The organism is Ectothiorhodospira mobilis (genome assembly GCF_900114895.1).
GTDB lineage: Bacteria > Pseudomonadota > Gammaproteobacteria > Ectothiorhodospirales > Ectothiorhodospiraceae > Ectothiorhodospira > Ectothiorhodospira mobilis_A.
Window position 1 is genome coordinate 55714 of sequence record NZ_FOUO01000006.1, and the last position, 109946, is coordinate 165659.

The window sequence follows — 109946 nt, forward strand, 5'->3', positions numbered from 1 at the left end:
GCGGGCCGTCTCCTCGCGGGTGGACTGGTTCAACCCCTCCAGCTGCGCCCGGTTGGGGCGCTGGGCCTTCTCCAGGGCGCTGCGCAGGCGTTCCTCGCGCACGGGCTTGAGCAGGTAGTCCACCGCCTGGGCCTCGAAGGCCTCGATGGCATGGGTCTCGTAGGCGGTGACGAAGAGGATGGCCGGCGGGGTCTCCATCTGCGCCATGTGACGCGCCGCCTCGAGACCGTCCATGCCCGGCATGCGGATGTCCATGAGCACGATCTCCGGATGGGTCTGCGCGGCCACGCGCACCGCCTCCACGCCGTTGGCCGCCTCCCCCGCCACCTCATACTCCGGCAGGGCGCGCAACAGGGTGGCCAGGCGTTCGCGGGCCGGCTGTTCATCATCGACGATGAGGACCTTCATGACGTTCTCCTCGGGACCAGGATGTCCACGCGGTAGTGGTCCGCGGACTGGGTGGTCTCCATGCGCGCCCGGCCGCGGTAGGCCAGGGCCAGGCGCTGGCGGATGCTCTCCTGGGCAAAACGGTTGCCCGGGCGCCTGCGCCGGTGTTCCTGGGAGGGCATGGGGTTCTCCACGGTGATGCGCAGCATCTCCCCGGCCTGACGCAGGGCCACCGTCACCGTACCCCCCTCGGTGCTGGGTTCGATGCCGTGATAGACGGAGTTCTCCACCAGGGGCTGGAGGATGAGGCTGGGCACGGGATGATCCGGCGACAGCCGCTCATCCACATCCCAGTGCACCTGCAGCCGCTCCCCCAGGCGCAGGGCCTCGATGCGCAGGTACTGCCGGGCCAGGGCGATCTCCTCCGAGAGGGTGCCCGTCTCCCGGCTGGAGAGGGTGGCGCGGAACAGGTCCGCCAGGTCCATCACCGTGGATTCGGCCACCTCCGGGCGGCTGCGGGTGAGGTTGGCGATGGTGTTCATGCTGTTGAAGAGGAAGTGGGGGCGGATGCGCGCCTGCAGGGCCTGCACCCGGGAGCGGGCCTCCGCCTCCACGTTGTGCTGCCACTGCTTCTGTACATAGAGGTAACGCAGGGCCACGGCGCTGACGATGGCGCCGATGGCGAGGGTGCGCAGCAAAAACTCCTCGTGACTGAGGCCGCTGCCCAGGGTCTCCCAGCCCCAGAGGCGGCCCATGCCCAGGGCCAGGAGGGTGAACACCAGGATCACGGCCTGGATGATGAGCCAGGTGCCCGCCGCCGCTACGAAGGGGCCCAGCCGGTCCAGGAAACGGCGCGCCAGGCACAGCACCAGCCCCGTGCCCAGGGCCACCCATTGCACGAACAGGGACACCAGGGCCAGGTTGACCCAGAAGCCCTGTTGCGGCGGGTTGGAGGAGAGGGCCACCAGGAAGGCCAGCAGCTGGGCGATGAGCACCACGAGGAAGAAGGTGCGACCCTCGCAGAAATTGGGGAGGAAGATCGCCTGTCCCCCGGGGTCGACATGGGGGTGTTCCTGGGTCTTGTGCTGGCCGGTCCTCATGCTGCGCGCGCCGCCTCTTTCCCGCCGTGGGCGGGCCTGTTGAGGTTGGGTTGCCGGGTGCCCGCGCCCCGGGTGTGCCAATGGTATACTAAACGATTCACGAGCAAAGACGCAGACGGGTCATGAATTCAAAGGCATCACAGGACAAACCCTGGGGCGGGCGCTTCTCGGAACCCACGGACCGTTTCGTCGAGGCCTTCACCGCCTCGGTGGACTTCGACCGCCGCCTCTACCGCCACGACATCGAGGGCTCCATGGCCCATGCCCGCATGCTCGCCCGGGTGGGGGTGCTCACCGATGCGGAGTGCCGGCAGATCCTGGAGGGACTGGAACTGGTGCGCGCGGAGATCGAGTCCGGGGACTTCGACTGGTCCGTGTCCCTTGAGGACGTGCACATGAACGTGGAGGCGCGGCTCACCCAGCGCATCGGCGACGTGGGCAAGAAGCTGCACACCGGCCGCTCCCGCAACGACCAGGTGGCCACCGACATCCGCCTCTACCTGCGCGAGGCCATCGACGACCTCATGGCCGAGCTGCGTCGCCTGCAGCGGGGGCTTTTGGACCTGGCCGAACGCGAGGCGGCGACGGTGATGCCCGGCTTCACCCACCTGCAGACCGCGCAGCCCGTCACCTTCGGCCACCACATGATGGCCTGGTTCGAGATGCTGGAGCGGGACCACGCCCGTCTTGGCGACTGCCGCCGCCGGGTCAACGTGCTGCCCCTGGGCTCCGCCGCCCTGGCGGGCACCCCTTACCCCCTGGACCGGCACTACACCGCCGAACTACTGGGCTTTGATGCCGTCTCCGACAACTCCCTGGACGCGGTGAGTGACCGCGACTTCGCCATCGAGTTCTGCGCCGCCGGGGCCCTGATCATGACCCACCTCTCCCGCTTCTCCGAGGAGCTGGTGCTCTGGGCCAGCGCCCAGTTCGGTTTCGTGGACCTGCCGGACCGCTTCTGCACCGGCTCCTCCATCATGCCGCAGAAGAAGAACCCCGACGTGCCCGAGCTGGTGCGGGGCAAGACCGGCCGGGTCAACGGCAACCTGGTGTCCCTGCTCACCCTCATGAAGGCCCAGCCCCTGGCCTACAACAAGGACAACCAGGAGGACAAGGAACCCCTGTTCGATACCGTGGACACCCTGGCCGGCAGCCTGCGGGCCTTTGCCGACATGGTGCCCCATATCCAGGTGCGGGCCGCGGCCATGGAGGAGGCCACGCGCAAGGGATTCGCCACCGCCACCGACCTGGCGGACTACCTGGTGCGCAAGGGCATGGCCTTTCGCGACGCCCACGAGGTGGTGGGCCGGGCGGTGCGCCACGGCCTGGAGACCGGCCGCGACCTGGGGGAAATGGAGTTGGAGGAACTGCGCCGCTTCTCCACCACCATCGAAGCGGACGTCTTCGACGTGCTCACCCTGCAGGGCTCCCTGGCGGCCCGCAACGTGCACGGCGGCACCGCCCCCGACCAGGTGCGCGCGCGCATCCAGGAGGCCCGGGCCCGCATCGGCACGGGCTGAACCACGACGCCCCGGGGCGTCTGTGCTATGGTGGCCCCGGGGCCCCGCGGCCCCGGCAGGACAACGACAAGATCCGAAAAAGATCGACAGGACCCGGCAGGGTCCGCCGCCCCCGCGGTAGCGGACCGCCCGGCGGCGGGCGCATCGGCGCCACCGCCGGGTACGGAGGAGGAGTGCATGTCGCCGCAATCGGTACTGGTGGTGGACGATGAGCCCAATATCGTCCTATCGCTGGAGTTCCTGATGAAGCAGGCGGGCTTCGACGTGCGCGTCGCCCGGGACGGCGACAGCGCCCTGGAGGCCGTGCGCCAGCAGCCGCCGCAGGTGATCCTGCTGGACGTGATGCTGCCCCGGCGGGACGGCTACGAGGTCTGCCAGACCATCCGCGCCAATCCCGAATGGCGCGACGTGCGCATCCTCATGCTCACCGCCAAGGGCCGCCAGATCGAGAGGGAAAAGGGCCTGGCCATGGGGGCGGACGACTACATCACCAAGCCCTTCTCCACCCGCGAGGTGGTGGAGCGTGTGCGCGCCTACATGCCCCAGGGCGAGACCTGACCCCCCATCCCCCGGTGGATAGACGCCTGCCCATCCCCCTTGCCCTGGCCCTCGTGGTGGTCTTTGGCTACGGCGCCATGGTGGCGGTGGCCAACTGGGATCTCCTGGCCCGGGGCCTGCCGCCCCGAGACCTGTTCGGGGCCCCGCTCCTGGGGACCCTGGCCCTGCTCCCCCCGGTGGCCCTGTGCGCCTGGCTCATTCGCCGCCACGTGCGCCGGCCCGCCCGCATCCTGGCCCGGGACGTGCGCGCCCTGCTGGAATCCCGCACCGCCGATACCGAGATCCACCCGCCCCGGGGCCATGCCCTGGGCGACCTGCCGGCCGCCGTGCAGGCCCTGGGCGACGGCCTCAAGGGCTCCCGCCGGGAGATCCGCAGCGCCATGGCCACCGCCACCGCCCAGATCAACGAACAGAAGAGCTGGCTGGAGACCATCCTCCAGGGCCTGGCCGAGGGGGTGGTGGTGTGCAACCGCCGTCACCAGATCCTGCTCTACAACCCCGCCGCCGTAAGCCTCCTGGAGGCCCCGGAGGCGGTGGGCCTGGGCCGGCCCCTGTTCGACGTGGTCTCCCGCGCACCGGTGCTCCACACCCTGGAGCGCCTGGAATGGCGCCGCCGGCAGGCGGATGCGGGGGCGGAGCCCAGCGCCCGCTTCGTCTGCACCAATGCCCTGGCGACGCGGGTGCTGCAGGGCCGCATGTCCCTGATCCTGGACGGGGGCGGGCAGACCAGCGCCTATCTCCTCACCCTGGTGGACATCTCCAGCGAGGTGGACACCATGCAGCAGGTGGACGCGGTGCGCCGCGCCCTCACCACCGACCTGCGCGGCGCCGTGGGCAACCTGCGGGCCGCCGCCGAGACTCTGGACGCCCATCCCCACATGTCCCAGGAGGACCGCCGCGCCTTCCAGCAGGTGCTGCGCAGCGAGAGCGAGACCCTGAGCACGCGCCTGGAGGAACTGGCGGAGCGCTTCCGTGGGCACGCCCTGGGCCGCTTCCCCATGTCCGACCTGTACAGCGATGACCTGTTGGAGGGGGTGCGCCAGCGCCTGCGCGACGACCTGCCCGATGTGACCCTGGAGATGGCGGGCCAGCCCCTCTGGATCCAGGGGGACAGCCTCTCCCTGGTGCGGGCCCTGGAGTGCCTGCTGCGCCACCTGGTGCGTCACACCGGGGCCCGGCACTATGGCGCGCAGACCCTCCTGGGGGACCGCCGCGTCTACCTGGACCTCACCTGGCGGGGGCCCGCCGTGCCGGCGGCGCAGCTGGAACGCTGGCTGGACTCCGAGTGCGGCGACGAGATGGGGGGGCAGACCCTGCGGGACGTGCTGGAGCGCCACGGCATCGAACTCTGGAGCCAGGCCTGCGACGACGGCGAGCATGCCCTGCTGCGCCTGCCCATGATCCCCCCCAGCCGGCCCCAGTTCCAGGCCGAGGGGTCGCGGCTGCCGCCGCGGCCGGAGTTCTACGACTTCGGCCTCATGCGCGAGCACGAGGGGGACCCGCAGCGGGCGGCCATCCCCCTGGAGGACCTGAGCTTCGTGGTCTTCGACTGCGAGATGACCGGGCTCAACCCCATGGGCGGGGACGAGATCATCTCCATCGCCGGGGTGCGGGTGGTCAAGGGCCGGGTGCTCACCGGCGAGACCTTCGAGCAGCTCATCCATCCGGGCCGCCCCATCCCCCCCAGTTCCATTCGCTTCCACGGCATCACCGACCAGCAGGTGCAGGGCCAGCCCGACATCACCCAGGTCCTGCCCCGGTTCAAGCGTTTCGTCGGGGATGCCGTCATGGTGGCCCACAACGCCGCCTTCGACATGAAGTTCATCAGCCTCAAGGAGCCGGACTGCGGCGTGCGCTTCGACAACCCGGTGCTGGACACCCTGCTGCTGTCGGTGATGGTGGAGGACGAGAACGAGGACCATTCCCTGGATGCCCTCATCGCCCGCTATGGCATCGAGATCGAGGGCCGCCACACCGCCCTGGGGGATGCCGTGGCCACCGCCCACCTGCTGGTGCGCCTCATGGAGCGCCTGCGCGCCCAAGGCTATCGCACCTTCGGCGAGGTGATGCGCTCCTCCAGCATGGCCGCCCAGTTGCGCCAGCGGGAGCGCAGCCTGGCCCTGCAGGACGGGCGCGGCCCGGCGGTGGGGTTCTGAGGTCATGGCCGGGGCCCGCGGCAACGGCTCCGGCAACGGGCGGCGCCCCCCCGCCAGCGGCGCCCGGGAGCGCTATGTGGCCGCCTTCCTGTTGGGCTGGGTGCTGTTCTTCCCGCCCCTGCTGGTGGTCTTCGACACCGCCGCGCGGCCGGCGGGGATCCCGCTGCTGTTTTGCTATCTCTACGGAGCCTGGCTGGCGCTGATCCTGGTGATCGCCTGGATCGCCCTGGGTTCCGTGCACGGCGAGGACGGGGAGGAGGCCCCGGGCCCCGCGGAGCGGGAGCCATGAACACCGCCATGGTGGCGGGGGTGTCCCTGGTCTACCTGCTGGCCATGTTCGCCATCGCCTTCTGGGGGGACCGGCGATCGGGACGCGAGGGGGGCATCATGCAGAGCCCCTACGTCTACGCCCTGTCCATCGCCGTCTACTGCACCTCCTGGACCTTCTATGGCAGCGTCGGCCTGGCGGCGGAGCAGGGGGTGCACTACCTGCCCATCTATCTCGGCCCCACCCTCATGGCGGCCCTGTGGTGGATCGTGCTGCGCAAGATGGTGCGCATCTCCAAGATCAACCGCATCACCTCCATCGCCGATTTCATCGCCTCGCGCCACGGCAAGCGGCCCCTCTTGGGGGGACTGGTGGCGGCCATCGCCCTGGTGGGGCTGGTGCCCTACATCGCCCTGCAGCTCAAGGCCGTGTCCATCACCTTTTCCGTCATGGTGGACCACCCGGTGGCGGCGGATGCCCTGGTGGGCAACGGCGCCTTCTACACCGACGAGGCCTTCTACGCCGCCCTCATCCTGGCGATCTTCGCCATCCTCTTCGGCACCCGCCATGTGGACGCCTCGGAACACCACTCGGGCATGGTGGCGGCCATCGCCTTCGAATCCCTGGTGAAGCTGGTGGCCTTCCTGCTGGCCGGGGCCGTGATCACCTTCGTGCTCTTCTCCGGGCCGGCGGATCTGTTCGACCAGGCCGCGGACCATGCCCGGCTTGCGCAGCTGTTCCACATGGGCAGTCCCGGGGACTATGGCCACTGGATCGCCCTCACCCTGGTGTCCATGGTGGCCATCCTGGCCCTGCCCCGCCAGTTCCAGGTGGCGGTGGTGGAGAACGTGCGCGAGCGCCACGTGCGCGACGCCGCCTGGCTCTTCCCTTTGTACCTGTTCGCCATCAACCTGTTCGTGCTGCCCATCGCCTTCGCCGGGGTGCTGCTGCTGGAGGATTCCGGCATCCACCCGGACACCTATGTCCTCGCCCTGCCCCTGTCCCGGGACTGGACCGCCCTGGCGCTGGTGGTCTTTCTGGGGGGGCTGTCGGCGGCCACCGCCATGATCGTGGAGACGGTGGCCCTGGCCACCATGCTGGGCAACGACCTGATCATGCCCGCCCTGCTGCGCCTGCGCTGGCTGCGCCTGGACCGGCGCACCGACCTCACCCGCCTGGTGCTGCGCATCCGCCGTGCCGCCATCCTGGGGGTGATCCTGCTGGGCTATGTCTACATCCGCGCCACCGGCGATTCCCTGGCCCTGGTGGGCATGGGGCTGGTGTCGTTCTGCGCCGTGGCCCAGTTCGCCCCCGCCCTCCTGGGGGGCATCTTCTGGAAGGGGGCCACGCGCCAGGGGGCCCTGGCGGGCATGGCCGCGGGGTTCACCGTCTGGGCCTATACCCTGTTCCTGCCCACCCTGGCCCATGCCGGCTGGGTGCCCGGGAGCTTCGTCGCCGACGGCCCCCTGGGCCTGGCCTGGCTGCGGCCCCATGCCCTGTTCGGGCTGGAGGGCCTGGCGCCGGTGACCCACGCCCTGGTGTGGTCCATGCTGGTGAACCTGGGGGCCTACGTGGGGGTGTCCCTGCTCAGCCAGCAGGATGCCATCGAGCGCATCCAGGCCAGCCTGTTCGTGGACGTGTTCCGCCTGTCGGCGGGGCGCTACGGCATCTCCCGCTTCTGGCGCGGTTCGGCCACGGTGGACGACCTCTTCGACCTGCTGCGCCGTTTCATCGGCGAGGCCCGGGCGCGTCGGGCCTTCGATGAATACGCCCGCCGCCATGGGGTGGACCTGTCCCGCACCCGGGACGCCGACGCCGAACTGGTGCACCTGTGCGAGCGCCTGCTGGCGGGCTCCGTGGGCACGGCCTCGGCGCGGGTGCTGGTGTCCAACGTGGCCCAGGGGGAGGTGGTGAGCCTGGACGAGGTGATGGAGATCCTGGACGAGGCCAGCCAGGTCATCGCCTACAGCCAGAAGCTGGAGGCCAAGTCCCGGGAGCTGGAGGCGGCCACCCGGGAACTGCGCGCCGCCAATGCCCAGCTGCAGCAACTGGACCGCATGAAGGACGACTTCATCGCCACCGTCACCCACGAGCTGCGTACCCCCCTCACCTCCATCCGCTCCTTCACCGAGATCCTCCACGACCACCCGGACCTGGACCCCGAGCGGCGCCAGGCCTTTCTGGGCATCATCATCAGCGAGAGCGAGCGCCTCACCCGGCTCATCAACCAGGTGCTGGACCTGGCCAAGCTGGAGTCCGGGGCCATGCGCTGGTACCCTGAGTCCTGGGACCTGAAGCGTATCCTGCAGGACGCCGCCGAGGCCACGGGCCAGCTGTTCGCGAACAAGGGCGTACGCCTGGATCTGGAACTGCCCGCAGGTCCGGTGCCCTACAACACCGACCGGGACCGGCTCATGCAGGTGATCATCAACCTGCTCTCCAACGCGGTGAAATTCGCCCCCGAGGGCACGGGGCGGGTGCGCCTGCGCCTCGTCCAGGAGGCGGACGTCCTGCGGGTGGAGGTGGAGGACAACGGCCCGGGCATCCCCGAGGCGGAGGCCCCCCACCTGTTCCAGAAGTTCCGCCAGGTGGGGGACGTGCTCACCGACCGCCCCCCGGGCACCGGCCTGGGGCTGGTGATCTGCCGGCGCATCGTGGAGCACCTGGGGGGGCGTATCTGGGTGGACCCGCGCCCCGGTGAAGGCGCGCGCTTCGCCTTCACCCTGCCCCGGGAGGCCTCCCCCGCGGGCGGGGAGGGGGTGTCGAAGGGGGCCGGCTGAGTTTACCGGGCATCGCCGCTGCCCATGGGCACATAAAGGCCCCCGGTCCACTCAAACGCCTGGCTTATGCGGGCGTGCCGTCAGGTCAATGCCAAGCGCGCGCATCACGGCCAGCATGGTTTTCAGCGTCGGGTTACCTTGCTCACTGAAAGAGCGATAAAGCTGCTCACGGGAAAGACCGGTCTCCCGGGCAAGTTCGCTCATGCCCTTGGCGCGTGCGACAACGCCCATCGCCTTGGCGATGTAGGCAGAATCTCCGGTTTCCAGCGCATCCGCCAGAAATACCGCAATGGCCTCTTCGCTTTCCAGCGCTGCCGCTGGATCGTAGTCGAAAACCTTGTCCGTCATAACACCTCCCATTCTGAGGCAAGACGCTTTGCTGTCTCGATATCGCGCTGCTGCGTACTCTTGTCACCACCGCAAAGAAGAATCATGATTTCGCCGCCGCGAAGCTTGAAGTAGATTCGATACCCGGGGCCATGATGTATCCGCAGCTCGCTGATGCCTTGCCCTACAGGCCGCACATCGCCTGGCAAGCCATTGGCGAGACGGAAGATACGCGCCGCGATCAACGCCTTGGCGCGTTGATCGCGGAGTTTGCGCTCCCATTTGTGATAGGTGTCGGTCTGTTTGATTTCGAGCACGGGAAATCGATGAATTGTAGTCTATAAACTACATATGATCAATGACTGCCTCTCCACCGGGCACGCCTGAGGCTGATGATCATTTGGCCATCGTCGAATACCCGGAAGGGCCTCAGCCTGGGAGCAAGGGGGTGAGCCATGCCCCCAGGTCGCGCACCTCGTCGCCGCAGACGCTGTGGGGCATGGGGTACTCGTGCCACTGCAGGTCCACCCCCAGGGCCTGCAGGGCCCGGGCCGAGCGGCGGCCGAAGTCCACCGGGATCACCGCATCCATGCTGCCGTGGGCCATGAACACGGGCAGCCCCCGGGTCCGCTGTGCCAGGGCGATGCCTGCCTTGTCCGCGTCGGGCAGGTAGGTGGACAGGGCAAAGACGGCATCGGGGGCCGGCCCTTCCCCCAGGCCCGCCAGCAGGGCCACGGCCCCGCCCTGGGAGAACCCCCCCAGGATCACCCGCTGGTGTTCGCCGCGGGCCCGGGCCACCAGTTCCTGGATCAGGGCCACGGTCTCCCCCACCTGGGCATGGTCCTCGCCCCGGCCCGGGTCCAGGGCCCGGAAGTCGTACCAGGCCCGCATGGCCATGCCGTTGTTGAGGGTCACCGGCCGCACCGGGGCATGGGGGAAGACGAAGCGCACGGCGGCCCCCGGCGGCAGGGGCAACTCCGGCACGATGGGCTCGAAGTCGTGGCCGTCGGCCCCCAGGCCGTGGAGCCAGAGGATGCAGGTGTCGGGGTGGGCGCCGGTGTCGACGATCACGGATTCCAGGGGTGAGGTGTCCATGGGGCTACAGGGATCTCCGCAGGATGGGTGAATGCCCGGCATTCTACGGCTCGGGCCCGGGTCCCCGCCAAGCCGCCCGCGCGGCGCCCCCCGGTCCTGTCCCCTGCCCGTATGCCCGCCGCGGCCAAATCCGCTATCCTGAGGACCCGAAACGGGGTGCGGGGGAGCGGTCGCCGCCGGGCCGTGTCCTCCCCCGCGCGGTCCCGGACCCGTACAACGCCGATCAAGCCTGGAGGGCACGATGTCCCAGTTCAAAGGTTACTTCCCCATGGTCCGTCCCCGTCGCATGCGGCGGGATGAGTTCTCCCGCCGGCTGATGCGGGAGAACCTGCTCACCCCCGACGATTTCATCTACCCGGTGTTCGTCCTGGAGGGCCAGGGCCAGCGGGAGCCGGTGCCCTCCATGCCCGGGGTGGAACGCCTCTCCATCGACCTGCTGGTGGAGGAGGCCCGCGCCGCCGCCCGCCTGGGCATCCCCGCCATGGCCCTGTTCCCCGTGACCCCCGCCGGCAAGAAGACCGAGGACGCCGCCGAGGCCTATAACCCCGACGGCCTGGCCCAGAACGCGGTGCGCGCCCTCAAGGACGCCGTGCCGGAGATGGGGGTGATCACCGACGTGGCCCTGGACCCCTTCACCATCCACGGGCAGGACGGCCTCATCGACGAGACCGGCTACGTGCTCAATGACGAGACCGTGGAGGTGCTCACCCAGCAGGCCCTGTCCCACGCCGAGGCCGGTGCCGACGTGGTGGCCCCCTCGGACATGATGGACGGACGCATCGGTGCCATCCGCGAGGCCCTGGAGGAAGGCGGGCACATCCACACCCGCATCCTGGCCTATTCCGCCAAGTACGCCTCCAGCTTCTACGGCCCCTTCCGCGATGCCGTGGGCTCCGCCGCCAACCTGGGGGCCGGCAACAAGTACACCTACCAGATGGACCCCCACAACTCCGACGAGGCCCTGCAGGAGGTGGCCATGGACCTGGAGGAAGGGGCCGACATGGTCATGATCAAGCCCGGCATGCCCTACCTGGACATCGTGCGCCGGGTGAAGGAGACCTTCGGCGTGCCCACCTTCGCCTACCATGTGAGCGGTGAGTACGCCATGCTCAAGGCGGCGGGCCAGAACGGCTGGATCGACGAGAAGGCCTGCGTGCTGGAGGCCCTCACCTGCATGAAGCGCGCCGGGGCGGACGGCATCCTCACCTACTACGCCCGTCAGGCCCTGGAGTGGATGGACTGAAGGCCCATGGCTCAGGACCGCTACGCCGTCCTTGGCAACCCCATCGGCCATAGCAAGTCCCCCCTCATCCATGGCCTGTTCGCCCGCCAGACGGGGCAGGCCATGGACTACGAGGCGGTGCTGGCCCCGGAAGACGGCTTCGCCGACACCGTGCGCGATCTGGTGGCGCGGGGCTACCGGGGCTTCAACGTCACCGTGCCCTTCAAGCGCCAGGCCTTTGATCTGGCCGATACCCTCGCCCCCCGTGCCCGGCGCGCGGGGGCGGTGAACACCCTCATGGTGGAGGGCGGGCGCCTGGCAGGGGACAACACCGACGGGGCGGGCCTGGTGACCGACCTGACGCGCAACCTGGATCAGGACCTGGCCGGGCGCCGGGTCCTGTTGCTGGGGGCCGGGGGCGCGGCCCGGGGCGTGCTCCAGCCCCTGCTGCAGGCGGGGGTCGGCGCGCTGCACATCGCCAACCGCACCGCCGCCCGGGCGCGGGATCTGGCGGCGGATTTCGCCGACCTGGGGGCGGTCACCGGCGGCGGCCTGGAGGATCTGGCCGGGGGGCAATACGATCTGGTGATCAACGCCACCGCCGCCGGCCTGGGCGACCAGGTCCCGCCCCTGCCCGATGACCTGCTGGCCCCCGGGGCCGGCTGCTATGACATGATGTACGGCGACACCCCCACGGCCTTCGTGCGCTGGGGCCGGGACCACGGTGCCGCCTGGACCGCCGACGGCCTGGGCATGCTGGTGGAACAGGCCGCCGAGTCCTTCCGCCTCTGGCGCGGCTGCCGGCCGGACACCGCCCCGGTGCGGGCGCAGCTGAGGCCCGGTGGATGAACGCCGCGTCCGTCCCCGCGGGGCGGGGGTACCCTTTTCCCATTCCCTTCCCAATGAGGTTGGTCCCATGCGTTTCATGATCCCGTCCCTCATCGTCGCCGCCGCCGTGGCCCTGGCCGGCTGCACCACCCTGGACCCCTACACCCGGGAGGAGAAGGTGAGCAACGCCACCAAGGGGGCCGCCATCGGGGCCATCGGCGGCGCCGTGGTGGGTAGCCTCAGCGGCGACCACGACCGCACCCAGCGCGCCATGATCGGCGCCGGCATCGGCGCCCTGGCCGGCGGCGCCGTGGGCAACTACATGGACCGTCAGGAGATGGAGCTGCGCCAGCAGCTGGAGGGCACCGGCGTGAGCGTCACCCGCGTGGGGAACAACGTGGTGTTGAACATGCCCGGCAACATCACCTTCGACGTGGACCGGGCGGAGGTGAAGGCCCGGTTCTACGACGTGCTGGACTCCGTGGCCGTGGTGGCGAAGAAGTACGAGAAGACCGCCATCCAGGTGGCGGGGCACACCGACAGCACCGGCAGCGTGGACTACAACATGGACCTCTCCCGCCGCCGCGCCGAGAGCGTGGCCCGCTACCTGGAGAGCCGGGGGGTGGCGCCGGTGCGCCTGGAAACCGTAGGCTTCGGCCCCCACCGTCCGGTGGCCGGCAACGATACCGCCCGGGGGCGCGCCCTCAACCGCCGCGTGGAGCTGACCTTCGTGCCCCTGACCCGCTGATCCCCGGGGCCCCTCAGACCTTCCTGGAAGCCCGGGGCCCGTCCGGCATGGCGCCCCTTGAGCTGTAGGATCCGGGCATGGGGAAGATCGCCTCATCCCGGGGCCCGGCAGGGCCCACGGGGGCTTCGTGGCGTGGGCGCCGGGTTTGGCAGGGCGTCCCCGGCGCGCTAGGCTCTGATAGACTCGATCCGTTCCTGCGCGGCGCCGGGAGACCGGGGACCGCCGGGTGCGGAGCATCCATCCCCAGCATTGGCCCCGATGCCGTGAATACCGAGACCGCCGACTACGCCAAGGGAGTGCGAGCCAGGCTGATCCAGTACGCCCTGCTGGCGCGGCTGCACCGCCCCATTGGCACCCTGCTGCTGCTCTGGCCCACCCTCTGGGCCCTGTGGATCGCCGCCGAAGGGCCGCCGGACCCCCTCATCCTGGGGGTGTTCGTGGGGGGCGTCTTCCTCATGCGGGCCGCCGGCTGCGCCATGAACGACTTCGCCGACCGGCACATCGACGGCCGCGTGCAGCGCACCCGGGACCGCCCCCTGGCCTGCCGGCGGGTGCGCCCGGCGGAGGCGGTGGCGGTGGCCATGGTGCTGGCCTTCCTCGCCTTCTGCCTGGTGCTGCTCACTAACCCCCTCACCGTGGCCCTGTCGGTGGTGGGGGTGCTGCTGGCCGGCACCTACCCCTTCATGAAGCGCTACCATCACCTGCCCCAGGTGCACCTGGGCATGGCCTTCGGCTGGGGCGCCCCCATGGCCTTCGCCGCCCAGACCGGCGCCCTGCCCCCGCCCGTGGGCTGGCTCATCTTCTGCATCACCATCCTCTGGGCCACCGCCTACGACACCATGTATGCCATGGTGGACCGGGCGGATGACCTGAAGATCGGGGTCAAGTCCAGCGCCATCCTCTTCGGCGAGGCGGACCGGGGCATCATCGGCGCCCTGCAGGCCCTGGTGCTCCTGGGGCTGGTGCTCCTGGGGCAGCAGGCGGGGTTGGGGCTGTGGTACCACCTGGGCCTGACGCTGGCCGCCGCACTGGCCCTCTATCAGCAGTACCTCATCCACGACCGCATGCCCGCGGATTGCTTCCGGGCCTTTCTGAACAACAACTGGTTCGGCGCCGCGGTGTTTCTGGGCCTGTTGGCGGACTACGCCCTTTGACATCCTCCCCGGCTTGAACGGCGGGGCTTTACTGTACGGCGCGTCCGGGAACCGGCCGCTGGGGGCCGGAACACCCTACTCCGGCGGCGCAGCCCGCGGCCCGCACCGTGCTTCACGCCCGCGCCGCCACCCACACCTCCACGCGACGCACCCCCGACGCCTTCAGCCGGCGGGCCAGCTCGTCCAGGGTGGAGCCGGTGGTCATGACATCGTCCACCAGCAGCACATGCCCCGGGGCGAAGCCTGCCCGCACCGCGAAGGCCCCGCGCAGGTTGTGCCGCCTGCGGGCGGCGGACAGGGTCTGTTGCGGCGGGGTGGCCCGGGTGCGGCGCACCGCATCCGGCACCAGGGGGACCTGCAGGGCCTGCGCCAGGGGGCGGGCCAGTTCCGCCGCCTGGTTGAACCCCCGCTGCGCCAGGCGGTGGCGGTGCAGGGGGACCGGCAGGATGCAGTCGGGGGGCTGCGCCCCGGGGAGCAGTTGCCCGGCCATGAGCCGGGCCAGCAGCCGGCCGTGGTTGAGGCGCCCGCGGAACTTGAAGCGGGCGATCCAGGTATCCACGGGCCACTGGTAGCGCAGGGCCGCCCGGGCGGCGTCGAAGGCGGGCGGGTGCCGCAGGCAGTCCCCGCAAATGGGGCCTGCGGCGGCGGGCAGGGGGCGGGCGCAGCGCTGGCAGGCAGGCCCGGCCAGGGGCAACTCCCGGGCGCAGTCGGGACACAGGTCCATCCCCCCCTGCCCCGGCGCGCCGCAGCACAGGCACAGCGGCGGGTAGAGGGTCTCCACGAGGGCGCCGCCGATGCGGGACCACAAGGGATGGGGCATGGTTTACCTCCCTGTCACCATGGCCTGTATTGCGTTATATTGCCGCTGCCCCGGGACGTCTCAGCGGCTATCCGGCCCGGGATCGGGCACACAGTGTCCGGCCTATCGCGGCGAAGCCGCCGGGCGGTCGCCCCCTTCTTCCCGCCGGAGTCGTTCCGGTCCCGGATCCAGGGGCGCATGGCCGCCGCGATCATCCTCCCCGTCTTGCGCCATCCTGCGCATGGGACGGGGACACTGGCAAGACCTGGCTATCCCCAAGGAGCCTGAACATGGCTGAACTCCGTCACGACTGGGCGGTGGACGAGATCCTCCACCTCCTGGAGCGCCCCTTCAACGACCTGCTGTTCGAGGCCCACACGGTGCACCGGGCCCACTTCGATCCCAATGAGATCCAGGTGAGCCGCCTGCTCTCCATCAAGACCGGGGCCTGCTCGGAGGACTGCGGCTACTGCTCCCAGAGCGCCCACCACCATGCCGAGGTGGAGCCCGAGCGCCTGATGTCGGTGGAGGAGGTGCTGGAGGAGGCGCGCAAGGCCAAGGCGGAGGGGGCCACCCGCTTCTGCATGGGGGCCGCCTGGCGCAACCCCACGGACAAGAACCTGGACAAGGTGATCGAGATGGTCCGGGGCGTGCGCGAACTGGGCCTGGAGACCTGCATGACCCTGGGCATGCTTACCGAGATGCAGGCCCGCCGGCTGAAGGAATCCGGCCTGGACTACTACAACCACAACCTGGACACCTCGCCGGAATACTACGGCCAGGTGATCACCACCCGCACCTACCAGGACCGCCTGGAGACCCTGGCCCATGTGCGCGACGCCGGCATCAACGTCTGCTCCGGCGGCATCCTGGGCATGGGCGAATCCCGCCGCGACCGCGCCAGCCTGCTGCAGCAGCTGGCCAACCTCCCGCGCCATCCGGAGTCCGTGCCCATCAACAACCTGGTGCGGGTGGAAGGCACGCCCCTGGCCGAGAGCGAACCCATCGACCCCCTGGAGTTCGTGCGCATCGTCGCTGCCACGCGCATCCTCATGCCCCGCTCCCATGTACGCCTCTCCGCCGGGCGCAGCGAGATGAGCGACGAGATGCAGGCCCTGTGCTTCTTCGCCGGCGCCAACTCCATCTTCTACGGCGAGAAGCTGCTCACCACCGACAACGCCACCGAGAACCACGACGACCAGCTCATGCGCCGCCTGGGCCTGCGCACCCGCAGCCTGCAGGATCAGGAGAGCGACGCCGCCTGAGGCCGCTGCCGTGCGCGATCTGGCCGCCGAACTGGCGCAGCGCCGTGCCGGGGACCGCTACCGTAGCCGGCGCGTGCTGGAGGGCCCCCAGGCCCCCCGGCAGACGGTGGACGGCCGCTCGCTGCTGGCCTTCTGCAGCAACGACTACCTGGGGCTGGCCGCCCATCCGCGCCTGGTGGCGGCCCTGAAGCGCGGCGCCGAACGCTACGGCGTCGGCGCCGGGGCGGCCCACCTGGTGAACGGCCACAGCCGCGCCCACCACGCCCTGGAAGAGGAACTGGCCGCCTTCACCGGACGCGAGCGCGCCCTGCTCTTCTCCACCGGCTACATGGCCAACCTGGGGGTGGCCCAGGCCCTGCTCGGACGGGGCGACCACCTGCTGCAGGACCGCCTCAACCACGCCTCCCTCATCGATGCCGCCGCTGTCTGCGGCGCGCGCCTGCGCCGCTATCGCCACGGCGATGATCAGGACCTGGCCCGGTGCCTGGCGGCCCTGGAGGGGGACGGGCGCGAGATCCTGGTGAGCACCGATGGCGTCTTCTCCATGGACGGCGACCTGGCGCCGCTGCCCGCCCTGGCGGAGCGGGCCGCCGCCGCCAGGGCCTGGCTCATGGTGGATGACGCCCACGCTCTTGGCGTCCTCGGCGCCACCGGCGCGGGCACTCTGGAACACCTGGGTCTGGATGCGCGGCGGGTGCCCGTCCTCATGGGCACCCTGGGCAAGGCCCTGGGCACCGCCGGGGCCTTCGTGGCCGGCTCCGAGGCCCTCATCGAGACCCTGATCCAGTCGGCCCGCACCTACATCTACACCACCGCCATGCCCGCCCCGGTGGCCGAGGCCGCCCGCGAGGCCCTGCGGGTGCTGGTCGACGAGCCCGAGCGCCGCGCCCGGCTGCACGCCCACGTGCACCGCTTCCGCAGCGGGGCGGCGCAGCTGGGACTGGCGCTCATGCCCAGCCAGACCCCCATCCAGCCGGTCCTCGTGGGGGACGCCGGGCGTGCCGTGGACCTCAGCCGGCGCCTGCTGCAGGCGGGATTTTTGGTGCCCGCCATCCGCCCCCCCACGGTCCCCGAGGGGGGTGCGCGCCTGCGGGTGACCCTGAGCGCGGCCCATGACGAGGATGAGGTGGACCGGCTCCTGGAGGCCCTGGGGGGGCTGCATCCCTGACCCCGCCGGTCGCCCCGGATCCCGACCTGGGGCAAAAAACCCCACGAACGAGCTTGTCATTGGGTCTTCCCGCCCCCCAAAATCGGTTGACTGCGCTCCTGTGGCCCAGCCCCAGTTACCGGGAAATGGTCCGAACCCGAGAACAACCGGCCCCGTTCCCGGATGACACCCAATCCGACGGAGGGATGTTCAGATGGTGGAAGCAATCCTTGTCCTGATCTTTGCTGGCACCGCGGTGATGTTCTACAGCTACTACAACGCCCGGGTCGCCCTGCCCCCGCCCCATTCCGGATGCTATGAGAAGCGCGAGCGGCTGCTCTCGGATACGGAGGCCCAGGTGCTCCAGGCCCTGGAGGCCGAGTACGGCAACGAGCGCCGCGTGCTCCCCAAGGTCAACGCCCAGGATGTGGTGGCCGTGAAGCCCACCCCCGACCAGCCCCTGATGGAGGCGGCGGAGGAACGCATCCGGCACGAACAGTTCGATTTCGTCCTCTGCGGCAAGGATGCCTTCGATGTCTCCTGCGCCGTGCGCTGCCGCAGCGGCGAGCGCAAGGGGCAGGTGCATGACCCCGACCGCTTCCTGGCGGAGGTCTGCGAGCACCTGGAACTGCCCCTGGCCCGGATCCGCACCGACCAGCCCATCACCCAGGCCCGGGTGAAGGCCCGGGTGGACGAGGCCTTCCGGGAGGTACAGGAACGGGCCGAGGCGCGCAAGGCGAAACAGGCCGCAAAGGCCACAAAGGCAGCGAAGGCCGCCCAGGGCACCACGGGGACCGCCACCGCTGGGGGCGCGGCCAAGAAGGCCCCGGCCGCCACCGGCGCCGCCGCCCAGGGTACGGATGGCGGCAGTCCAGCCGCGGCGGCCCCCGCCAGCGGGGGCACGGGCGGCGATGCCAAGGCGGGCAAGGCCGCGGACGAGACCACTGCCCCTGCCGGGGCCGCCCCGGAGAAGGCGGCATCCGCCCCCGCGACTCCCTCCTCCACCCCCTCGTCTTCGACCGCTTCGTCGGCCGGACCTGCGGGTTCCTCCGGTACCGGGGCCTGATCCCCTGCGGGCGGGGCCTTTCGGGTCCGGGGGCTTCCCGGACCTGAAAGGCCTTGACGATTCATGTATACTGTGTCCTCCGAAGCGTAGAGTATGCGGTCGGCCCCGGGTGCCGCCCTTCCTCCTCCCTCGAGCCGAAGGCACCCCAGGACAGGCCCGCGTGTCCCCGGGCCATCCATCCGTACCCCGCACCGGGCCACCGCAGGCGCGGCCCGCTCGCACCCCGGAGATCCCCGGTGGCGCGGTTGCATGGTGCCGGCCGACATTCCGATTCACCCCAAAGCAGGACCCGGGCCGAGGCACAACGGACCCGATCCGGGCCCCAGAGAGGTATTGATATGGCGAAGAAAGAAGATCTCATCGAGATGGAAGGCACCGTCACCGACGTGATGCCCGACCAGCGTTTCAAGGTGGAACTGGACAACGGCGTGCATGTGCAGGCCTATGCCTCCGGCAAGATGCGCCGCTACCGCATCCGCGTCGTCAGCGGTGACAAGGTGAAGCTGGAGATGTCCCCCTACGACCTCACCAAGGGCCGCATCAGCTACCGCTACAAGCACTGATCCCCCGCCCTCCCCGGCGACGGGATCGCCCCGCCCCCGGGATGGGGGTTGCCGCTGCCCCGGGTTCCCTCCCGGCGCGGCCCGTGGCGCGGGGGCGGTCATGCCCCCGGATCCTCTTCCCCTGCATCCGTACCCGCCCCGGACGGGGCCTCCCGCAGCCTGGACTCGATCAGCGCCCCGGAGCGGAGCATGCGGTGCACGGGGCAGCGGTCGGCGATCTGCAGCAGGCGCTTGCGCTGCTCCGCATCCAGGTCCCCCTCCAGCAGGATCTCCCGCTGAAACCGGTCCATCTTCCGGGGCCGGGTGCCGGGGGCGGCCTGGGGGTCGTCCACCTCATCGTGGTGCACCCGCACCGCCACGTGCTCCAGCGGCCACTGCTTGCGCTGGGCGTACATGCGCAGGGTGATGCTGCTGCAGGCCCCCAGGCCCGCCATCACCAGTTCATAGGGGCTTGGCCCCAGGTCATTGCCCCCCTTGGCCTCCGGCTCGTCCGCCGTGAGGCGGTGGGGGCCCACCTGCACCGTCTGGGCGTAGTCCCCGGCGCCGTTCTCCGCCGACAGCACATCCCCCTTCTCCACCGCCGGTTGCTGCGGGTCCAGAAAGCGCGCGGCCCAGGCCGTGAGCATGGCCGCCACGTAGTTGGCGTCCTCCGGCCGCGTGAGCATATGGTCCACCCGGTCCAGGGAGACGAAGCTCTTGGGATGCTTGGCCGCCTTGTAGATCCGCGCCGCATGCTCCACGGACACCACCGGGTCCTGGGGGGAGTGGAAGATCATCAGCGGGCGGCGCAACTGGGCCACCTTGTCCAGCACCTGGTGGTTGTCCAGGTCCTCGATGAACTGCCTCTGGATATGGAAGGTGCGCCCCGCCAGGGAGACCTCCGCCGTGCCCTGGGACTTGATGGTCTCCAGGGTCTCACCAAAGAGATGGGTCACATGGGCCACGTCGCTGGGGGCGTTGATGGTGGCCACGGCCCGCACCTCGGGGATCTCCCCCGCCACGGAGAGCACCGCCGCGCCCCCCAGGCTGTGGCCGATGAGGATCTGCGGTGCCTGGTGCTCGCGGCGCAGGTAGTCCGCCGCGCGGCGCAGGTCCTCCAGGTTGGAACTGAAGTTGGTGTTGGAGAAGTCCCCCTGGCTGTTGCCCAGGCCGGTGAAATCGAAGCGCAGCAGGGCGATGCCGTGGGAGCGCAGGGCCGAGCTCAGGCGCACCGCCGCGAGCACGTCCTTGGAGCAGCTGAAGCAGTGGGCGAACAGGGCATAGGCCCGCGGCGGGCCCTCGGGCAGGTCCAGGCGGGCCGAGAGCTGCGTGCCGTGGGCGCCGGTGAAGCGGATGGGATTCTGATGCGGGGACATGACACCTCCGATGCGTGACGGTGAGGGGGCCTGTGTATGGGGCAGAAGATCAGGACGCGGGCTCCGCGGGCAGCGGGCCGCGGCGGGCGATGCCCATGAGCAGCCAGGCCGCGTCCCGCTTGAAACTCTCCCAAACTGTGCGACACTGAATGGAGACCGAACCATCCAGCCCATCCGCGGTCCCCGCATCCCGCGCGGCGCCGCGGCGGAGATCCACGTCATGCCCCTGGAAAAGATCCTCCATGCCACCGACCTGTCCCCCGGCGCCGAGGCGGCGGGCCGCCGCGCCCTGCAGCTGGCCCGGGATCACGGCGCCCGTCTGCAGGTGCTCACGGTGGTCAACGCCCCGGACGTGAACGAGGCGGTCATGGCGCATCTGCGGGGCCGGTCGGGGGAGATGATGACCGACCTGACCGAGGCCACGGAGCAGGCCCTGGTGGAACACATGCGCGGCCTTGGCGCCCCGGAGGACGGCGGCATCGAGTACCACTGCATCCAGGGCCAGGGCTACCGGCAGATCCTGAAGGAGGCCCGGGGCTGGGGCGCGGACCTGATCGTGGTGGGGTCCCACGGCCACCAGGGGGTGCACGACGTGCTGCTGGGCAGCACCACCCTGAACCTGGTGCATCATACCGACCTCCCCGTGCTGGTGGTCAAGCGCCCGGCGCAAGGTCCCTACGAGCGCGTCCTGGTGCCGGCGGACTTCTCCGAGCGCACCCGTTCGGCCCTGCAGCTGGCCGCCGATCTGGTCCCGGAGCAGGTCCTGCGCGTGCTGCACGTGTACAACCTGGACGCCCTGGACAACGTCCTGCGCAACCGCGTGGAGCGCAGCGAGGTGGACCGCATCAAGGCGGAGGTGCGCGCCGAGCGCCAGCAGGAACTGGACGCCTTCCTGCTCAACGCCGACGTGCATCCGGACCGGGTGCAGGGCCAGCTGCGCATGGGCTACGCCCCGGACGAGCTGCAAAAGGCCGTGGACGAATGGGACGCCCAGCTGGTGGTCATGGGCACCCACGGCCGCAACCGGCTGGCGGATGCCCTCCTGGGGGGCGTGGCCCGCCGCGTGGTGCATCAGGTCAAGGGGGCGGACGTCCTGCTCGTGCGCACCTGAGGCCCCTCCCCGCCGCCCGCGTCCCGGAACTGCAGGGCCGCCAGGCGGGCGTAGAGGCCGCCCTGGGCCACCAGTTCCTCGTGGGTGCCGCAGGCGACGATGCGGCCCTGGTCCATCACCACGATGCGGTCCGCCTTGCGTACCGTGGCCAGGCGGTGGGCGATGATCAGCGTGGTGCGCCCCTCCATGAGCCGTTCCAGGGCCTCCTGCACCAGGCGTTCGCTCTCCGCGTCCAGGGCGCTGGTGGCCTCGTCCAGCAGCAGCAGGGCGGGATCCCGCAGGATGGCCCGGGCGATGGCGATGCGCTGGCGCTGCCCGCCGGAGAGGCGCACCCCCCGTTCCCCCAGGTGGCTGTCGAAGCCCCCCGGCAGACGATCCAGGAACTCGCTGGCATGGGCGGCGTCGGCGGCGCGGCGGATGTGCGCCCGGTCCACCCCCTCCATCCCGAAGGCGATGTTCTCCCAGGCATCGGCGCCGAAGATCACCGCGTCCTGGGGCACCAGGGCGATGCGCCGGCGCAGGGCGGCGGGGTCCGCCTGGCGCAGGTCCACGCCGTCGAAGCGGATGCCGCCGGTCTCCGGGTCGTAGAAGCGCAGCAGCAGCTGCATCACCGTGGACTTGCCCGCACCGGAGGGCCCCACCAGGGCCACCTTCTCCCCGGGGGCCAGGTCCAGGCTCACCCCCGCCAGGGCCGGCGGTTCGGGCCGTGACGGGTAGCGGAACACCACATCGCAGAGGGCCACCCGCCCCTCGGGGGGTTCCGGCAGGGGCACGGGCCGGGCCGGCGGGGCGATGGCCGGCTCCGTGTCCAGCAGTTCCATGAGGCGCTCCGCGGCCCCGGCGGCCCGCAGCAGCTCGCCGATGACCTCGCTCAGGGCCCCCACGGACCCGGCCACCAGCACGGCGTAGAAGACGAAGGCGGCCAGCTGGCCGTTGGTCATGTATCCCTGGAGCACGTCGTGCCCCCCCGTCCACAGCACCAGGCTGATGGCGGTGAACACCAGCAGCATGACCACGGCGCTGAGCAGGGCGCTCACCCGCGTGCGCCGGATGGCGGCGTCGAAGGCCCGCTCCACCTGGCGCCCGTAGCGCACGGCATCCACCGCCTCGTGGCAGAAGGCCTGCACCGTGCGGATGCCGTAGAGGGCCTCGTCGATATAGGCGCCGATGTCCGCCACCCGGTCCTGGGTCTCCCGGGACAGGCGGCGCACGTGCCGGCCCAGGATCCAGATGGGGATGAACACCAGGGGCACCCCCAGCATCACCCAGAGGGTGAGCTTGGGGCTGGTGACGGCCATCATGGCCAGGCCCCCGGCGAAGAGCAGGGCGTTGCGCACGGCGATGGCCAGGGTGGAGCCCACCACCACCTGCACCAGGGAGGTGTCCGTGGTGAGCCGGGAGATCACCTCGCCGGTGCGGGTGATCTCGAAGAACCCCGGGTCCAGGCGCAGCACCCGTTCGAACACCGCCCGGCGCAGGTTCGCCACCACCCGCTCCCCGATCCAGGTGACCAGGTACAGGCGCAGGGCCACCGCCACGGCCATCACCCCCACCACGGTGAGCAGCAGCCACAGGCCCTGGTTCAGGGCATCCGGATCCCCCGCGCTCAGGCCCCGGTCGATGACCACCCGCAGCACGGCGCCGAAGGCCAGCACCGCCCCGGACCCCGCCACCAGGGCGGCGACCGCGGCGATCATCCGCCCCAGGTGGGGACGGGCAAACCCGGCCAGACGCCAGAGCACCCGCAGGTTCAGGCTGGTGGGGCGGTCGCTGAGTTCAGTGGCATGTTCGGACACGGCATCTCCGATCAAGGGGGAGGGACAGGGCCGCCATCTTAGCAGGTCCGGGGGATCCCCCGCGGGGGACGCCCCCAGGTCCCGGCTTCAGGGGCCGTCGGGAAGCTGTTATGGTCAAGGCCCATGCGCATGGAATCGAGGGGGAAGTACCCGTGTCCGACTGGTCGGCCCTGGTGGCCAGCGGCGCCGCCCTGGGCGTTTTCGCCTTCGCCGTGTACAGCGCCGGGCACGCCGTGATCTACAAGCGGGATACCCGGGCGGTGATCGCCTGGGTGGGCCTGATCATGCTCCTGCCCCTGCTGGGCTCGGTGCTCTACTGGCTGCTGGGGGTGAACCGCATCGCCCGCACCGCCCGCGCCCTGCGCCCGCAGGCGGGGACGCGGGAACCCGCCCCCATGGACGGGGCCCTGCTGGTGCCGGAGCGCTGGCAGCGCCTGGCCCGGGCCGGGGACGCCCTGAGCCCCTTCAACCTCACTCCCGGAAACCGCATCCAGCCCCTCTTTGGCGGCAACGAGGCCTATCCGGCCATGCTCCAGGCCATCGGCCAGGCACAGCGGCAGATCAGCCTGTCCACCTACATCTTCGACTTCGATCCCACCGGGGAGACCTTCATCCGCGCCCTGGGGGAGGCGGCGGCCCGGGGCGTGGCCGTGCGCGTGCTCATCGACGGCGTGGGGGCCCGCTACAGCCGGCGCAGCGCCGTCCGCGCCCTGCGCCAGATGGGGGTGGATGCCCAGCTCTTCCTGCCCATGCACCTGCCGCGCAGCCTGGGGGCCATCAACCTGCGCAACCACCGCAAGCTGCTGGTGGCGGACGGCTGCCTGGGCTTCACCGGCGGCATGAACATCCGCGAGGGGCACCGCCGCAGCGATGCGGACCGCGGCGCCATCCGCGACCTGCACTTCCAGGTGGAGGGGCCGGTGGTGGCCCACATGCAGACCCTCTTCTGCGAGGACTGGCACTTCGTCTGCGGCGAGACCCTGGAAGGGGAGGCCTTCTTCCCGCCGCTGCCCCACGTGGGGCCGGCCCTGGCCCGGGGCGTGGTGGACGGCCCCGACGAGCACCGCGACCCCCTGCGCCAGCTGATCCACACCGCCCTGGCGGAGGCCCGGGAGCGGGTGGTTCTGATGACCCCCTACTTCCTGCCGGACGAGGTGCTCATCTCCGCCCTCAACGCCGCTGCCCTGCGGGGGGTGCGGGTGGACATCCTGCTGCCGGGGCGCAACAACCAGATCCTGGTGCACTGGGCCTCCCAGGCCCTGCACTGGCAGCTCCTGGAGCGGGGCTGCCGCATCGCCTTCTCACCGCCCCCCTTCGATCACACCAAACTCCTGGTGGTGGACGCGCAATGGGTGCTGCTGGGCTCCTCCAACTGGGACCCCCGCAGCCTGCGGCTCAACTTCGAATTCGACATGGAGTGCTACGATGCGGATCTGGCCCGGTCCCTCACCGAGTGGGCGGATGGGCGCCTGGCCGGGGCCCGGCAGGTGACCCTGGAGGAGGTGGACGCCCGCAGCCTGCCGGTGCGCCTGCGGGACGGGGTGGCCCGCCTCATGACCCCCTATCTCTGACGGGTTCCCCGCCCGCTCGGGCGGGGTGGTGCCTTCCCCGGTCCTGGTTGCCGCTGCCCCTCTCCCGGTTCAGGAGAGGATGTTGCGCAGCAGGGCCCGGACCTCCTCGCGCACGATCTCCCGGATGCGGTCCTCGGACACCGGCGGCTCCGGCTGGGGCATGCGGGCGATCTCCTGCTGCAGTTCCGCCTGCACCAGGGCGCGGATGGCGCCTTCCACGCCCCCATTCGGTCCCGCCTCCGCGGCGGACGGGGTGGCTTCGGCGGCGGGCTGGGTCTGCAGGGGCATGGCGTTCTCCTGGGGGTTTGTTGTCGTGGGGCTTTCGTCTTCGGCGGGGGAGGCCTGCGACACCTCCGGTTCCATCGCCGCGGCGGTCTCTTGCGCTTCGGGAGCGGCCTCGGTCTGCCCCTCCATGTCCGCCGCCATGGCGGCCATGCCGTCATCCCCGTCGGCCTGGGCGGCGTCTTCTTCTTTCATTTCGCCCTGCATCTCCTGGGGGGCAGCCTGATCCCCTTCCTCCTGCGGGGGGGCGCCTTCCTGGGCCTGGGGCTCGGTGGACTGGCCTTCGGCCTCGGCCATCAGGGCGGCCATGTCCTCGTCCCCGCTGGCCTGGGCGGTTTCCCCCTCAGCCTGGGATTCCGCCGGGGCATCCCCGCCTTGCGCCGTGGGGGCGGCCATGAGCTCGTCGTCCTCGGACGGGGCCTCGGCTGCGCCGTCCCCGGCCTCTGCAGCCATGGTGGCCATGCTCTCGTCGGCCGCCTGGTCGGTGGCCTCCGCGGCCTGGGCCGCCTCGGCCGGGGGTTCTTCGTCCAGGGCCGCCTCCATCTCCCGGGCCTCTTCCATGGCTTCGGCGAGGGCGGCCTCCTCGTGGGGCTCGGCCTCCGCCATCAGGTCCTCGGCCCCCTCCATGTGGGAGCGGAACAGGGCCTCCTCCGCCGCCTCGGAGTCCTCCATGGGGGGCTCTTCATCGCCCTGGGTTGTGTCCTGGGCCGTCTCTGCGGAGGAGGGCACCGCCCGCAGGGCGGGCCGCTCCGGTTCGGCGGGGGTGTCCTCGATGGCCGGGTTGTCGATCATGAAGTTCTCCAGCTGGTCCTCCTCGATCCACTGCGCCCACTGCTCGTAGAGGGCGTCCTTGTCCTCCACCCCCTCCACGGGCTGGGAGATGAAGGTGGAGATGTCCTTCACGTGGTACTTGCGCTGGATGTAGTCGGCCAGCAGCGGGGTGATCTCCTCGTTGCCCCGGGTGAGGGAGACCAGTTTCATCAGGCTCGGGGATCGCGTTGCCATGGTTGCCACCTTGGGTTGGATTCGGTGCGCTTGCCCGGGTTAACGGCAGCAGCGGCCCGGGATTGAGCCCGCCGTGGCCGGACCCCCTCAGATCATGCCGCGCTCGGCCAGGGAGATGAGTTCGTCCCCCACGATGATATGGTCCAGCACACGGATGTCCACCAGGGCCAGGGCCTCCTTCAGGCGCCGGGTGATGGCCTCGTCCGAGGCAGAGGGTTCGGCCACCCCCGAGGGATGGTTGTGGGCCAGGATGAGGGCGGCGGCGTTGTGGTGCAGGGCCCGGCGCACCACCTCCCGGGGGTGCACGCTGGCGCCGTCGATGGTGCCGCGAAACAGCTCCTCGAAGGCCAGGACCCGGTGGCGGTTGTCCAGGAACAGGCAGGCGAACACCTCAAAGGGGTGATCCCTAAGCCGCGCTGCGAGATAGTGCCGGGTGTGATCCGGCGAGGTGATGGCGTCCCCCCGCTTAAGCTGCTCCGAGAGGTGTCGCCGCCCCATCTCCAGTACCGCCTGGAGCTGGGCGTACTTGGCCGTCCCCAGGCCCCGGGCGTCGCAGAAGGCCTTCACGTCGGCCTGCAGCAGCGGGCGCAGGCCGCCGAAACGGATGAGCAGGTCCCGGGCCAGGTCCACCGCCGTGCGCCCGGCCACGCCGGTGCGCAGGAAGATGGCCAGGAGCTCGGCGTCGGACAGGGCCTGGGGGCCCCGGTTGAGCAGCTTCTCGCGGGGCCGTTCCTGCGCCGGCCAGTCGGTGATGGGCATGATGACCTCCGTGTCGTGACCGCCCTGTTGGCCTGTCCGTTCAGCCGTCCAGGGTGGGATAGTCGATATAGCCCTTGGGGCCGGGGGTGTAGAAGGTGTCCGGGTCCGCCTTGGCCAGCGGGGCGTTGCGGCGGAAGCGCTCCGGCAGGTCCGGATTGGCGATGAAGGGCGTGCCATAGACCGCCGCGTCCGCCTGGCCGGAGCGGATCATGGCCTCACCGGACTCGCGGCTGAGGCCGCCGCCGGCGAGATAGGCATCCCCCCGGAAGCGCGGCCGCAGTAGGGCGTGGTAGTCCGTGGACGGGTTGCCGATCCGGGCCACGTGCAGGTAGGCCAGACGGAAATCCCCCAGCTGATCCACCAGGTAGCCGTAGGTCTCCTGGGGGTTGTCGTCTTGGATGTCGTTGAAGCCCATCTCCGGCGCCAGCTTGATGCCGATGTAGTCGCCGCTGCGCACGGAGGTCATGGCCTCCAGCAGCTCCAGGATGAAGCGGGCCCGGTTCTCCACGCTGCCGCCGTAGGCATCCTCGCGGCGGTTGGTGGACGAGCACAGGAACTGCTCCGGCAGGTAGCCCGAGGCGGCGTGCAGCTCCACCCCGTCGAACCCCGCCTGGAAGGCCATGGCCGTGGCGATGCGATAATCCTCGATCACCTCATGGATCTCGTGCACCTCCAGCGCCCGGGGGGTGACATGGGGCCTGGGACCCTCGTCGGTGTAGGACTGCCCCTCGGGGCGCACCGCCGAGGCGGACACCGGTGTGGCCCCGTCCGGCAGGAAGGCGGGATCGGAGATGCGCCCGGCGTGCATCAGCTGCAGCACGATGACCCCGCCCGCATCATGCACCGCCTTGGTCACCCGCCCCCAGGCCTCCATCTGCGCCTCGGTGTAGATCCCCGGGGTGCGCACATAGCCCTTGCCCATGGGGCAGGGGTAGGTCCCCTCGGTGATGATCATCCCCGCCTGCGCCCGCTGCGCGTAGTAGGTGGCCACGTGCTCGCCCGGCACGCCGTCCTCCCCGGCCCGGGAGCGGGTCATGGGGGCCATCACGATGCGGTTCTTCAGATCCAGGGCACCGGCATACAGCCGGGAAAACAGATCGTGCTCTTTCGTGGACATGGGGCTTCATCTTCTCCGTGTGGAACCCAGAAGGGGGTAGGATACGATGGCCTTGAGTCTAGCAGGAGGTCTTCGGGGATGGAGGGCCGTTGATGCCGATGGGAGAGGGCCGAAGGCAATACCGTGGATCGGGAGGATCTGGTGGTATTCTAGCCAGTGAAGACAACGTATGTTGCGGTTTGGGGCGGATGCCCTGGATGGCTGGCATCCTCATGGGTTCTCGTGGGTTAGGGTGTTTGAAAGATCGTGATTCGTGTTCTGGATTTGGTGTTTTCTCTCCTGGGGTTGATCGTCGGATTTCCGGTGCTGCTGTTATTGGCTGGCCTGGGCTGGGTGGATACGCGTTCGCCCCTGTTTCGGCAGACCCGGGTGGGGCGCGGGCAGCGTCCGTTCACACTGATCAAATTCCGTACCATGCAACCGGATACGGCCTCTGTGGCCACCCATCTGGCCGATGGTTCGGCGGTGACGCCTTTTGGCCGTTTCCTGCGTCGTACCAAGCTGGACGAACTGCCGCAGTTGTGGAATGTGCTCAAGGGGGAGATGAGCCTGGTGGGGCCGCGGCCTTGTCTGTTCAACCAGCATGAACTGATCCGTGAGCGGGAACAGCGTGGGGTGTTTGCCGTGCGGCCGGGGATCACGGGTCTGGCCCAGGTGAACGGCATCGACATGTCCGAACCCAAAAGACTGGCAGAGACCGATGCTCGGATGCTGCAACTGACCCCGAGGGATTATTTCAGGTATCTGCTGCTGACCCTCCTGGGGCGGGGTACTGGGGATCGGATCCGGGATGGATGATCGCCCCTGTCTCCATATCCCATACGAGTTATCCCCCGCGTGCGGGCGGGGCCATGAATTCGGGGCCCACCGGGTCGGTGATGTGGGCATCGAGGATGCGGTCGATCTCGGCGTGGTCCTCGGCGGTGAGTTGCACCTCCATCACGCGGTTCACGCTGGCCACCTGTTCGGGGCGGCGGGCGCCCCAGAGGGCGATGTCGGCGCCGTGGTCCAGGAGCCAGCGCACGGCCAGGTGCAGGACGTCGCTGTCGAAGCGCTCCCGGGCGAAGCGGTCCAGGGCGCGGACCGCGGCCAGGTACTGGCCGAAACGCGGCTGCTGGAACTTGGGGTCGGACTGGCGCAGGTCATCGCCCTGGAAGGTGGTGTCGGGGCCCATGCGGCCACTGAGCAGGCCGCGGCAGAGGGCGCCGTAGGCCAGGACCTGGATGCCGTGCTCGCGGCAGTGGGGCAGCACGTCCGCCTCGATGCCGCGTTCGAAGAGGTTGTACGGGGGCTGGCAGGTGTGCAGGGGCGCCACCTGGCGAAAGCGCTCCATCTGCGCCGGGCTGAAGTTGCTCACCCCCACGGCGCGGATCTTGCCCTCCTGCAGCAGCCGGGCCATGGCCTCGGCGGTCTCCTCCACGGGGGTCACGGGGTCGGGCCAGTGCACCTGGTAGAGGTCGATGTAGTCCGTCTGCAGGCGGCGCAGGGAGTCTTCCACCTCGGTGCGGATGCGCCCGGCGCTGGCGTTGCGGAACACGGCCTCGTCGGGGGTCCATTCCAGGCCTACCTTGGTGGCGATGAGCACCTGGTCGCGTTTGCCACGGCGGCGGATGGCCTCCCCCACCAACTCCTCGGATTTGCCAAAGCCATAGACGGGGGCGGTGTCGATGAGGTTGATGCCCTGGTCCAGGGCGGCGTGGACGGTGCGGATGGAGGTCTCGTCGTCGGTGCCGCCCCACATCCAGCCGCCGATGGCCCAGGTGCCCAGGGCGATGCGCGAGGCCTCGAGGGGAAGTTGGGCGAGGGTGGTGGTCTCCATGGGGTCTCCTGTTGGCGTTGTTGTGGGTCACTCGGCGTAGATCATGCGCCGGGTCATGCCGCCGTCCACCGCCCAGGCCTGGCCGGTGATGAACCCCGCCTCGGGGCCCAGCAGGAAGGCGGCCAGGGCGGCCACGTCCGCCGGCTCCCCCACGCGCCCCACCGGGTGCTGGCGGTGATCCACGGGGCGCAGGGGTTCATTGCGTCGCTCCGTCTCGGGGCGGGTGTCGATCCATCCCGGGTGGATGGCGTTCACGCGCACCTCCGGCCCCGCGCTCACCGCCAGGGCGTGGGTAAAGGCCGCGAGCCCCCCCTTGCTGGCGGCGTAGGCCTCGGTGTGGGGCTCGGACTGCAGCGCCCGGGTGGAGCCGATGTGGACGATGGCCCCGCGGCGGCTGCGCAGCAGGGGCAGGGTGTGTTTGCACATCAGGAAGGGGCCGGTGAGATTGGTCTCGATCCACTGATTCCAGCGCTCCAGTTCCAGGGTCTCGATGGGGCCGCAGATGGGGTCGGCCACACCGGCATTGTTCACCAGGCCGTCCAGGCCCTCGTACCGTGCTTCCAGGGTGCGCGCCAGGTCCCGGATGGCCGCTTCATCACGCACGTCCAGGGAGATGGCCATGGCCGCCCCGCCCAGGTGGGCGGCGGCCCGTTCGCAGGCCGGTGCATCCCGGTCCGCCAGCACCACCTGCCAGCCGCCTTCCACCAGCCGGCGGGCGATGCCCAGGCCGATGCCGCGGGCGGCCCCGGTGATCAAGGCGACGCGGGCTTGGGTCATGGTGGCGGCCTCCGGGGATGTCCTGTCCTTCCCGAGGATAGCAGCCGCCGCCGGGGGCAGCTCAACGCCGGAGCGCCCTGCCGGTATGATGCCGGGAAACCCAACTCAGGAGCGCAGGCCATGCCAGACCACGAGACACCGGACCACGCCTTCGGCGCATCCCAGCGCGAGGCCATCTACCGCAACATCCTGCTGCGGCGCGATGTGCGCGGCCAGTTCCTGCCGGACCCGGTGCCGGATCCCGTGCTGGCGCGCATCCTCACCGCCGCCCACTTCGCCCCTTCGGTGGGGTTCATGCAGCCCTGGAGCTTCGTGGTGGTGCGGGATCCGGGGGTGAAGGCGCGGGTGCACGAGGCCTTCACCCGGGCCAACGCGGAGGCCGCCGGGATGTTCGAGGGGGAGCGGCGCCGGCTCTACCAGGGGCTCAAGCTGGAGGGGATCCTGGAGTCCCCCGTGAACCTGTGCATCACCTGCGATCCGGAGCGGGCGGGGCCGGTGGTGATCGGGCGCACCCACGATCCGGCCATGGACCTGTACAGCGTCGCCTGCGCCGTGGAGAACCTGTGGCTCGCCGCCCGCAGCGAGGGTCTGGGGGTGGGCTGGGTGAGCATCCTGCACCCCGCGGAACTGCGCGGGATCCTGGGGCTGCCCGAGCGCATCGTCCCCGTGGCCTACCTGTGCATCGGCCGGGTCAGCGAGTTCAAGGACCGTCCGGAGCTGGAGTCCGCCGGTTGGCGCGAGCGTCTGCCGGTGACCGATCTGGTGCATTTCGATACCTGGGGCGGGGAGGCCGCCGGGGCGGGGGATCAGGGCCTGCTCAAGGCCCTGCGGGCCTGCCAGGCCAGGGCGGAGAAGGGGGAGGTGCCCCTTTGAGCGGCCGGGCCTTGGCGCCGCCGGGGATGGATGTGGGCGCCTGGGCCAGGGCGCTGGCCCGGTTGCTTGACCTGGCTCAAGCTTTTGTCGTGCTGGCCCGGGCGCCCTGTCAGGGGCCATTGACATGCCATGGCGGCAGCCTAGACTTACACCCGGACTTTGATTCGGGTTTTTCTTCGCGACGATCCGGATCGGGTACACGCAAGTAGCTCAAACCAAAGAGGGCTTAGAACATGAGCGAATACAGAGCGAGGAAGCCGAGCAATCCGCGGGATGACTGGAAGCTGTGGCTGGTGGTCAACCCCGGCACCTGGCTGATGCCCATCCTGATGGCCGTGCTGGTGGTCGCCCTGGCTGTTCACGGCTTCGTGTACAGCAACGACAACTACAACCCGCTGACCTACGAAGCGTCCGAGTGAGGTAATCGATCATGAATGAGAACAGCATCTCCGGTCTGACCGAAGAACAGGCGCTGGAATTCCACGAGCAGTTCAAGACCACCTTCACCGTGTTCATGGTGCTGGCGGCCGCTGCCCACTTCCTCGTGTTCCTGTGGAGACCTTTCTACTAAGGTCCTGAGCTGCCGTTCACTGGCAACGGCGGTTCTGTGGAGGGGTTCGGACCCCGCGGCATGCCCTGAATCCAGGGATGCCGTCGGGGATCCGGCCCCTCCGTTTTTTTGTGCGCGGCCCGGCCGCAGCCGGGGGAGGGCCCCGGTCAGGCCCCCTCCTTCCACTTGATGTTGCAGCCCAGGCTGGGTCTTTGCTCCGCCGGGACGGGACGTCCCTCCAGCAGGGCGTCCGCCGCCGCCCGCAGGTCCTGGCCGGTCACCGGGACATCGCTGCCGGGGCGGGCGTCGTCGAACTGCCCGTGGTAGACCAGGCGCCGGTCGGCGTCGAAGAGGAAGAAGTCCGGCGTGCAGGCCGCCTGGTAGGCCCGGGCCACCTCCTGGGTCTCGTCGAAGAGATACGGGAAGGTGTAGCCGAAGCGGCGGGCCTCATCCCGCATCTTCTCCGGGCTGTCCTCGGGGAAGTTCTTTGCGTCGTTGCTGTTGATGGCGATCACCGCCATACCCTGGTCGCTGTAGGCCCGGCCGAAGCGGGCGAACTCGTGGCGGATGAGCTGCACGAAGGGGCAGTGGTTGCAGATGAAGGCGATGCAGTAGCCCCTGGCGTCGGGAAAGTCGTCCAGGGAGACGGTGCGGCCCGTGGACGGGTCGGGCAGGGCGAAGTCAGGGGCGATGGTGCCCAGTTCCACCGCATTGGATTCGGTTCGTGCCATGGGGTGTCCTCCTGTGGATGGTGGTTTTGCGGGACCTTAGGCTCCCGCTGGTCTCAGGGGCAGGGGATCGGGTAGCGGGCGTGCACCGCCTCGATCTCCGCCAGCACCTCGTCGCTCAGGACGTCGTCCAGGCTGTCCATGTCCTCCTCCAGCTGCTCCGGCTTCGTGGCGCCGATGATGGTGCTGGTGACAAAGGGCCGGCTGTGGCAGAAGGCCAGGGCCATGCGCGCCGGGGAGAGGCCGTGGCGGCGGGCGATGTCCACATAGGCGCGGGTGGCCGCCGTGGCCGTGTCGCCGGAATAGCGGCTGAAGCGGCTGTACAGGGTGACGCGGCCGTCCGGCGGGCTGGCGTCCAGGTACTTGCCGCTGAGCACCCCGAAGGCCAGGGGGGAGTAGGCCAGCAGCCCCACCCGTTCCCGGATGGCCATCTCCGCCAGGCCCACCTCGAAGCTGCGGTTGAGCAGGCTGTAGGGGTTCTGGATGGAAACCACCCGGGGCAGGCCGGCCTGCTCCGCCAGGCGCAGGTACTGCATCAGGCCCCAGGGGGTCTCGTTGGAGATGCCGATGGCACGCACCTTGCCCGCGCGCACGAAGTCCGCCAGCACCTTCAGGGTCTCTTCGATGGGGGTGGGTTGGTCTTCGGGATCGTGCACGTAGCCCAGGCGACCGAAGTAGTTGGCCTGGCGCGCGGGCCAGTGCACCTGGTAGAGGTCCAGGTAGTCGGTTTGCAGGCGCTGGAGGCTGTCGTGCAGGGCCCGTTCCAGGTGGTCCCGGGTGAGCTGCGGGCCGCCGCGCAGGTAGCTGAAGTGTTCCCCGGGTCCGGTCACCTTGGAGGCCAGGACCAGGTCGTCCCGCCGCCCGCGCCGGGCCAGCCAGGTGCCCAGGTAGCGTTCCGTTTGCCCCTGGGTCTCCGCCCGGGGGGGTACGGGGTACATCTCGGCGGTGTCGATGAACTGGATGCCGCGCTCCACCGCCCGGTCCAGCTGGCTGTGGGCCTCGGCCTCGGTGTTCTGCTCGCCCCAGGTCATGGTGCCGAGACAGATGCGGCTGACGTGGATGTCGGTATCCCCCAGGGGATGGGTCTGCATGGGCTTCTCCGGTTGCGGGATGACGCTTCCAGTGTCCATGCCCCGGGGCATGCGGACAAGCCCCTGGCCCCGCGGGGTGCGGGACGAGGTGGATCGGGAGGGTCGGCGGGGACGGGGATGCGTCCCCGCCGGGGGGTCAGCCGCGCTGCTTGAGCATGTCGGAGATGATGGGGGCCAGGATGATCTCCATGGCCAGGCCCATCTTGCCGCCGGGCACGACGATGGTGTTGCGGCGCGACATGAAGGAGTCGTGGATCATGTTCAAAAGATAGGGGAAGTCCACGCCGAACCTCTTCGGGTTGCGGAAGCGGATCACCACAAGGCTCTCGTCCGGGGTGGGGATGTCCCGTGCGATGAAGGGGTTGGAGGTGTCCACCGTGGGTACGCGCTGGAAGTTGATGTCGGTCTTGGAGAACTGCGGCGTGATGTAGTGCACGTAGTCGGGCATGCGCCGCAGCATGGTGTCCACGATGGCCTCGGCGGTGTAGCCGCGCTCGGCGCTGTCGCGGAAGATCTTCTGGATCCATTCCAGGTTGACGATGGGCACCACGCCGATCCCCAGGTCCACGTGCTGGGCCACGTTCACGTTCGCGTCCTGGTCGGCCACCAGGCCGTGCAGGCCCTCGTAGAACAGCAGGTCGGTGTTTTCGGGCATGTCCTCCCAGGGGGTGAACTCCCCGGCCTTGAGGCTGGTGCCCAGGCGGGCGTTGTGCTGTTCCGCCTCTTCCTGGCTGTGGATGTAGTAGCGCTTCTTGCCGCGCCCGGTCTCGCCGTAGACCTGGAAGGTCTCCTCCAGCTTGTCGAACAGGTTGGCCTCGGGCCCGAAATGGCTGAAGTGGTTGTTGCCCTGGGCGGCGGCCTCCTTCATGGCCTGCTTCATCTCCACCCGGTTGTAGCGGTGGAAGCTGTCCCCCTCGATGATCACCGGGTTGATCTTCTCGCGGCGGAAGATGTGCTCGAAGGCATTCTTGACGGTGGAGGTTCCGGCGCCGGAGGAACCGGTGACGGCCAGGATCGGATGTTTCTTCGACATCTATATACTCCTCAGTTTTCCCGATGGTTGAATGCGGTGCGCTGTTGTCTTGGGTCCCCCGGGCCGGGCCGGGGGACTGATCTTGTTGTTCGCGGATCCTGGGCCCTAGTCTGAACGGAATATTCTTAGAACACCAGACGGACGCCCGCGGGGGCCCTGCCGGCACGGCCGTCCCCGGGGGGATCGGGCGGCGGCGGCAGGGAGGCGTCTGCCGGGTCGGCCAGGGAGGCGTTGCGGGGCTATTGGTACACCATCGCCCGGGCGCGGGGCAAGCAGGGCCCCGCCGGGGTCCGGGGCGGATCAGTCGTCCCCGGACCGGGCCGGGGGGGGTGTGGCGGGGGATGTCGCCTCCCCGGGCTGGAGCCGGGCCAGGGCCTCGCGGAAGCTGGGGAAGACATGCTCGCGGCCGATCTCGTCCAGCAGCCCCGCCCGTTCCATGGCCGCCTCCACGGGCCTTTTCAGGCCGCTGAACATCAGGGTGCATTCCGCCGCCTTCAGGTCCGTGATAAGACCGCGGATGCGTTCGATGCCGGAGGCGTCGATGCGGTTGAGGCTGTGGCCCATGACCAGCAGGGCGCGGGCCTCCGGGTGCCGGGCGATGGCGTCCATCACCGCCTCCTCGAAATGGGCCGCGTTCATGAACACCAAAGAGGCGTCGAAGCGCAGGGTGACGAAGTCGGCGTGGGCCGGCTCGCTGTCGCCGTTGGTGATGGATCCGGCCGGGGAGCCGTCCGCCCGCAGGGGGCGGATCTCGTAGCGGGGGCGCACCGTGCCGATGAGGAAGACCAGGCTGGCCAGGGCGGTGCCCACGATCACCCCCGCGGCCAGGTTGGGGGCCATGTACAGGGTGACGGCGAAGGTGAGAAAGCCCGCCAGGCCGTCGGCGCGGCTCACCTTCCAGTAACGCCCCAGGGTGCGGAAGTCCAGCAGGCCGAAGACGGCGGACATGACGATGGCCGCCAGCACCGCCTGGGGCAGGTGATACAGGTACGGGGTGAGAAAGAGCATGGTGAGGATCACCCCGGCGGCGCTCACCACGGCGAACAGCCCGCTGCGGGCCCCGGCGCGGGCGGCCACCGCCGAGCGGGAGAAGGAACCGCTCACGGAGAAGGACTGGAAGAAGCTGCCCACGATGTTGGCCAGGCCCTGGCCGATGAGTTCCTGGTTGGGGTTGAGCTTCTCCCGGTTGCGGGCCGCCAGGGCGCGGGAGATGGAGGTGGCCTCCATGAAGCCAATGAGGGCCATGACCGCGGCGGCGGGCAGCAGGGCGGGGATCACGTCCCACTGCAATACGGGGAGCTGGAAGCTGGGCAGGCCCCGGGGGATGGTGCCCACCACCTCACCGCCCGCGGAGAGTACCGGTCGCCCCTCCCGGAACCCGGCCAGGCGCCAGGGCGCCCCCGCATCCCCGGGCTCGCGAAGGTGAAAGGCCGCGCCGCCGCCGTCCCGGGGGACGCGGGTGAGGGCCCGGTCGTGGGCGGCGACGCGCAGGCGGCTGCGCCGCTCCTTGAGGCGCCGCTCCTCCGCCTCCAGCCCCGCCACCCGTACCGCCAGTTCCGGCGGCACCTCCCCGGCCCGCTCCCGTTGCCGCAGCCGGGCGCGGGCCTGGCCCAGGGCCTCGGAGGTGCGCTCCAGGTCCGACCGCACCCGGGAGAGTTCGCCAAAGAGGGCGCGGGCCTGGGGGGCCTGCACCTGCGCCAGATCCACGGTCTGCTTCTGCTCAAAGCCGGTGGCGGCGCTCAGCAGGGTGCCCGCCACCACCACCACCAGGACCCCGGGCAGGCGGGGCAGCAGGCGGCTTTGCAGGATGAGGAAGGCCAGGGTGCCGGCGCCGAAGGCCACCGTGGGCCAGTGGGCCTGGGGCAGCTGGGCCAGCACGCCGACGAAGTCCGTGAGAAAGGTGCCGGTGTCCGGTTTGGGGACGTTGAAGAAGGTGTTGAGCAGGGACAGCCCGATGATGAGGGCGGCGGCATTGGTGAAGCCCACGATCACCGGCTGGGAGACGAAGTTCATGAGCACCCCGAGGCGGAACAGCCCCAGCAGCAGGCGCAGGATCCCCACCAGCAGGGCCAGCAGGATGGAGAGCTGGATGAATTGCTCCGAGCCCGCCACGGCGAAGGGGGCCAGGGAGGCGGCCGAGAGCAGGGAGATCATGGCCACCGGCCCGGTGTGCAGGAAGCGGGAGGAACCCCAGAGGGAGCCGACGATGGCCGGGATGGCGGAGGCGTAGAGGCCGTAGACCACCGGCAGCCCCGCCAGGGTGGCGTAGGCCATGCCCTGGGGGACGAGGATCATGGCCACGCTGATGCCGGCCAGGAGGTCGGCCCGGACGCTTTGGGACGACATGGGGAACCAGCTGAGGAAGGGCAGCAGACGGTAGAGCCAGTATTTCATCGTGGATTCCACTGTGGCAGACGCGGCGAGGCCCGGTGGGACCGCCCCGGGGGCGGGCGGCGCTGATCTCGCAAATTGTTATATATGTATGAATCAATAATATATAAGTCTACCGGTTTTTGCGATTTGTGGAAAGGGCGGGCCCTGGTGATGGCCGCTCCGTCTGGCTATGCTGTGGGCATTGCATCCAGCCCGGAGGTGGTGTCATGGCAACCAGACTCTCGCCGGTGGGGCGCCTGCAGCGCCTCCTGCTGGCCACGGGGGGCGGCGAATCCAGCGCCGGGGCCGGGGCCCTGGCCCTGGATCTGGCCGCGGCCCATGGCGCCGAGCTGCTGCTCATGCGGGTGGTGCTCACCAATCCGGAGTACGAGTCCATGGCCCCGGAACGGGTGGAGGCGGAGACGGCCGCCGCCCGGGAGGACCTGGAGGCCCTGGCGGGCCAGGCCCGGGGGCGGGGCATCCCCTGTGGCACGCGGGTGCGCCACGGCGTGGACCCCTACGTGGCCGTGGTGCAGGAGGCGGACGAGTCCCGGGTGGACTGCGTGGTGGTGGGCCGCCGCCGCCGCGGCCCCCTGGCCCGGCTGGTGATGGGGGATTCCACCGCCCGCATCGTGGGTCATGCCCCCTGCAGCGTGCTGGCGGTGCCGCCGGAGGTGCGGGAGCCGCGGCGGCATATCCTGGTGGCCACCGACGGCTCCCGTGCCGCGGACGCCGCCTGCGCCATGGCGGCCGAACTGGCTCGGGTGGGCGGGGTGCCCCTGACGGTGCTGTCGGTGGCACGTCCCGAGGACCCGGACGCGGAGCGGGCCGCCGCCGGTGAGGCGGTGCAGCGGGTGCTGGACCTGCTCAAGCCGGAGCTGGCGGGCAGCGGCGTGACCCTGGAGGGGATGGTGGAGCAGGGCCGGCCCGAGACCGTGATCGTGGAGACCGCCCAGCGCCGCGGCGCCGACCTGGTGGTGGTGGGCAGCCACGGCCACGGGGGCCTGGAGCGGCTGCTCATGGGCAGCGTCGCCGAGCGCGTGGTGACCCACACCCCGTGTCCGGTGATGGTGGTGAAATAAACCCGCCCGGCCTCAGCACGGTGGCGGCGTATCCGTCTCCGTGCGCTGAAAGACCAGGTCCCACACCCCGTGCCCCAGCCCCTGTCCCCGCTGCTCGAACTTGGTCAGGGGCCGGTGGCCCCGGGGGGCGAACCCGCCCTGCGGGGCCGTGTTGACGAAGCCCTCGGCGGCGGTCATTACCTCCATCATGTGCCGGGCGTAGTCCTCCCAGTCGGTGGCCAGGTGCAGGCGCCCCCCGGGGCGCAGGCAGCGGCGCAGTTGCTGCACGAACGCCGGCTGGATGAGGCGGCGCTTGTGATGGCGCTTCTTCGGCCAGGGATCGGGGAAGAAGACCTGCACGCAGTCCAGGCCCGCCTCCGGGATCTGCTCCCGCACCAGTTCCACCGCGTCGTGGCAGGCCACGCGCACGTTGTCCAGGCCCAGGTCCTCCAGCCGCTGCAGCAGGTGGCCCACGCCGGGGCGGTGCACCTCCACGCCGAGAAAGTCCCGCTGCGGGTCCGCCGCCGCCATCTGCGCCAGGGATTCGCCGTTGCCAAAGCCGATCTCCAGGGTCACCGGGGCGCGGCGGCCGAACAGGGCCTCCAGGTCCAGGGGCCCGTGGCCGGGCTCCACCCCCCAGCGGGGCCAGTGGCGCTCCAGGGCGCGCTGCTGCCCCGGGGTGAGGCGGCCTTCGCGGCGCACGAAGCTGCGGATGGGCCGGTGATGGGCGGGGGTGTCTTCGCTTTGGCTCATGGGGCAGGGGGATGCGTGGCCGGAGCCGCCCCGCCGGCGCGGTGCCGGGGGGCGGGGATGGGGGCCTTTAGAAGAAGGTGCCGTCCAGGGGGGAGGAGGCGGAGGCATAGCGCTTGCGGGGCATGCGCCCGGCGCGGAAGGCCTCGCGTCCGGCCTCGATGGCCTTTTTCATGGCCGAGGCCATGAGCACCGGGTCCTTGGCGGCGGCGATGGCGGTGTTCATGAGCACCCCGTCGCAGCCCATTTCCATGGCGATGGCGGCGTCGGAGGCGGTGCCCACGCCGGCGTCCACGATCACCGGAACCCGGGCGTTGTCCACGATCTCCAGCACGTTGTAGCGGTTCTGAATGCCCAGGCCCGAGCCGATGGGGGCGGCCAGGGGCATGACGGCGGCGCAGCCCATCTCCTCCAGGCGGCGGGCCAGGATGGGGTCGTCGCTGGTGTAGACCATGACGTCAAAGCCGTCGGCCACCAGGGTCTCCGCGGCCTTCAGGGTCTGCACCATGTCGGGGTAGAGGGTCTTCTCGTCCCCCAGCACCTCCAGCTTCACCAGCTTGTGCCCGTCCAGCAGTTCCCGGGCCAGGCGGCAGGTGCGCACCGCGTCCTCGGCGGTGTAGCAGCCGGCGGTGTTGGGCAGGATGGTGAACCGATCCGGGGGCAGGACCTCCAGCAGATTGGGTTCATCCGGGTTCTGGCCGATGTTGGTGCGGCGGATGGCCACGGTGACGATCTGTGCCCCGCTGGCCTCGATGGCGCGGCGGGTCTCGTCGTGGTCCTTGTACTTGCCCGTACCCACCAGCAGGCGGGAGTCGTAGGCGGTGCCCGCCACCACCAGGCGGTCGTCGGCGGGGGTGTGCTGTGCTGCGGCTGTGCTTGACATGGGCCTTTCGTCGTAGTCGGGGTGGAGGATCAACCGCCGCCGATCGCCTGGACGATCTCGACGCGGTCTCCGGGGGCGAAGCGGTGCTCGGGGAAGGTGCTGCGGGGCACCAGTTCGCCGTTGACCTCCATGGCCAGCCGGCGGCCGGTGAGCCCGAGCCGTTCCAGGAGCATCTGGGCCGTGGTCTCTTCGGGCACCCGGTGGGTCTCACCGTTGACGGTCAGTTCCATCATGGGGGTCTTGTCTGCCATAAAGGGGATTAAAATACTATGGTAAATCTTCGCCCGTGTCATCGCCCATGGGAAGGGGCGGTGACCCGCCCGCGGGTCCCCCCGGGACCCCGTTGAGAACGCGGGCGGAAGGCCGTAGAATATGGACCCAAGCGCGGGTGTAGTTCAATGGTAGAACCTCAGCTTCCCAAGCTGATGACGTGGGTTCGATTCCCATCACCCGCTCCAATTTCAACGCTCCATGGCGATCCAGTGAAGTCCATGGATGGTTGCAAGTCCCTGTCAAGGTTCGGTTTTTCCGAAAATGCCGAGCCCCAGACGTCCCGCTGAATCCACCCTCTCAGCCACCGGTGCCAAGGCGTAGCGCTCGTGCCTCTCGTGGGGCGGCAAGCGCTACCGTGCGTCTTTCGGCACCAACCCGGCGCTTCCCCTGACGAATACCCATGGGCCTGGTCATACCGGTTTCCTTCGACGGTGGCCGATGGGGCATCCCGTGTTTCTCACCGAGTCAGGCGTTTCAAACCGGTTTGAAACCGCAGTAGCCGTGAAACCTTGGTGCGAAGTCCATCATTGTCTGCAATGAGGTAAGGAAGTAAGATTTCCTTGGAAGGTCTCCAGGAGATTCCCATGCTCGCCAAGCTCACGTCAAAGAATCAGATCACGTTGCCCAAGGCGGCGATATCCGGCGTGGATGCCGCGGAGTATTTCGACGTGACCGTCGAGAACGGCCGGATCGTCCTGACGCCGGTGCGGGTTCAGAAGGCCCAGGCCGTGCGTGAGAAGCTGGAGAAGCTTGGGATCACCGAGCAGGATGTCGAGGATGCGGTGGCCTGGGCACGGCGGTGATGCCCCGGCTCGTCCTCGACACCAATGTCGTGCTGTCGGCGCTCCTGTTCAATGCCGGACGCCTGGCCTGGATACGCCATGCATGGCAGCGCCAACGGTTGCAACCGCTGGTCTGCAGGGAGACGGCAGGTGAGCTCCTGCGCGTCCTGGCCTATCCCAAGTTCAGGCTCTCGGCATCGGAGCAGCAGGAATTGTTGGCGGATTTCCTGCCCTACGCCGATGTGGTGGAATTGCCGACGCCATGGCCGGATCTGCCGGCCTGCCGTGATGGGAAGGACCAGGTGTTTCTGGTTCTTGCGCACTGCGGCAAGGCGGATGCGCTGATCACGGGTGATGCGGACATCCTCGCCATGCGAGAGGCCTTTCCGGGCCTGATCATGACCGCCGAATCGTTTGCAGCCCGGCGCAAGTGATCCGCCGAAGGTGAGGGGGATGGACGCCGCCGGGTCGGGGGATCATGGAGCGACCACGAGATGGCCACCGTGAAGCAAACCGCACCCATGACCCGCGCAGAGCGCCCCAACCGCTGTCTGTGCGCAGACGGGAACTGGACTTTGTCCAGGGTTGGATTATAATCCCCGCCATGACCGATCACAGCGTACAGTCCGGAAAGCCGGGGCGTGAGGCCGTCATCCGGCGGCTGCGCGACCATGGCATCACCCCCACGCAGCAGCGGGTGGAGATCGCCCGGGTGCTCTTCGAGCGCCCCCAGCATCTCTCCGCGGAGCAGGTCCTGGCCCGGGTGAACGCCCGGGAGTCCCTGGTCTCCAAGGCCACGGTGTACAACACCCTGGGCCTGTTCGCCCGCAAGGGGCTGGTGCGGGAGATCGTGGTGGACCCCTCCAAGCTCTTCTACGATTCCAACACCTCGCCCCATCACCACCTGTTCGACATGGATTCGGGGCAGCTGCGGGATGTGGAGCTGGGGCAGGTGGACATCGGTCCCCTGCCGGACCTGCCCGAGGGGGCGCGGGTGCAGGGGGTGGATGTGATCATCCGCGTGCGCCAGGAGGCCGGGGAGTAAACCGCCGCCGGCGCGGGGCGGCGATGGCCCCCGATCCCTCAGTCCATCCCGGCGCCGTCGTTGCCGGAGTTTCCGCCCGGCTCCCCCCCGGGGTCCATGTGCAGTTCGTTGATCTTGCGGGTCAGGGTGTTGCGGCCCCAGCCCAGCAGCCTGGCCGCGTCCTGACGCCGCCCGCCGGTACGCTCCAGGGCGGTGCGGATCATCACCCGTTCGAAGGCCGGCAGGGCCCGCTCCAGCAGGGGCGGTCCGCCCCGGGCCAGTTCCCGTTCCGCCCACCGGGCCAGCCCCGACTCCCAGTCCGCCGCCTCCCCTTGCGCCGGGGCGGCCTGTCCTTGCATCTCCGGGGGCAGGTCGTCCGGGTGGATCTCCCGTCCCGAGGCCATCACCGTGAGCCAGCGGCACAGGTTCTCCAGCTGGCGCACGTTGCCCGGCCAGTCCAGACCCGCCAGGTGCTCGCGCACCGCCGCCTGGGGCACCTTGCGCTCCACCCCCAGTTCCCGTGCCGCCGCGCCCAGGAAGTGGTCCAGCAGCAGCGGGATGTCCTCCCGCCGCTCCCGCAGCGCGGGCACGTGGATGCGGATGACGTTGAGGCGGTGGAACAGGTCCTCGCGAAAGAGCCCTTGCCGCACCCGGGCCTCCAGGTCCTGGTGGGTGGCGGCAATGATGCGCACGTCCACCTTCACCGGCAGATGCCCCCCCACACGGTAGAACTCGCCGTCCGCCAGCACCCGCAGCAGTCGGGTCTGCAGTTCCGCCGGCATGTCGCCGATCTCGTCCAGGAACAGGGTGCCGCCGTCGGCCTGCTCGAAGCGGCCCCGGCGGGCGTTCTGGGCCCCGGTGAAGGCCCCCTTCTCGTGGCCGAAGAGCTCCGATTCCAGCAGGTCCCGGGGGATGGCGGCGGTGTTCAGGGCGATGAAGGGTTTCTGTGCCCGGGGGCTGTGGCGGTGCAGGGCGTGGGCCACCAGTTCCTTGCCGGTGCCGGATTCACCGTTGATGAGCACGGTGATGTGGGAGCGGGACAGCCGGCCGATGGCGCGAAACACCTCCTGCATGGCCGGGGCCTCGCCGATGATCTCCGGCGTGCGGTCGTCCTCCCCGGGGGCCTCCCGGCCCCGTTCCCGCCGCAGTTGGCAGGCGCGCCGCACCAGGGAGATGGCGTCGTCCACGTCGAAGGGCTTGGGCAGGTATTCGAAGGCCCCCCCCTGGTAGGCGGAGACGGCGCTTTCCAGGTCGGAATGGGCGGTCATGATGATCACCGGCAGCTGCGGGTGGTCCCGCTGCAGGCGGCTGAGCAGCTCCAGTCCGTCCATGCCGGGCATGCGGATGTCGGTGAGCAGGGCGTCGGGGGTCTCCCGTTCCAGGGCCTCCAGGGCCTCGCCGGCGGCGGCGAAGCAGGTGACGCGGATGCCCGCCCGGTTCAGCGCCCGCTCCAGCACCCAGCGGATGGAGCGGTCGTCGTCGATCACCCAGATGTGCTCGTGTTCAGTCATCCTTCAGCTCCACGGGCAGCAGCATGGAGAACACCGTGCGGCCGGGGCGCGAGGTGCACTCGATGAGGCCGCCATGCTGGTTGATCAGGGATTGGGCGATGGACAGCCCAAGGCCGGTGCCCCCGTCCCGGTGGGACACCATGGGGAAGAAGATGCGCTCGCGGATCTCCTCGCTGATGCCGGGGCCGTCGTCGATCACCTGCACCAGGGCTACCAGTTTGTGGCGCACCTGGCCGATGGTGTATTGGCGCAGCACCCGGGTGCGCAGGCGCACGTGGCCCTGTTCCCCCACCGCCTGCACGGCGTTGCGCACCAGGTTGAGGATGGACTGGATGAGCATGTCCTGGTCCGCGTTCACCTCCGGGATGCTAGGGTCGTAGTCGGTGTCCATGCGCACCCCGGCCGGGGCCTCCGCCGCCACCAGGCCGCGCACGTGCTCCAGGGCCTTGTGGATGTTGATGTGTTGCCGCCGGGGCAGGTTGTTGGGGCCCAGCATGCGGTTCACCAGGTTCTGCAGCCGGTCCGCCTCGCCGATGATGATGCGGGTGTATTCCCGCAGCTCGGCCTCCGGCAGTTCCAGTTCCAGCAGTTGGGCGGCGCCGCGCAGGCCCCCCAGGGGGTTCTTGATCTCGTGGGCCAGGCCCCGCAGCAGGGCGCGGGTGGCGGATTGCTGGTTGATGAGCTGCTCCTCCCGGGTGATGCGCAGCTGGCGGTCCACCTGGATGAGCTCGATGAGCAGGCGCTGCGGCAGGCCCGGGTCCGAGATGGGGGAGACGGTGAGGTCCACGGTGATCTCCCGGTCGTAGTGCAGGGCCAGGACCCGTTCCCGTTCGGTGAAGGGATGGCCGGTGTCCAGGGACTGGCGCAGGCTGTCCACCAGGGGTTCGTCCTCCCGCAGCAGCTCCCGGATGGGCAGGCCGCGGATGCGGTTGAGACTGATCTCCATGAGCATCTCGGCCGCCGGGTTCATGAATTCCAGGCGCAGCCCCTCGTCCACCGTGAGCACGGCGGTGGTGAGGTGGTCCATGAGATGGCGGTGCAGGTGGGGATCCGGCGTCATGGGCATCCTGCTGCAAGAAACGAACCAGGGGCAAAGAGGGCGCCCTGCGGCCCCGGGCCGGGGTGGCCGGCGGCGGGGTTCGGTGCATCATGCACCATTTTGGGGCAGAGCGGGAACGGGCCGGTGCGTCCCGCCGTGCCGGGGGTTCCAGGCGGCGGTTCAGCCGTCCCGGGGTCGGGTCTGCTGCCGCACGGTGGTGCGCTGGAGATGGAAGCGGCTCTCCTCGGAGCGTTGCAGCACCGTGCCGTCGGCGTCGATCACCTCGGCCCGCAGGGTGTGGGTGCCGGGGTCCACCTGGCTGAGGGCGAAGCGGTTGCCGGCGCCGCTGCCCATGGCCTGGCCATCCAGCAGCAGGCGGATGCGGTGATCCTCCCCCTGTTGCAGGGCCGGTTCGGTGGTCACGGCCACCTGCACCTCGCCGGTGTTGGTGCGCACCACGCCGTCGTCGGGGGGCTGGGTGATCTGCACGCGGGTGTAGCCCTGGTCCGAGGCCTCTTCCTCCCCATCCAGGGGGCGCTGCAGGATGCGGCGGGCCTCGGCCTCGGGGAGGCCGGGGGTGGTGGCGGCGGGGGCGTCCACCCGGACGCGGGCCGCCTCCACCCCTTCCGGCGGGGTGTCGCCGTAGACCGTGCGGCCCTCGGCGTCGGTCCAGCGGTAGATCTCGGCCTGGACCGGCAGGGCCAGGGCCAGCAGCAGCATCGGCAGGGCGGTGGGACGGCGCATGGGGGCATCTCCGGCGCGAGGCATCGCATGACGATAGGGCCGGCGGCGGCGGCATGCAAGGGCCGGGGGGCGGATACAAAAAACCCCCGGATGACCGGGGGTTTGTCGATGCCTGCCGGGGAGGTCCGGCTCAGAGGCTGTAGTACAGATCGAACTCCACCGGGTGGGTGGTCATGCGCAGGCGGGTGACGTCCTCCATCTTCAGGTCGATGTAGGCGTCGATCACGTCATCGGTGAAGACACCGCCGGCCTTGAGGAACTCGCGGTCCTTGTCCAGGGCCTCCAGGGCCTGGTCCAGGGAGGCGCATACCTGCGGGATCTGCTTCTCCTCCTCCGGGGGCAGGTCATAGAGGTTCTTGTCCATGGCCTCGCCCGGGTGGATCTTGTTCTGGATGCCGTCCAGACCCGCCATGAGCATGGCCGCGAAGGCCAGGTAGGGGTTGGCGGCAGAGTCGGGGAAGCGCACCTCGATGCGCCGGGCCTTGGGGCTGGACACCCAGGGGATGCGGATGGAGGCGGAACGGTTGCGGGCGGAGTAGGCCAGCATCACCGGGGCCTCGAAGCCGGGCACCAGGCGCTTGTAGCTGTTGGTGGCCGGGTTGGTGAAGGCGTTCAGGGCGCGGGCGTGCTTGATGATGCCGCCGATGTAGTACAGGGCGGTCTCGGACAGGCCGCCGTACTTGTCGCCGGCGAACAGGTTCTGGCCGTCCTTGGACAGGGACATGTGCACGTGCATGCCGCTGCCGTTGTCCCCCACCAGGGGCTTGGGCATGAAGGTGGCGGTCTTGCCGTAGTTGTGGGCCACGTTCTGGATGACGTACTTGAGGGTCAGCACCTCGTCCGCCTTGCGGGTGAGGGCGGCGGGGCCGACGCCGATCTCGCACTGCCCGGCGGTGGCCACCTCGTGGTGGTGCACCTCGGTGGTCAGGCCCATCTCTTCCAGGGCCAGGCACATGGCCGAGCGCAGGTCCTGCAGGCTGTCCACCGGCGGCACCGGGAAGTAGCCGCCCTTGACCGTGGGGCGGTGGCCGATGTTGCCGTCCTCGAAGACCTTCTCGGAGTTCCAGCAGGCCTCGTCGGAGTCGATCTGGAAGAAGCTGCCCTGGATGGAGTTGCCCCACTTGATGTCGTCGAAGACGAAGAACTCGTTCTCCGGCCCGAACATGCAGCCGTCGGCGATGCCGGTGCTGGCCAGGTAGGCCTCGGCGCGCTTGGCCAGGGAGCGGGGGCAGCGGTCATAGCCCTGCATGGTGGCCGGTTCCACCACGTCGCAGCGGATGATCAGGGTGGGCTCGTCGAAGAAGGGGTCCAGGACGGCGCTCTCGGTGTCGGGCATGAGGATCATGTCCGATTCGTTGATGCCCTTCCATCCCGCGATGGAGGAGCCGTCGAACATCTTGCCCCCTTCCAGTTCGTCCTCGTCCACGGTGTGGGCCGGCACGGAGACGTGCTGCTCCTTGCCCCGGCTGTCCACGAAGCGGTAGTCGACGAAGCGGACGCCGTTCTCTTTGATGGTCTTGAGTACTTCGGAAGCTGACATGCGTGCTCCTCCAGGGGCTTGGGTAAAGTGCCTGCGTCTGCCGCGCCCGTGCGGGGCGCATGAAAGACGGTCGCGTTGCTCTATGCATGCGCCATGCCATCACCGGCGGTACGGGGGATCCCCCGGATTCGGGCGATGATGGGGCGTAGGGGCAGGACATGATGCACCAGTATGGTGCGTCTTCTACGATCACGCCCCATCCTGGGGCGACAGGTCCCCGCAGCGGAAGAATACCTGTACCTGGCCGATGTCCTCCACCTCCCGGCTGGCGGCGATGAGCTGGCGGGCCAGGGCCCGGGCCCCGGCCGCATCCCCGACGGCGGCCAGGGGCAGGCGCAGTTCCAGGTGGATGCGGCCGTCCAGGTAGTGCAGGACCACGTCCTCCACGTACCGGGCCCCGGGCACGCCGGCCCAGGCCCGCTGCAGGCGGTCCAGGATCTGGGCGCGGCCGGGGAGATGGCTGCTGGGGGCCCGCAACTGGTCGTCCTCCGGGTCGATGTGCACCAGGATGTCCCCCAGTTCCTCGTGTACCCCCCGCAGGGCCCGGCACACCGCCTCGCTGAGGCGGTGCCCCTCGGAGACGCTGATGCGCGGCGGCACCTGCACATGCACGTCCGCCAGCAGGGTGCCCCCCATGCGCCGGGTGCGCAGGGCGTGCACCCCGCGGATGTCCCGCAGGGCCCCCACCGCCCGCAGCATGCGGCGCTGTTCTTCCGGCTCTACCCCGGTGTCGATGAGCTCCTGGGCGCTGTTCCAGATCAGCTGCGCCCCCATGCGGCCGATGAGCAGGGCCACCAGGATGGCGGCCACGGCGTCCATGGAGGGTACGCCCAGGAGGGTGGCGCCCACCCCCGCCAGCACCACCAGGGAGGAGACCACGTCGGAGCGGTGGTGCCAGGCGTTGGCCTTGAGCAGGTTGGAGCGCACCCGCCGGGCCACGTGCATGGTGTAGTGATACAGCCCCTCCTTGGCCACCACCGCCAGCGCCGCCAGGGCCATGGCCAGGGGGGTGGGGGAGAGCAGGCCGCCGTCGGACAGCAGCCGCCGCCCGGCGTCCAGGATGATGCCCATGGCCACCCCCGCCAGGATCAGCCCCACGGCCACGGTGGCCAGGGTCTCGATGCGGCCGTGGCCGTAGGGGTGACGGGCATCGGCGGCCTCGTTGGCCTTGCGCGCGGCGAACAGGACCATGATGTCGCTCACCAGGTCCGAGAGGGTGTGCATGCCGTCCGCCACCAGGGCCTGGGAATGGGCCAGCAGGCCCCCCACCACCTGGGCCGCCGCCAGAAAGACGTTGGTGACGGCGCCGGTGACGGTGACGCGGCGCATGGCGCGGTAGCGGGTCTCGCTGGGCAGGCCGGTGGGCATGGTTCGGGCAAGGGTGATGGGTGCAGAGCCGCCATGGTACCGCGTCCGGGCCCCGCGGGGGGTGATGCGGCGCAATGGGCGGCCGCGATCCGGGAGGCGGTCGGCGCTGGCCGCCGATGCGCGCCCGCCGTTATACTGCAAGGCTTTGCGCGCAATGCGCCCTTCGTCCACAACGCCTATGCCGGATCCGTCCATGTCATCGCCCACGCCATCGTACGATGTCTCCACCTTCCAGGGCCTGATCCTGGCCCTGCAGGACTACTGGGCGCGCCAGGGGTGCGTGCTGCTCCAGCCCTACGACATGGAGATGGGGGCGGGCACCTTCCACTGGGCCACCTTCCTGCGGGCCGTGGGCCCCGAGCCCTGGCGCACCGCCTACGTGCAGCCCTCCCGCCGCCCCACCGACGGGCGCTACGGCGAGAACCCCAACCGCCTGCAGCACTATTACCAGTTCCAGGTGCTGCTCAAGCCCTCGCCGCCGGACTTCCAGGACCTGTACCTGGGCTCGCTGCGGGCCGTGGGCATCGACCCCCTGGTGCACGATGTCCGCTTCGTGGAGGACAACTGGGAATCCCCCACCCTGGGGGCCTGGGGCCTGGGCTGGGAGGTGTGGCTCAACGGCATGGAGGTGACCCAGTTCACCTACTTCCAGCAGGTGGGCGGCCTGGATTGCCGCCCCGTGAGCGGCGAGATCACCTACGGCCTGGAGCGCATCGCCATGTATCTCCAGGGGGTGGAGAGCGTCTATGACCTGGTGTGGACCCGGGGCCCCCAGGGTGCGGTGACCTACGGCGATGTCTATCACCAGAACGAGGTGGAGCAGTCCACCTACAACTTCGAACACGCCGATGTGGACCGGCTCTTTCACTGGTTCGAGACCTGCGAGGCCCAGAGCCGGTATCTCATCGAGCAGGGGCTGCCCCTGCCGGCCTACGAGCAGATGCTCAAGGCCTCCCACACCTTCAACCTGCTGGACGCCCGCCGGGCCATCTCCGTGACCGAACGCCAGCGGTACATCCTGCGGGTGCGGGAGCTGGCCCGGGCCGTGGCCCGCACCTACTACGAGGCCCGCGAGGCCCTGGGATTCCCCATGCTGCAGACGGCCCTGGCCGGGGGGGAAGCACGATGAGCGAGCGCAGCGACCTGCTGATCGAGATCGGCACCGAGGAACTGCCGCCCAAGGCCCTGACGACCCTGCGGGACGCCTTTGTCGACGGCGTACGCCGGGGGCTGGAGGCGGCCGGTCTGGCCCCTGCCGGGGCCCGCGGCCTGGCCGCGCCGCGGCGCCTGGCGGTGTTGCTGCAGGGGGTGCCCCTGCGCCAGGCGGACCGGCCCATGGAGCGCCGCGGTCCGGCGGTGCAGGCCGCCTTCGATGCCGAGGGCCGGCCCACCCGTGCCGCCGAGGGTTTCGCCCGTTCCTGCGGCGTGGCCGTGGCCGATCTGGAACGCATGGAGACGGACAAGGGGGCCTGGCTGGTGTATCGCCACGTGGAGCCCGGCCGCGCCGCCCAGGATCTGATCCCCGATGTGGTGGCGGGCGCCCTGGCGGGGCTGCCCATCCCCAAGCGCATGCGCTGGGGGGATGGCGACGCCGAGTTCGTGCGCCCGGTGCACTGGGTGGTGCTGCTGCTGGGGGACCGGGTGATCCCGGCCACCATCCTGGGGGTCCAGGCCGGGGGCGAGACCCGCGGGCACCGCTTCCATCACCCCGAGCCCCTGCCCCTGGCCGCCCCCGCGGACTATCTGCCGGTGCTGGAGCAGCGCGGTCATGTGCTGGCGGACTTCGAGGCCCGGCGCGAGGTCATCCGCACCCAGGTGGAGCGGGCCGCCGCCGAGGCGGGGGGACGGGCCGTGGTGGAGCCCGAGCTGCTGGATGAGGTCACCGCCCTGGTGGAATGGCCGGTGGCGGTGCTGGGCCACTTCGACGCCCGTTTCCTGGAGGTGCCCCAGGAGGCCCTGATCTCCACCATGCAGGACAACCAGAAGTACTTCCCGGTGGTGGATGATGCGGGCCGGCTCATGCCCCATTTCATCACCATCAGCAACGTGGACTCCCGGGAGCTGGAGCGGGTGCGCGAGGGCAACGAGCGGGTCATCCGCCCCCGCTTCGCCGATGCCGAGTTCTTCTGGAACCAGGACCGCAAGCGCCCCCTGGAGAGCCACCTGGAGGGGCTGCGCCAGGTGGTCTTCCAGCAGAAGCTGGGCACGCTGTATGACAAGACCCAGCGGGTGACGGCCCTGGCGGAGCACCTGGCCGGGGCCCTGGGCGCCCCGGCGGATCCGGTGCGCCGCGCCGCCCGCCTGAGCAAGTGCGACCTGCAGACCCTGATGGTCTACGAGTTCACCGAGCTGCAGGGGGTCATGGGCCGCTATTACGCCCTGCACGACGGCGAGCCCGAGGCCGTGGCCCGGGCCCTGGAGGAGCAGTACCTGCCGCGCCAAGCCGGCGACGCCCTGCCTTCGGATACGGTGGGGCAGGTGCTGGCCCTGGCGGATCGCCTGGACACCCTCACGGGGATCTTCGCCATCGGCCTCAAGCCCAGCGGCACCAAGGACCCCTTCGGCCTGCGCCGCGCCGCCCTGGGGGTGCTGCGCATCCTGGTGGAGGCCGGTCTGCCCCTGGACCTGGAGGACCTGCTGCAGCGGGCCGCCGCCCAGCACGACCCGGTGGTCTCGGCGCCGGCGGCCGTGCCCCAGGTGCTGGAGTACATGCTGGAGCGGCTGCGGGCCTATTACCAGGACCGGGGCATCCGCCCCGAGGTGTTCGAGGCGGTGCGCGCGGTGCATCCCACCCGGCCCCTGGACTTCGACCGGCGCGTGCGCGCCGTGGAGCACTTCCGCACCCTGCCCCAGGCGGAGGCCCTGGCGGCGGCCCACAAGCGCATCCACAACATCCTGCGCAAGGTGGAGGGGGAACTGCCCGCGGTGGTGGATCCCGCCCTGCTGGCGGAACCGGCGGAGCAGGCCCTGCACGCGCGCCTGGAGGCCCTGCAGGGGGAGGTGACGGCGCAGCTGGATGGCGGCGATTACAGCGGCGGCCTCACCGCCCTGGCGGCCCTGCGCGAGCCGGTGGACGCCTTCTTCGACCAGGTGATGGTGATGGCCGAGGACCCGGCCCTGCGGGATAACCGCATCGCCCTGCTGAACCAGCTGGCGGCCCTGTTCCTGCGGGTGGCCGACCTCTCGCGGCTGCCGTGACGGGCGAGGGCGCGCGGCTCGTCATCCTGGACCGGGATGGCGTCATCAACCGGGACTCCCCGGACTACATCAAGTCGCCCCAGGAATGGATTCCCCTGCCCGGCAGCCTGGAGGCCATCGCCCGCCTGACCCGGGCGGGCTGGCGCGTGGCGGTGGCCACCAACCAGTCCGGTCTGGCCCGGGGGCTGTTCGACGCCGCCACCCTGGAGGCCATCCACGAACGCATGCGCCGGGCCGTGGAGGCCGCCGGCGGGCGCATCCACCTCATCCATCATTGCCCCCACGGGCCCGAGGACGGCTGTGACTGCCGCAAGCCCCGGCCGGGGCTGTTGCATCGCATCGCCCGGGACCTGGACGTTCCCCTGGAGGGGGTCCCGGTGGTGGGGGATTCGGCCCGGGACCTGGAGGCGGCCCGGGCCGCCGGCTGCCGTCCCATCCTGGTGCGCACCGGCAAAGGCGAGGGCACCCTGGTCCGGGGGGCGCTGCCCGCGCAGACCGAGGTCTTCCCGGATCTGGCGGCGGTGGTGGAGCACCTGCTGGCAGAGGAGGCGGGGCATGGGGACTGAGGCCATGACCCGCCACCCGGGCCGGGCCCGGCTGGTCCTGCGCTCCGCCCTGTTCTGGTTCGGCCTGGCCGGGTCCACCGTGGTCTTCGCCCTGGCCTCGCCCCTGCTCCTGCCCCTGGACTGGCACGGGCGCTTCCGGGTGATGTCCCAGTGGAGCCGTTTCAACGCCTGGTGGCTGCAGCGCACCTGCCGTCTGCGCTATCGGGTCACCGGACGCGAGCACCTGACGCCCCAGGCGGCGGTGCTCATGTGCAAGCACCAGTCCGCCTGGGAGACCCTGGTGCTGCAGCGCTTTATCCCGCCCCAGGTGTGGGTGCTCAAGCGGGAGTTGATGCGCATCCCCTTCTTCGGCTGGGGCATGGCCCTGATGGACCCCATCGCCGTGGACCGCCGTGCCGGCCGCCGCGCCATGGCGCAGATGCTGACCCAGGGGCTGGACCGCCTGGGGCGGGGGCTGTGGGTGGTGGTGTTCCCGGAGGGGACCCGCACCCGTCCCGGGGAGCGTGTGCGCTACAAGCTGGGCGGGGCGGTGCTGGCGGCCCGCAGCGGCCGTCCGGTGATCCCCGTGGCCCATAACGCCGGCCTGTACTGGCCCAAGGGGAGTTTCCTCAAGTATCCGGGCACCGTGGACGTGGAGATCGGCCCCCCCATCCCCACCCAGGGGCGCGAGCCCGGGGAGATCATGGCCGAGGTGGCCGCCTGGATCGAGGCCCGCACCGATGCCCTCTGCGGCCTCACCCCGGATCCGTCCCCGGCCACCGCCCCCGGGGCCCTGGAGCGGGACACGGCCGCTGAATAACCGACTCCCGCCAATCCAGCAGCTAGCGGTAATGAAAACGGCAGGCGAGCACGCGGATGGAGGTCTCGTTCACCTCATAAACCAGCCGGTGCTCGAGGTTGATCCGCCGGGACCAGCAGCCCGAAAGTTCGAATTTGAGGGCTTCGGGCTTGCCCCGTCCCTCGAAAGGGTCACGAGCCGCTTCCTCGATCAAATCCAGAATCTTGCGGGCGGTGCGGTGATCATGCCGGAGCCACCACTGGAGGTCTTCCAGGGCAGCCGGATCCAGAAGGATCTGCCTCACCGCGAGAGCCTGTCCCTTGCGTCCCCCAGCGACACCGCTTCCTCCTCCCCGCGCGCCCGGGCCTGGCGCAGACGCTCGGCGTTGGCGGGGTTGCCTAGCAGGTACAGGGTTTCCTGCAGTCCGGTGTAGTCCTCCTCGGCCATGAGGACAGCTGCGCTACCCCCACGGCGCTCGATCCGCACGGGGGTGTGGTCCGTACCGACCCGGTCGATGAGCTCCTTCAGGTGATTCCGGGCATCCGTATAACTGATGGTTTCCATGACTCCCCCTGACATGACAGGTTTTGTGTCATTTTAGAAGGGGGAGCGCGCGCAGAGCAATCCTTCGAGCAGGGGCACTCTCTTCGGGGACGCCCGGGAGCAGGAGACCGGGCACCCTGGCGGCCAGAGTTCAGGCCATCGCCGAGCTCCAGGCGCAGGCCGGCGGAGCGGGTCGGCTCCGGTGTCGTCTCCCTGTTCATCCTGGGGCTATCGTGGCGCCCTCGTCCTCGGCACGCTCGATGGCCTCTGGCTGTCCGTACTCAGCCTTCGTGACCGTGACTGAGCCGCGGTTGGGTAGACCTGGTGCCGCCCTGGCAGGCGGGCTCAGTCGGCCAGGGGGATCGCAGCCGGCGTCGTCCCGGCGTCCAGCAGCCGTTGCAGGGCGTGTCCCGCCAGCATCAGGCCGAACAGGGCCGGCAGGTGGGCGATGCTGCCGTTCACCGCCCGGGGCCGTCCCCCCGCCTGGCCGTCGATGGGTTGGTGCGCCGTACCCTTGACCGGCACCTCCAGGGAGTAGACCACCGTGTAGTCCAGATGTCCCCCCAGGCGGCGCAGGCGCTTGCGCATCTCCCGGGCCAGGGGGCAGCGCTGGGTCCCGGCCAGGGGGCCGATGCGCACGGCCCCGGGGTCCAGGCGCCCGCCGGCCCCCATGCTGGAGGCCATGGCGAGATCGCGGCGCTGGCAGGCGTGCACCAGGGCCGCCTTGCAGATGATGGAGTCGATGCAGTCCAGGACGAAGTCTGCGTCCGCAGGCAGCAGGGCCTCCACGTTCTCCGGATGCAGGAAGTCCTCGTGCACCGTCACCCGGATGTCGGGGTTGATGTCCCGGATGCGCTCGGCCATGACCCGGGCCTTGGGCCGGCCCAGGGTGGAGTGCAGGGCCACCAGCTGGCGGTTGAGGTTGGAGGGGCCCACCCGGTCGTGATCCAGCAGAGTGATGCGGCCCACTCCGGCCCGGGCCATGGCCTCGGCGGCGGCCGAGCCTACGCCCCCCAGGCCGGCGATGAAGACATGACGGCCCGCCAGGCGCGCCATCCCGCCTGTGCCGATCAGTTGGGCAGTGCGTTCGTGGATGGGGGGTACGGGGTAGATGGGTTCGGGCATAGCGGCGTGGAGCTTCCGGGAGGCGATGGCGGACTCAGGCCGCCGGGGTATCGGGCAGGCGGAACAGGCGGCGGGCGTTGTCTGCGGTGACGGCGGCCACATGCCCCGGGGATTCGCCCCGCAGGGTGGCGATTTCGTGGATGATCTCCGGCAGCCAGGCGGGTTCGTTGCGCTCGCCCTGGTGCGCCGCCCCGGGCTGGTCCGGGGCGTCCGTCTCCACCAGGAGCCCCTCCAGGGGCAGTTCCGCCGCCAGGCGGCGCAGGCGCTGCGCCCGGGGATGGGTGACCGGCCCCCCCAGCCCCAGCAGGAAGCCCCTCTCCAGGAGCCGGTCCGCCTGCTGGCGGCTGCCGGAGAAGCTGTGTACCACGCCTTGAAGCCCCGGGCGCGCCCGCAGGGCCTTGGTGACGAGATCCACGGCGCGGCGGGCGTGCAGGATCACCGGCAGGCCCGCCTCCCGCGCCAGGTCCAGCTGCGCGCTGAACAGGGTCCACTGGGCGTCCATGGCAAGCCCCGGGACGAAGCCGTCCAGGCCGCATTCCCCCACCGCCACCGCATCCCCTGCCTGCAGCCACCGGGCCAGGTCCTGCAGATCCTCTTGCCGGTGCTGCTGCAGATAGACCGGGTGCAGCCCGTAGGCCGGATAGACCCCGGGGTAGCCCTGGGCCACGGCGCGCACCCGCTGCCAGGTGCGGCGCTCGATGGCGGGCAGCACCAGGGCCGTGACCCCGGCCTGGCGGGCACGTTGCCAGCAGGCCTCCCGGTCGGCGTCGAAGGCCGGTACGTCCAGATGGCAGTGGCTGTCGATGCAGGGCGCGGGCATGTGCGTGATGGCAGTCTGGACAATCCCCCGGAATCCGTCCCGTTGAAATGCGTTCCCTGGGTGGGCAATGTAGATCCATCTATTCTAAATCGTTCCATGGGGAAGACACGATCATGACGCAATGGCTCACCGGCGAGGTGGTGGAACTCAAGCGCTGGACGCCGCGGCTCTATTCCCTGCGGGTGGAGGCGCCCGTGGAGCCGTTCCGGGCGGGGCAGTTCAACCGCCTGTCGGCGGTCCTGGAGGGGGAGCGGGTGGCGCGGCCCTATTCCTATGTCAATGCGCCGCTGGAGCGGCCGCTGGACTTCTATTTCATCACCGTGCCCGAGGGGCCGCTCACCAATCATCTGGTGAACCTGGGGCCCGGTGACCCGGTGGACCTGGCGCCCAAGGCCAATGGGTTCTTCACCCTGGAGGAGGTGCCCGACGCCGATGTGCTCTGGCTGTTCGCCACGGGCACCGCCTTGGGGCCCTACCTGTCCATCCTCAAGACCGAGGCCCCCTGGCGGCGCTTCAAGCGCATCGTGCTGGTGCACGCCGTGCGCCGGCAGGAGGAATTGACCTATGGCGATACCATCCTGGGGTTCCGGGAGCGGGGGGAGCAGTTCCGGTTCGTGCCCTTCGTCAGCCGGGAGGAGGCCCCCGGTGCCCTGCCGGGGCGCATCCCAGCGGCCATCGAGAACGGGCTGCTGGAGCGGCATACGGATCTGCCCCTGACCCCCGACGCCGCCCAGGTGATGCTCTGCGGCAATCCGCAGATGGTGGCGGACACCAGCGCCGTGCTCAAGGCCCGGGGCATGACCCGCAATCGCCGCCGGGAGCCGGGGCACATCACCACGGAGAACTACTGGTAGGCCGCTGTGATCCCGATTTGGGACCTTGGGGCCTTGGGGCCTTGGGGCCTTGGGGCCTTGGGGCCTTGGGGCCTTGGGGCCTTGGGGCCTTGGCCGGGGCCGGCCGGGGTGGATCCCCTGCGGCGGGACGCCGTGTATCCTTCCCTGGAGGCTTGACGATCGCATCCCTGGGATCGACACCCGCCTGCGGGGATCCACCCCGGCAGCTGAGTCGTCAGGTACCCATCAACCCCGTCAGTCGGCCTGGCAGCGGGCGCATAGGCCGCTGCCTTCCACCACCTGCCGGTCCAGGCGGAAGCCGTGGCGTGCCGCCTCGTGGCGCAGGGTGCGCGCCATGCCGGTGTCCTCCAATTCCATCACCGCGCCGCAGCGGCGGCAGATCACCAGCAGGGTGTCGTGGGCCTGTCCCGGGCGCACGCAGGCCACGTAGCCGTTGAGGCTCTCGATGCGGTGGATCAGCCCCTGGGCCAGCAGGAAGTCCAGGGTGCGGTAGACGGTGGGGGGTTTGACGGGGCGTTCCGCCGAGCTCAGCCGCTGGATCAGGTCGTAGGCCTTGACCACCCCATGGGTGCGCCAGATCTGTTCCAGTACCCGGCGCCGCAGGGGGGTGAGGCGGACCCCGCGCTCACGGCAGAGGCGTTCGGCACAGGCCAGCGCCCCGGGGGCCGGGGAGGAGGGTGCATGGGTCTGGGGGGCTGCGGGGGGCTCGCAGGGGGCTGCCATGGGGCGGATACCTCGGATCTCTTCACCGGTGTCGGGCCGCCGCCGGTTCGGGGTTCGCGGCCCGCATGCCAAGAGGATACCGGATCCCAGGGCCCGGGGGCACGGCCGTCCGCCCCTTCGGATCCCGCCGCTCGCCCGTCTCCGGTGGACGCGTCCGGGCCCTTCCACTAAGGTGACCCGAGACCATGGGCGTTTCAGGGTATCCGGGGCCGGTGCATGAGGCGAACAGGGAAATGAGGCGGCGGGCGGGTGGACCGTTCCGGCGCGGGGTCCGGGGTGTGCTGGCGGGGCTGGCGGTGGCCGCCTTCCTGTCCTGGCCCGTGTCCAGCCCCGCCCAGGCGGTCATCGTGCACGAATCCCTGGGGGTGGAGACCGTGTCCCCGGCCGTGCTGCGGGCCGTGTTCTCCATGCGTCTGCAAAGCCTTGAGGGGCAGCGCCTCACGGTGTTCGTGCTGGACCCCCGCTCCCCGGTGCACGAGCGCTTCAGCAAGGACGTGCTGGGGGTCTTCCCCTATCAACTGCAGAATGCCTGGAACCGGGCCGTCTTCTCCGGTACGGGCGCGGCCCCCATGGTGCTGGGTACGGAGGCGGAGATGCTGCGCCGCGTGGCGGAGACCGTCGGCGCCATCGGGTATGTGTCGGCTCCTCCGCAAACAGCGGGGATCCGGGTGCTCAAGGTGGAGGAGGCGGAGCGATGAATACACTGGCCAAGGGGTTCCTCGGCTGCGCCCTGATCCTGTCCGCCGCCCCCCTGGGGGCCGGCGAGGGCCCCTTGTCGGTGCATGGCTTTGTCAGCCAGGGGTATCTCCAGTCCAGCCACAACAACTACTACGGCGAGAGCACCCGCGGCAGCTGGGACCTGACGGAACTGGGGGTCAACGCCCGCTACAGCGTCCGCCCCGCCCTCAGCCTGGCGGCCCAGGTGGTGAGCCGGCGGGCGGGGGAGATGTACGATGGCGATCCCCGCCTGGACTACGGCTTCGCCGACCTGCGCTACCTGGATGGGACCACCCTGGCCGGGGTGCGCATCGGCCGCAGCAAGATCCCCATCGGTTTCTTCAACGAGACCCGGGACGTGGCCGCCACCCGGCCCGGGATCCTGCTGCCCCAGTCCATCTATGTGGAGGGGCTGGGGATCCGCGACTTCTACACCGGCGTGGACGGGATCAACGCCTACTGGCAGTGGCTGAGGGATTACGGCAGCCTGCAGCTGGACCTGGGGGTGGCGGTGCCGGCGGATCTGCAGGACGAGACCAAGGCGGCCTTCCTGCGCCTGCCCCGGGCGCGGGGGGATCTGGAACTGGACGAGGGCCAGAACCTGCGCCTGCTCTACGAGGATGCCGGCGGCCGGCTGCGCCTGGCCGCCACCTATTCCCGGGTGCGCACCCGCTACCGGCCCGGTGTGGAGGATTCCCTTGCGGCGGGGCGCACCGATGTGGACGCCCTGGTGCTCAGCGGTGAGTGGAACCGGGAGCGCTACAGCCTCACCGCCGAGGGGGTGATGCGGGAACTGCACACCCGGGACTACGGCATCGTGGATGACCGTGAGGTGACCGAGGCGGGATTCTACGTCCAGGGCACCTGGCGGCCCCGTTGGGACTGGTCCGTGTTCCTGCGCTATGACCTCCACTGGGACGATCTGGACGACCGTAACGGCTGCCGCCAGTCCGCCCTGTTCGACACCCTGCCGAACGTGGACCGGGCGCCGCACCGCTTCTTCCAGCACCAGTGGACCCTGGGGGCGGGCTGGCAGCCGGACCCCGCCTGGTTGCTGCGGGCGGAATGGCATCATATCCACGGCACGGCCCTCACCCCCGCCCTGGACAATCCCGCCTTCGAGGACAAGGGGGGCCGGGCGCGGTGGGACCTGTTCGCCCTCCAGGTCTCCTACATGTTCTGAGGATCCCCATGCAGGGACGTCGATTCATCAGTCTCAAGTGGAAGCTCCTGGGGGTGTTCGGGGGCCTGATCCTGCTCCTGCTGGCCACCTTCGCCCTGTTCAACCACTACAACCTGGAGCGCCAGTACCACGAGCAGCGGGTGGCGGAACAGACCCGGGCCCGGCATCAACTGGAGGGCCTGGTGGAGCAGTCCCGCACGGAACTGATCAACCTGGCGCAGCTGCTGCCCGCCTTGTCGGGGATCCGCGACGCCGTGCGCAGCGGCTCTCCGGGGGCCATCGGCGAGCGCTTCTCCCCCCTGTGGACCTCCCTGCAGGTGGATGCGGACCTGGCCCTGGCCGCCTTCTTCGACCGGGAGGGCCGGGTGTTGCACCAGGATCACCTCATCGCCTCCCCCTGCCAGGACTGCCAGGAGATCCGTGCGGCGGTGGCGCGGGTGCTGGAGCTTGAGCGCCCCGAGGTCTTCATCCACTGCCGCCGGAGCTGCCTGATCCATGCCGTGGCCCCCATCCTGGCCGACGGCGAGACCATCGGGGCCATGCTGGTGGGACGTTCCCTGGCCAACCTGGTGCTCACCTACCGCGGCATCTCGCGCATGGAGGTGGCCGTGCTCGCCGGGGATCCGGGGCGCGATGCCCCCCCGGACCTGAGGCCGTGGCATGAGGGGGGGGACGTGGTGGCCATCACCCATGGCGAGCGCACCCTGCCGCTGCTCAACGCCGCCGGCGGCGCCCTGGCGGCGGCCTTGGGGGAGCGCCTGCCCGTGCAGACGGCGGCGGGGCGGTTCGAACTCATGCCGATGCCCATGCCCGGGGAAACCCTGGGCCGGGGGCCGCTCACGGTGGTCTCCATCGCCGATGTCACCGGGGCCCGGCAGCGCATCGCGGCGGCCCGGTTGCAGAATGTCCTCATCGGGCTGGGGGGGCTGGGGGTCTTCGCCCTGCTGGTGATGGCCGTGAGCCATGCCCCCCTGTCGCGGCTGCGCCGTGTGGCCCGGCTGCTGCCGCTGCTGGCGGAGCGCCGCTTCCAGGAGGTGCGTAGCCATCTGCCTGCCGCGGCCCCCCAGCGGGCGGCGGATGAGCTGGCCCTGCTGGAACGCACCACCCTGGTGCTGGCGGACCGTCTGGAGCGGCTGGAGGCGGATGTGCAGCGCCAGAACCGTTCCCTCGCCGAGCGCATGCAGGAGCTGTCCGTGGAGCGGGAGCGCTATGCCCTGGCGGCCGCGGGGGCCAACGACGGGCTCTGGGACTGGAACCTGGAGACCAATCAGGTCTTCTACTCCCCCCGCTGGAAGGAGATGCTGGGCCTGGCGCCGGATGCCCCGGTGGAGGATCCCGCCGCCTGGTTCACGCGGGTGCACCCCGATGACCAATCCGCCCTGCAGCGCGCCCTGGAACGGCACCTGGAGGGCCAGCAGCCCTGGCTGGAGCATGAATACCGCATGCGTCTGGAGGGCAACGGCCATCGCTGGATGCGGGTACGGGGGCTGGCGGTGCGCCGTGAGGATGGCCTGGCCTACCGCATCGCCGGCTCCATGACCGACATCACCGAGCAGCGGCGCATCCAGGAGCAGCTGCGGCACGACGCCCTGCACGATGCCCTCACCGGTCTGCCCAACCGCACCCTGTTCCTGGACCGGCTGCGCCAGGCCATCTTCCGTACGCACCGCGCCGGTTACCGCTTTGCCGTACTCTTCCTCGACCTGGACGACTTCAAGACCATCAACGACAGCCTGGGACACCTCCAGGGGGACCGGGTGCTGGTGCAGGCGGCGCGGCGCCTGGAGGGGGTCTTGCGGCCGGGGGACACGGTGGCCCGCCTGGGCGGGGACGAGTTCAGCATCCTCCTGGAGGGGATCGTGGATACGGCCGAGGCCGAGGCCGTGGTGCGGCGGGTGCAGGAGGCCTTCGCCCGGCCCATCCGCACCCAGGAGCAGGACGTCTTCGTCCGCTTCAGCGTGGGCATCGCCACGGAATCGGGCGGGGATGCCTCCCCGGAGGATCTGCTGCGCAACGCCGACACCGCCATGTACCAGGCCAAGCGGCGCTCCCGGGGCGGCAGCGCCGTGTTCGATCTCTCCATGCACACCTCGGCGGTGCAGCGGCTCTCCCTGGAGACCTCCATGCGCCGCGCCCTGGATCAGGAGGCCTTCCAACTCCACTACCAGCCCATCGTCTGTCTGCAAAGCGGCCGCCTGGCGGGGTTCGAGGCCCTGGCTCGGTGGCCGCGGGTGGGGCAGAAGCCGGTCTCACCGGCGGATTTCATCCCCCTGGCGGAGCAGAACGGGCTCATCCTCCCCCTGGGGCGATGGGTCATCCAATCCGCCGTGGCCTGGGCCGCCCACTGGTACCACCACGGCGGGCAGGACCACATCCTGCCGGTGAACATCAATGTCTCCGGTCACCAGCTGGGCGACCCCGGTCTCATGGACGTGGTGACCGGGGCCCTGGAGGATCACGGCATCCCCGGCGCCTGCATCAAGGTGGAGTTCACCGAGAGCGCCATCATGGAGAATACCGAGCGGGCGCGGGCGTTCATGGAGGCCCTGAAGGCCCGGGGCATCGCCCTGTGCATCGATGACTTCGGTACGGGCTATTCCTCCCTGAGCCAGTTGCGGGACCTGCCCTTTGACGTGGTGAAGATCGACCGCTCCTTCGTGCGTCACCTGGGAGGGGCGGATCCGCGCCACGAGGCCATGCTGCGGGCCCTGGTCTCCATCATCCGCGCCCTGGACAAGTCCACCGTGGCGGAGGGTGTGGAGACCCGGGCCCAGGCCGCGCGGCTGCTGGAGCTGGGGTGTGACCTGGGACAGGGCTTTCTCTTCTCCCCGGCCCTGGCCCCCCAGGAGGCGGAGCGGCTGGTGGCGTCCTGGCAGGGGTTCGCCCCGGCGGGGGACGGGTCCCGTGGTGGGGAAGGTCCCGATCTGGGATGATGCGCGGCAGAGGATCGTCACCGCGCATCCAGCAACGGCCCCTTCGGGGCGAGGGAGGGGAATTGCACCATCAAAGGGGAACACCCACGCTGCAGGCCCGCCTGGCCGAACTCCAGGCGGAACACCGAGCCCTGGACGATGCCATCCTCCGGCTCATGGAGGGCCCCTTCGTGGATCAGCTGCGGCTCACCCGGCTCAAGAAGCGCAAGCTCCAGCTCAAGGACACCATCGCCCGTCTGGAGAGCCGCCTGATCCCGGATCTGGATGCGTGAGGTGATGTGCCCGGCACAGGGTCTGATGCCGAGCTGGGGCTCGGCGTTCCCAGGTGGCGGGCTGGGCCCTGGTGGTCCCGGGGGCGCTGGGAGCGCCAAGCCCCAGCTTGGCCCAGAGCATGGCTTCATCCATGCCGAGCTGGGGCTCGGCGTTCCCAGGTGGCGGGCTGAGGCCTGGTGGTCCCAGGGGGATTGCTGGGAGCGCCAAGCCCCAGCTTGGCCCAGAGCATGGTTTCATCCATGCCGAGCTGGGGCTCGGCGTTCCCAGGTGGCGGGCTGGGCCCTGGTGGTCCCGGGGGCGCTGGGAGCGCCAAGCCCCAGCTTGGCCCAGAGCATGGCTTCATCCATGCCGAGCTGGGGCTCGGCGTTCCCAGGTGGCGGGCTGGGCCCTGGTGGTCCCGGGGGGATCGCTGGGAGCGCCAAGCCCCAGCTTGGCCCAGAGCATGGTTTCATCCATGCCGAACTGGGGCTCGGCGTTCCTAGGCTGGGCCCTGGTGGTACCGGGGGGATCGCTGGGAGCGCCAAACCCCAGCTTGGCCCAGAGTGCACAGCTTCATCCATGCCGAGCTGGGGCTCGGCGTTCCCAGGTGGCGATCTGGGCGCACATCGGAGGGAAAAGGCCCTGCTACAAGGGTGATGCCGGGCGGGGCCCGGCATTCCCGGTATCAGCCCCAGGAGTCGTCGGTGATGCTGTCGTACCAGCCCTGGGCGTAGCGGGCCTCCAGGCGGCGCACGTAATCCGGGGCATCCGCGGGGCTCAGGCCGCCGGAGCCGGGGACCTTGCTGATCTCGCCCTCCTGGTAGCGGTATACCGCCGCCACGCTGATGCCGTAGTCGGGGGCCACCAGGCTGTAGCAGGTGTTCACCGTGGACAGGGCCAGCATGTCCTCACCGCTCATCTCGCGCACGATGGCCGCGGCGGCCGTCTTGCCCTGGGTGTTGGCCGAGTGCCCGGACTTGGGCATGGCCCCGGCGATGCTGGAGTCGCCGATGACGTAGATGTCCTCGTCCACCCGGGAGCGGAAGGTGAGCTGGTCCACGGGGCACCAGCCGCTGTCGTCCGTCAGGCCGGCCTCCTGGGCGATGCGGCCCGCCTTCTGGCTGGGGATCACGTTCAGCACGTCGGCGCGGTGGCGCGTGAAGCCGCTCTCGGTGAAGACCTCCCGGGTGTTCGCGTCGATGTGATCCACCAGGCCGCCCCCGGAGGCCGGTACCCATTCGATCATGTCGCCGTAGTACTTGCGCCAGCCATCCATGAACAGCCCCTGCTTGGAGAATCCCTCCTTGCGGTCCAGGATGAGTACCTTGGAGCGGGGCTTTTCGGCCTTGAAGTAATGGGCCACCAGGCTGGCGCGCTCGTAGGGCCCCGGGGGGCAGCGGTAGGGATTGCCCGGGGGCACGATGACGAACACCCCGCCATCCTCCATGGCCCGGAGTTGATCCCGCAGGATGCGCGTCTGTTCCCCGGCCTTCCAGGCATGGGGGATGTCCCCCTCCACCTCGGGGCCGTAGCCCTCCACGGTGTCGTAGCGGAACTCCATGCCGGGGGCCACCACCAGCTTCTCGTAGGGCAGGGATTCCCCGCCGGCCAGGCGCACCCGCTTGGCGTCGGCCTCGATGGCCACGACCCGGTCCTGCACCACGCGCACACCGTGCTGGTCCTGCAGGGCACCATAGGTCTGGGCGATGTCGTCCATGCCGATCATGCCCCCCAGCACCCAGTTGGAGGCGAAGCAGGTGTAGTACGTGGCGGCGGGTTCCACCAGGGTGACCCGCAGGCTGGGGTCGAAGCGGCGCAGGTACTTGGCCGCCGTGGCGCCGCCGGGGCCGCCCCCGATCACCACCACGTCGGTGCGCTGGCGCGGGCCTTGCGGCGCGGTGCCGCAGGCGGACAGGGCGGCGGCGGCACCGCCAGCGCCCACGGCGCGAATGAAATCTCTGCGGTTGATCTTGAAATCCATGGGATCCGGGCCTCTGCAGGGGTTCTTGGTCTTGTCAAAGGGTGCTCAGGTATTCGGCCATCAGCCGGATCTCTTCGTCCGTGTAGCCGGTGGCGTGCCGGTCCATGACCGTGGCCGGCCGGGTGCCGTTCCGGAAGGCCTTGAGCTGGTGCATCATGATCTCCGGTGGATAGCCGTAGATGCTGGGCATGGCGCCGGGGCTGCGCCCGTCGGTGCCGTGGCAGGCGAAACAGGTGGTGGCCATCAGGGCACCGCGGGAGACATCGGCCTGGACCGCGGTGGTCATCCCCAGCGTCGCGGCGGCCAGGGTGAAGGTGGCGGCGAAAAGGTGCATGCGCTTCATGGGAGGCGGGGTCCTCTGGTTCAGCGGTTTGGGGATCCGAAAAGGGATACTGCCATAAACATATTCCGGCCTGTTAGGGATACGGCCCCGCGAGGGGTGCATGTTTTGCGTTAGATCAATATAACACCCATCTCCTGGGGGGGGATTCCCATGGCGGGTGGCACAGTGTAAAAGATAGCGACGAGCATCGGCCGCGCACCGGGTATGCCTCCGGACAGGGGAGCCCGCCCCCGGGACGGCGGAGCGTGACGCATCCCCGCGTGACCGCCGGGGTTTGCGGTATAGTGGCCACACCGCACCCAGGTGCCGGACACGGGACGTCCCCGGCGCGGGTGCGGCCTTCGCAGGGAACGCGACCCCACTTTCAGCGTGACCGAAAAGACCCATGTCCCAGGACCTCGATGCAAAGGCGGGCCGTATCCGGCGGCTGCAGGATCTCCCTCCGCTGCCCCAGGTGGCCCAGTCCCTGTTGCAGGAACTGGCCTCCGGCGACGGTCCCCTGGAGCGGCTGGCGGGGCTGATCAGCACCGAACCGGCGCTCACGGCGCGGCTGATCGGCGTGGCCAACAGCGCCTATTTCGGCGGGCGCCGCGAGGTGCACTCGGTGCAGGGGGCCATCTCCCGCCTGGGTCTGAATATGGTCCGCGGCCTGGCCCTGGGGTTGCTGATCAATGATCACTTCTCCCCGGCCCGCTGCCGCGCCCTGGACCTGGACCGCTACTGGTTCGTCTCCATGGCGGGGGCCCGCCTGGCGCGGGAGCTGGCACGCCACGTCCGCGCCGAGACCGTCTCCCCCGATCAGGCCTATCTGGCGGCCCTGTTGCGCCAACTGGGGCTGATCGTGCTCTGCGACCTGGAGCCGGAGGCCATGGGGCGCGTGCTGCAGCGGGCCGGCCAGGCCGATGCCGCAGGGCTGGCCCGCCGCACCCGCCGGGAGTTGGGGCTGGATCACCAGGACGCCGGCGGCATCCTCGCCCGGCGCTGGCACCTGCCGGCGGACGTGCCCGTGGTCATGGGCGGGTATGCCGATCCCGCCTACCACGGCGAGCACACCGCCATGGTGCAGATCATCGGCCTGTGCGACATGCTGGCCGAGACCCTCTACGACGAGACCCCGGCCTCGCCGTCCTCCGCCCTCCTCATGGGCCTGGAACTGGATGTCGAGCCCCTGTGGCGTGCCGTGGAGTCCTGCCAGACCCAGCGCGAGGCCATGGTCTCGGTCTGCCAGACCCTCACCCAGAGCCCCTGAGGTCCGTTATGGATCTGAAACCCTTTGCCGAGGCCTACCGGGAGACCAACCGGCGCCTGGTGCAGTTGCTGGATTTCCTCTCCGCCCTGCACCAGCTCTCGGAGGTGAATCCCGCCATGACCGACCGCCGGCGCATGCTCTCCAAGGCCCTGCAGGGCCTTTTGGAGAACCGGGACATGTGCCGCTGCTCGGTGTTCCTGCGGGAGGGGGATCGCCTGGTGAACGCGGCGGGCCTGAGCTGGGCGGAGCTGGTGGGGCCGGGGCGGGATAGCGAGGGCGGCCATGCCTTTGGCCTGGACGAGGGGATCCTGGGCCGGGCCCTGCAGACGGGGGAGGTGCAGTATTCCAGTGACTGTGCCAACGATCCGGCCTTCCTGGCCCTGCCCGGGGCGCAGGGGGCCTCCCGGGCGGGGAGCCTGATCTGCGTGCCCATCCCGGTGTCCGGCCAGGTCCTTGGGGTGCTCAACGTCTCCCATGCCGAGGCCCATGCCTTTGGCCCCGACGAGGAGCGCCTGCTCACCCTCTATGCCCATTTCCTCGGCCAGTTGCTGAGCCAGTGGCGCTACATGAACGAGCTGGAGGATCAGGTGCGCCAGCGCACCCGGGAGCTGGAGGCGGCCCTGGGGGAGTCCCGCGCCCTGCAGCAGCGCTTCCAGAGCCTGTCGGTGATGGACGAACTCACGGGGCTGCACAACCGCCGCTACTTCTTCGCCGAGGCCCGCATCCTGGTCGCCCGGGCCCTGCGTTCCGCGGAGCCCCTGGCGGTGGCGGTGCTGGACCTGGACTACTTCAAGCAGGTGAACGACCGTTTCGGCCATTCCGTGGGGGACCGGGTGCTGCGGGATGTGTCCCATCGCGTGCGTTCCCTCATCCGGGAGGGGGACATCCTCGCCCGCCTCGGCGGCGAGGAGTTCGTCCTGCTGTTACCCGCCACGGATCTGGAGGGGGCGGTGAAGCTGGGCAAGCGCATGCGCCAGGTGGTGGCGGATCTGCGCTGGTCCATCAAGGGCGAAGCCCTCAGCGTCACCACGAGCATCGGCCTTTGCGCCCTGTCCCTGGAGGCGCCGGCACAGCAGATGACACCGGACGAGGTGCTGGAGTCGCTGCTGGCCCGGGCCGATGCCGCCCTCTATACCAGCAAGGACGCGGGCCGCGACCGGCTGCGCATCTCCACCCTGGAGGTTCAGGCCGGGGGCTGAGGCGGCCGCGCCGCGAAGCGCCGGTAGCTCCACACGTACTGCTCCGGGCAGCGGCGAACGAGGGTCTCTACTGCCCGGTTCATTGCTGCCGCGGCGGTGTGCGGATCGGGATCGTAGAGGGCCTGTGGGGCAGGGACGCAGTGGTAACGGTAGCCCCGCCCCCGGGGCAGGCGCTCGGCGAAGGCGAACACCACCGGGATGCGCCGCGGACCCGCCAGCCGGGGCAGCAGGGTCATGGTGAGGGTGGGCTGGCCGAAGAAGGGGACGAACACCCCGCCGCCCCCCTTGGGGGTCTGGTCCGGCAGGAGCCCGACGATGCCCCCCTGCGCCAGGGCCTGGCGGATGCGCCGGATGCCGCTGCGGTCGGTGGGTACCAGATGGGCCCCCGTGGCCTGGCGCGCCGCGCGCAGGGGGGCGTCCAGGGCCTGCAGCCGCGGCGGCCGGTAGAGGCTGGTCATGGGGCCGAAGCCGGTGGCGTGGAGGCCGGCGAACTCCCAGCTGCCCAGGTGCGGGGAGACGAAGAAGGCCCCCCGGCCCTGGGCCAGGGCCGCCGTCAGGTGGTCCTCCCCCTCGCCCTGGCACAGCAGTCCACGGATGCGCCGGGGCCCGGCACGCCACAGCCAAGGTGCCTCCGTCAGGGCCTTGCCCGTCTCCATGAGGCTGCGCCGCGCCACTTGCCGCCGCCAGCGGGATGGCGTCTGGGGATAGCAGCGCTCCAGGTTGGCCAGGGAGATGCGGCGCATGCGTGTGGGCAGGATCCACGTGCACCAGCCGAGAAAGGCCCCCAGGGCGTGGTTCAGGGGCAACGGCAGCCGGGCCAGGAGGGCGAAGGTCACCCGCACCAGGGCCTGTGTCAGGGCCTGTGTCATGGGGTCTCCCCTCCTTGCGCCGGGGGGCGCTCCGCCTCCTCCAGATCCCCCGACATCAGGGGCATGAGGGTGCGCACCAGGCTCCTGAACAGGCGGGGATTGTGGCCCTCCTCCGCCGCCAGCAGGGCCTTCATGCGCGGGCGCATGGGCGCGCTGTCCCGGCCCCGGGCGGGGCAGTGCTCCGCCTGCACCGGGAGCCCGGCGCCCCGGGCGTAGTCCGCGATCTGGCGCTCACGGGCGTACACCAGGGGCCGGATCACCCGCAGGTCCCCCTCCTGGATGCGGTAGTGGGCCTTCATGGTCTTGAGCCGCCCCCCCTGGAACGCGCTCATGAGGAAGCTCTCCGCCAGGTCGTCCAGGTGCTGGCCCAGGGCCACCACGTTGTAGCCATGTTCCCGGGCGGTGGCGTAGATCAGGCCGCGGCGCATGCGTGAGCAGAAGGCGCAGTAGGCGTGGTTGTCCATGTGCTGCCGGGCCCGCTCCAGGATGGGCTCGCTCGCGTAGTGATAGGGGATCCCCAGGGTCTCCAGGTAGGGGATCAGGGCGCGCTTGTCCCCCAGGCCCGTCTGCGGGTCCACGGTGACGGCCCCCAGTTCGAAACGCACCGGGGCGCGGCGCTGGAAATAGCGCAGCAGGTGCAGCAGGACAAGGGAGTCCTTGCCTCCGGAGAGCCCCAGGAGCAGGCGGTCCCCGTCGCGGATCATGCGGAAATCCCCGATGGCCCGGCCCGCGGCACGGATGAGGGATCGGGGGGGCTGGGGGGTGTGTTCGGCGGCCATGGGCCGGGAAGATACCCAGCGGCCCGGGCGCGGACAAGCGACGGATAAAAAAAAACCCCCCGCCATCCCTGGCGAGGGGTGAGGTCATCCTGACAGGTGATTGAAGTTCCCGTCCTTGCAGTCCGGGTGGAGTCATTCCACGCCTGGCCGGGACGCGTCCCTCGTACCGGAGATCCAGGATCCCTGGCGGGTGCCTCGTGCACCACGGGGAATATGATTCCACAGGGCCGCGGGGCGGCAAACCGCCTGTGAGGTCCCTTTTCGGGGTGGTCGGCGGTTTTTTCTGTAGGGATTTTCCTACACGCCGCCTTTGCCCCTTCCCGGGTCCGGTTTTGCGATCTGTGCGCAGGATCCTGTGTCCCGTTCCTGTATCATGAAAATGCTGGGGCCACGCCCCCGAAAACCCGGCCACCGAAGGTGAGCATGTCCTCCGATCCCCTGTTTCCCGGCATCCGTCCCTACCGCAGTCAGCACCTGGACGTGGATGCCGTGCATCGCCTCTACGTGGAGGAGTGCGGCCATCCGGGCGGTCTGCCGGTGGTGTTCCTGCACGGCGGCCCCGGCGCCGGCTGTGATGCCTGGCACCGTCGCTTCTTCGACCCCAAGGACTGGCGCGTGGTGCTCTTCGACCAGCGCGGCTGTGGGCGTTCCACACCCCATGCCAGCCTGGAGGACAATACCACCTGGGATCTGGTGGCGGATATGGAGCGTATCCGCGAGGAACTGGGCATCCAGCGCTGGGTGCTGTTCGGGGGGTCATGGGGGTCCACCCTGGCCCTGGCCTACGCCCAGGCCCATCCCCAGCGGGTGCTGGGCCTGATCCTGCGGGGGGTCTTCCTCTGCCGCGACCGGGACATCGGCTGGTTCTACCGGGAGGGGGCCAACCGCCTCCTGCCGGATCACTGGCAGGACTTCCTCGCCCCCCTGCCCCCGGAGGAACGGGGCGACCCGGTGGCGGCCTACTACCGCCGGCTCACCGGGGCGGATGAACTGGGGCGCATGGCCGCGGCCCGGGCCTGGTCGGAATGGGAGGGGCGTGCCGCCACCCTGGTGCCCGATCCCTCCGTGATCTCCCATTTTCGCGATCCCTTCCTCTCCCTGAGTCTGGCCCGGGTGGAGAGCCACTATTTCGTTCACCGCGCCTTCCTGGAGCCGGACCAGCTCCTGCGCCAGGCCCACCGCCTGGCGGGCATCCCGGGGATCATCGTGCACGGCCGCTATGACCTCATCTGTCCGGTGGACCAGGCCCTGGCGCTGCACGCGGCCTGGCCGGATTCGCGGCTGCACATCGTCCCCGACGCCGGTCACTCCGCCGGGGAGCCCGGCATCACGGCGGCGCTGGTGGCGGCCGCCCGGGAGATGGCGGTGCGCCTCTCATGATCGGCCTGCTGCAGCGGGTCCGCCACGGCCGCGTGCAGGTGGACGGGGCGGTGACGGGGGAGATCGGCCCCGGGCTCCTGGTGTTGGTGGGGGTGGAGCGGGGGGATGGCCCGCCCCAGGGGGACCGTTTGTTGCAGCGGCTGCTGGATTACCGTGTCTTCGAGGACGGGGACGGGCGCATGAACCGCTCCCTGCGGGATACCGGCGGGGGGCTGCTGCTGGTGCCCCAGTTCACCCTGGCCGCCGACACCCGCAAGGGCAACCGCCCCAGCTTCACCCCGGCGGCCGCGCCAGAAGAGGGGCGGCGCCTGTTCGAGGCGCTGCTGGCCCGGGCGCGGGAGGCGTGGCCGCAGGTGGCTGCGGGGCGCTTCGGCGCCCATATGGAGGTGAGTCTGTGCAACGACGGCCCGGTGACCTTCTGGTTGCGGGTGCCGCCGCCGGGGTCGTGACCCCCCCGGGTGTAAGGCAGGCCTAGGGTCCGGGGCAACCCCGGTTGCTCTGGGGTTCCTCCACGGGGTGGGCCCCGGCCACCGCCTGCAACCCCTCCAGGTCATGGATGGTGATGAACTTGCGCTGCACCTGGATCAGCCCCAGGCTCTGGAAGCGGGTGAACAGGCGGCTGACCGTCTCCACCGCCAGGCCCAGGTAGTTGGCGATGTCGTTGCGGGACATGGTGAGGTTGAATTCCGTGCGCGAGAAGCCGCGCATCCCCAGGCGCGTGGAGATGCTCATGAGGAAGGCCGCCAGGCGGGCCTCGGAGGACTTCTTGCCCAGGAGCATCATGAAGTGCTCGTCGGTCTGGATCTCCCGGCTCATGATGCGAAAAAGCTGGTGCTGCAGGCCGGGGATGCGCACCGAGAGCTCCTCCAGGCGGTCGAAGGGGATCTCGCAGATGCTGGTGGTCTCCAGGGCCCGGGCGGCGCAGGGGTGCACGCCGTCACTGATGGCATCCAGCCCCAGCAACTCACCGGGCAGGTGGAAGCCCGTGATCTGCTCCTGGCCGTCGTCGGTGAGGGTGTAGGTCTTCACCGTGCCGGAGCGCACGGCGTAGATGGCATGGAGGGGTTCGCCCGGTCGGTAGAGGTGGTCGCGGCGCTGCAGCGGCTTGCGGCGGCTGATGATGCGCTCCAGCATCTGGAGCTCCTCGTCGCCGACCCCCAGGGGCAGGCACAGGTCATGCAGGCTGCAGCTCTTGCAGGCATGCTTGAGACTGCCAAGATCCAGGATCTTCGGGGCGGACATGCGTTTTCAACCACTCCTTGGGCGTTGAGCGGGCTGCCGCGGGGCGGTGGACGGATGCCGGGGCCTTGAACCGGATCTGCCCGCCCCGGCGAGGCCGTCCCGTTCTGCGGGGCCGGCCGCGCACTCAGCGCCGATGGACGAATCACACCGTTTCGGCACCTTACCCGAAGCCGGCGAGGGGAGACAAGAAGACCGTGATTTTGTTCCCCACCGCCCGCCCGGCGTTGTGATAAACTTTCCCGATGGACCGCACATGGCCTCAGCGATGACCCCCCGCAGCGCCCAGATCAGCAGAGACACCCTGGAGACCCGGATTCGGGTCCAGCTGGACCTGGACGGCACGGGCAGCGCACGGCTCGCCACCGGTGTGCCCTTCCTGGACCACATGCTGGACCAGGTGGCGCGCCATGGCGGCATGGACCTCTCCGTCTCCGCCGAGGGGGACCTGCACATCGATGCCCACCACACCGTGGAGGACATCGGCATCAGCCTGGGACAGGCCCTGGCCGCCGCCCTGGGGGAAAAGCAGGGCATCTGCCGCTATGGCCACGCCTATGTGCCCCTGGACGAGGCCCTCTCCCGCGCGGTGGTGGACTTCTCCGGCCGCCCCGGCCTGGAGTACCACGTGGACTTCCCCAGGGACCGTATCGGCGACTTCGAGGTGGAGTTGTTCGAGGAGTTCTTCCGCGGCTTCGTCAACCATGCCCGGGTCACCCTGCACCTGGATACCCTGCGCGGGCGCAACGCGCACCATGTGGCCGAGACCCTGTTCAAGGCATTCGGCCGCGCCCTGCGCATGGCCGCCGAGGCGGATCCGCGCATGGGCGGCATCACCCCCTCCACCAAGGGCACCCTCTGACGCCGTTGGCATGATCCCCGAAGGCCGTCCCCGATGAAGCACGTGGCAGTGGTCGATTACGGCATGGGCAACCTGCACTCGGTGGTCCGCGCCCTGGAACATGCCGCCCCCGCCGGGATGCGCGTGCACCTCACCGACCGCGCGGCGGACATCCTCGCGGCGGACCGGGTGGTCTTCCCCGGCCAGGGGGCGGCCCGGGACTGCATGGCGGCCCTGGGGGCGCGCGGCCTCGGGCCGGTGCTGCAGGAGGCGGCCGCCACCCGGCCCTTCCTGGGGATCTGCATGGGGCTGCAGGTGCTCATGGACGACAGCGATGAGAACGGCGGCACCCCCTGCCTGGGGCTCATCCCGGGGCATGTGCGCCGCTTCGACGACACCATGACCGATGCCCGCGGGGCGCGCCTGAAGATCCCCCACATGGGCTGGAACCAGGTGCACCAGACCCGGGATCATCCCCTCTGGGCGGGCATCCCCCAGGACAGCCGCTTCTATTTCGTGCACAGCTACTACGTGGTGCCCGACGACGAGGGTGTGGTGGCGGGTACCACCGACTACGGTCGTCCCTTCGCCTCGGCCCTGGCCGCGGGCCAGGTCTTCGCCATCCAGTGCCATCCGGAGAAGAGCGCCGCCCCGGGGCTGGCCCTGCTGGCCAACTTCATGCAATGGGACGGCGCCATCTGATGCTCAGTCAGGGGAATTGATCATGCTGGTGATTCCGGCCATCGACCTCAAAGAAGGCAAATGCGTACGCCTGCGCCAGGGGCGCATGGACGACTCCACCGTCTTCTCCGACGACCCGCTGGAGGTGGCGGGCCGCTGGGTGGAGGCGGGGGCCCGCCGCCTGCACCTGGTGGACCTGGACGGGGCCGTCTCCGGGCGGCCGCGCAACGCCGGCATCATCGGCCGCATCGTGGAGCAGTTCCCGGACCTGGCGGTACAGGTGGGCGGGGGCATCCGCGACGACGACACCGTGCAGGTCTACCTGGATGCCGGCGTGCAGTGGGTGATCATCGGCACCAAGGCGGTGACCGCCCCCCATTTCGTCAACGACCTGTGCCTGGAATTCCCCGGCCACATCATCGTCGGCCTGGACGCCCGCGACGGCAAGGTGGCCATCGACGGCTGGTCCAAGCTCTCCCACCACGAGGTCACCGACCTGGCGCGCCACTTCGAGCAGGACGGTGTTGCCGGCATCATCTTCACCGACATCTCCCGGGACGGCATGATGCAGGGGGTGAACGTGGACTCCACGGTGAACCTGGCGCGGGCGGTGAACGTGCCCGTGTTCGCCTCCGGCGGGGTCACCAGCATGGAGGACATCCGCCGCCTGTGCGCCGTGGCCGAGGAGGGCATCGCCGGGGCCATCGTCGGCCGCGCCCTCTACGAGGGCAGCATCGACCTGGCCGAGGCCCAGGCCCTGGCCGACGGATCCACGGGCTGACATGCTGGCCAAGCGCATCATTCCCTGCCTGGACGTGGACCGCGGCCGGGTGGTCAAGGGCACCAACTTCGTGGACATCCGCGACGCCGGCGACCCGGTGGAGGTGGCCCGGCGCTACGACGCCGAGGGCGCCGACGAGATCACCTTCCTGGACATCACCGCCAGTGCCGACGAGCGCGAGACCATCGTCCACGTGGTGGAGCAGGTGGCCGACCAGGTCTTCATCCCCCTCACCGTGGGCGGGGGCATCCGCCGCATGGAGGACATCCGCCGCCTGCTCAACGCCGGCGCGGACAAGGTCTCCATCAACACCGCCGCCGTATTTCATCCCGAGTTCGTGCGCGAGGCCGCCGAGCGGGTGGGTTCCCAGTGCATCGTCGTGGCCATCGACGCCAAGCGTGTCTCCGCCCCCGGCGAACCGGCCCGCTGGGAGATCTTCACCCACGGCGGGCGCAGGCCCACGGGCCTGGATGCCGTGGACTGGGCCCGGTACATGGAGGCCCTCGGCGCCGGCGAGATCCTGCTCACCAGCATGGACCGGGACGGGACCCGCGCGGGCTTCGACCTGGAACTCACCCGCGCCGTGGCCGACGCCGTGGGCGTGCCGGTGATCGCCTCCGGGGGCGTGGGCGGTCTCCAGCACCTGGTGGACGGGGTCACCGCGGGCCACGCCGACGCCGTCCTGGCCGCCAGCATCTTCCACTTCGGCGAGCACAGCATCGGTGAGGCCAAGCGCTTCATGGCCCGTCAGGGGGTGGAGGTGCGCCTCTGACCCCGCCTTGTGGGGACGCGCGCCCGGCCGATAGAATGCAGCCATGCCAACGGCCCGCCCGCGCGAGCGAAGATGACCCAAGACCCCCTCGACGAGATCCGATTCAATGACCAGGGCCTGGTGCCCGCCATCGCCCAGGAGCGGGGCAGCGGCCGTGTGCTCATGATGGCCTGGATGAACCGCGACGCCCTGCGCCGCACCCTGGAGCTGGGGGAGGCGGTGTACTGGTCCCGCTCCCGGGGCCGCCTCTGGCACAAGGGGGAATCCTCGGGGCACGTGCAGGTGGTGCATGACCTGCGCCTGGACTGCGACGGCGACGTGCTGCTGCTGGAGGTGGAGCAAAAGGGCGGCATCGCCTGCCACACCGGCCGCCACAGCTGCTTCTACCGCCGTCTGCAGGAGGGGGCCTGGGTGGCCGCCGATCCCGTACTGCGCGATCCCGAGGCCATCTATGGCCAGGAGGCGGCCCATGAGTGACCCCGTCCTGGCGCAGTTGGCGCAGGTCCTGGAGGCGCGCAAAGGGGCCGATCCCGAGGGTTCCTACGTGGCCAGCCTCTATGACCGCGGCCTGGACGTCATCCTCAAGAAGGTGGGCGAGGAGGCGGCGGAGACCCTGATCGCCGCCAAGAACGGCGACCCGGATCCGCTCATCCACGAGCTGGCCGATCTGTGGTTCCATACCCTGGTGCTGCTGGCCCACCAAGGCCTGGGCCCGGAACGGGTCCTGGCGGAACTGGAGCGGCGCTTCGGCCTCTCGGGCCTGGAGGAAAAGGCCCGCCGCGGGGGCTGACCCGCTCCCCGCTCACGCCCGCCCCCCGTTATCTGGTATAACCCCGGGTCGGGTTCCCGGAACGCGCGACCCCCACGCGGCACCCCAAGACATCCTCAGGAGGCAAGACATGGGTATCGGCGGCATCAGCATCTGGCAACTGCTCATCATCCTGGTCATCGTGGTCCTGCTGTTCGGCACCAAGAAGCTGCGCAACATGGGCGGTGACCTGGGCAGCGCCATCAAGAACTTCAAGCACTCCATGAAGGAAGGCGAGGCCGAGGGCGAGGACAAGGGCGACTCCGCCACGCAGGAGGCCACCCGGCCCCTGGAGGACCAGGGCGGGCGCGTCTTCGACGCCGAGGTGACCCGGGAGGAAGCGACCCGGAAACAGGCCACCGGGGATGCGCCGCGCCGGGACTGATCCCCGGCGGGCCTCCTCCTCCATCCCCGCGGCGGACGCAACGGCATGTTCGATTTCGGATTCTGGGAACTGGTCGTGGTGGGCCTGGTGGCGCTCCTGGTGGTGGGCCCGGAGCGCCTGCCGCGTCTCGCCCGTGAGGTGGGCCGCTGGGTGGGCAAGATCAAGCAGTTCGTCACCAGCGTGCGTTCGGATATCGAACAGGAGATCAAGGCCGACGAACTCCGGCGCATGCTGGAGGACCAGGAGAAGGAGATCCATCGCCTCAAGACCATGATGGAGGACACGGAACAGGACCTGCGCCGGGAGGTCCACCAGGCGCAGGACAAGGCGGAATCCGCGGCCCGCGAGGCCGGTGCGCGCAGCGGGGAACACACGTCCCCCGGCGAAACGCCAGCGAAGGCCCGAGATGACTGAACCCAGCGACACCCCGGAAAAGGAAGCCAGCGACGGCGGCGGCAGCCTGCTGTCCCATCTGGTGGAACTGCGCACCCGCCTGCTCAAGGGGGTGCTGGCCGTGCTCGTGATCTTCCTGGCCCTGTTCCCCTTCGCCAACGACATCTACACCTTCCTGGCCGGTCCCCTGATGGTGCACCTGCCGGAGGGCACCAGCATGATCGCCATCGAGGTGGCGGCACCGTTCCTCATCCCCTTCAAGCTGGTGCTCATGCTGGCCATCGTCATCGCGGTGCCCTTCCTGCTCTACCAGGCCTGGGCCTTCATCGCCCCGGGCCTGTACCGCCACGAGAAGCGCCTGGCCATGCCGCTGCTGATCTCCAGCACCCTGCTGTTCTATCTGGGCATGGCCTTCGCCTATTACGTGGTCTTCCCCCTGATCTTCGCCTTCTTCACCTCGTCGGCCCCGGCGGGGGTGTCGGTGATGACGGACATCTCCCGTTATCTCGACTTCGTCATCCTGCTGTTTCTGGCCTTCGGCATCGCCTTTGAGGTGCCCATCGCCACCATCCTGCTGGTGGCCATGGGGATCACCACCCCGAAGCAGCTGGCCGCCAAGCGCCCCTATGTCATCGTGGGGGTGTTCGTGGTGGGGATGATCCTCACCCCCCCGGACATCATCTCCCAGACCCTGCTGGCCCTGCCCATGTGGCTGCTGTTCGAGATCGGCATCATCCTGGCCCGCATGCTGGTGCGGCAGCGGGAAAAGGAAAAATCAGAGGGCGGCGGGGATGAAACCCATCGTCCCCTTTCCGGGTCCGAACTGGATGAGGAGCTGGACCGGGCCGAGGCCGAGGAACGCCGCAACACCCAGAGACAGGACACCTGAATGACGCAGCCGTCCATGAACCCCCCCCGCCGCCCCACGCTGCTGATCATCATGGATGGCGTGGGCGTCAATCCGGGCAAGCTGAACAACGCCTACCACGACGCCGCCACGCCGCGGCTGGATGCCTGCCTCTCCCGCCACACCCATACCCTCATCGAGGCCTCCGGGCGGGCGGTGGGGCTGCCGGACGGGCAGATGGGCAACTCCGAGGTGGGCCACCTCACCCTGGGCTGCGGCAGCATCATCCGCCAGGATCTGGTGCGCATCGACGATGCCATCGCCGATGGCGCCCTGGAGGACAACGCCGCCCTGAAAGACGCCCTGGACGCGGCCCGTGAGGCGGGAAGGCCGCTGCACCTGGTGGGGCTGGTCTCCGATGGCGGGGTGCACAGCCACACCCGGCACCTGCACGCCCTGGTGCGCCTGTGCGCCCGGAAAGGGGTCAAGCCGGTGGTGCACATGATCACCGACGGCCGCGACACCGCCCCCAAGTCCGCCCCCCGCTACCTACCGGAACTGGAGTCCCTGCTCAAAGCGGCGGGCGGCGGCATCGCCACCGTCAGCGGCCGCTACTACGCCATGGACCGGGACCGGCGCTGGGAGCGCACGCAACTGGCCTTCGACGCCCTGGTGCACGGCCAGGGGGAGAAGGCCGGCAGCGCCGCTGCGGCCATCGAGGCGGCCTACCAGGCGGGGGAGACCGACGAGTTCATCCGCCCGCGGGTGGTGGACCGCCACGGCCTCATCCGCTCCGGCGATCCGGTGCTGTTCTTCAACTTCCGCAACGACCGGCCGCGGCAGCTCACCGCCGCCCTGAGCCAGGCGGACTTCGATGCCTTCGACCGGGGCGGGTTCGAGCCCGTGACCGTCACCTGCCTGACCCTCTACGACGAGCGCTTCGGTCTGCCCGTGGCCTTCCCGCCGGAGCGCCCGCAGATGACCCTGGCGCGGCTGCTCAGCGACCGGGGCCTGGGGCAGTTCCACTGCGCCGAGACGGAGAAGTACGCCCACGTCACCTTCTTCTTCAACGGCGGGCGGGAGGAGCCGTTCCCCGGCGAGGACCACGTCATGATCCCCTCGCCCAAGGTGGCCACCTACGACCTGCAGCCGGAGATGAGCGCGCCGCAGGTGGCGGATGCGGTCATCGAGGCCATGGGCAGCGGCAAATACGCCTTCATCCTGGTGAACTTCGCCAATGGCGACATGGTGGGCCACACCGCCGTGTACGAGGCGGTGGTGGCCGCCGTGGAGGCGGTGGACACCCAGGTGGGCCGGCTGCTGGACGCGGCCGAGGAGACGGGCTATTCGGTGGTGCTCACCGCCGATCACGGCAACTGCGAGGAACTCATCGATCCGGCCACCGGTGAGCCCCAGACCCAGCACAGCACCTACCCGGTGTCCTGCACCGTCATCGACCGTTCCCAGTGGCGCCTGCGCACCGGCGGCGGGCTCAGCGACATCGCCCCCACGGTGCTGCAACTCATGGGCCTGGAGCAGCCCGAGGAGATGACCGGACGCACGCTGCTGCTGGAGGAGATCCCACCAGCGGGGGACGGGGAGGGGGCCTGATCCGCCCTGTCCGCAGGGGGGTCAGGACAGGGCGGTCCTGCAATAGAAGTACACCAGGTCCTCGCCGTTCTCCCCCAGGGGGCGGCCCAGGCTGAGGTAGCCCGAACCCTGCAGCACCGCCTCCCCGGCATGCACCCGCCGCACCTCGCCGCCGGGACCCTGCACGAAGGTCCCGTTCAGGCTCTGATCCAGCAGCACGAACTGGCCGTCCCGGTGGACGATGAGGGCATGCTCCCGGGAGATGTGCCCCTGGGGGATCACCAGGTCGCAGCTGCGGCGCCGCCCCATGAGAAAGGGTTCCCGCCGCTGTGCGGGTACGTGGATCACGGCGTCCCGGTGATGCAGCAGCAGGCTGTCCCCGCCGCCGGCGTGCGGGGGCGGTGCGGGGGTATCCGATACCCCGGGGGCCGGGACGCCGCTGCCGCGCCGGTCCACCAGCCGCCGGCGGTTCTGGGTCACCCACTCCCCGTGCCGGTCCCGGAACGGGTATACCGGCCGGCCGCGGTAGCGGCGTCGTTCCCCCCTGCGTCTGGTGTCCATGGGTCGCCCCTCCGGGCCTGGCGTCAACCGGAGCCGGAGTATAGCCCATGCCCTTGGCGCGGACCCATGGCCGGCCCGGCTTGCCATCGCCCCCGCCCGTGTTAGCATCTGCCCAAGACCCCTCGTATTCCATGGTCAACCCCATGCCCATCCCCCTGCGGTCCCCCCATGCCGGCCTTGCGGCCCTGGTGCGCGAACCCGCCCGGGCCGCCCCCTGGGCGACGGCCCTGCTGGTGATCGCCCTTGGGGTCTCCCTGGCGCAGCTCACCTGGCGCATCCCGGCCCCCCTGGCGGGTATCCCCGTGGCGGTCCCTGCGGCGGTGGACGTCCCCCCGGTGGCGCCGGGGGGCGGGGAGGAGGCCAGCCTGGAGACGGTGGCGGGGCTGCACCTCTTCGGCCGCGCCCCCCGGGAGGCAACGGCGCGGGCGGTGCCGGTGGAGGCCCCCGAGACCCGCCTGCGCCTGGAGCTCAAGGGGGTGGTGGCCCTGGAGACCAGCGACGGGGGCGTCGCCCTCATCGCCGGGGAGGGGGAGGACGAACGCCATTACCGGGTGGGGAACGACCTCCCCGGCGGGGCCACCCTGGAGCAGATCCTGCCGGACCGGGTGATCCTCTCCCGGGACGGCCGCTTCGAGATGCTGCGCCTGCCCCGGGAGCGGCTGGAGGCGCGTGCGGTGACCCCGATCCCCGGGGCGGGGGATACCGGTCTGGCCTCGGCCCTGGCCCAGCGCCGGGAGGCCTGGTTGCGGGAGCCGCGCCGCTTCTTGGAAGTGGTGCGGGTGCGCCCGGTGATGTCCGGCGGGCGCCTCAAGGGCTTTGCCGTCTCGCCCCGGCGGGAGGCGGCGCTGTTTCGCCGCGCGGGTCTGGAACCGGGGGACGTGGTCACCGCGGTCAACGGCCGGGACCTGACCTCCGTGGGCGACCCCCGGGCGGTGATGGAGGCGCTCGCCTCGGCCAACGCCATCACCTTGCAGGTGGAGCGGGATGGCCGCAGCCGCACCCTGACCCTGCCTCTGGGCCCATGACGGGTCCCGGGCCCGCCCGTGCCGGGGCGATAACCCATACACACCGCAGGATCGGAGGACAGTGGTGATCTTCAACGCATGGCTCGACCGGAAACGGGGCGCCCCCTGGCGCGCCGCCCTGCTGCTCCTGCTCCTGCTCCCCTGGTCGGCACCCACCGCCCCGGCGCAGGAGGGGGGCGGACGGGCCACCCTGAACTTCAACGACGTGGATATCCAGGCGGTGATCCACTACGTCGCCGAGGAGACCGGCGTCAACTTCATCGTCGATCCCCGGGTACGGGGCAAGGTCACCCTGGTGTCCGGGCGGCCCGTGGGGCAGGACGAGCTCTACGATATCTTTCTCTCCGTGCTGCGGGTGCACGGCTTTGCCGCCGTGGAGACGGACGGCGTGGTGAAGCTGATCCCCGACGCCCTGGCCAAGCAGGCGGAGGTGTCCATTCCGGGGCCGGGGGAGGGCGTGCGCAGCGGGGCGTTCGTCACCCGCGTGGTGGCGGTGGAACACGTGGATGCGGCCCAGCTGGTGCCCATCCTGCGCCCCCTGGTGCCCCAGAGCGGCCATCTGGCCGCCGCCAGTGAGTCCAATGCCCTGGTGATCGCCGACACCGCGGCCAATGTGGAGCGCCTGGTGCAGATCGTGCGCCGGGTGGACCGACCCATGACCCCGGGCATGGAGGTGATCCCCCTGGAGCATGCCGCCGCCAGCGAGGTGGCGGCCATCGTCGGCGACCTGGAGGCGGCCGAGGGGAGTGGCCGTGCCGCCGCCCGGCTGCGGGCCATGGCCGACAGCCGCACCAACAGCGTCCTGTTGTCGGGCCCCCAGGAGCAGCGTATGGCCGCCCGTGCCCTCATCTCCCACCTGGACGTGCCCGTGGATGGCGGCCATATCCAGGTGATCTATCTGCGCTATGCCGAGGCCGGGGACGTGGCCGAGGTGCTGGAGGGCCTGTCGGGTGCCTTCGAAGACCAGGAAGGCGGTTCCGAGGCCCCGGAGATCCACGTCCAGGCCCACGAGAGCACCAATGCCCTGGTGGTCAGTGCCCCGCCGGAGCTCATGGGTGAGTTGCGCTCCGTGGTGCGGCGGCTGGACGTGCGCCGCGCCCAGGTGTTGGTGGAGGCGGTCATCGCCGAGGTGTCCGACGAGCGGGCGCGGGAGCTGGGGGTGCAGTGGGGGGTCGGTTCCGAACGGGACGGCGTGGGTATCATCGACTTCGGCCGCGCCACCCCCGGCCTGTCGGAACTGGGCATGGCGGCGGAGACGGGCGACTGGTCCGGGGTGGAGCTGGGGGACGGGCTCACCCTGGGGGGCATCGGCCGTTCCGGGCGGGTGCACATCGCCGCCCTGATCCGGGCCCTGTCCGGTGACTCCGCCAGCAACATCCTCTCCACCCCCAGCCTGCTCACCATGGACAACGAGGAGGCGGAGATCGTGGTGGGGCAGAACGTCCCCTTCCGCACGGGCCGCGCCATCGAGGAGTCGGGCCAGGCCTTCGATACCATCCAGCGCCAGGATGTGGGGGTGAAGCTCACCGTGCGCCCGCAGATCAACGAGGGTAACGCCGTGAAGCTGGAGATCGAGCAGGAGGTCTCGCAACTGGCCGCCGGGGCCTCCGGTTCGGGCCAGGATGCGGCGGACCTGATCACCAACAAGCGCAGCCTGCGCACCACCGTGCTGGTGGACGACGGCCAGATGGTGGTGCTGGGCGGGCTCATCGACGATGTCCTCATCCAGACCCGCGACCAGGTGCCGGGGCTGGGCTCCATCCCCGGCCTGGGCCGGCTGTTCCGCTACGACACCGTCCGCAAGGAGAAGCGCAATCTCATGGTGTTCCTCAAGCCCGTGATCGTGCGCGACCGGGCCACCCAGACGGCCCTCACCGCAGGCAAGTACGACTATATCCGCGCCCGCCAGATGGCCTCCCGCGGGCGCGGGGCCCTGATGCTGCCGGAGGACGCCGTGCCGGTGCTGCCGCAATGGGAGGCACTCCTGCACCTGCCGCCCCCCTTCGAGGCGGACCCCTCCGCAGGGGAGGGAGGACTGCGGGTGCTGCCGCCGCCGGTGACGCCATGAATGCACCCCGCCCCCTGGAGGCCGTTGCCCACGCCGCCGGGGACCGCGAGGCCGCCGAGACCGTGGACGCCCGCGGTATCGGCTTTGGCTTCGCCCGGCGCCACGGCGTGGTGGTGCTGGAGGACGAGGGCGACGGCCAGGCGGTGCATGTGGTCTGTCGCGAGGATGTGCACCCCCTGAGCCTGGCGGAACTGCGCCGCTACCTGGGCCGGCCCCTGCACCTGGAGCCGGTGTCCGCCGAGCGCTTCGAGGCGGTGCTCCAGGCCCGCTACGAGCGCAGCGCCAACGACGCCATGCAGCTCATGGAGGGGATCGGCGGTGACGAGGACCTGGACAGCGTCGCCCAGAGCCTGGGGGAACCGGAGGACCTGCTGGAGACAGAAGACGACGCCCCCATCATCCGGCTCATCAACGCCCTGCTCACCGAGGCGGTGAAGGAGAACGCCTCGGACATCCACATCGAGCCCTTCGAGCGCCGTCTCACCGTGCGCTTTCGCGTGGACGGGGTGCTGCGGGAGGTGCTGGAGCCGCCGCGGGTGCTGGCGCCGCTGATCACCTCCCGCATCAAGGTCATGGCGCGCCTGGACATCGCCGAGAAGCGCCTGCCCCAGGACGGGCGCATCCCCCTGAAGATCGCCGGCCGGGCGGTGGACGTGCGCGTCTCCACCCTGCCCTGCGGCCACGGCGAGCGGGTGGTGCTGCGCCTGCTGGACAAGCAGGCGGGACGCCTGGATCTGACCCACCTGGGCATGGACGACATCACCCTTAAGGCCATGGAGCGGGTCATCGCCCGGCCCCACGGCATCGTCCTGGTCACCGGTCCCACCGGCTCGGGCAAGACCACCACCCTCTACGCCGCCCTGAGCCGGCTCAACGACCGCAAGCGCAACATCCTCACGGTGGAGGACCCCATCGAGTACGACCTGGACGGCATCGGCCAGACCCAGATCAACAGCAAGGTGGACATGACCTTCGCCCGGGGGCTGCGGGCCATCCTGCGCCAGGACCCGGACGTGGTCATGGTGGGGGAGATCCGCGACGTGGACACCGTGCATATCGCCGTGCAGGCCAGCCTCACCGGGCACCTGGTCTTCTCCACCCTGCACACCAACACCGCCGTGGGGGCCATCACCCGCCTGCGGGACATGGGGGTGGAACCCTTCCTGCTCTCCTCCACCCTGGCGGGGCTGCTGGCCCAGCGCCTGGTGCGGGTGCTCTGCCCCCACTGCCGCCGCCCGGACCGGGCCACGGAGGCGGAACGCCGCCTCCTGGGCCTGCCGCCGGGGGAGGATCCCACCCTGTACCGCGCCACCGGCTGCCCCGAGTGCAACCACCTGGGCTACCGCGGCCGCACCGGCCTCTACGAACTGGTGGAGGTGGACGACACCCTGCGCTGCCTCATCCACGACGGCGCCGGGGAACAGGCCCTGGAGCGCCATGCCCGCCGCCACACCCCCAGCATCCGCCAGGACGGGCTGCGCCGCATCCTGGCGGGGGAGACCACCGTGGAGGAGGTGCTGCGGGTGACCAAGGAGGACCTTGGCTGAGCCATGCCCGCCTTCGAGTACACCGCCCTGCGCCCCGACGGCCGCCAGGCCCGGGGGGTCCTGGAGGGGGACAGCCCGCGCCAGGTGCGCCAGCAGCTGCGGGAATCGGGTCTTACCCCCCTGGCCGTGGAGGCGGTGCAGCAACGGGAAGGCCGGCGCCCGCGCCTGCCGGGCCTGGCCCGGGGCGCGAGCCCCATGGACCTGGCCCTGCTCACGCGCCAGCTGGCCACCCTGGTGCGCTCCGGTCTGCCCCTGGAGGAGGCCTTGGGCACCGTGGCGCGGCAGACGGAGAAGGCCCGCATCCGCGGCATGCTCGTGGCGGTGCGCACCCGGGTCATGGAGGGCCACACCCTGGCCCGGGGCCTGGGGGATTTCCCCCATGTCTTCCCGGACATCTACCGCACCACGGTGGATGCGGGTGAACGCTCCGGCCATCTGGACGCCGTCCTGGATCGCCTGGCGGATTACACCGAAAACCGCCAGCAGATGCGCCAGAAGATCCAGCTGGCCCTGTTCTATCCCGCCGTGCTCACCGCCATGGCCCTGCTGGTGACCCTGGCCCTGCTCACCTACGTGGTGCCGGAGGTGGTGCAGGTGTTCGAGGGCATCGGCCAGGAACTGCCCTGGCTCACCCGTGCCCTCATCGCCGTGAGCGACGGCCTGCGGGCCTGGGGGCCGTATCTCCTGGGGCTCGGGATCCTGGTGGGCCTGGCCCTGCGCTGGCTGCTGCGCCGGGAGGGCCCGCAGCGGGCCTGGCATGCCCTGGTGCTGCGCCTGCCCCTGGTGGGCCGCCTCAACCGGGGGGTGAACACCGCCCGGTTCGCCCGTACCCTGTCCATCCTCTCCGCCAGCGGCGTGGATGTCCTGGAGGCCCTGCGCATCGGCTCCGGGGTCATCGCCAACCGCCCCATGCGCGAGGCGGTGGACGCCGTGGCCCGCCGCGTGCGCGAGGGCTCGGGCATCGGTGCCGCCCTGGAACGCACCGGCCAGTTCCCCCCCATGACGGTGCACCTGATCCGCAGCGGCGAGGCCAGCGGCGACCTGGATCGCATGCTGGAACGGGCGGCGCTGAACCAGGAGCGGGAGCTGGAGGCCCGCATCGCCCTGCTCATGGGGATCCTGGAGCCGGTGATGATCCTGGTGATGGGCCTGGTGGTGCTGTTGATCGTGCTGGCCATCCTCCTGCCCATCTTCGAACTGAACCAGCTGGTGGCATGATGGGGACCGGGCCGGCCGTGGCGAGGCTCCGGGGCCCTGCGGCGGGACGCCGTGCATCCCTCCCTGCGGGCTTGCGTGCCGCTTCCCTGCGGCGCACACCTGGGGCCTTGGCCATCGGTGGCGAGCCTCCGGGTCCGGGGGGCCCTGCGGCGGGACGCCGTGCATCCCTCCCTGCGGGCTTGCGTGCCGCTTCCCTGCGGCGCACACCTGGGGCCTTGGCCATCGGTGGCGAGCCTCCGGGTCCGGGGGGCCCTGCGGCGGGACGCCGTGTATACCTCCCTGTAGGCTTGCGCGCCGCTTCCCTGCGGCGCACACCCGCCTCCGGGCCCCCCGGCCCCGGAGGCTCAAGAGACACCGGTCGTCCCAAGGGGACGGCTCCATGCCTTCAATCTATCTAAGGAGTACGCACACATGACCGTCCAAAGGCGTTTTCAGCACGGCTTCACCCTCATCGAGGTGATGGTGGTGGTGGTGATCCTGGGCATCCTCGCCGCCATCGTCGTCCCCCGGGTCATGGACCGGCCCGATGATGCCCGCATCACCAAGGCCCGCAGCGATATCCGCGCCCTGGAGAGCGCCCTCAACCTCTATAAGCTGGATAACTACGACTACCCCACCACGGACCAGGGCCTCGATGCCCTGGTGGAGCGCCCCGACGGCCGTCCCGAGCCCCGCAACTGGCGCGAGGGCGGCTACATCGACCGCATCCCCCAGGACCCCTGGGGCCACGACTACCAGTACCTGCAGCCCGGTTCCCGTGGGGACTTCGACCTCTACAGCCTGGGGGCCGACGGCCGCCCCGGCGGCGAGGGGGTCAACGCCGATATCGGCAACTGGGAGGACTGACCCGGCGTGCCCGCCGTCCGCCGCCCAGGCTGCCCGTGCCGGGGGTTCACCCTCCTGGAGCTGATGGTGGTGCTGGTGATCGTCGCCACCCTGGCGGGGTTCGCCGTCCTCGCCGTGGGGGACGGCGGGCGCGGGCGCATGGTGGAGGAGGCGGTGCGCAGCCTGGAGGCGCGCATGACCCTGGCCCGGGACGAGGCCATCCTCCTGGGACGGGAGACCGCCGTGGGCTTTCACCAGGCGGGCTACATCTTCCTGCACCGGGTGATGGTGGATGATCGCACCCTGGAATGGCGCCCGCTGCAGGAGGACCGCCTGCTCCGCCCCCGCCATCTGGGGGACCTGGGCCTGGAACTGGAGCTTCGCGTGGAGGGCCTGCCGGTGGCCCTGGAGCGGGACCCGGAACACCCCGATGCCCATATCGTTCTGGGCAGCGACGGCATGATGACCCCCTTCCAGCTCCGGGTTCTGGACAGTCAGGGACGGGACGCCCTGTATATCCTTCGCGGCCGCGCCGACGGCCGGTTGCGCATCCAGCGTCCGGGAGAGGCCCCTTGAGGGGTGTTGCCCGCCATCCACGGCAGCGGGGCTTCACCCTGCTGGAGGTGCTGGTGGCCGTGGCCGTGCTGGCGGTGGCCCTGGGGGCCGCCGTCAAGGTGGGCAGCGAGAACGCCCGCAACGCCGCCTACCTGCGCGACCGCACCCATGCCCACTGGGTGGCCCAGAACGTCCTCGCCCGCTACCGCGCCGGCCTGGAGGACGCCACCCCCGGCACCCGGGAAGGCGCCGCATTCATGGCCGGGCGGGAATGGTACTGGCGGGCCCGCATCCAGCCCCGGGAACTGGACGTGGCCGGCCACACCCTCGGCCCGGTGCCCCGGGTGGAGGTGACGGTGCGCGACCGGGACGACCCGGATGCCAGACCCCTGGCCCGGAGCATCACCTACCTGACGCCATGACCCATATGCGTCGTGTTGCCATGGAAATCTTCTTGGGATAGTTTTTTCATGAAACCATCCGGCGACGTAGAGGGCCCCGATGGAAGCAACTGGAAAGGCCGTCGAACGGCGGGCTGTGCTGACCAAGGCGGTGCTGCGCGCCGCCGATTGTCTTGGCCTGAACCGTTCGGAATTGGCAGGTATCATCGGCTTGAGTCCGTCCACCCTCAGCGGCATGGATGCTGGCGAGTATCTCCTGGATGAAAACAGCAAGCATTGGGAACTGGCTGCCCTGCTGGTACGGCTGTACCGGGGTCTCGATGCCATTATGGCGGGGGACGAACACGCGTTGCGGGCCTGGATGCAACATCCCAACGATGATCTGCACGATGTCCCGGCGAAACTCGTCGGCAACGTCTCGGGCCTGACGCATGTCGTTGCCTATGTGGACGCACACCGAGCTCGCATCTGAGGCCCGACCTGCCGCTGGAGAAGCCTGGCGCGTGGTGGAACATCAGTACACGGCCTCCACGCGTAAGGTGGTGGATACCCAGGAGGAGCAGGACCTGCTGGAAGAAATCCTCGAGGAGACCAAACCGGCGTATCCCCCCGAGGCTGCAGGGTTGCACTATCTCCTCAAGACCCCGTTCCGTTATCCGCCCTCTCCCTTCGGTTCCCGTTTTCGCCGGCCCCAGGAAGGCTGTGGGGTATTCTATTGTGCCGAGACCCTCCGCACCGCATTGGCAGAGTTCAGTTACTGGCGGCGGCGTTTTATCCAGGCCTCCACCGGAACCCCACTCCCCAGGACTCAGGAATGCCTCACGGCCTTCACCATCACCTATCAGGCACAGCGGCAATTGGATCTGACACGCCCCCCTCTGGATGCCGATCGCGCCCTCTGGACCCATCCATTTGACTACAGCGCCACTCAGACGCTCGCCCGGGAGGCCAGGCGGGGTGGCATAGACGCCATACGCTATGCCTCGGTTCGTGACTTGGATCAAGGGATCAACTTGGCCCTGCTCGACCCGGCGGTGTTCGACTGTACAGAGCCTGTGAGACAGCAGACGTGGTATCTCTATCTTGGGAGTACCGAAAGTAACTGTATCCGTGCCGGGCGGGCCGAGGCATTCACCTTTCCGGTACCGCAGGGTTGAGTCCCATCCCCCTATCCCGCCGCCACCAGGGCTTCACCCTGCTGGAACTGGTGGTCACCCTGGCCCTGTTCGCCCTGGTCTCGGTCATGGCCTATGGCGGCCTGCGCACCGTACTGGAGACCCGACAACTCACCGACGCGGCGGCCCACCGCCTGGCCCGCCTGCAGATGGCCGTCACCCTCCTGGGGCGGGACCTGGAACAGCTGGCCCAACGCCCGGTGCGCGATGCCTACGGCGACCCCGTGCCGCCCCTACGCTACAGCGCCCTGCGCGAGCCGCCGCGTCTGGAACTGGTCCGCGCCGGGGCCCCCGGGGGCGAGGGCCGCAGCCGCCTGCGGCGCGTGGCCTGGGAGCGGGAGGACGACAGCCTCTACCGCCTGCAGTGGTCCATCCTGGACGGCGGCGGTGACACCCCGGCCATGCGCATGCCCGTGCTGGCGCCCGAAGACGATCTGGTCCTGCGGGAGTGGAGCGTGCGCTTTTACCACCGGGACGCCACCGGCGAGACTGCCGCCCTGGACTACTGGCCCCCGGCGGGCACGGATCCCGCCCGCGCCGAGCCGCCCCTGGCGGTGGAGGTGATCCTGGACATCGAAGGGGTGGGGCGCATCACGCGCCTCTTCCCCGTATCCTGAAGCGGCCATGATGCTGCACCGTCCTCCCCCGGCCCGATCCGCCCCGCCGCCGCGCCAGCGGGGCGTGGCCCTGATCACCGCCCTGCTGGTGGTGGCCCTGGCCACCATCGCCGCCGTGGCCATGACCAGCCGCCAGCACATGGACATCCGCCGCACCACCGCCGTCCTCACCCACGACCAGGCCCACCAGCTCTCCCTGGCGGCCGAGGCCTACGCCCTGCGCCTCCTGGGCGGCGGCGAGGACCGGGAGTTGCCCTGGGAAGGCTGTCTCTCGCCCCCCATCCCCGCCACCCTGGAAGGGGCCGAGATCACCGTCTGGCTGGAGGACCTGCACTGCCGCTTCAACCTCAACGCCCTGGGGGGTGAAGACGAGGCCCGGCACGCGGCCTTCGTGCGCCTGCTGGAGGAGGTCCTGCAGGAGGACCCGGAGGCGGATCTGGACCCGGAGGGCCTGGCCCGCGCCGTGGGCGACTGGCTGGACCCGGAGACGGATGACCCCGACTACCGCGCCATGGACCCGCCCCGTCTGTGCGCCAATCGACCCATGCTCAGCCCCAGCGAACTGCGCCTGGTCCGGGGCGTGGACAACGCCGCCTGGCGGGCCCTGGCCCCCTACGTCACGGCCCTGCCCGAGGCCGACACCCCCCTGCGCCTGGAACACGCCCCCGAGCCCGTGCGCAACGCCCTGGCCGAACTCGTCCAGGGCGACAGCGAAGGGGAGGCCCCGCCCGCCCGCTACTACCGCCTCCAGGTGCGCACCGAGATCGCCGACCACCGATTCTTCCTCTGCAGTGTCCTGGACACCCAGGCCCAGGAGGTGCTCCTGCGGGAGCAGGCGGCGTGTGGGCCGTAATTGAGGTGTGCCCCCGCCTTGCATCCCCCCCGGGGGGTGCACCATGATCGGAACACGAGCTGAAGAAAATGCCAGGATATTTTGATTCACGGTCCGTTTGACCCATGACCAAGCCCCACCCCAACCCCCACGACACCCTGTTCAAGGCCCTGCTGGAGGACCCCGGACGGGCCGCGATGCTGCTGCGGGAGAGCCTTCCGGCGGCGCTCACCGAGCGGATGGTGGAAGAGCCCGTACCAGTGGAGGGCTCCTTCGTGGACGAGGCCCTGCGGGACAGCCACAGCGACCGCCTGTTCCAGGTCCGGCTCCGGGATGGCCGCACGGCCTTTGTGTACACCCTGATCGAACACAAATCCTGGGTGGACCCGGGCCTGCCCCTGCAGCTGATGGGCTACCGGCACCGCATCTGGACCCGTCACGCCCAGGGCCATCCCGATCGCCTGCGGCATCTCCCGCCGATCATCACCCTGGTGGTCTACCACGGCGCCCGGGCCTGGGACGTACCCACGACCCTGACGGAGTGCATCGATGCCGACGAGGGGCTTTTGGCGTTGCAACGGGACGGCCGCTACGAGGTCAAAGACCTGACGGCGGCGCGGCCGGACTACGCGGCCCTTTCCACGCATCCCTTGTTGCGCGCGGGACTGGCCGCCCTGGCCTGGGCCTATGTGGAAGGGCTCAAGCCCGAGGCCCTGGCCCAATTGCTGCGGGACCTGCCCGACGACCACCCGCTGACGCTGCAGATCTTGCGCTACATCGTGCGGGTACACACAATGACCGAAGACGATTTCAAGCAGGGTATGGCCCTGGCCAAACCCCACCTGACGGAGGCGATGACCATGTCACTGGCGCAGGAATGGATGGAACGCGGCGAGGCCAAGGGGGTCGAGAAAGGCATCCAGCAAGGTGTTCAGCAAGGCGAGGCCCAGACCCTGCTGCGGCTTCTGGAACGCAAGTTCGGCCCCGAGGCCCGCGCTCGCTACCAGCCACGGGTTGAAGGGGCTGCCCCGGCCGAGCTGGACCAATGGATCGACCGCATCCTGAGCGCCGAACGGGTGGAGCAGATCTTTGATGGGGATGCCCCCCTGCAGTAGGGCAGTGTACCGGGTACACCTGGTACTCCCTTGCAAAGCAACTCTCCAGCCCGTATGAAGCCCTGTTCCAATCGGTGTTGATCACCCAAAGGATGAGGCTGGGATGATCCCGCCATTGCCGCCTTGCATCCCCCCGGGGGCTGCACCAAGATAAGGCCGATCCTCAGGAGCGCGCCTTGCATCCCCTTCATCCCCTGCTCAGACCCAGCGACGACCCACACCTGTGGGAGGCCGTACTGCCCGATGGGCAGGGCAGGCCAGTACGTCATGGGCCCGCGGCCCTGGAGGATCTGGCGCGGCATCTGACGGGCCGGGAGTGCTCGGTTCTCGTCCCCGGCGAGCGGGTGTTGCTCACCCGGGCGCAACTGCCCACCCGCAATCCCCGGGCCATCCGCCGTGCCCTGCCGTATGCCCTGGAGGAGCAACTGGCCCAGGACGTGGAGGACCTGCACTTCGTGCCCGGTGCCCGCCAGGCGGACGGTGCCCTGCCGGTGGCCGTGGTGGCCCGGGCCGATATGGAGGCCTGGACCCAGGCCCTGCGGGCCGCCCATCTGCAGGTCAGGGCCATGGTCCCGGAGACCGCCCTGTTGCCCGCGCCGGAGTCGGGCTGGGGCCTGTGGCTGGAGGGGGAAACGGCCTGGCTGGCCATGGGGGAGGGTGCGGGAATGGCCCTGGACCGGGAGCAGGCGGCCTTCTGGGTGCGCCGGCAGTGGCAACAGACCCCGGAGGCGGAACGCCCGGAGCGCATCACCCTGCACCGCATCGATGACCCCCGGGAGGCGGATCAGGCCCTGCAGGGGCTGGCGGATCCGCCGGGGCTGGAACTGCACTGGCAGGAGGACGCCCCGGGGCTCATGGAGACCCTGGCCGCCCGCTGGCCGGCCCGTCCACCCCTGGACCTGCTTACCGGGCCTTATGACCTTCGCCGGGGCCGGGGTGGCGGCTGGCGCCCCTGGCGGGCGGCCGCCGGGCTGCTGCTGGCGGTGGTGCTGGTGCAGCTGGCGTCGCAGTTGTGGGTACTGCAGGCCCTGGAGGGGGAGCGCGCCCGCCTGGAGGGGGAGATCCGCCAGGTCTATGGCGAGGCCTTTCCCGGCGGGCGCATCGTCGACCCCCGGCGGCAGATGGAGTCGGCCCTGCGGCAGCTGGAGCAGGGGGATGGCGGGGCGCGGGGCGACGGCCTGGCCGCCCTCCTGGGCCGGGCCGGTCCCGTGCTGGCCGGGGCCGACGGGCTGAGCCTGCGCAGCCTGCGCTACCAGCCCGGCCGTCTGGACCTGGATCTGGACCTGGCGGACCTGCAGACCCTGGACCGCCTCAAGGCGCGCCTGGAGGCGGAGTCGGATCGCCCCGTGGTGATCCGCTCCGCCAGCGCCCGGGAGGACCGGGTAGAGGCCCGCATCCTCATCGGAGGGGCGGGATGATCCGCACCTGGTGGAATGGATTGGCCCCCCGGGAGCGGCGCGTGCTGCGCCTCGGTGGCGTCGCCCTGGCCCTGATCCTGCTCTGGTGGGGCCTGTGGCTGCCCCTGACGGAGCGGGTGGCGCGGTCGCAGCAGACCGTGGCGGAGCTGCGGGCCGATCTGGCCTGGATGCAGGCGGCGGCCCGGGCGGTGCGGGCCGGCCGCGGGCAGGACGAGGCCCCGCCGGCGGATCGGGGAGAGCGCTCCCTGTTGGGGCGGGTGGACGCCACCGCGCGGGAGGCGGGCCTGGCGGGGCACCTGCGCCGCGTGCAGCCGGACGGGGAGGGCACGGTGCGGGTGTGGCTGGACGACGCCCCCTTCAACGCCATCCTGCAATGGCTGGATCCCCTGCAGCGACGCCACGGGGTGCGGGTCGGCAGTCTGGTGGTGGACCGCCAGGCGCGGGAGGGACGGGTGAACGCCCGTATCGTCCTGGAGGGGCCGGGGGCATGAAGGGTCTTGCAAGCAGGCGGGCCCGGGGCCGTTCCGTGTCCGCGGACACCCCCCGGCACCGCCTGCCCATGGCAGGGTTGATCCTGCTGGGGGTGGGCGCCTATCTGCTGGCCCTGGTGGTCCTGCTGCCCGCCCCCCTGGCCCATGACTGGGTGCGGGAACGAGGCTGGTTGCCCCAGGGCCTGTACCTGGACGGAGTGACGGGTGGCCTCTGGTCGGGACGGGCGCAGGAGGTCCGATGGCAGGATCTGGCGTTACAGGGGGTGACCTGGCGGGTACGTCCAGGGGACCTGCTGCGCGGCGCCCTGGGGGTGGAGGCCGGTTTCTCCACGCCCGCCCCCGGCGGCAGCGCCCGTCTCCGCCTGCACCCCGGGGGGGTCGAGATCCGGGACCTGCGCCTGGATATCCCCGCTGCCCCGGTGGCCGAGGCCCTGGTGGACTGGCCGTTGGTGGCCCGGGGCCGGATCGTGGCGGATCTCCCGGGCCTTTCCCTGGATCGCCATGGCCGATTCCATGACGTGTCGGGCACGATCGCCTGGCTCGGGGCCGCCTCCGGCTACCCCGAGGCCCTTCCCCTGGGGGATCTGCACGCCCGCCTGGGGGACGAGGACGGCGCCCTCACCGCCGACGCCCGGGACCGGGGCGGTCCCCTGTTCCTGCAGGCCGCCGCCCGCCTGGAGCCCGACGGGCGCTACCGCCTGCGTGCCCGCCTGGGCACCCGCCCCCAGGCCGAGGAGGCACTGGACGACGCCCTCGCCCTCATCGGCCGCCCCGACGGCGACGGCCGCATCCCCCTGAACCTGGACGGGCGCCTCTGAGTCCAGTCGGGCGTCCGGCACCATACCCCGGCTCTTTCCCCATGATGACCCGCAGCTTGTCTTCGGCCCATCCGCCTCAGGGGGACGGGCCGCCACCGACAGGCCCCATGCCCCCTGGAAATCCCCCGGTGGCAGGGGCGTGCGGGCTCAGGCCCCGTCCCGCTGTCGGTGGGCGGGATCGATCCAGGGGTCATCGTCCGCCCCTAGGCCTTCCTCCCGGCGGCGTTCCAGTTCCCGGGGGGCTTCCCCGGGGGCCTTGAGGCGCACGTAGAGGCTGGCGAAGATGAGCAGGAAGTTGATGGTCCCCACCAGCACGAAGGGGGCCCGCGGGTCCACCGCGTCGAACAGGCGCCCGCCGATGAGGACGATGAGCAGGATGCCCAGGGCGCCGCTGATATTAAAGGCCGCCAGCACCGAGCCCCGCTTGGGCTTGGGCGCCTCCTGTCCCACCAGGGACTGCCCTCCCAAAAAGACACTCATCTGGCCGATGCCCAGCAGGATGAAGAAGGGCACGGCGGCCCAGCCCCCCAGGGGGTTGTCCAGGAAGATCACCGACAGGTTGCCCAGGGCCGCCAGGGCCATGCACACCCCCAGGGCCGTGACCCGGTTGAGGCGGTCCATCATGGGGCCGAGGAAGGGGGCCGCCACCAGGGCCGCCACTTGGGTGATGACGAACATCAGTGTCGCCTGTTTCACCGCATCGGCGGTGGTCAGTTCCGCCCCCACCCCCACGGTGGTGCCCCAGAGCACGATGAAGGTGGCGTTGATGGACTGATCCCCCCGGGCGATGAAGGCCGCGCCGTAGGAGAGCAGGATGCGGGGGTTCTTGCCCTGGGCGAAGCCGGAGAACAGCAGCTCCCGCACCCGGGGCTGGGGCTCCCGGCTGGGGGGTACGCCGGGTTTGAGGCCAAAACCCACCACCAGGGCCGAGATCACCGCCAGGGCCGCCACCAGCAGGTGGGTGTAGAGCCCGGCGTCGGTGCCGCTCATCCCCATGCCGGTGAACAGCTCGGGGAAGGCACCGAAGCCCTGGCCGATGAAGACGATGCCCAGGCCGTTGAGCATGCCGATGAGGGCCACCAGCTTGCCGCGGGAGCGCTCCGCCGGGTAGTCCGCCAGCACCGTGGACAGGGCCCCGGCGATGGCCACCACCCCCAGGGCATAGATGGTGCGGTAGACGAACAGGTCGTCCGCCGAGCTGGCCAGGGGATAGAGCACATAGGTGGCGGCGATGAGCATGAAACCGGCCACGTACACCGGCCTTCGCCCGATGCGGTCGATGAGGATCCCCGCCGGGATGAACAGCAACAGCGCCACCACCTCGGTCCAGAAGACCAGATCCCCGCTCAGCCGGCCCTGCTGGTCCGTGGGGATGTTCAGGTGCTCGTTGAGGATATAGGTCTGGCCGATGGTGATGAACACGATCAGGCCGATGGAAATGAATCCCGCGTAGAGGAAGGTCCAGCCGTGCAGGGGCCGGATCCCGGGGGCCAGGTGGATGGGGCCGATGCGGTGGTTCGACGGGGCATGCTCGCGGGGGGCGTCGGTCATGGGGCCTGGATTTCCCTGTGTCTGCGAGGGGATGAAGATACAGGGCGCGCGCCCTCGGCGCCAAGGGTTGGGGGCGGGGTTCAGCCGAGGGGATACCTCCACGTCGGTTCCCGTCGGCATGTTCGGGCATTGATGGAGATTCTGGCGGCCGGTCCTGCTCGGGGATTGCTTTCGGATCGGATGCTGCTGATCTTCTCGGGGTGGTATCCCTTCCCCATGGGAAAGGTCCCAACAAACAGGCTATGCTGCCCTTTCCTCATTCGAGGCCGTCGTTTCTATGATCTGCAAAACCTTTCTCAAAGAGCGTTTCCGATATACCGCGTTTGCGGTCTTCCCCATGGGGATATGGATGATGTCCGGCTGTGCCACCGCGCCCTCGGCCCCGGAGTCCGTGCCGGAGGGGCCGGATCTGCAGGCGGCGGTGGCGGCCTCTGATTGCGCCGGGGCGCGGGCGGCGGTGGCGCGCCTGGAAGGGGCGGGCACGAGCGCGGCGGTGCTGGAGGGGCGGCTGCAGGCGGCCTATGCCTGTCTCCATGCCGGGCATCCCGAGGCGGCCTTCGAGGAGAGCCGGCGTTTCCTGCAGGCCGCGCCGCGCCACACCCACGCCGATTACGCCCGCTACCTGGCGGCCGTGGCCCGCTTTAGGCAGTGGGAGGCCCTGCACGCCGGGGAGGACCCGCCGCAGCCGGACCGGGACAGCACCGCCGCGCGGGGGGCCTTCGTGTTGTTCCGGGATCTGGTGCGGGGTTATCCGGATTCCCCCTACCGGGAGGAGGCGGTGCCCTACCTGATGCGGTTGCGCCAGGGGCTGGCGGCGGCGGAACTGCGGGCCGCCCGGGCGGCCGCGGACCCGGAGGAGGCCCTGGCGCGGGCGCAGTATGTGGAGAAGCACTACGGCGATACCCCGCAGGCCCAGGAGGCCCTGGCACTTCGTGCAGAGATCCATGAGGCCCGGGGGGAGGAGGCGCGGGCCCGGGCGCTGCGCCGGCGCATGGACCGGCTGCCCGCCGATGCCATGGGGGAGGCGGGCGAGGACGACGCTACGGAGGCCCCCATCCCCCTGCCGTGAATCCCGGCCTTGAGCGCGGGTGCAGGCCGGCGGGGTCAGTCCTCCAGGTAGGTGTAGCCCGCCAGGCCGTGGTCCAGTTCCGCCAGGATGCGTTCCCGTTGCGGCGGGTCCAGGGGGGCGTCGGCCACCTTGCGGCGGTAGGCCCCGGCCAGGAGTTCGGTGTCGTAGTGCACGTAGCGCAGGAGTTCGGCCACGGTGTCCCCCTGCTCCGGCTCCACCACCTCGTAGTCCCCGTCCCCCTTGAGCACCACGTTGATGGCGTCGGTGTCGCCGAAGAGGTTATGCAGGTCCCCCAGGATCTCCTGGTAGGCCCCCACCATGAAGATGCCGATGAGGTAGTCCTCCCCCGGGCGCAGTTCATGCAGCGGCAGGCTGGGGGCGGTGGTCTCGCCGTCCACGTAGCGGTCCACGTGGCCGTCGGAGTCGCAGGTGAGATCCTGCAGCACGCCGCGGCGGGTGGGGCGCTCGTTGAGGCGGTGCAGGGGCATGATGGGGAAGATCTGGTCGATGGCCCAGACGTCGGGGATGGACTGGAACACGGAGAAGTTGCAGAAGTACTTGTCCGAGAGCTTCTCGTTGAGGTCGTCGCCGATGTCCCGGGGCAGGCGGTCCGCCTGGGTGGACAGCAGCTGGCGGCAGGTGGCGAAGTAGATCTGCTCCGCCAGGGCCCGGTGCTCCAGGTCCAGCAGGCCGTGGGTGAACATGGAGCGCACCTCCCCCAGCCAGTCCAGCATGTTGTGGAACACCTCGGTGGGGGCGGTTTCGCCGATGCGCTCGAACAGCTGCCACATGTCCAGCAGCACCGCCGGGGCGTCCTCCTCCGGGGGCTGGATGTCCGCCGCCACGGGGGCGCGCTCGGTGTCGATGACGTTGGTGATGAGCACGGCGTGGTGGGCGGTCATGGCGCGGCCGGATTCGGTGAATACCTCCGGGTGGGGCAGGTCGAACTCGCGGCAGGTATTGGCCAGGATGCGCACGACGCTGTTGGCGTAGTCCTGCAGGCTGTAGTTCACCGAGCACAGGTTGCGTGAGCGGGTGCCCTCGTAGTCCACCCCCAGGCCGCCGCCCACGTCCACCACGCCGATGGGGGCGCCGTGGCGGTGCAGTTCGGCGAAGAAGCGGCAGGCCTCGAACATCCCCGCCTGGATGTCGCGCACGTTGGCGATCTGCGAGCCCATGTGGAAGTGCAGCAGTTGCAGGCAGTCCAGCATGTCGTGCCGGCGCAACTGCTCCAGAAGGTGCAGGACCTGGGCCGCGGAGAGGCCGAACTTGGCCTTCTCGCCGCCGGTGTTCTGCCATTTGCCCTTGCCCACGGAGGCCAGGCGCATGCGCACGCCCAGGCAGGGGCGCACCCCCAGGTCCCGGGCCTCGCGCATGACCCCCGCCAGTTCCGAGGGTTTCTCGATGACGATGTACACCCGGTGACCCAGCAACTGGCCGATCATGGCCAGGCGCAGGTATTCCCGGTCCTTGTAGCCGTTGCAGACGATGACCCCGCCGGGGCGGGAGAGGGCCAGCACGGCCATGAGCTCCGGCTTGCTGCCCGCCTCCAGGCCCACCCGGTCGGCCCCGTGGGAGAGCACCCGCTCCACCACGCTGCGTTGCTGGTTCACCTTGATGGGGTAGAGGGCGGTGTAATGGCCCTGGAATTCCGACTCCTGAAAGGCCGCCTCGAAGGCCCGGGTGAGGCGGTCCACCCGGTCGGTGAGGATGTCGGGGAAGCGCACCAGCACCGGCACGTCGATGTTCAGGGGTTTGACCCGCTGGATGAGGTCGTGCAGATCCACCCCGGGATGATCGCCGTGGGTGGGCGGGCGCATGAGGACGCGGCCCTGATCGTTGACGTGAAAGTAGCCGCCGTTCCAGTGGTCGATGTTGTAGGTGCGGCGGGCGGAATCCGTGTTCCAGTCGTTCATGGGGGTCTCACTCCGGGTGCGGCGCCCATGATACCCGCGAGGGAGAAGCCAAGGCCATGCCGTGGCGCCTTCTGCGCGTCGCCCCGAGGTCTCCCCGCCCGGGGGGATTTTGAGGATTGTCGAAATGGGCGCGACCGCCGACAATGGGGGTTCATTCATCACGGGGAAAATAACGATGTGGAAAGGGATCCTGGCCGGCGTGATGCTGGCGGTGGTGCAGCCGGTATGGGCCGCGGATCTGGTGGATGCCACCGATCCGCAGCAGGTCATGAACCTGGCCCGGGGCTATGGCTCCGCCAACCTGAGCACGGACGGGGTGGGAGACCCCATGATCACGGGGCGCATGGACGGGACGCGCTATTCCATCATGTTCTACGGCTGCTCGGACAACCGTAACTGCAAGACCATCCGCTTCAGCAGTGCCTGGGCGACGGACGGCCAGTACACCCTGGAGGATATGAATGCCTGGAACGAGGGCTATCGTTTCGGCAAGGCCTATCTGGACGACGAGGGGGATCCGGTGCTGGAGATGAACGTGAATCTGCGCTATGGCGTGAGCCGGCGCAATCTGGATGACACCATCGACTGGTGGCGCGTGGCCCTGGGCCAGTTCAAGAGCGAGGTCCTGGGCCAATAGCGCCCTTGGGTGCGGCCCCGCCGGCGGGGCCCGCCGCGCCTTCAGCTTGCGGCGCGGGACTTGCGGGCGGGGCCGCGGCTCGTGGATATTCACCGGACAAGGTGCGAAGGGACTCACATTTCCGCAGTTTCCTGCCGGGAACACGAACTTTCCCGCCCCGTATGGGTCATTCTCAGTAAGCGTCCCGGATGGGGCGCTTCCCGCTTAACCCCCTGAGCGGGATGCTCTGACTCCCCCAAGTCGAGCCCAAGACTGGCCCCGGTGCCGCCCCCGCGGTCCGGGGCCTTTTTTTGGTGCGCGGATCCAGCCCCGGTGATACCCGAGTCCTGCGGTGAACTTTGCCCCGGGGATTGGGTCTTATCAATAAGCGCTGCAGCCCGGCGCTTCCCGCTTTCCTCCCTGAGCGGGATGGCTCGAGCCCCCAATCGAGCCGCGTTCTGCCCCGGGACACGGCCATCCCCCCGATGGTCCCCGGGGTTTTTTTTGGGCGCAGCAGCACCGCGGCTCACCCTCCGCCCCGGGGCGCCTCGCCCAGGAACCAGGCGTCTAGCACCGAGCGGGCGTCGTCCACACCCTGCCCCTTGAGGGCGGAGAAGGGCTGCACCGTGGCCTCCACGTCCGCCTCCCCCAGTGCCCGCGCCACCCGCTGCACCGTGTTCAGGGCGGGGCCCCGCTTGAGTTTGTCCGCCTTGGTGAGCAGTACGTGCAGGGGCAGGGCACGCTCCTGGGTCCAGCCCACCATCTGCCAGTCGTGCTCTGTCAGCGGATGACGGATGTCCATGACCAGGATCAGCCCCGAAAGGCTCTGCCTCCTGCCCAGATAGGCCGCCATGGTTTCCCCCCAGCGCCGCCGCACGGCCTCGGGCACCTTGGCGTAGCCATAGCCGGGCAGGTCCACCAGGCGGTGGTCCCCGTCCAGGGAGAAGAAGTTGATGAGCTGGGTGCGCCCCGGGGTCTTGCTCGTGCGGGCCAGCCCCTTATGGCGGCATAAAGTATTGATTGCACTGGATTTGCCCGCGTTGGAGCGGCCGGCGAAGGCCACCTCCCGTCCCGCCTCCGGGGGCAGGTCCTTGAACTGGGCGGCACTGGTGAAAAAGGCGGCCCGGGTGTAGTCCGGGGGGATGGTTTCTTGGTTCATGCAGGGGCTCGTGCAAGGGGAAGGGTCCAACCCCGCCGTTTTTGCGGCAATGGGTTCAGTATGCTATACAATGCGGTCATTTTAAGGCGGCGCCCGCCGTGCGTCCGATCACCACAGGTTAGCAAACCCGAAGGGCATACCGTTTCAGGTTCAGGAGTGCATTCAATGAAGAAACTTGTCGTCATCGCCGCCGCAACGCTGGCCGTTTCCCTTTCGGCCTCCCTGCATGCCGCCGAGCCCGGTGATCCGGAACGTGGTCGTGCACTGTCCTCCCCCTGCGTGGCCTGTCACCAGGCGGACGGGAACAGCGTCAACCCCGAGTGGCCCAAGATCGCTGGCCAGCACGAGGACTACCTGTTCAAGCAGCTGATGGACTACAAATGGGGGCGCCGCAGCCACCCGCTGATGAACGCCCAGGTGGCGGATCTGACGGAGCAGAACATGCGTGACCTGGCCGCCTATTTCGCCTCCCAGGAGACGGCCCCGGGCCGTCCCAGCGGCGACGAGCAGACCCTGGCCCTGGGCAAGAAGGTCTACTTCGGCGGCAACCTGCAGACCGGCGTGGCCGCCTGCGTGGCCTGCCATGGTCCCAACGGCAAGGGGAATCCGGCAGCCCTGTTCCCCTCCGTGGCGGCGCAGCATGCCACCTACAGTCTGGATCAGTTGCACCAGTTCCATGACGAGGTGCGCCACAACGATCCCAGCCGCATGATGCGCGATGTGGCCGGCCGCATGACCGAAAAGGAGATGGAGGCCGTGACCCAGTACATGGAGAGCCTGGATCCCCGGTGATCCAGGATCCCCAGGATGTAGCCAGGGGTGACTTCGGTCACCCCGTTTTTTTCCGGTGCACCCTTGCGGCATAGGACCCCTTTGGCTGAACTCATGGCGCCGAACGGGTCAAAGGGGCATTACCCGGAAACCCCTTCATGACCCTATGAGCCGTATGTCCAGCGATGTCCCGGCGGCCCCCCGCCCGTCCCGATGGTCCGTCCTCATCGGCTTCCTGGGTTCGATGCATCTCGCCATCGCCCTGCTGCTGACCCTGGCCCTGGCCGCTGCCCTGGGCACGGTCCTGCCCCAAAATCAGCCCTCCCAGACCTATCTCATGCAATTCGGGCCCTTCTGGTATGAGGTGTTCGATGCCCTGGGGCTGTACGGCGTCTATACGGCGAGTTGGTTCCTGCTCATCCTGGCCTTCCTCGTGGTCTCCACCACGGTTTGCGTCTATCGCAGTACCCCCATGATGTGGCGGGACATGCGCGGCTTTCGCCTGGATATCCGGGAAAAGTCCCTGGAGCGCTTTGCTCACAAGGAGTCGCGGCCATGCCACCCCGAGGCGCCCGATACGGTGATGCAACGGGCACAGGCGGTGTTGCGGGACCGGGGCTACCGCCTGCGCCGGCGCCAGGATGCCGACGGCCGCGAGGTGCTCTCGGCCATGCGCGGCGGCGGCAATCGCCTGGGCTATTTCTTCACCCATCTGGCCATTGTCGTCATCTGCATCGGAGGGCTCATCGATGGGCGCGTACCCCTCATGGCGGCCCAGCTGCTGGGGGGGCTGGAGCCTGAGACGCGGCAGATCCCCGCCTCGCAGGTGCCGCCAAAGAGCCGCGTGGAGCCATCCAATCCCTCCTTCCGGGGCAGCGTGGAGATCCCCGAGGGGCGCAGCGCCGACGTGGTCTTCCTGGACCTGGGGGATGGCTATGTGGTGCAGGAACTGCCCTTTGCCATCGAGGTGAAGGACTTCCGCGTGCAGCGCTACGAAAACGGCCAGGAGCGTTCCTACGAGTCCGACGTGGTGATCCACGACGACACCCTGGAGGCCCCCATGGAGCACACGGTGAGCGTGAACCACCCCCTGGTGCACCGGGGCTACGCCATCTACCAGTCCAGCTACCGGGATGCCGGGTCCCTGCTGATGCTGGATATGTACCTGCTGGGCCATAGTGCCGAGGAACCCCGCCGCGTGACGGTGCGGGTGCATGGCCGCTACGAGCAGTCCCTCAGCGACGGCAGCGTCTACACCCTGGAATTTCTGAACTTCCGTGAAACCAACCTCTCCCGCGAGCTGGACGAGGAGGGCGGCGAGCGGGTGCATGACATGGGCCCGAGCATGGAATACGCCTTGCACGGTCCCGACGGCGAGACCCGCTACTACCATCAGCTCATGGAGCCCGTAGAACGGGACGGGCGCCGCTATCTCATCAGCGGGGTACGCGCCGGCACCGGCGAGCCCTTCCGCTATCTCTACATCCCCGTGGACCCGGACGGCGAGGGGATCGACCGTTTCATGGCCCTGGTGGCCCGGCTGCACGACCGCCAGGTGGTGGAGTCCGTGGTGGATGAGGTGGCCGGAGAGGCTGCCAAACAGTTCAGTGGGGAGGACGACCGCGTGCCCCGGGAGGTGGTGCGCAACACCATGATCCGGCTCATGGAGCTGTTCGCGGCGGGGGGGTATGACGCCGTCATCGGCGAGATCCGCCAGCGCGTGCCCGAGCCCCAGTGGGACCGGCTCACGGATGTCTTCGGGCGGGTGCTCAACGAGACCCTGCGGGCCCTTTACCTGAGGGTGCTGGAGGCGGAAGGGATCGCGGAGATGCGCGGGGACGACGCCGCCTGGCTGGACGATGCCCTCACCGCCCTGGATGCCCTGCCGCGCTACGGCTCGCCCCTGTTCGTGCGCCTGCGGGACTATCAGCTGCACCAGGCCGCCGGACTCATGGTGACCAAGGCCCCGGGGCAGAAGGTGGTGTATTTCGGCAGCCTCATGCTCATCATCGGCGTCTTTCTCATGCTCTACGTGAGCCACCGCCGCTGCTGGCTGGTGGTGCAACCCCGCGGGGACGGAGGCAGCCGCCTGCTCTTCGCTGGCACGGCGAACCGGAATATGCTGGAATTCGACCATGAATTCGCCGCCCTGAGCCGCGATCTCCTGCAGGAGACGTCCGCCGGCGGGGAGAACGGGACCGGGGGGCGGCAAGCCCGATGATCCGTGTCCATCCTGCGTGCACACTCCACGGGAGGTAAGGCCCATGTCCGTCCCCCATGATACCCTCGCGGTCCGCCGACCCGGTTTGCTGCGGCGATTGTCCCTGGCCGACTGGCTCTGGGCGGTGCTGGTGCTGCTCTCCGGCGGCGTCACCCTGGCGCTGTTCGGCGATTGGATGAACATCTACCAGATCCTCACCCTGGTGGTGCACGTGGGGGTGGTCATATGGCTGGGGTGGTACTGGCGGGCCTTTCGCCCGTTCGCCCTGTCGGTGGCCCTCATGAGCCTGTTGGGGGTGCTGGCCTACGGCGATGATCTCGCCAACGCCGAGTCCAATTTCTTCCTGGAATACCTGCTCTCGGGGCAGTCCGCGGTGATGTGGATGTGCGCCCTGCTGTTCATGTCCACCGCCGCCTATATGGCCCACATGTTCCGCCGCGGCGAGGGCGGCGAGGGGCTGTCCGCCAGCCTGGCGGTGGGGGGAGGTACCGCCGTGGTGGGGGCCGGGCTGCTGTGGCTGGGCAGCGCCGGCATCGTCCCGGGGATGCAGTGGGTGGCCCCCCTGTTTCTGATCATCGCCACCGGCGCCCTGGCCGGCCCCCTGGTGCGCACGGAGTTCACCGCTCATGTGGGGGGCGCCCTGGCCTGGGCCGCCGCCGCCTTCGGCCTTTCGGGCCTGTTCGTGCGTTGGCGTGAGACCTACCTGCACGATCCCACCTGGGGCTATATCCCGGTGAGCAATCTGTGGGAGGTCTTCGTCCTCTTCTGCATCATCACCGTGCTCATGTACCTCTACTACGAGGGCCGCACCCGTAACCGCGGCATGGGGGCCTTCGTGTTGCTGCTGGTGAGCGCGGCGGTGGCCTTCCTGCTCTACTACACCCTGGACCAGCAGGCCCACCAGGTGCAGCCCCTGGTGCCCGCCCTGCAGAGCTGGTGGATGAAGGTGCACGTGCCCGCCAACTTCATCGGCTACGGCGGCTTTGCCATCGCCGCCATGCTGGGTATCGCCTACATCCTGCGGGACTGGGGCGAGCGCCGCCGTCCGGGCGGCCTGCTGGCGCGGCGTCTGCCCGGGCGCCAGCTGCTGGATGACACCATGTACAAGTCCGTGGCCGTGGGCTTTGCCTTCTTCACCATCGCCACGGTGCTGGGGGCCATGTGGGCGGCGGAGGCCTGGGGCGGGTATTGGTCCTGGGACCCGAAGGAGGTCTGGGCCCTGATCGTCTGGCTCAACTACGCCGCCTGGCTGCACATGCGCTTCACCAAGGGCTGGCGCGGCACGCCCATGGCCTGGTGGTCGGTGATCGGCCTGTTCCTCACCACCTTCGCCTTCGTGGGGGTGAACATGTTTCTGGGTGGCCTGCACTCCTACGGTGAGCTCTGAACATGGCGGGGGCGCGGGTTGACCGTCTGCGGGCGAGTCTGCCGCCATCCCCGGGGCGCCGGTGGCCCATGGCGCCCTTGGGCACCCCCATGGATCTGGACATGGGGCCCAGCACCCCGCCGGTGGAGGGGCAGTGCCTGCGCATCCTCAGTTACAACGTGCAGGTGGGCATCGCCGCCGCCCATTTCCATCACTACCTCACCAACAGTTGGAAGCATTTCCTGCCCTACGGCGGGCGGCTGGGCAACCTGGACAGCATCGCCCGTTTCATCGCCGGGTTTGACCTGGTGGGGCTGCAGGAACTGGATGCCGGCAGCCTGCGCAGCCATTTCATCAACCTGGCGGAGTACCTCTCCGAGCGCAGCCGTCTGCCCTACTGGTACAGCCAGACCAACCGCAACCTGGGGAGCTTCGCCAAGCACAGCCTGGGGCTCCTGTCCCGCTATCAGCCCCACTCCGTGGTGGAGCACCGCCTGCCGGGGCGCATCCCCGGACGCGGCGCCCTGGAGGCCCATTTCGGCGCTGCCCGGGGGGAGGACTCCCTGGTGATCCTGCTGGTGCACCTCTCCCTGGGGCGGCAGTCGCGCATGCGCCAGTTGCAGTACCTGGGGGAGGTGCTGCGGGAGTACGAGCACGTGGTGGTGATGGGGGATCTCAACACCCCCGCCCATTCCCAGGAACTGCGCCGGCTGGTGCGCCATACTCGTCTGCAGCAGCCCCTGGACGGGGCCAAGACCTACCCCAGTTGGCGCCCCATGCATGCCTTCGACCATATCCTGGTGACACCGGGGCTGGGGCTGCGGGGGGTGCATGTCTATAACCTGAACTATTCGGATCACCTGCCCGTGGGGGTGGAACTGGTGGTGCCGGACACGGTGCGGCTCGCCCACTGCCCGCAAGCGGCGGGTCGGGCCGCCTCCACCCTGCTTTCGTAACGCCGGGAGGGACAGGATGCAGCGCCGCAGGCCCGACATGAATCGCAATGCCGTGCCCGTGATCTTCGGGGAGGTCCTGTTCGATCGTTTCGGGGATCAGGCCGTCCTCGGGGGTGCCCCCTTCAATGTGGCCTGGAACCTGCGGGGGCTGGGCCGTGACCCCCACTTCATCGGCGCCGTGGGGGCTGATGAGCTGGGTGCGCGGGTGCGCGGGGCCATGGCCCGATGGGGCCTGGGGGACGCAGGGCTGCAGGAGGACCCGCAGCATCCCACCGGCCAGGTGCGGGTGACCCTGGAGGCGGGCAGCCCCCGCTACGAGATCCTGCCGGACCAGGCCTATGACCACATCGACCCAAAGGCGGCCCTGGCCTCGGTGCCGGAGCGCCCCGGGGTTCTGTATCACGGCAGCCTGGCCCTGCGCGGGGAGCGCTCCCGGGCGGCCCTGGAGGCCCTGGCGCAGGCCCTGGAGGCGCCGGTGTTCCTGGATGTGAACCTGCGGGCCCCCTGGTGGCAGCGGGAACAGGTGCAGGACTGGATGGCCCGGGCCACCTGGGTGAAGCTCAATCAGGAGGAACTGGCCGCCCTGGCGCCGGTGGAGCAGGAGGACCTGGACGTGCAGGCGCGCATGACCCTGGCCCGCTTCGACCTGGATGCCCTCATCGTCACCCGCGCAGAGGCAGGGGCCATGGTGCTCACCCGGGAGGGGGCGGTGCATGCCCTGCAGGCCCCGCCGGTGGAGGCGTTGGCGGATACGGTGGGGGCGGGGGACGCCTTCAGCGCCGTGGCCCTGGCGGGGCTCATGGCGGGCTGGGGCTGGGACCTGATCCTGGAGCGGGCCTCCCTCTTCGCCTCGCGGGTGTGCACCCTGCAGGGGGCCACCACGGAGGAGCCGGGGTTCTACGCAGAGGCCATGGGCGCCTGGGAGGGATAGAGGGGCTTGTGGCTGCGGGCGGGGGGATCCCCCGCCCGGACGTTTTGGGTCCTTGGCCGCTGAACGGGGCCGGACCCGGCGGGGGCGTTGCCCCGGTGGGATCCGCCCCCGACCCGGGCGCGGCGCCTCAGGGGCGCCAGCCCAGGGACTCGGCCTTGCGGCGGGCCAGACGTGGGATGTCCTGGGCCACGAACTGGTGGTGCAGTACCTGCACCCCGATCATGTGGTTGATCACCGCGTCCAGCTGCACCTGCGTGGAGGCGGTGGTGTCCTTGGCCTGGTGCAGGTCGAACAGGGCCTTCACCCCGGCCGGGTCCAGCAGGCCGGCCTCGGCCACCGCGTCGTCGGACAGGTACTGGTCCGCCAGGGCGCGCATGGCCGCCCACTTCTTCGGGTCGGTGTGGGCCGGGGGCGCCATGAAGGCGAACTTCTCCCGCTCGTAGAGCACCCGGGGCAGCAGGCCCTTCATGGCCTCGCGCAGGACGTACTTCTCGGTGCGGCCATTGATGCGCATGGACGGGGGCAGGTGCACCGCCTCCTCCGCCAGGTGGTGGTCCAGAAACGGTGGCCGCGCCTCCATGGAGTTGGCCATGTCCACCCGATCCCCACCCCAGGTGAGGATCTGCCCCTCCAGCATGGTCTTGATCCACACGTACTGGGCCTTGTCCAGGGGGTGGCGCCCTTCCAGCATGTCCGCGTCCAGGGCCTCGGCGATGGCGCGCCCCGGCTCGTAGCCCTGCACCTGTTCGCGCAGGTGCGGGGCCATCAGGCCCGGGGCGTGCTCGGCGCTGGCCAGCCAGGGCTGCAGGCAGGAGGGGGTGAAGCCCACCAGGGCGTCCAGGGCCGGGTCGTGGAGTTCGTTCTCCGCCAGCATGGCCCCCTGGAAGAGCTGGTTGCTCTCGGACAGGAGCTGCTCCCAGCTGGCCCGCTCCGCCGCGGAGAGGGTGTCCAGGCCGTGCAGGAACATGTCGCGGCGGAAGGAGGGATAGCCGGCGAAGAGCTCGTCCGAGCCCTCGCCGGTGACCACCACCCGGTAGCCGGCCTGGTTCACGTGCCGGCTCATGAGCAGCTTGGCCACCCCCAGGGTGTTGTAGATGGTGCGCTCGGCGTGCCAGAGGGTCTCCACCAGGTTGTCGTAGAGGTGGTCGGCGCTCAGGGTCATGATGTCCTGGTCGGCCCCCACGCTCTCGGCCATCTCCCGGGCGATGGCGGTCTCGTCGTAGTCGTCGTTGTCAAAGCCGATGGTAAAGGCCTTCACCGGCGACTGCTGGGTGGCGGCGGACAGGCCCAGGGTGATGCAGGAGTCGATGCCGCCGGAGAGGTAGCAGGCCACGGGCACGTCCGCCTCCAGGCGCAGCTGCACCGCCTCGGTGAGCTTCTCCCGCACCCCCTCGATGTAGTGCTGTTCGTCCTTCTCCGGGCCGCGTTCGGACTGCAGCGGGAAGTCCATGTCCCAGTAGCGTTCGTCGCGGATCTCCAGCTTGCCGTGGCGGCGGGAGATGCTGACCACGTGTCCGGGCTTGACCTGGTGGATGCCCTCGAAGGCGGTCTGCCCGGGGACCATGGTCTGCATGAGCTGGTGGTACAGGCCCCGGGCCTCGAAGCGGCGGGGCACCTCGGGATGGGCGAACAGCACCTTGAGCTCGGAACCGAACACCACGCGGCCGTTCACCTCGGTCCAGTATAGGGGTTTCACCCCGAAGCGGTCGCGGATGAGCATGAGCCGGTCGTGCTGGCGATCAAAGAGGGCGATGGCGAACTCACCCCGCAGGTAGGGGAGCATGTCCTCCAGGCCGAAGCGCTCGTAGAGGTGCAGCACCATCTCGGAGTCGCTCTTGGTGCGGAACTTGGCGCCGCGGGAGGTGAGGTCCGTGCGAATGCGCTTGTAGTCGTAGAGCTCGCCGTTCACCGCCAGCATGAGATGGCCGTCGGGGGTGACAAACGGCTGGCGGCCGCGGTTCTCGTCCAGATCGATGATGGTGAGCCGGGCGTGGGAGAAGCCCACGCCGCGGTCGTCCTGGGTCTTGTAGCCAAAGCCGTCCGGGCCGCGGTGGTGCTGGATGGCGGCCATGGCCACCAGGGTCTCGGGGTCGACGGGTTGGCTGGGATCGGCGTGGAAGACGCCGGCGATGCCGCACATAGGGGTTCTCCTCGGGGGATTCGGGTTCGGGGTCGGGGCGTTGGGGTTCAGGGGGTGTCCATGACCTCGCTGACCCGCCGCACCATGCAGGTGAGCAGGGCCATGCGCACGAACACGGCGCCCCGGGCCTGGGCGAAGTACCAGTTGTGGGGGGTGGGGTCCAGGTCGGTGGACAGCTCCTCCCCCCGGGCCAGGGGGTGCAGGATGATGGATCCGGGCTTCAGGGGGGACTGGGTGGAGAGCTTGAGATCGGTGCCCAGTTCCTCGTAGCCGTCCCCCACCCAGGCGATGGCGTTGATGTAGATCACGTCCAGCCCCGGCAGCTCGCTGTCCAGGTCCCGGGCCACCCGCAGGCGCAGGCCGGCGGACTCCAGCTCCTCCCGCTGGTCGGGATCGAAGGGGCTGTCCTCGTCGGTGAACAGCACCACCTCGTCCACGGCCTCGGGGAAGCGGGCCAGCAGCAGCAGCAGGCTGCGCACGGTGCGCATGCGGTTGGGCACGCCGATGATGCCCACGCGGATGCGCTGGTCCGCCGGCAGATCCTGGTCCAGCAGGTCGGGGCGCCACTTGAAGATGGTGTACAGGTCCGCCAGGGCCTGGGTGGGGTGTTCGTCGATGCCGTTGCCGGCGTTGACGATGGGGATGCGCAGGCTGTCCAGCATGTCGTAGACGGCGCGGTCCTCGTTGTTGCGCAGGACGATGACATCGCCGTAGTTGTTGAACATCTCGGCGATGTCCTGGATGGACTCCCCCTTGGCCATGCCGGTGCTCTTGGGGTCGGTGATGGACATGATGTCCCCCCCGAGGCGGTGCCAGGCGCTCTCGAAGGAGAGCCGGGTGCGGGTGCTGGGCTCGTAGAAGGCGCTGATGAGGATCTTGCCCTGCAGCGGCAGGTGCATCAGCGCCGGGGTGCTCTCGTACTGGGCCGAGAGGCGGAAGAGCTGTTCCAGCGTGGCGCGGTCGAACTGGCGCGCGGATACCACGTGGCGACTGGCCAGGGCCAGCAGGGGCCCGGCCTGTTCGGGGATGCTGTCGGCCAGGGCCCGGGGGCGCTCGATGCCGGCGGTGCCGTCCTTGGGGCGGAGCGGCTTGTGGAGCGGGGAGTCGTCGACCATGGGTTGTGCCTCTTCGCTGTAAGGTGAAATCCTTGCCGGGGCGGGGGCGGCCCGGGTTACTCCGGGACTTCCTCCACCTTGGACAGCTCCGCCAGGGCCTGTTCGGTGGTCATCACCCGGGCGTAGCGGTCCTTCATGGTGAGCAGGGTGGCCCGTTGCAGCTCCGGCGTCACGGTGGCGCAGCCGTCCTCGATGAGGGTGACATAAAACCCCAGGTCGCAGGCGTCGCGGATGGCGGTGGAGACGCATTCGTTGCTGTAGACGCCGACGATGAACAGGGCCGTGACCCCCAGGTTGCGCAGCACGTATTCCAGGTTGGTGGCGGTGAACACGCCGCTGGCGGTCTTGTTGATGACGATCTCATCGTCCTGGGGGGCGACGATCTCCAGGAATTCCGCCTCCTTGGAGCCGGGGGCGGCGTGCAGCCCCAGGCGCTTGTGCCCCGGCCCGCGGTCGCGCCCGTCCTGGGTGAGGGACTGGATGCGGGTGTGGATCACCTCCAGGCCCTGGGCGCGAAAGGCGTCCTGCAGGCGCCGCACGTTGGGCAGCACCACGCTGTCCAGGCGCTCGAAGTAGTAGTCCTGGGCCTCCACCGGCAGGCCGGAGCGCTCGGCATCGGCGAACACCCCCCAGCCCCGGGCGGCGTCCAGGTACTGCAGGTCGATGCACAGCAGGGCGGCGTGGTGGGTGCCCAGGGCCCGGGTGAGGGCCCGGTTGGTGATCAGGGTGCCGCGGTATTGCTCCCGCAGGGGGTCGACGCTGTCGAAGCGCTTGTCGCGGTTCGGGCTCATTGAAGTGCCTCCTGGCCGTCCGCCGCCAGGGACAGCACGGCCTGTAACATGAGATTGGCCCCGCGCTCGATGTCCTCCCAGTTGGTCCACTCCGCCGAGGAGTGGCTGCGCCCCTCCAGGCTGGGCACGAAGATCATCCCCGTGCGGGTGATGGTGGCCATGATCTGGGCATCATGGGCGGCGCCGCTGGGCAGGCGCAGGTGCTTCAGGTCCAGGGCTTGGGCCTTGTCGCTGAGCAGCTGCACCAGGCCGGGATCACAGCGCTGGGGCGGGATCTCCGACAGCACCTGGAACTCGAACATCAACTGCCGGCGGCGGGCCATGGCCGAGAGGGTGCGGCGGAAGGCGTCGGCCAGGTTGGCCAGGGTGTCCGGGTCCGTGTCGCGCACGTCCAGGGAGAAGCCGGTGTAGCCGGGGACGGTGTTGGCCGCCCCGGGGCGCAGCTCCACGCGGCCGATGGTGGCGCGGCTGTGGGGGCTGCCGTGTTCCTCCAGGATGCGCTCGATCTCGCCGGCGAACTCCGCCAGGCCCTGGAAGCTGTCCACGCGCATGTCCATGGGGGTGGTGCCGGCGTGGTTGGTCTGCCCCCGCAGCTGCACGTCCCACTTGAACAGCCCGGTGATGGCCTCCACCACGCCGACGCTGAAATCG

General features: G+C 69.9%; 111 protein-coding genes and 1 tRNA gene (2 of these 112 only partly in view). 69 read left to right on the forward strand and 43 right to left on the reverse strand.

Annotation, left to right across the window (positions count from 1 at the left end):
• Together BM214_RS06170 and BM214_RS12985 are read right to left on the reverse strand one after the other, a co-directional pair.
• On the reverse strand, positions 1 to 408 hold the 5' portion of the coding sequence (locus BM214_RS06170) for a LytR/AlgR family response regulator transcription factor (protein ID WP_090484592.1). 327 nt of this gene lie to the left of the window's left edge; 408 of the gene's 735 nt are visible here — the first part of the coding sequence; the start codon lies at positions 406 to 408; its stop codon lies beyond the left edge, outside the window.
• The gene (locus tag BM214_RS12985; RefSeq protein WP_090484594.1) at positions 405 to 1487 is read right to left on the reverse strand and encodes a sensor histidine kinase; all 1083 of its coding nucleotides are present in this window, start codon (positions 1485 to 1487) and stop codon (positions 405 to 407) included. Before BM214_RS12985 ends, BM214_RS06170 begins: the two co-directional genes overlap by 4 nt.
• A gap of 122 nt (positions 1488 to 1609) precedes the next feature.
• On the opposite strand from BM214_RS12985, the gene argH reads away from it, so the two are divergent.
• The 5 genes from argH (at position 1610) to BM214_RS06200 (ending at position 8769) form a co-directional block, all read left to right on the forward strand.
• Positions 1610 to 3007, forward strand: coding sequence for an argininosuccinate lyase (argH, locus tag BM214_RS06180; protein WP_090484596.1), 1398 nt, complete (start codon positions 1610 to 1612; stop codon positions 3005 to 3007).
• A gap of 177 nt (positions 3008 to 3184) precedes the next feature.
• Positions 3185 to 3565, forward strand: coding sequence for a response regulator transcription factor (locus tag BM214_RS06185; RefSeq protein WP_090484598.1), 381 nt, complete (start codon positions 3185 to 3187; stop codon positions 3563 to 3565).
• A gap of 14 nt (positions 3566 to 3579) precedes the next feature.
• Positions 3580 to 5721, forward strand: a complete 2142-nt coding sequence (locus tag BM214_RS06190) for a 3'-5' exonuclease (protein ID WP_090484600.1) — start codon at positions 3580 to 3582, stop codon at positions 5719 to 5721.
• A gap of 4 nt (positions 5722 to 5725) precedes the next feature.
• Positions 5726 to 6010: a hypothetical protein gene (locus BM214_RS06195; protein WP_090484602.1), complete on the forward strand. Its 285-nt coding sequence runs from the start codon at positions 5726 to 5728 to the stop codon at positions 6008 to 6010.
• A complete protein-coding gene (locus BM214_RS06200) occupies positions 6007 to 8769 on the forward strand; it encodes a sensor histidine kinase (RefSeq protein WP_090484604.1) in 2763 nt (920 codons plus the stop codon). The genes BM214_RS06195 and BM214_RS06200 overlap by 4 nt, the downstream gene beginning before the upstream one ends.
• A gap of 51 nt (positions 8770 to 8820) precedes the next feature.
• Here BM214_RS06200 and BM214_RS06205 read toward each other — a convergent pair whose 3' ends face one another.
• The 3 genes from BM214_RS06205 to BM214_RS06215 all read right to left on the reverse strand — a co-directional run bounded on the left by BM214_RS06205 (position 8821) and on the right by BM214_RS06215 (position 10191).
• Positions 8821 to 9117 (reverse strand): addiction module antidote protein, encoded by a 297-nt coding sequence (locus tag BM214_RS06205; RefSeq protein ID WP_090484606.1) that lies wholly within the window; start codon positions 9115 to 9117, stop codon positions 8821 to 8823.
• The gene (locus BM214_RS06210) at positions 9114 to 9413 is read right to left on the reverse strand and encodes a type II toxin-antitoxin system RelE/ParE family toxin (protein ID WP_090484608.1); all 300 of its coding nucleotides are present in this window, start codon (positions 9411 to 9413) and stop codon (positions 9114 to 9116) included. The genes BM214_RS06205 and BM214_RS06210 overlap by 4 nt, the downstream gene beginning before the upstream one ends.
• Before the next feature lie 112 nt (positions 9414 to 9525).
• Positions 9526 to 10191: an alpha/beta hydrolase gene (locus BM214_RS06215; RefSeq protein WP_090484610.1), complete on the reverse strand. Its 666-nt coding sequence runs from the start codon at positions 10189 to 10191 to the stop codon at positions 9526 to 9528.
• Between the two features lie 241 nt (positions 10192 to 10432).
• Here BM214_RS06215 and hemB point away from each other — a divergent pair, with 241 nt between their 5' ends.
• The 4 genes from hemB to ubiA all read left to right on the forward strand — a co-directional run bounded on the left by hemB (position 10433) and on the right by ubiA (position 14143).
• A complete protein-coding gene (gene hemB, locus BM214_RS06220; protein WP_090484612.1) occupies positions 10433 to 11434 on the forward strand; it encodes a porphobilinogen synthase in 1002 nt (333 codons plus the stop codon).
• Between the two features lie 6 nt (positions 11435 to 11440).
• Positions 11441 to 12262 (forward strand): shikimate dehydrogenase, encoded by an 822-nt coding sequence (gene aroE / locus BM214_RS06225; protein ID WP_090484614.1) that lies wholly within the window; start codon positions 11441 to 11443, stop codon positions 12260 to 12262.
• A gap of 67 nt (positions 12263 to 12329) precedes the next feature.
• Positions 12330 to 12989: a YiaD family glycine zipper/OmpA-like lipoprotein gene (locus tag BM214_RS06230; RefSeq protein ID WP_090484616.1), complete on the forward strand. Its 660-nt coding sequence runs from the start codon at positions 12330 to 12332 to the stop codon at positions 12987 to 12989.
• 263 nt (positions 12990 to 13252) lie between these two features.
• On the forward strand, positions 13253 to 14143 hold the full coding sequence (gene ubiA / locus BM214_RS06235) for a 4-hydroxybenzoate octaprenyltransferase (protein WP_244887870.1): 891 nt from the start codon (positions 13253 to 13255) through the stop codon (positions 14141 to 14143).
• 112 nt (positions 14144 to 14255) lie between these two features.
• On the opposite strand, the gene BM214_RS06240 is transcribed toward ubiA, so the two are convergent.
• Positions 14256 to 14963: a ComF family protein gene (locus BM214_RS06240; RefSeq protein WP_090484619.1), complete on the reverse strand. Its 708-nt coding sequence runs from the start codon at positions 14961 to 14963 to the stop codon at positions 14256 to 14258.
• A 269-nt stretch (positions 14964 to 15232) separates the two neighbouring features.
• Between BM214_RS06240 and bioB the strand changes: the two genes are divergently transcribed.
• The 4 genes from bioB (at position 15233) to infA (ending at position 18983) form a co-directional block, all read left to right on the forward strand.
• Positions 15233 to 16207 carry a biotin synthase BioB gene (gene bioB, locus BM214_RS06250; protein ID WP_090484624.1) on the forward strand — a complete coding sequence of 325 codons (975 nt, stop codon included), beginning with the start codon at positions 15233 to 15235 and terminating at the stop codon, positions 16205 to 16207.
• Between the two features lie 10 nt (positions 16208 to 16217).
• Complete coding sequence (gene bioF, locus BM214_RS06255) at positions 16218 to 17375, forward strand: 8-amino-7-oxononanoate synthase (protein ID WP_090484626.1); 1158 nt, start codon at positions 16218 to 16220, stop codon at positions 17373 to 17375.
• A 193-nt stretch (positions 17376 to 17568) separates the two neighbouring features.
• A complete protein-coding gene (locus BM214_RS06260; RefSeq protein WP_090484627.1) occupies positions 17569 to 18420 on the forward strand; it encodes a DUF2726 domain-containing protein in 852 nt (283 codons plus the stop codon).
• Between the two features lie 338 nt (positions 18421 to 18758).
• Positions 18759 to 18983 (forward strand): translation initiation factor IF-1, encoded by a 225-nt coding sequence (infA, locus tag BM214_RS06265; RefSeq protein ID WP_090484629.1) that lies wholly within the window; start codon positions 18759 to 18761, stop codon positions 18981 to 18983.
• A 98-nt stretch (positions 18984 to 19081) separates the two neighbouring features.
• Here infA and BM214_RS06270 read toward each other — a convergent pair whose 3' ends face one another.
• Entirely contained in the window at positions 19082 to 20338 is a 1257-nt protein-coding gene (locus tag BM214_RS06270) for a bifunctional alpha/beta hydrolase/OsmC family protein (RefSeq protein WP_090484631.1), read from the reverse strand.
• 220 nt (positions 20339 to 20558) lie between these two features.
• On the opposite strand from BM214_RS06270, the gene BM214_RS06275 reads away from it, so the two are divergent.
• Positions 20559 to 21449 (forward strand): universal stress protein, encoded by an 891-nt coding sequence (locus BM214_RS06275; protein WP_177217600.1) that lies wholly within the window; start codon positions 20559 to 20561, stop codon positions 21447 to 21449.
• On the opposite strand, the gene BM214_RS06280 is transcribed toward BM214_RS06275, so the two are convergent.
• Positions 21410 to 23245 carry an ABC transporter transmembrane domain-containing protein gene (locus BM214_RS06280; RefSeq protein ID WP_090484832.1) on the reverse strand — a complete coding sequence of 612 codons (1836 nt, stop codon included), beginning with the start codon at positions 23243 to 23245 and terminating at the stop codon, positions 21410 to 21412. The genes BM214_RS06275 and BM214_RS06280 overlap by 40 nt on opposite strands.
• A 110-nt stretch (positions 23246 to 23355) precedes the next feature.
• Between BM214_RS06280 and BM214_RS06285 the strand changes: the two genes are divergently transcribed.
• Complete coding sequence (locus BM214_RS06285) at positions 23356 to 24816, forward strand: phospholipase D-like domain-containing protein (RefSeq protein ID WP_090484635.1); 1461 nt, start codon at positions 23356 to 23358, stop codon at positions 24814 to 24816.
• Positions 24817 to 24885: 69 nt separating this feature from the next.
• On the opposite strand, the gene BM214_RS12990 is transcribed toward BM214_RS06285, so the two are convergent.
• From BM214_RS12990 to BM214_RS06300, 3 genes are all read right to left on the reverse strand, one after another.
• Positions 24886 to 26103, reverse strand: coding sequence for a prolipoprotein diacylglyceryl transferase (locus BM214_RS12990; RefSeq protein WP_143096362.1), 1218 nt, complete (start codon positions 26101 to 26103; stop codon positions 24886 to 24888).
• An 87-nt stretch (positions 26104 to 26190) separates the two neighbouring features.
• Entirely contained in the window at positions 26191 to 26862 is a 672-nt protein-coding gene (gene radC, locus BM214_RS06295) for a RadC family protein (protein ID WP_090484639.1), read from the reverse strand.
• A 40-nt stretch (positions 26863 to 26902) separates the two neighbouring features.
• A complete protein-coding gene (locus BM214_RS06300) occupies positions 26903 to 27979 on the reverse strand; it encodes an alkene reductase (protein ID WP_090484641.1) in 1077 nt (358 codons plus the stop codon).
• Positions 27980 to 28225: 246 nt separating this feature from the next.
• On the opposite strand from BM214_RS06300, the gene BM214_RS06305 reads away from it, so the two are divergent.
• The gene (locus tag BM214_RS06305) at positions 28226 to 28777 is read left to right on the forward strand and encodes a sugar transferase (protein ID WP_090484642.1); all 552 of its coding nucleotides are present in this window, start codon (positions 28226 to 28228) and stop codon (positions 28775 to 28777) included.
• A 28-nt stretch (positions 28778 to 28805) separates the two neighbouring features.
• Here BM214_RS06305 and BM214_RS06310 read toward each other — a convergent pair whose 3' ends face one another.
• Together BM214_RS06310 and BM214_RS06315 are read right to left on the reverse strand one after the other, a co-directional pair.
• Positions 28806 to 29798, reverse strand: coding sequence for an aldo/keto reductase (locus tag BM214_RS06310; RefSeq protein ID WP_090484644.1), 993 nt, complete (start codon positions 29796 to 29798; stop codon positions 28806 to 28808).
• A 27-nt stretch (positions 29799 to 29825) separates the two neighbouring features.
• Positions 29826 to 30575 carry an SDR family oxidoreductase gene (locus BM214_RS06315; RefSeq protein WP_090484647.1) on the reverse strand — a complete coding sequence of 250 codons (750 nt, stop codon included), beginning with the start codon at positions 30573 to 30575 and terminating at the stop codon, positions 29826 to 29828.
• 120 nt (positions 30576 to 30695) lie between these two features.
• Here BM214_RS06315 and bluB point away from each other — a divergent pair, with 120 nt between their 5' ends.
• The 3 genes from bluB to pufB all read left to right on the forward strand — a co-directional run bounded on the left by bluB (position 30696) and on the right by pufB (position 32019).
• Positions 30696 to 31448 carry a 5,6-dimethylbenzimidazole synthase gene (bluB, locus tag BM214_RS06320; protein WP_090484648.1) on the forward strand — a complete coding sequence of 251 codons (753 nt, stop codon included), beginning with the start codon at positions 30696 to 30698 and terminating at the stop codon, positions 31446 to 31448.
• 233 nt (positions 31449 to 31681) lie between these two features.
• Entirely contained in the window at positions 31682 to 31867 is a 186-nt protein-coding gene (gene pufA, locus BM214_RS06325) for a light-harvesting antenna LH1, alpha subunit (RefSeq protein ID WP_090484650.1), read from the forward strand.
• 11 nt (positions 31868 to 31878) lie between these two features.
• The gene (gene pufB, locus BM214_RS06330) at positions 31879 to 32019 is read left to right on the forward strand and encodes a light-harvesting antenna LH1, beta subunit (protein ID WP_090484652.1); all 141 of its coding nucleotides are present in this window, start codon (positions 31879 to 31881) and stop codon (positions 32017 to 32019) included.
• Positions 32020 to 32165: 146 nt separating this feature from the next.
• Here the strand turns inward: pufB and BM214_RS06335 are convergent, their stop codons facing one another.
• The 4 genes from BM214_RS06335 to BM214_RS06350 all read right to left on the reverse strand — a co-directional run bounded on the left by BM214_RS06335 (position 32166) and on the right by BM214_RS06350 (position 37244).
• Positions 32166 to 32729 (reverse strand): thioredoxin family protein, encoded by a 564-nt coding sequence (locus tag BM214_RS06335; RefSeq protein ID WP_090484654.1) that lies wholly within the window; start codon positions 32727 to 32729, stop codon positions 32166 to 32168.
• Positions 32730 to 32782: 53 nt separating this feature from the next.
• On the reverse strand, positions 32783 to 33817 hold the full coding sequence (locus tag BM214_RS06340) for an NADP(H)-dependent aldo-keto reductase (protein ID WP_090484656.1): 1035 nt from the start codon (positions 33815 to 33817) through the stop codon (positions 32783 to 32785).
• Between the two features lie 136 nt (positions 33818 to 33953).
• Complete coding sequence (locus tag BM214_RS06345) at positions 33954 to 34850, reverse strand: phosphoribulokinase (protein WP_090484658.1); 897 nt, start codon at positions 34848 to 34850, stop codon at positions 33954 to 33956.
• A 300-nt stretch (positions 34851 to 35150) separates the two neighbouring features.
• Complete coding sequence (locus BM214_RS06350; RefSeq protein ID WP_090484659.1) at positions 35151 to 37244, reverse strand: SulP family inorganic anion transporter; 2094 nt, start codon at positions 37242 to 37244, stop codon at positions 35151 to 35153.
• 206 nt (positions 37245 to 37450) lie between these two features.
• Between BM214_RS06350 and BM214_RS06355 the strand changes: the two genes are divergently transcribed.
• On the forward strand, positions 37451 to 38305 hold the full coding sequence (locus BM214_RS06355) for a universal stress protein (protein ID WP_090484661.1): 855 nt from the start codon (positions 37451 to 37453) through the stop codon (positions 38303 to 38305).
• A gap of 12 nt (positions 38306 to 38317) precedes the next feature.
• Here BM214_RS06355 and trmB read toward each other — a convergent pair whose 3' ends face one another.
• The 3 genes from trmB to thiS form a co-directional block, all read right to left on the reverse strand.
• Entirely contained in the window at positions 38318 to 39037 is a 720-nt protein-coding gene (gene trmB / locus BM214_RS06360; RefSeq protein ID WP_090484663.1) for a tRNA (guanosine(46)-N7)-methyltransferase TrmB, read from the reverse strand.
• 67 nt (positions 39038 to 39104) lie between these two features.
• Complete coding sequence (locus BM214_RS06365; RefSeq protein ID WP_090484665.1) at positions 39105 to 39917, reverse strand: thiazole synthase; 813 nt, start codon at positions 39915 to 39917, stop codon at positions 39105 to 39107.
• 29 nt (positions 39918 to 39946) lie between these two features.
• On the reverse strand, positions 39947 to 40147 hold the full coding sequence (thiS, locus tag BM214_RS06370; protein ID WP_090484834.1) for a sulfur carrier protein ThiS: 201 nt from the start codon (positions 40145 to 40147) through the stop codon (positions 39947 to 39949).
• A gap of 154 nt (positions 40148 to 40301) precedes the next feature.
• Here thiS and BM214_RS06375 point away from each other — a divergent pair.
• From BM214_RS06375 to BM214_RS06390, 4 genes are all read left to right on the forward strand, one after another.
• Positions 40302 to 40375, forward strand: a tRNA-Gly gene (locus BM214_RS06375).
• Positions 40376 to 40774: 399 nt separating this feature from the next.
• Complete coding sequence (locus BM214_RS06380; protein WP_090484668.1) at positions 40775 to 40993, forward strand: AbrB/MazE/SpoVT family DNA-binding domain-containing protein; 219 nt, start codon at positions 40775 to 40777, stop codon at positions 40991 to 40993.
• Complete coding sequence (locus tag BM214_RS06385; RefSeq protein ID WP_090484670.1) at positions 40993 to 41406, forward strand: putative toxin-antitoxin system toxin component, PIN family; 414 nt, start codon at positions 40993 to 40995, stop codon at positions 41404 to 41406. Before BM214_RS06380 ends, BM214_RS06385 begins: the two co-directional genes overlap by 1 nt.
• Positions 41407 to 41576: 170 nt before the next feature.
• Positions 41577 to 42017: a Fur family transcriptional regulator gene (locus BM214_RS06390; protein WP_090484672.1), complete on the forward strand. Its 441-nt coding sequence runs from the start codon at positions 41577 to 41579 to the stop codon at positions 42015 to 42017.
• A gap of 38 nt (positions 42018 to 42055) precedes the next feature.
• Here BM214_RS06390 and ntrC read toward each other — a convergent pair whose 3' ends face one another.
• The 5 genes from ntrC to BM214_RS06415 all read right to left on the reverse strand — a co-directional run bounded on the left by ntrC (position 42056) and on the right by BM214_RS06415 (position 48198).
• Entirely contained in the window at positions 42056 to 43507 is a 1452-nt protein-coding gene (gene ntrC, locus BM214_RS06395; protein ID WP_090484674.1) for a nitrogen regulation protein NR(I), read from the reverse strand.
• A complete protein-coding gene (glnL, locus tag BM214_RS06400) occupies positions 43500 to 44573 on the reverse strand; it encodes a nitrogen regulation protein NR(II) (protein WP_177217601.1) in 1074 nt (357 codons plus the stop codon). Before glnL ends, ntrC begins: the two co-directional genes overlap by 8 nt.
• A 153-nt stretch (positions 44574 to 44726) precedes the next feature.
• On the reverse strand, positions 44727 to 45290 hold the full coding sequence (locus tag BM214_RS06405; RefSeq protein ID WP_177217602.1) for a DUF4124 domain-containing protein: 564 nt from the start codon (positions 45288 to 45290) through the stop codon (positions 44727 to 44729).
• A 130-nt stretch (positions 45291 to 45420) separates the two neighbouring features.
• Positions 45421 to 46830 (reverse strand): glutamate--ammonia ligase, encoded by a 1410-nt coding sequence (gene glnA / locus BM214_RS06410; RefSeq protein WP_090484681.1) that lies wholly within the window; start codon positions 46828 to 46830, stop codon positions 45421 to 45423.
• Between the two features lie 189 nt (positions 46831 to 47019).
• Entirely contained in the window at positions 47020 to 48198 is a 1179-nt protein-coding gene (locus tag BM214_RS06415; protein WP_090484683.1) for a cation diffusion facilitator family transporter, read from the reverse strand.
• A gap of 193 nt (positions 48199 to 48391) precedes the next feature.
• On the opposite strand from BM214_RS06415, the gene glyQ reads away from it, so the two are divergent.
• From glyQ to BM214_RS06435, 4 genes are read left to right on the forward strand one after another with little or no spacing between them, the layout of a single operon-like run.
• Entirely contained in the window at positions 48392 to 49327 is a 936-nt protein-coding gene (gene glyQ / locus BM214_RS06420; RefSeq protein WP_090484685.1) for a glycine--tRNA ligase subunit alpha, read from the forward strand.
• The gene (gene glyS, locus BM214_RS06425; protein ID WP_090484687.1) at positions 49324 to 51396 is read left to right on the forward strand and encodes a glycine--tRNA ligase subunit beta; all 2073 of its coding nucleotides are present in this window, start codon (positions 49324 to 49326) and stop codon (positions 51394 to 51396) included. The genes glyQ and glyS overlap by 4 nt, the downstream gene beginning before the upstream one ends.
• On the forward strand, positions 51393 to 51962 hold the full coding sequence (gene gmhB, locus BM214_RS06430; protein WP_090484689.1) for a D-glycero-beta-D-manno-heptose 1,7-bisphosphate 7-phosphatase: 570 nt from the start codon (positions 51393 to 51395) through the stop codon (positions 51960 to 51962). Before glyS ends, gmhB begins: the two co-directional genes overlap by 4 nt.
• Complete coding sequence (locus BM214_RS06435) at positions 51952 to 52761, forward strand: lysophospholipid acyltransferase family protein (RefSeq protein WP_244887871.1); 810 nt, start codon at positions 51952 to 51954, stop codon at positions 52759 to 52761. The genes gmhB and BM214_RS06435 overlap by 11 nt, the downstream gene beginning before the upstream one ends.
• 22 nt (positions 52762 to 52783) lie before the next feature.
• Here the strand turns inward: BM214_RS06435 and BM214_RS06440 are convergent, their stop codons facing one another.
• From BM214_RS06440 to BM214_RS06455, 4 genes are all read right to left on the reverse strand, one after another.
• A complete protein-coding gene (locus BM214_RS06440) occupies positions 52784 to 53044 on the reverse strand; it encodes a Txe/YoeB family addiction module toxin (protein ID WP_090484691.1) in 261 nt (86 codons plus the stop codon).
• Complete coding sequence (locus tag BM214_RS06445; RefSeq protein ID WP_090484693.1) at positions 53041 to 53304, reverse strand: type II toxin-antitoxin system Phd/YefM family antitoxin; 264 nt, start codon at positions 53302 to 53304, stop codon at positions 53041 to 53043. Before BM214_RS06445 ends, BM214_RS06440 begins: the two co-directional genes overlap by 4 nt.
• A gap of 324 nt (positions 53305 to 53628) precedes the next feature.
• Positions 53629 to 54408, reverse strand: coding sequence for a tRNA threonylcarbamoyladenosine dehydratase (locus tag BM214_RS06450; protein WP_090484695.1), 780 nt, complete (start codon positions 54406 to 54408; stop codon positions 53629 to 53631).
• Between the two features lie 34 nt (positions 54409 to 54442).
• A complete protein-coding gene (locus tag BM214_RS06455; protein ID WP_090484697.1) occupies positions 54443 to 55228 on the reverse strand; it encodes a TatD family hydrolase in 786 nt (261 codons plus the stop codon).
• A 113-nt stretch (positions 55229 to 55341) separates the two neighbouring features.
• Here BM214_RS06455 and BM214_RS06460 point away from each other — a divergent pair, with 113 nt between their 5' ends.
• Positions 55342 to 56082, forward strand: a complete 741-nt coding sequence (locus tag BM214_RS06460; RefSeq protein ID WP_090484699.1) for a ferredoxin--NADP reductase — start codon at positions 55342 to 55344, stop codon at positions 56080 to 56082.
• Positions 56083 to 56316: 234 nt separating this feature from the next.
• Here BM214_RS06460 and BM214_RS06465 read toward each other — a convergent pair whose 3' ends face one another.
• Positions 56317 to 56805 carry a transcriptional repressor gene (locus tag BM214_RS06465; RefSeq protein WP_090484700.1) on the reverse strand — a complete coding sequence of 163 codons (489 nt, stop codon included), beginning with the start codon at positions 56803 to 56805 and terminating at the stop codon, positions 56317 to 56319.
• A 233-nt stretch (positions 56806 to 57038) separates the two neighbouring features.
• Between BM214_RS06465 and BM214_RS06470 the strand changes: the two genes are divergently transcribed.
• From BM214_RS06470 to BM214_RS06485, 4 genes are all read left to right on the forward strand, one after another.
• A complete protein-coding gene (locus BM214_RS06470; RefSeq protein ID WP_143096363.1) occupies positions 57039 to 57503 on the forward strand; it encodes a type 2 periplasmic-binding domain-containing protein in 465 nt (154 codons plus the stop codon).
• A complete protein-coding gene (locus tag BM214_RS06475) occupies positions 57500 to 58705 on the forward strand; it encodes a TonB-dependent receptor (protein WP_090484703.1) in 1206 nt (401 codons plus the stop codon). Before BM214_RS06470 ends, BM214_RS06475 begins: the two co-directional genes overlap by 4 nt.
• A gap of 8 nt (positions 58706 to 58713) precedes the next feature.
• The gene (locus BM214_RS06480; RefSeq protein ID WP_090484705.1) at positions 58714 to 61638 is read left to right on the forward strand and encodes a bifunctional diguanylate cyclase/phosphodiesterase; all 2925 of its coding nucleotides are present in this window, start codon (positions 58714 to 58716) and stop codon (positions 61636 to 61638) included.
• A 62-nt stretch (positions 61639 to 61700) separates the two neighbouring features.
• Positions 61701 to 61910: a YdcH family protein gene (locus BM214_RS06485; protein ID WP_244887872.1), complete on the forward strand. Its 210-nt coding sequence runs from the start codon at positions 61701 to 61703 to the stop codon at positions 61908 to 61910.
• A gap of 665 nt (positions 61911 to 62575) precedes the next feature.
• Here BM214_RS06485 and BM214_RS06490 read toward each other — a convergent pair.
• Positions 62576 to 63871: an NAD(P)/FAD-dependent oxidoreductase gene (locus BM214_RS06490; protein WP_090484707.1), complete on the reverse strand. Its 1296-nt coding sequence runs from the start codon at positions 63869 to 63871 to the stop codon at positions 62576 to 62578.
• A 34-nt stretch (positions 63872 to 63905) separates the two neighbouring features.
• Complete coding sequence (locus BM214_RS06495; RefSeq protein ID WP_244887873.1) at positions 63906 to 64214, reverse strand: c-type cytochrome; 309 nt, start codon at positions 64212 to 64214, stop codon at positions 63906 to 63908.
• Positions 64215 to 64599: 385 nt separating this feature from the next.
• Between BM214_RS06495 and BM214_RS06500 the strand changes: the two genes are divergently transcribed.
• Together BM214_RS06500 and BM214_RS06505 are read left to right on the forward strand one after the other, a co-directional pair.
• Positions 64600 to 65463 (forward strand): HDOD domain-containing protein, encoded by an 864-nt coding sequence (locus BM214_RS06500; RefSeq protein WP_090484709.1) that lies wholly within the window; start codon positions 64600 to 64602, stop codon positions 65461 to 65463.
• 8 nt (positions 65464 to 65471) lie between these two features.
• Positions 65472 to 66662, forward strand: a complete 1191-nt coding sequence (locus BM214_RS06505; protein ID WP_090484712.1) for a GGDEF domain-containing protein — start codon at positions 65472 to 65474, stop codon at positions 66660 to 66662.
• Here the strand turns inward: BM214_RS06505 and BM214_RS06510 are convergent.
• Complete coding sequence (locus tag BM214_RS06510) at positions 66647 to 67531, reverse strand: lysophospholipid acyltransferase family protein (protein WP_090484713.1); 885 nt, start codon at positions 67529 to 67531, stop codon at positions 66647 to 66649. The genes BM214_RS06505 and BM214_RS06510 overlap by 16 nt on opposite strands.
• Positions 67528 to 68310, reverse strand: a complete 783-nt coding sequence (locus BM214_RS06515; protein WP_090484715.1) for a PP-loop family protein — start codon at positions 68308 to 68310, stop codon at positions 67528 to 67530. Before BM214_RS06515 ends, BM214_RS06510 begins: the two co-directional genes overlap by 4 nt.
• Before the next feature lie 423 nt (positions 68311 to 68733).
• Here BM214_RS06515 and pip point away from each other — a divergent pair, with 423 nt between their 5' ends.
• Positions 68734 to 69690, forward strand: coding sequence for a prolyl aminopeptidase (gene pip, locus BM214_RS06520; RefSeq protein ID WP_090484717.1), 957 nt, complete (start codon positions 68734 to 68736; stop codon positions 69688 to 69690).
• Positions 69687 to 70139 (forward strand): D-aminoacyl-tRNA deacylase, encoded by a 453-nt coding sequence (dtd, locus tag BM214_RS06525; protein WP_090484719.1) that lies wholly within the window; start codon positions 69687 to 69689, stop codon positions 70137 to 70139. Before pip ends, dtd begins: the two co-directional genes overlap by 4 nt.
• A 22-nt stretch (positions 70140 to 70161) precedes the next feature.
• Here the strand turns inward: dtd and fnr are convergent, their stop codons facing one another.
• On the reverse strand, positions 70162 to 70932 hold the full coding sequence (fnr, locus tag BM214_RS06530) for a fumarate/nitrate reduction transcriptional regulator Fnr (RefSeq protein WP_177217603.1): 771 nt from the start codon (positions 70930 to 70932) through the stop codon (positions 70162 to 70164).
• Positions 70933 to 71197: 265 nt separating this feature from the next.
• Between fnr and hisB the strand changes: the two genes are divergently transcribed.
• The 10 genes from hisB to gpmI all read left to right on the forward strand — a co-directional run bounded on the left by hisB (position 71198) and on the right by gpmI (position 78048).
• Positions 71198 to 71791 carry an imidazoleglycerol-phosphate dehydratase HisB gene (hisB, locus tag BM214_RS06535; protein ID WP_090484721.1) on the forward strand — a complete coding sequence of 198 codons (594 nt, stop codon included), beginning with the start codon at positions 71198 to 71200 and terminating at the stop codon, positions 71789 to 71791.
• A 33-nt stretch (positions 71792 to 71824) separates the two neighbouring features.
• Positions 71825 to 72472: an imidazole glycerol phosphate synthase subunit HisH gene (gene hisH / locus BM214_RS06540; RefSeq protein WP_090484723.1), complete on the forward strand. Its 648-nt coding sequence runs from the start codon at positions 71825 to 71827 to the stop codon at positions 72470 to 72472.
• A gap of 22 nt (positions 72473 to 72494) precedes the next feature.
• Positions 72495 to 73232, forward strand: a complete 738-nt coding sequence (gene hisA, locus BM214_RS06545) for a 1-(5-phosphoribosyl)-5-[(5-phosphoribosylamino)methylideneamino]imidazole-4-carboxamide isomerase (RefSeq protein WP_090484725.1) — start codon at positions 72495 to 72497, stop codon at positions 73230 to 73232.
• A gap of 1 nt (position 73233) precedes the next feature.
• Entirely contained in the window at positions 73234 to 74004 is a 771-nt protein-coding gene (hisF, locus tag BM214_RS06550) for an imidazole glycerol phosphate synthase subunit HisF (protein ID WP_090484728.1), read from the forward strand.
• A 72-nt stretch (positions 74005 to 74076) separates the two neighbouring features.
• Positions 74077 to 74481, forward strand: coding sequence for a phosphoribosyl-AMP cyclohydrolase (gene hisI, locus BM214_RS06555; RefSeq protein WP_090484730.1), 405 nt, complete (start codon positions 74077 to 74079; stop codon positions 74479 to 74481).
• On the forward strand, positions 74474 to 74794 hold the full coding sequence (locus tag BM214_RS06560; RefSeq protein WP_090484732.1) for a phosphoribosyl-ATP diphosphatase: 321 nt from the start codon (positions 74474 to 74476) through the stop codon (positions 74792 to 74794). The genes hisI and BM214_RS06560 overlap by 8 nt, the downstream gene beginning before the upstream one ends.
• A gap of 109 nt (positions 74795 to 74903) precedes the next feature.
• Positions 74904 to 75197: a Sec-independent protein translocase subunit TatA gene (gene tatA / locus BM214_RS06565; RefSeq protein ID WP_090484734.1), complete on the forward strand. Its 294-nt coding sequence runs from the start codon at positions 74904 to 74906 to the stop codon at positions 75195 to 75197.
• A 45-nt stretch (positions 75198 to 75242) separates the two neighbouring features.
• Positions 75243 to 75611 (forward strand): Sec-independent protein translocase protein TatB, encoded by a 369-nt coding sequence (gene tatB / locus BM214_RS06570; protein WP_090484736.1) that lies wholly within the window; start codon positions 75243 to 75245, stop codon positions 75609 to 75611.
• Positions 75604 to 76479: a twin-arginine translocase subunit TatC gene (gene tatC, locus BM214_RS06575; protein ID WP_090484738.1), complete on the forward strand. Its 876-nt coding sequence runs from the start codon at positions 75604 to 75606 to the stop codon at positions 76477 to 76479. Before tatB ends, tatC begins: the two co-directional genes overlap by 8 nt.
• A gap of 15 nt (positions 76480 to 76494) precedes the next feature.
• Positions 76495 to 78048 carry a 2,3-bisphosphoglycerate-independent phosphoglycerate mutase gene (gene gpmI, locus BM214_RS06580; RefSeq protein WP_244887874.1) on the forward strand — a complete coding sequence of 518 codons (1554 nt, stop codon included), beginning with the start codon at positions 76495 to 76497 and terminating at the stop codon, positions 78046 to 78048.
• Positions 78049 to 78069: 21 nt separating this feature from the next.
• On the opposite strand, the gene BM214_RS06585 is transcribed toward gpmI, so the two are convergent.
• A complete protein-coding gene (locus BM214_RS06585; protein ID WP_090484742.1) occupies positions 78070 to 78588 on the reverse strand; it encodes an FHA domain-containing protein in 519 nt (172 codons plus the stop codon).
• 143 nt (positions 78589 to 78731) lie between these two features.
• Between BM214_RS06585 and gspC the strand changes: the two genes are divergently transcribed.
• The 15 genes from gspC to BM214_RS06660 all read left to right on the forward strand — a co-directional run bounded on the left by gspC (position 78732) and on the right by BM214_RS06660 (position 92693).
• On the forward strand, positions 78732 to 79613 hold the full coding sequence (gene gspC / locus BM214_RS06590) for a type II secretion system protein GspC (protein WP_177217604.1): 882 nt from the start codon (positions 78732 to 78734) through the stop codon (positions 79611 to 79613).
• 64 nt (positions 79614 to 79677) lie between these two features.
• Complete coding sequence (locus BM214_RS06595) at positions 79678 to 81681, forward strand: type II secretion system protein D (RefSeq protein WP_244887875.1); 2004 nt, start codon at positions 79678 to 79680, stop codon at positions 81679 to 81681.
• Positions 81678 to 83228, forward strand: a complete 1551-nt coding sequence (gspE, locus tag BM214_RS06600) for a type II secretion system ATPase GspE (RefSeq protein WP_090484746.1) — start codon at positions 81678 to 81680, stop codon at positions 83226 to 83228. Before BM214_RS06595 ends, gspE begins: the two co-directional genes overlap by 4 nt.
• A 3-nt stretch (positions 83229 to 83231) precedes the next feature.
• A complete protein-coding gene (gene gspF, locus BM214_RS06605) occupies positions 83232 to 84446 on the forward strand; it encodes a type II secretion system inner membrane protein GspF (protein ID WP_090484748.1) in 1215 nt (404 codons plus the stop codon).
• Positions 84447 to 84857: 411 nt separating this feature from the next.
• Positions 84858 to 85292 carry a type II secretion system major pseudopilin GspG gene (gspG, locus tag BM214_RS06610; RefSeq protein ID WP_090484750.1) on the forward strand — a complete coding sequence of 145 codons (435 nt, stop codon included), beginning with the start codon at positions 84858 to 84860 and terminating at the stop codon, positions 85290 to 85292.
• Positions 85293 to 85298: 6 nt separating this feature from the next.
• On the forward strand, positions 85299 to 85847 hold the full coding sequence (gspH, locus tag BM214_RS06615) for a type II secretion system minor pseudopilin GspH (protein ID WP_244887876.1): 549 nt from the start codon (positions 85299 to 85301) through the stop codon (positions 85845 to 85847).
• Positions 85844 to 86248, forward strand: coding sequence for a type II secretion system minor pseudopilin GspI (gspI, locus tag BM214_RS06620; protein ID WP_090484755.1), 405 nt, complete (start codon positions 85844 to 85846; stop codon positions 86246 to 86248). The genes gspH and gspI overlap by 4 nt, the downstream gene beginning before the upstream one ends.
• A gap of 79 nt (positions 86249 to 86327) precedes the next feature.
• Positions 86328 to 86699, forward strand: coding sequence for an antitoxin Xre-like helix-turn-helix domain-containing protein (locus tag BM214_RS06625; RefSeq protein WP_090484757.1), 372 nt, complete (start codon positions 86328 to 86330; stop codon positions 86697 to 86699).
• A gap of 31 nt (positions 86700 to 86730) precedes the next feature.
• Positions 86731 to 87384, forward strand: a complete 654-nt coding sequence (locus BM214_RS06630; RefSeq protein ID WP_090484759.1) for an RES family NAD+ phosphorylase — start codon at positions 86731 to 86733, stop codon at positions 87382 to 87384.
• Complete coding sequence (gspJ, locus tag BM214_RS06635) at positions 87381 to 88019, forward strand: type II secretion system minor pseudopilin GspJ (RefSeq protein WP_177217605.1); 639 nt, start codon at positions 87381 to 87383, stop codon at positions 88017 to 88019. Before BM214_RS06630 ends, gspJ begins: the two co-directional genes overlap by 4 nt.
• A gap of 7 nt (positions 88020 to 88026) precedes the next feature.
• Positions 88027 to 88872, forward strand: coding sequence for a type II secretion system minor pseudopilin GspK (gene gspK / locus BM214_RS06640; protein WP_244887877.1), 846 nt, complete (start codon positions 88027 to 88029; stop codon positions 88870 to 88872).
• A gap of 104 nt (positions 88873 to 88976) precedes the next feature.
• Positions 88977 to 89966 (forward strand): Rpn family recombination-promoting nuclease/putative transposase, encoded by a 990-nt coding sequence (locus tag BM214_RS06645; protein ID WP_090484761.1) that lies wholly within the window; start codon positions 88977 to 88979, stop codon positions 89964 to 89966.
• 176 nt (positions 89967 to 90142) lie between these two features.
• Positions 90143 to 91384, forward strand: a complete 1242-nt coding sequence (gspL, locus tag BM214_RS06650) for a type II secretion system protein GspL (RefSeq protein WP_177217606.1) — start codon at positions 90143 to 90145, stop codon at positions 91382 to 91384.
• Positions 91381 to 91875, forward strand: a complete 495-nt coding sequence (gene gspM / locus BM214_RS06655) for a type II secretion system protein GspM (protein WP_244887883.1) — start codon at positions 91381 to 91383, stop codon at positions 91873 to 91875. Before gspL ends, gspM begins: the two co-directional genes overlap by 4 nt.
• 35 nt (positions 91876 to 91910) lie before the next feature.
• The gene (locus tag BM214_RS06660; RefSeq protein WP_177217607.1) at positions 91911 to 92693 is read left to right on the forward strand and encodes a type II secretion system protein N; all 783 of its coding nucleotides are present in this window, start codon (positions 91911 to 91913) and stop codon (positions 92691 to 92693) included.
• A gap of 147 nt (positions 92694 to 92840) precedes the next feature.
• Here BM214_RS06660 and BM214_RS06665 read toward each other — a convergent pair whose 3' ends face one another.
• Positions 92841 to 94244: an MFS transporter gene (locus BM214_RS06665; protein ID WP_090484767.1), complete on the reverse strand. Its 1404-nt coding sequence runs from the start codon at positions 94242 to 94244 to the stop codon at positions 92841 to 92843.
• A 337-nt stretch (positions 94245 to 94581) separates the two neighbouring features.
• On the opposite strand from BM214_RS06665, the gene bamD reads away from it, so the two are divergent.
• Positions 94582 to 95313 (forward strand): outer membrane protein assembly factor BamD, encoded by a 732-nt coding sequence (bamD, locus tag BM214_RS06670; protein WP_280521886.1) that lies wholly within the window; start codon positions 94582 to 94584, stop codon positions 95311 to 95313.
• 35 nt (positions 95314 to 95348) lie between these two features.
• Here the strand turns inward: bamD and speA are convergent, their stop codons facing one another.
• The gene (gene speA / locus BM214_RS06675; RefSeq protein WP_090484771.1) at positions 95349 to 97229 is read right to left on the reverse strand and encodes a biosynthetic arginine decarboxylase; all 1881 of its coding nucleotides are present in this window, start codon (positions 97227 to 97229) and stop codon (positions 95349 to 95351) included.
• A 175-nt stretch (positions 97230 to 97404) separates the two neighbouring features.
• Between speA and BM214_RS06680 the strand changes: the two genes are divergently transcribed.
• Positions 97405 to 97866, forward strand: a complete 462-nt coding sequence (locus tag BM214_RS06680; RefSeq protein ID WP_090484773.1) for a YbjN domain-containing protein — start codon at positions 97405 to 97407, stop codon at positions 97864 to 97866.
• A gap of 505 nt (positions 97867 to 98371) precedes the next feature.
• Here BM214_RS06680 and yihA read toward each other — a convergent pair.
• Positions 98372 to 99004, reverse strand: a complete 633-nt coding sequence (gene yihA / locus BM214_RS06685) for a ribosome biogenesis GTP-binding protein YihA/YsxC (protein ID WP_425319159.1) — start codon at positions 99002 to 99004, stop codon at positions 98372 to 98374.
• A gap of 165 nt (positions 99005 to 99169) precedes the next feature.
• Here yihA and BM214_RS06690 point away from each other — a divergent pair, with 165 nt between their 5' ends.
• From BM214_RS06690 to BM214_RS06710, 5 genes are all read left to right on the forward strand, one after another.
• On the forward strand, positions 99170 to 99796 hold the full coding sequence (locus BM214_RS06690; protein WP_090484775.1) for a c-type cytochrome: 627 nt from the start codon (positions 99170 to 99172) through the stop codon (positions 99794 to 99796).
• A 154-nt stretch (positions 99797 to 99950) separates the two neighbouring features.
• The gene (locus tag BM214_RS06695; RefSeq protein ID WP_244887878.1) at positions 99951 to 101996 is read left to right on the forward strand and encodes a cytochrome c biogenesis protein ResB; all 2046 of its coding nucleotides are present in this window, start codon (positions 99951 to 99953) and stop codon (positions 101994 to 101996) included.
• 43 nt (positions 101997 to 102039) lie between these two features.
• Positions 102040 to 103383 (forward strand): c-type cytochrome biogenesis protein CcsB, encoded by a 1344-nt coding sequence (ccsB, locus tag BM214_RS06700; RefSeq protein WP_090484780.1) that lies wholly within the window; start codon positions 102040 to 102042, stop codon positions 103381 to 103383.
• Positions 103384 to 103451: 68 nt separating this feature from the next.
• The gene (locus BM214_RS06705; RefSeq protein ID WP_090484782.1) at positions 103452 to 104318 is read left to right on the forward strand and encodes an endonuclease/exonuclease/phosphatase family protein; all 867 of its coding nucleotides are present in this window, start codon (positions 103452 to 103454) and stop codon (positions 104316 to 104318) included.
• A 37-nt stretch (positions 104319 to 104355) separates the two neighbouring features.
• On the forward strand, positions 104356 to 105249 hold the full coding sequence (locus BM214_RS06710; RefSeq protein ID WP_090484784.1) for a carbohydrate kinase family protein: 894 nt from the start codon (positions 104356 to 104358) through the stop codon (positions 105247 to 105249).
• Positions 105250 to 105376: 127 nt separating this feature from the next.
• On the opposite strand, the gene asnB is transcribed toward BM214_RS06710, so the two are convergent.
• The 4 genes in view from asnB to BM214_RS06730 are tightly spaced (at most 56 nt apart) and all read right to left on the reverse strand, a layout consistent with a single transcriptional unit that may run on beyond the window.
• Positions 105377 to 107389 carry an asparagine synthase (glutamine-hydrolyzing) gene (gene asnB / locus BM214_RS06715; protein ID WP_090484786.1) on the reverse strand — a complete coding sequence of 671 codons (2013 nt, stop codon included), beginning with the start codon at positions 107387 to 107389 and terminating at the stop codon, positions 105377 to 105379.
• A gap of 47 nt (positions 107390 to 107436) precedes the next feature.
• Positions 107437 to 108504, reverse strand: coding sequence for an aspartate/ornithine carbamoyltransferase family protein (locus BM214_RS06720; protein WP_090484788.1), 1068 nt, complete (start codon positions 108502 to 108504; stop codon positions 107437 to 107439).
• A gap of 56 nt (positions 108505 to 108560) precedes the next feature.
• On the reverse strand, positions 108561 to 109295 hold the full coding sequence (locus tag BM214_RS06725) for a cysteine hydrolase family protein (protein ID WP_090484790.1): 735 nt from the start codon (positions 109293 to 109295) through the stop codon (positions 108561 to 108563).
• On the reverse strand, positions 109292 to 109946 hold the 3' portion of the coding sequence (locus BM214_RS06730; RefSeq protein ID WP_090484792.1) for a Zn-dependent hydrolase. Its footprint extends 602 nt past the window's final position; 655 of the gene's 1257 nt are visible here — the last part of the coding sequence; its start codon lies off the right edge, out of view — the gene reads right to left on this strand; it ends in the stop codon at positions 109292 to 109294. The genes BM214_RS06725 and BM214_RS06730 overlap by 4 nt, the downstream gene beginning before the upstream one ends.

Coding starts and splice junctions, on each gene's coding strand:
- BM214_RS06435 (WP_244887871.1), top strand. CDS start 51,952: ATGGGGACTGAGGCCATGACCCGCCACCCGGGCCGGGCCCGGCTGGTC.
- BM214_RS06365 (WP_090484665.1), bottom strand. CDS start 39,917: ATGTCAAGCACAGCCGCAGCACAGCACACCCCCGCCGACGACCGCCTG.
- BM214_RS06215 (WP_090484610.1), bottom strand. CDS start 10,191: ATGGACACCTCACCCCTGGAATCCGTGATCGTCGACACCGGCGCCCAC.
- hisB (WP_090484721.1), top strand. CDS start 71,198: ATGACCCCCCGCAGCGCCCAGATCAGCAGAGACACCCTGGAGACCCGG.
- BM214_RS06390 (WP_090484672.1), top strand. CDS start 41,577: ATGACCGATCACAGCGTACAGTCCGGAAAGCCGGGGCGTGAGGCCGTC.
- bioB (WP_090484624.1), top strand. CDS start 15,233: ATGGCTGAACTCCGTCACGACTGGGCGGTGGACGAGATCCTCCACCTC.
- BM214_RS06350 (WP_090484659.1), bottom strand. CDS start 37,244: ATGAAATACTGGCTCTACCGTCTGCTGCCCTTCCTCAGCTGGTTCCCC.
- glyQ (WP_090484685.1), top strand. CDS start 48,392: ATGTCATCGCCCACGCCATCGTACGATGTCTCCACCTTCCAGGGCCTG.
- BM214_RS06195 (WP_090484602.1), top strand. CDS start 5,726: ATGGCCGGGGCCCGCGGCAACGGCTCCGGCAACGGGCGGCGCCCCCCC.
- hisI (WP_090484730.1), top strand. CDS start 74,077: ATGACCCAAGACCCCCTCGACGAGATCCGATTCAATGACCAGGGCCTG.
- speA (WP_090484771.1), bottom strand. CDS start 97,229: ATGAACGACTGGAACACGGATTCCGCCCGCCGCACCTACAACATCGAC.
- argH (WP_090484596.1), top strand. CDS start 1,610: ATGAATTCAAAGGCATCACAGGACAAACCCTGGGGCGGGCGCTTCTCG.
- BM214_RS12985 (WP_090484594.1), bottom strand. CDS start 1,487: ATGAGGACCGGCCAGCACAAGACCCAGGAACACCCCCATGTCGACCCC.
- BM214_RS06230 (WP_090484616.1), top strand. CDS start 12,330: ATGCGTTTCATGATCCCGTCCCTCATCGTCGCCGCCGCCGTGGCCCTG.
- BM214_RS06200 (WP_090484604.1), top strand. CDS start 6,007: ATGAACACCGCCATGGTGGCGGGGGTGTCCCTGGTCTACCTGCTGGCC.
- BM214_RS06495 (WP_244887873.1), bottom strand. CDS start 64,214: ATGAAGCGCATGCACCTTTTCGCCGCCACCTTCACCCTGGCCGCCGCG.
- BM214_RS06260 (WP_090484627.1), top strand. CDS start 17,569: ATGGTGGAAGCAATCCTTGTCCTGATCTTTGCTGGCACCGCGGTGATG.
- BM214_RS06510 (WP_090484713.1), bottom strand. CDS start 67,531: ATGACACAGGCCCTGACACAGGCCCTGGTGCGGGTGACCTTCGCCCTC.
- BM214_RS06505 (WP_090484712.1), top strand. CDS start 65,472: ATGGATCTGAAACCCTTTGCCGAGGCCTACCGGGAGACCAACCGGCGC.
- pip (WP_090484717.1), top strand. CDS start 68,734: ATGTCCTCCGATCCCCTGTTTCCCGGCATCCGTCCCTACCGCAGTCAG.
- tatA (WP_090484734.1), top strand. CDS start 74,904: ATGGGTATCGGCGGCATCAGCATCTGGCAACTGCTCATCATCCTGGTC.
- BM214_RS06405 (WP_177217602.1), bottom strand. CDS start 45,290: ATGCGCCGTCCCACCGCCCTGCCGATGCTGCTGCTGGCCCTGGCCCTG.
- bluB (WP_090484648.1), top strand. CDS start 30,696: ATGCCAGACCACGAGACACCGGACCACGCCTTCGGCGCATCCCAGCGC.
- gspM (WP_244887883.1), top strand. CDS start 91,381: ATGATCCGCACCTGGTGGAATGGATTGGCCCCCCGGGAGCGGCGCGTG.
- ntrC (WP_090484674.1), bottom strand. CDS start 43,507: ATGACTGAACACGAGCACATCTGGGTGATCGACGACGACCGCTCCATC.
- BM214_RS06205 (WP_090484606.1), bottom strand. CDS start 9,117: ATGACGGACAAGGTTTTCGACTACGATCCAGCGGCAGCGCTGGAAAGC.
- fnr (WP_177217603.1), bottom strand. CDS start 70,932: ATGTCCGCCCCGAAGATCCTGGATCTTGGCAGTCTCAAGCATGCCTGC.
- glyS (WP_090484687.1), top strand. CDS start 49,324: ATGAGCGAGCGCAGCGACCTGCTGATCGAGATCGGCACCGAGGAACTG.
- gspG (WP_090484750.1), top strand. CDS start 84,858: ATGACCGTCCAAAGGCGTTTTCAGCACGGCTTCACCCTCATCGAGGTG.
- BM214_RS06585 (WP_090484742.1), bottom strand. CDS start 78,588: ATGGACACCAGACGCAGGGGGGAACGACGCCGCTACCGCGGCCGGCCG.
- BM214_RS06300 (WP_090484641.1), bottom strand. CDS start 27,979: ATGTCCACGAAAGAGCACGATCTGTTTTCCCGGCTGTATGCCGGTGCC.
- gspC (WP_177217604.1), top strand. CDS start 78,732: ATGCCCATCCCCCTGCGGTCCCCCCATGCCGGCCTTGCGGCCCTGGTG.
- BM214_RS06455 (WP_090484697.1), bottom strand. CDS start 55,228: ATGCCCGCGCCCTGCATCGACAGCCACTGCCATCTGGACGTACCGGCC.
- BM214_RS06355 (WP_090484661.1), top strand. CDS start 37,451: ATGGCAACCAGACTCTCGCCGGTGGGGCGCCTGCAGCGCCTCCTGCTG.
- glnA (WP_090484681.1), bottom strand. CDS start 46,830: ATGTCAGCTTCCGAAGTACTCAAGACCATCAAAGAGAACGGCGTCCGC.
- BM214_RS06720 (WP_090484788.1), bottom strand. CDS start 108,504: ATGGTCGACGACTCCCCGCTCCACAAGCCGCTCCGCCCCAAGGACGGC.
- BM214_RS06480 (WP_090484705.1), top strand. CDS start 58,714: ATGCAGGGACGTCGATTCATCAGTCTCAAGTGGAAGCTCCTGGGGGTG.
- gspF (WP_090484748.1), top strand. CDS start 83,232: ATGCCCGCCTTCGAGTACACCGCCCTGCGCCCCGACGGCCGCCAGGCC.
- BM214_RS06475 (WP_090484703.1), top strand. CDS start 57,500: ATGAATACACTGGCCAAGGGGTTCCTCGGCTGCGCCCTGATCCTGTCC.
- gspK (WP_244887877.1), top strand. CDS start 88,027: ATGATGCTGCACCGTCCTCCCCCGGCCCGATCCGCCCCGCCGCCGCGC.
- BM214_RS06500 (WP_090484709.1), top strand. CDS start 64,600: ATGTCCCAGGACCTCGATGCAAAGGCGGGCCGTATCCGGCGGCTGCAG.
- BM214_RS12990 (WP_143096362.1), bottom strand. CDS start 26,103: ATGGCAACGCGATCCCCGAGCCTGATGAAACTGGTCTCCCTCACCCGG.
- trmB (WP_090484663.1), bottom strand. CDS start 39,037: ATGAGCCAAAGCGAAGACACCCCCGCCCATCACCGGCCCATCCGCAGC.
- hemB (WP_090484612.1), top strand. CDS start 10,433: ATGTCCCAGTTCAAAGGTTACTTCCCCATGGTCCGTCCCCGTCGCATG.
- BM214_RS06340 (WP_090484656.1), bottom strand. CDS start 33,817: ATGCAGACCCATCCCCTGGGGGATACCGACATCCACGTCAGCCGCATC.
- ccsB (WP_090484780.1), top strand. CDS start 102,040: ATGTCCGTCCCCCATGATACCCTCGCGGTCCGCCGACCCGGTTTGCTG.
- BM214_RS06725 (WP_090484790.1), bottom strand. CDS start 109,295: ATGAGCCCGAACCGCGACAAGCGCTTCGACAGCGTCGACCCCCTGCGG.
- BM214_RS06445 (WP_090484693.1), bottom strand. CDS start 53,304: ATGGAAACCATCAGTTATACGGATGCCCGGAATCACCTGAAGGAGCTC.
- hisH (WP_090484723.1), top strand. CDS start 71,825: ATGAAGCACGTGGCAGTGGTCGATTACGGCATGGGCAACCTGCACTCG.
- asnB (WP_090484786.1), bottom strand. CDS start 107,389: ATGTGCGGCATCGCCGGCGTCTTCCACGCCGATCCCAGCCAACCCGTC.
- BM214_RS06705 (WP_090484782.1), top strand. CDS start 103,452: ATGGCGCCCTTGGGCACCCCCATGGATCTGGACATGGGGCCCAGCACC.
- infA (WP_090484629.1), top strand. CDS start 18,759: ATGGCGAAGAAAGAAGATCTCATCGAGATGGAAGGCACCGTCACCGAC.
- gpmI (WP_244887874.1), top strand. CDS start 76,495: ATGAACCCCCCCCGCCGCCCCACGCTGCTGATCATCATGGATGGCGTG.
- BM214_RS06625 (WP_090484757.1), top strand. CDS start 86,328: ATGGAAGCAACTGGAAAGGCCGTCGAACGGCGGGCTGTGCTGACCAAG.
- hisF (WP_090484728.1), top strand. CDS start 73,234: ATGCTGGCCAAGCGCATCATTCCCTGCCTGGACGTGGACCGCGGCCGG.
- BM214_RS06385 (WP_090484670.1), top strand. CDS start 40,993: ATGCCCCGGCTCGTCCTCGACACCAATGTCGTGCTGTCGGCGCTCCTG.
- aroE (WP_090484614.1), top strand. CDS start 11,441: ATGGCTCAGGACCGCTACGCCGTCCTTGGCAACCCCATCGGCCATAGC.
- hisA (WP_090484725.1), top strand. CDS start 72,495: ATGCTGGTGATTCCGGCCATCGACCTCAAAGAAGGCAAATGCGTACGC.
- BM214_RS06695 (WP_244887878.1), top strand. CDS start 99,951: ATGTCCAGCGATGTCCCGGCGGCCCCCCGCCCGTCCCGATGGTCCGTC.
- bamD (WP_280521886.1), top strand. CDS start 94,582: ATGGGGATATGGATGATGTCCGGCTGTGCCACCGCGCCCTCGGCCCCG.
- BM214_RS06185 (WP_090484598.1), top strand. CDS start 3,185: ATGTCGCCGCAATCGGTACTGGTGGTGGACGATGAGCCCAATATCGTC.
- BM214_RS06450 (WP_090484695.1), bottom strand. CDS start 54,408: ATGCCCGAACCCATCTACCCCGTACCCCCCATCCACGAACGCACTGCC.
- BM214_RS06460 (WP_090484699.1), top strand. CDS start 55,342: ATGACGCAATGGCTCACCGGCGAGGTGGTGGAACTCAAGCGCTGGACG.
- tatC (WP_090484738.1), top strand. CDS start 75,604: ATGACTGAACCCAGCGACACCCCGGAAAAGGAAGCCAGCGACGGCGGC.
- BM214_RS06285 (WP_090484635.1), top strand. CDS start 23,356: ATGGTCAAGGCCCATGCGCATGGAATCGAGGGGGAAGTACCCGTGTCC.
- radC (WP_090484639.1), bottom strand. CDS start 26,862: ATGCCCATCACCGACTGGCCGGCGCAGGAACGGCCCCGCGAGAAGCTG.
- BM214_RS06465 (WP_090484700.1), bottom strand. CDS start 56,805: ATGGCAGCCCCCTGCGAGCCCCCCGCAGCCCCCCAGACCCATGCACCC.
- BM214_RS06270 (WP_090484631.1), bottom strand. CDS start 20,338: ATGTCCCCGCATCAGAATCCCATCCGCTTCACCGGCGCCCACGGCACG.
- pufA (WP_090484650.1), top strand. CDS start 31,682: ATGAGCGAATACAGAGCGAGGAAGCCGAGCAATCCGCGGGATGACTGG.
- BM214_RS06470 (WP_143096363.1), top strand. CDS start 57,039: ATGAGGCGGCGGGCGGGTGGACCGTTCCGGCGCGGGGTCCGGGGTGTG.
- BM214_RS06560 (WP_090484732.1), top strand. CDS start 74,474: ATGAGTGACCCCGTCCTGGCGCAGTTGGCGCAGGTCCTGGAGGCGCGC.
- BM214_RS06490 (WP_090484707.1), bottom strand. CDS start 63,871: ATGGATTTCAAGATCAACCGCAGAGATTTCATTCGCGCCGTGGGCGCT.
- dtd (WP_090484719.1), top strand. CDS start 69,687: ATGATCGGCCTGCTGCAGCGGGTCCGCCACGGCCGCGTGCAGGTGGAC.
- BM214_RS06710 (WP_090484784.1), top strand. CDS start 104,356: ATGAATCGCAATGCCGTGCCCGTGATCTTCGGGGAGGTCCTGTTCGAT.
- BM214_RS06645 (WP_090484761.1), top strand. CDS start 88,977: ATGACCAAGCCCCACCCCAACCCCCACGACACCCTGTTCAAGGCCCTG.
- BM214_RS06380 (WP_090484668.1), top strand. CDS start 40,775: ATGCTCGCCAAGCTCACGTCAAAGAATCAGATCACGTTGCCCAAGGCG.
- BM214_RS06335 (WP_090484654.1), bottom strand. CDS start 32,729: ATGGCACGAACCGAATCCAATGCGGTGGAACTGGGCACCATCGCCCCT.
- BM214_RS06665 (WP_090484767.1), bottom strand. CDS start 94,244: ATGACCGACGCCCCCCGCGAGCATGCCCCGTCGAACCACCGCATCGGC.
- BM214_RS06310 (WP_090484644.1), bottom strand. CDS start 29,798: ATGGAGACCACCACCCTCGCCCAACTTCCCCTCGAGGCCTCGCGCATC.
- BM214_RS06345 (WP_090484658.1), bottom strand. CDS start 34,850: ATGTCGAAGAAACATCCGATCCTGGCCGTCACCGGTTCCTCCGGCGCC.
- tatB (WP_090484736.1), top strand. CDS start 75,243: ATGTTCGATTTCGGATTCTGGGAACTGGTCGTGGTGGGCCTGGTGGCG.
- BM214_RS06275 (WP_177217600.1), top strand. CDS start 20,559: ATGCCCCTGGAAAAGATCCTCCATGCCACCGACCTGTCCCCCGGCGCC.
- thiS (WP_090484834.1), bottom strand. CDS start 40,147: ATGGAACTGACCGTCAACGGTGAGACCCACCGGGTGCCCGAAGAGACC.
- glnL (WP_177217601.1), bottom strand. CDS start 44,573: ATGCCCATGACGCCGGATCCCCACCTGCACCGCCATCTCATGGACCAC.
- BM214_RS06690 (WP_090484775.1), top strand. CDS start 99,170: ATGAAGAAACTTGTCGTCATCGCCGCCGCAACGCTGGCCGTTTCCCTT.
- gspE (WP_090484746.1), top strand. CDS start 81,678: ATGAATGCACCCCGCCCCCTGGAGGCCGTTGCCCACGCCGCCGGGGAC.
- BM214_RS06415 (WP_090484683.1), bottom strand. CDS start 48,198: ATGCCCACCGGCCTGCCCAGCGAGACCCGCTACCGCGCCATGCGCCGC.
- pufB (WP_090484652.1), top strand. CDS start 31,879: ATGAATGAGAACAGCATCTCCGGTCTGACCGAAGAACAGGCGCTGGAA.
- BM214_RS06315 (WP_090484647.1), bottom strand. CDS start 30,575: ATGACCCAAGCCCGCGTCGCCTTGATCACCGGGGCCGCCCGCGGCATC.
- BM214_RS06515 (WP_090484715.1), bottom strand. CDS start 68,310: ATGGCCGCCGAACACACCCCCCAGCCCCCCCGATCCCTCATCCGTGCC.
- BM214_RS06680 (WP_090484773.1), top strand. CDS start 97,405: ATGTGGAAAGGGATCCTGGCCGGCGTGATGCTGGCGGTGGTGCAGCCG.
- BM214_RS06240 (WP_090484619.1), bottom strand. CDS start 14,963: ATGCCCCATCCCTTGTGGTCCCGCATCGGCGGCGCCCTCGTGGAGACC.
- yihA (WP_425319159.1), bottom strand. CDS start 99,004: ATGAACCAAGAAACCATCCCCCCGGACTACACCCGGGCCGCCTTTTTC.